Origin of the sequence: Paenibacillus sp. Soil766, assembly GCF_001428105.1 — a bacterium.
In the GTDB taxonomy this organism is placed as follows: Bacteria; Bacillota; Bacilli; order Paenibacillales; family NBRC-103111; genus Paenibacillus_E.
On the sequence record NZ_LMSJ01000006.1, the window covers coordinates 1 to 115343 of the forward strand.

Annotated in this window: 93 protein-coding genes and 1 pseudogene; 29 read left to right on the forward strand and 65 right to left on the reverse strand. The window is 45.5% G+C overall.

Going from position 1 to position 115343, the window contains the following annotated elements; genetic code table 11:
• Window positions 1–556: 556 nt before the first annotated feature.
• From ASG89_RS05540 to ASG89_RS05555, 4 genes are all read right to left on the reverse strand, one after another.
• The gene (locus tag ASG89_RS05540) at window positions 557–1984 is read right to left on the reverse strand and encodes a HEAT repeat domain-containing protein (RefSeq protein ID WP_057309506.1); all 1428 of its coding nucleotides are present in this window, start codon (window positions 1982–1984) and stop codon (window positions 557–559) included.
• A 389-nt stretch (window positions 1985–2373) separates the two neighbouring features.
• Window positions 2374–3018 (reverse strand): PAQR family membrane homeostasis protein TrhA, encoded by a 645-nt coding sequence (gene trhA / locus ASG89_RS05545; protein ID WP_057309508.1) that lies wholly within the window; start codon window positions 3016–3018, stop codon window positions 2374–2376.
• A gap of 580 nt (window positions 3019–3598) precedes the next feature.
• On the reverse strand, window positions 3599–4225 hold the full coding sequence (locus ASG89_RS05550; RefSeq protein ID WP_057309509.1) for a glycerol-3-phosphate acyltransferase: 627 nt from the start codon (window positions 4223–4225) through the stop codon (window positions 3599–3601).
• Window positions 4222–5316, reverse strand: coding sequence for a glycosyltransferase family 2 protein (locus tag ASG89_RS05555; RefSeq protein ID WP_057309511.1), 1095 nt, complete (start codon window positions 5314–5316; stop codon window positions 4222–4224). Before ASG89_RS05555 ends, ASG89_RS05550 begins: the two co-directional genes overlap by 4 nt.
• A gap of 167 nt (window positions 5317–5483) precedes the next feature.
• Here ASG89_RS05555 and ASG89_RS05560 point away from each other — a divergent pair, with 167 nt between their 5' ends.
• From ASG89_RS05560 to ASG89_RS05570, 3 genes are all read left to right on the forward strand, one after another.
• Window positions 5484–5726: a hypothetical protein gene (locus ASG89_RS05560; protein WP_235549629.1), complete on the forward strand. Its 243-nt coding sequence runs from the start codon at window positions 5484–5486 to the stop codon at window positions 5724–5726.
• A 37-nt stretch (window positions 5727–5763) separates the two neighbouring features.
• On the forward strand, window positions 5764–6528 hold the full coding sequence (locus ASG89_RS05565; protein ID WP_057309513.1) for a hypothetical protein: 765 nt from the start codon (window positions 5764–5766) through the stop codon (window positions 6526–6528).
• 1016 nt (window positions 6529–7544) lie between these two features.
• Complete coding sequence (locus ASG89_RS05570) at window positions 7545–8399, forward strand: helix-turn-helix domain-containing protein (protein WP_235549630.1); 855 nt, start codon at window positions 7545–7547, stop codon at window positions 8397–8399.
• Window positions 8400–8731: 332 nt separating this feature from the next.
• Here ASG89_RS05570 and ASG89_RS05575 read toward each other — a convergent pair whose 3' ends face one another.
• From ASG89_RS05575 to ASG89_RS05615, 10 genes are all read right to left on the reverse strand, one after another.
• A complete protein-coding gene (locus tag ASG89_RS05575) occupies window positions 8732–9640 on the reverse strand; it encodes a phytanoyl-CoA dioxygenase family protein (RefSeq protein ID WP_057309515.1) in 909 nt (302 codons plus the stop codon).
• A gap of 62 nt (window positions 9641–9702) precedes the next feature.
• The gene (locus tag ASG89_RS05580) at window positions 9703–10500 is read right to left on the reverse strand and encodes a response regulator (RefSeq protein ID WP_057309517.1); all 798 of its coding nucleotides are present in this window, start codon (window positions 10498–10500) and stop codon (window positions 9703–9705) included.
• A complete protein-coding gene (locus ASG89_RS05585; RefSeq protein WP_057309519.1) occupies window positions 10501–12282 on the reverse strand; it encodes a sensor histidine kinase in 1782 nt (593 codons plus the stop codon).
• Window positions 12283–12413: 131 nt separating this feature from the next.
• Window positions 12414–13241, reverse strand: a complete 828-nt coding sequence (locus ASG89_RS05590) for a carbohydrate ABC transporter permease (protein ID WP_057309521.1) — start codon at window positions 13239–13241, stop codon at window positions 12414–12416.
• Between the two features lie 4 nt (window positions 13242–13245).
• Window positions 13246–14115, reverse strand: coding sequence for a carbohydrate ABC transporter permease (locus tag ASG89_RS05595; protein WP_235549631.1), 870 nt, complete (start codon window positions 14113–14115; stop codon window positions 13246–13248).
• Window positions 14116–14196: 81 nt separating this feature from the next.
• Window positions 14197–15525 carry an ABC transporter substrate-binding protein gene (locus tag ASG89_RS05600; RefSeq protein WP_057309523.1) on the reverse strand — a complete coding sequence of 443 codons (1329 nt, stop codon included), beginning with the start codon at window positions 15523–15525 and terminating at the stop codon, window positions 14197–14199.
• A 323-nt stretch (window positions 15526–15848) separates the two neighbouring features.
• Window positions 15849–16019, reverse strand: a complete 171-nt coding sequence (locus ASG89_RS36155) for a hypothetical protein (RefSeq protein WP_157276535.1) — start codon at window positions 16017–16019, stop codon at window positions 15849–15851.
• 73 nt (window positions 16020–16092) lie between these two features.
• Window positions 16093–16929: a helix-turn-helix domain-containing protein gene (locus ASG89_RS05605; RefSeq protein WP_057309524.1), complete on the reverse strand. Its 837-nt coding sequence runs from the start codon at window positions 16927–16929 to the stop codon at window positions 16093–16095.
• Between the two features lie 65 nt (window positions 16930–16994).
• Entirely contained in the window at window positions 16995–17729 is a 735-nt protein-coding gene (locus ASG89_RS05610) for a phytanoyl-CoA dioxygenase family protein (RefSeq protein ID WP_057309526.1), read from the reverse strand.
• A 108-nt stretch (window positions 17730–17837) separates the two neighbouring features.
• Window positions 17838–18284 carry a DUF1761 domain-containing protein gene (locus ASG89_RS05615; protein WP_057309528.1) on the reverse strand — a complete coding sequence of 149 codons (447 nt, stop codon included), beginning with the start codon at window positions 18282–18284 and terminating at the stop codon, window positions 17838–17840.
• A gap of 340 nt (window positions 18285–18624) precedes the next feature.
• Here ASG89_RS05615 and ASG89_RS35420 point away from each other — a divergent pair, with 340 nt between their 5' ends.
• Together ASG89_RS35420 and ASG89_RS05625 are read left to right on the forward strand one after the other, a co-directional pair.
• The gene (locus ASG89_RS35420) at window positions 18625–20772 is read left to right on the forward strand and encodes a CotS family spore coat protein (protein WP_082592766.1); all 2148 of its coding nucleotides are present in this window, start codon (window positions 18625–18627) and stop codon (window positions 20770–20772) included.
• A gap of 19 nt (window positions 20773–20791) precedes the next feature.
• Window positions 20792–21934, forward strand: coding sequence for a glycosyltransferase family 4 protein (locus ASG89_RS05625; protein WP_057309530.1), 1143 nt, complete (start codon window positions 20792–20794; stop codon window positions 21932–21934).
• 278 nt (window positions 21935–22212) lie between these two features.
• Here the strand turns inward: ASG89_RS05625 and ASG89_RS36160 are convergent, their stop codons facing one another.
• On the reverse strand, window positions 22213–22623 hold the full coding sequence (locus ASG89_RS36160) for a hypothetical protein (protein ID WP_162259676.1): 411 nt from the start codon (window positions 22621–22623) through the stop codon (window positions 22213–22215).
• Window positions 22624–22860: 237 nt separating this feature from the next.
• Here ASG89_RS36160 and ASG89_RS05635 point away from each other — a divergent pair, with 237 nt between their 5' ends.
• The 4 genes from ASG89_RS05635 (at window position 22861) to ASG89_RS05650 (ending at window position 26887) form a co-directional block, all read left to right on the forward strand.
• Window positions 22861–23844, forward strand: coding sequence for a sugar phosphate nucleotidyltransferase (locus ASG89_RS05635; protein WP_057309534.1), 984 nt, complete (start codon window positions 22861–22863; stop codon window positions 23842–23844).
• The gene (locus tag ASG89_RS05640) at window positions 23841–25133 is read left to right on the forward strand and encodes a UDP-glucose dehydrogenase family protein (RefSeq protein ID WP_057309536.1); all 1293 of its coding nucleotides are present in this window, start codon (window positions 23841–23843) and stop codon (window positions 25131–25133) included. The genes ASG89_RS05635 and ASG89_RS05640 overlap by 4 nt, the downstream gene beginning before the upstream one ends.
• Window positions 25134–25160: 27 nt before the next feature.
• Window positions 25161–26114 carry an NAD-dependent epimerase/dehydratase family protein gene (locus ASG89_RS05645; protein ID WP_057309538.1) on the forward strand — a complete coding sequence of 318 codons (954 nt, stop codon included), beginning with the start codon at window positions 25161–25163 and terminating at the stop codon, window positions 26112–26114.
• Window positions 26115–26344: 230 nt separating this feature from the next.
• Complete coding sequence (locus tag ASG89_RS05650) at window positions 26345–26887, forward strand: hypothetical protein (protein ID WP_057309540.1); 543 nt, start codon at window positions 26345–26347, stop codon at window positions 26885–26887.
• A 71-nt stretch (window positions 26888–26958) separates the two neighbouring features.
• Here ASG89_RS05650 and ASG89_RS05655 read toward each other — a convergent pair whose 3' ends face one another.
• The 3 genes from ASG89_RS05655 to ASG89_RS05665 all read right to left on the reverse strand — a co-directional run bounded on the left by ASG89_RS05655 (window position 26959) and on the right by ASG89_RS05665 (window position 33529).
• Entirely contained in the window at window positions 26959–28833 is a 1875-nt protein-coding gene (locus tag ASG89_RS05655; RefSeq protein ID WP_057309542.1) for an LTA synthase family protein, read from the reverse strand.
• 196 nt (window positions 28834–29029) lie between these two features.
• Window positions 29030–30070 (reverse strand): S-layer homology domain-containing protein, encoded by a 1041-nt coding sequence (locus ASG89_RS05660; RefSeq protein WP_057309543.1) that lies wholly within the window; start codon window positions 30068–30070, stop codon window positions 29030–29032.
• Window positions 30071–30211: 141 nt separating this feature from the next.
• The gene (locus ASG89_RS05665) at window positions 30212–33529 is read right to left on the reverse strand and encodes a discoidin domain-containing protein (protein ID WP_063867715.1); all 3318 of its coding nucleotides are present in this window, start codon (window positions 33527–33529) and stop codon (window positions 30212–30214) included.
• Window positions 33530–33899: 370 nt separating this feature from the next.
• On the opposite strand from ASG89_RS05665, the gene ASG89_RS05670 reads away from it, so the two are divergent.
• From ASG89_RS05670 to ASG89_RS05695, 6 genes are all read left to right on the forward strand, one after another.
• Window positions 33900–35219, forward strand: coding sequence for an extracellular solute-binding protein (locus ASG89_RS05670; protein WP_057309545.1), 1320 nt, complete (start codon window positions 33900–33902; stop codon window positions 35217–35219).
• A 74-nt stretch (window positions 35220–35293) separates the two neighbouring features.
• Window positions 35294–36169 (forward strand): carbohydrate ABC transporter permease, encoded by an 876-nt coding sequence (locus ASG89_RS05675; RefSeq protein WP_057309547.1) that lies wholly within the window; start codon window positions 35294–35296, stop codon window positions 36167–36169.
• Between the two features lie 19 nt (window positions 36170–36188).
• Complete coding sequence (locus ASG89_RS05680; protein ID WP_057309549.1) at window positions 36189–37064, forward strand: carbohydrate ABC transporter permease; 876 nt, start codon at window positions 36189–36191, stop codon at window positions 37062–37064.
• 40 nt (window positions 37065–37104) lie between these two features.
• On the forward strand, window positions 37105–38877 hold the full coding sequence (locus ASG89_RS05685; protein ID WP_321166474.1) for a sensor histidine kinase: 1773 nt from the start codon (window positions 37105–37107) through the stop codon (window positions 38875–38877).
• The gene (locus ASG89_RS05690) at window positions 38858–40441 is read left to right on the forward strand and encodes a response regulator (RefSeq protein ID WP_057309551.1); all 1584 of its coding nucleotides are present in this window, start codon (window positions 38858–38860) and stop codon (window positions 40439–40441) included. The genes ASG89_RS05685 and ASG89_RS05690 overlap by 20 nt, the downstream gene beginning before the upstream one ends.
• Window positions 40442–40472: 31 nt before the next feature.
• Entirely contained in the window at window positions 40473–42983 is a 2511-nt protein-coding gene (locus tag ASG89_RS05695) for a beta-mannosidase (protein WP_057309553.1), read from the forward strand.
• Between the two features lie 100 nt (window positions 42984–43083).
• Here the strand turns inward: ASG89_RS05695 and ASG89_RS05700 are convergent, their stop codons facing one another.
• The 8 genes and pseudogenes from ASG89_RS05700 to ASG89_RS05735 all read right to left on the reverse strand — a co-directional run bounded on the left by ASG89_RS05700 (window position 43084) and on the right by ASG89_RS05735 (window position 50539).
• Window positions 43084–43317: a hypothetical protein gene (locus ASG89_RS05700; RefSeq protein WP_057309555.1), complete on the reverse strand. Its 234-nt coding sequence runs from the start codon at window positions 43315–43317 to the stop codon at window positions 43084–43086.
• A gap of 90 nt (window positions 43318–43407) precedes the next feature.
• Window positions 43408–44106 carry a DUF1361 domain-containing protein gene (locus ASG89_RS05705; RefSeq protein ID WP_057309557.1) on the reverse strand — a complete coding sequence of 233 codons (699 nt, stop codon included), beginning with the start codon at window positions 44104–44106 and terminating at the stop codon, window positions 43408–43410.
• Window positions 44107–44305: 199 nt separating this feature from the next.
• Entirely contained in the window at window positions 44306–44782 is a 477-nt protein-coding gene (locus tag ASG89_RS05710; RefSeq protein WP_057309559.1) for a hypothetical protein, read from the reverse strand.
• Window positions 44783–44854: 72 nt separating this feature from the next.
• Window positions 44855–45733 (reverse strand): DUF4846 domain-containing protein, encoded by an 879-nt coding sequence (locus tag ASG89_RS05715; RefSeq protein WP_235549632.1) that lies wholly within the window; start codon window positions 45731–45733, stop codon window positions 44855–44857.
• Window positions 45734–46080: 347 nt separating this feature from the next.
• Window positions 46081–46773: a diphthine--ammonia ligase gene (locus ASG89_RS05720; RefSeq protein ID WP_057309563.1), complete on the reverse strand. Its 693-nt coding sequence runs from the start codon at window positions 46771–46773 to the stop codon at window positions 46081–46083.
• A gap of 40 nt (window positions 46774–46813) precedes the next feature.
• A pseudogene (locus ASG89_RS05725) lies at window positions 46814–48348 on the reverse strand (FAD-binding dehydrogenase); the annotation flags it as partial.
• Window positions 48349–48430: 82 nt separating this feature from the next.
• Complete coding sequence (locus ASG89_RS05730) at window positions 48431–50158, reverse strand: AAA family ATPase (RefSeq protein ID WP_082592767.1); 1728 nt, start codon at window positions 50156–50158, stop codon at window positions 48431–48433.
• 90 nt (window positions 50159–50248) lie between these two features.
• The gene (locus ASG89_RS05735; protein WP_057309565.1) at window positions 50249–50539 is read right to left on the reverse strand and encodes a hypothetical protein; all 291 of its coding nucleotides are present in this window, start codon (window positions 50537–50539) and stop codon (window positions 50249–50251) included.
• Between the two features lie 500 nt (window positions 50540–51039).
• On the opposite strand from ASG89_RS05735, the gene ASG89_RS05740 reads away from it, so the two are divergent.
• Complete coding sequence (locus tag ASG89_RS05740) at window positions 51040–53202, forward strand: S-layer homology domain-containing protein (RefSeq protein ID WP_057309567.1); 2163 nt, start codon at window positions 51040–51042, stop codon at window positions 53200–53202.
• A 358-nt stretch (window positions 53203–53560) separates the two neighbouring features.
• Here the strand turns inward: ASG89_RS05740 and ASG89_RS05745 are convergent, their stop codons facing one another.
• The 9 genes from ASG89_RS05745 to ASG89_RS05785 all read right to left on the reverse strand — a co-directional run bounded on the left by ASG89_RS05745 (window position 53561) and on the right by ASG89_RS05785 (window position 66354).
• Window positions 53561–54667 (reverse strand): rhamnogalacturonan acetylesterase, encoded by a 1107-nt coding sequence (locus tag ASG89_RS05745; RefSeq protein WP_057309569.1) that lies wholly within the window; start codon window positions 54665–54667, stop codon window positions 53561–53563.
• Window positions 54668–54685: 18 nt separating this feature from the next.
• Complete coding sequence (locus ASG89_RS05750; RefSeq protein ID WP_157276544.1) at window positions 54686–55882, reverse strand: FG-GAP-like repeat-containing protein; 1197 nt, start codon at window positions 55880–55882, stop codon at window positions 54686–54688.
• A gap of 95 nt (window positions 55883–55977) precedes the next feature.
• Entirely contained in the window at window positions 55978–58545 is a 2568-nt protein-coding gene (locus tag ASG89_RS05755; protein ID WP_057309571.1) for a hypothetical protein, read from the reverse strand.
• 123 nt (window positions 58546–58668) lie between these two features.
• Entirely contained in the window at window positions 58669–61014 is a 2346-nt protein-coding gene (locus tag ASG89_RS05760) for a helix-turn-helix domain-containing protein (protein WP_235549633.1), read from the reverse strand.
• 136 nt (window positions 61015–61150) lie between these two features.
• Window positions 61151–61918, reverse strand: a complete 768-nt coding sequence (locus ASG89_RS05765) for a hypothetical protein (protein WP_057309573.1) — start codon at window positions 61916–61918, stop codon at window positions 61151–61153.
• A 37-nt stretch (window positions 61919–61955) separates the two neighbouring features.
• Window positions 61956–62624, reverse strand: a complete 669-nt coding sequence (lepB, locus tag ASG89_RS05770; RefSeq protein ID WP_057309575.1) for a signal peptidase I — start codon at window positions 62622–62624, stop codon at window positions 61956–61958.
• Window positions 62625–62833: 209 nt separating this feature from the next.
• Window positions 62834–64417 carry an extracellular solute-binding protein gene (locus ASG89_RS05775; RefSeq protein WP_057309577.1) on the reverse strand — a complete coding sequence of 528 codons (1584 nt, stop codon included), beginning with the start codon at window positions 64415–64417 and terminating at the stop codon, window positions 62834–62836.
• A 47-nt stretch (window positions 64418–64464) separates the two neighbouring features.
• Complete coding sequence (locus ASG89_RS05780) at window positions 64465–65349, reverse strand: carbohydrate ABC transporter permease (protein WP_057309579.1); 885 nt, start codon at window positions 65347–65349, stop codon at window positions 64465–64467.
• Window positions 65350–65382: 33 nt separating this feature from the next.
• Window positions 65383–66354 (reverse strand): ABC transporter permease, encoded by a 972-nt coding sequence (locus ASG89_RS05785; RefSeq protein WP_057309580.1) that lies wholly within the window; start codon window positions 66352–66354, stop codon window positions 65383–65385.
• A gap of 253 nt (window positions 66355–66607) precedes the next feature.
• Between ASG89_RS05785 and ASG89_RS05790 the strand changes: the two genes are divergently transcribed.
• Together ASG89_RS05790 and ASG89_RS05795 are read left to right on the forward strand one after the other, a co-directional pair.
• Complete coding sequence (locus ASG89_RS05790) at window positions 66608–68599, forward strand: beta-galactosidase (protein WP_057309722.1); 1992 nt, start codon at window positions 66608–66610, stop codon at window positions 68597–68599.
• Between the two features lie 114 nt (window positions 68600–68713).
• A complete protein-coding gene (locus tag ASG89_RS05795) occupies window positions 68714–69472 on the forward strand; it encodes a YheC/YheD family protein (protein WP_057309581.1) in 759 nt (252 codons plus the stop codon).
• Between the two features lie 258 nt (window positions 69473–69730).
• On the opposite strand, the gene ASG89_RS05800 is transcribed toward ASG89_RS05795, so the two are convergent.
• The 12 genes from ASG89_RS05800 to ASG89_RS05850 all read right to left on the reverse strand — a co-directional run bounded on the left by ASG89_RS05800 (window position 69731) and on the right by ASG89_RS05850 (window position 83646).
• On the reverse strand, window positions 69731–70774 hold the full coding sequence (locus tag ASG89_RS05800; protein WP_057309582.1) for a glycoside hydrolase family 88 protein: 1044 nt from the start codon (window positions 70772–70774) through the stop codon (window positions 69731–69733).
• 24 nt (window positions 70775–70798) lie between these two features.
• Window positions 70799–71575, reverse strand: a complete 777-nt coding sequence (locus ASG89_RS05805; protein ID WP_414813245.1) for a carbohydrate ABC transporter permease — start codon at window positions 71573–71575, stop codon at window positions 70799–70801.
• Between the two features lie 67 nt (window positions 71576–71642).
• Window positions 71643–72545, reverse strand: coding sequence for a carbohydrate ABC transporter permease (locus ASG89_RS05810; protein WP_057309586.1), 903 nt, complete (start codon window positions 72543–72545; stop codon window positions 71643–71645).
• Between the two features lie 219 nt (window positions 72546–72764).
• Window positions 72765–74099, reverse strand: a complete 1335-nt coding sequence (locus ASG89_RS05815; RefSeq protein WP_057309588.1) for an ABC transporter substrate-binding protein — start codon at window positions 74097–74099, stop codon at window positions 72765–72767.
• 96 nt (window positions 74100–74195) lie between these two features.
• On the reverse strand, window positions 74196–75758 hold the full coding sequence (locus ASG89_RS05820; RefSeq protein ID WP_057309590.1) for a response regulator transcription factor: 1563 nt from the start codon (window positions 75756–75758) through the stop codon (window positions 74196–74198).
• A gap of 3 nt (window positions 75759–75761) precedes the next feature.
• Window positions 75762–77513 (reverse strand): sensor histidine kinase, encoded by a 1752-nt coding sequence (locus tag ASG89_RS05825; RefSeq protein ID WP_063867717.1) that lies wholly within the window; start codon window positions 77511–77513, stop codon window positions 75762–75764.
• Between the two features lie 513 nt (window positions 77514–78026).
• Window positions 78027–78179 (reverse strand): hypothetical protein, encoded by a 153-nt coding sequence (locus ASG89_RS36165; protein ID WP_157276537.1) that lies wholly within the window; start codon window positions 78177–78179, stop codon window positions 78027–78029.
• A 481-nt stretch (window positions 78180–78660) separates the two neighbouring features.
• Complete coding sequence (locus ASG89_RS05830; RefSeq protein WP_057309592.1) at window positions 78661–79455, reverse strand: helix-turn-helix transcriptional regulator; 795 nt, start codon at window positions 79453–79455, stop codon at window positions 78661–78663.
• 90 nt (window positions 79456–79545) lie between these two features.
• The gene (locus tag ASG89_RS05835; protein ID WP_057309594.1) at window positions 79546–80367 is read right to left on the reverse strand and encodes a sugar phosphate isomerase/epimerase family protein; all 822 of its coding nucleotides are present in this window, start codon (window positions 80365–80367) and stop codon (window positions 79546–79548) included.
• A gap of 5 nt (window positions 80368–80372) precedes the next feature.
• Window positions 80373–81542, reverse strand: a complete 1170-nt coding sequence (locus tag ASG89_RS05840) for a dihydrodipicolinate synthase family protein (protein ID WP_057309595.1) — start codon at window positions 81540–81542, stop codon at window positions 80373–80375.
• 13 nt (window positions 81543–81555) lie between these two features.
• On the reverse strand, window positions 81556–82707 hold the full coding sequence (locus ASG89_RS05845; RefSeq protein WP_057309597.1) for a Gfo/Idh/MocA family protein: 1152 nt from the start codon (window positions 82705–82707) through the stop codon (window positions 81556–81558).
• A 576-nt stretch (window positions 82708–83283) separates the two neighbouring features.
• Window positions 83284–83646: a hypothetical protein gene (locus tag ASG89_RS05850; RefSeq protein WP_057309599.1), complete on the reverse strand. Its 363-nt coding sequence runs from the start codon at window positions 83644–83646 to the stop codon at window positions 83284–83286.
• 14 nt (window positions 83647–83660) lie between these two features.
• Between ASG89_RS05850 and ASG89_RS38570 the strand changes: the two genes are divergently transcribed.
• Entirely contained in the window at window positions 83661–83741 is an 81-nt protein-coding gene (locus tag ASG89_RS38570) for an AraC family transcriptional regulator (RefSeq protein ID WP_414813246.1), read from the forward strand.
• Window positions 83742–83752: 11 nt separating this feature from the next.
• Here ASG89_RS38570 and ASG89_RS05855 read toward each other — a convergent pair whose 3' ends face one another.
• Window positions 83753–84595: an AraC family transcriptional regulator gene (locus ASG89_RS05855; RefSeq protein ID WP_057309600.1), complete on the reverse strand. Its 843-nt coding sequence runs from the start codon at window positions 84593–84595 to the stop codon at window positions 83753–83755.
• Between the two features lie 147 nt (window positions 84596–84742).
• On the opposite strand from ASG89_RS05855, the gene ASG89_RS05860 reads away from it, so the two are divergent.
• Window positions 84743–86254 (forward strand): sulfatase, encoded by a 1512-nt coding sequence (locus ASG89_RS05860; RefSeq protein ID WP_082592768.1) that lies wholly within the window; start codon window positions 84743–84745, stop codon window positions 86252–86254.
• 244 nt (window positions 86255–86498) lie between these two features.
• Here ASG89_RS05860 and ASG89_RS05865 read toward each other — a convergent pair whose 3' ends face one another.
• Both ASG89_RS05865 and ASG89_RS05870 read right to left on the reverse strand, forming a co-directional pair.
• Window positions 86499–87173, reverse strand: coding sequence for a hypothetical protein (locus tag ASG89_RS05865; RefSeq protein WP_057309604.1), 675 nt, complete (start codon window positions 87171–87173; stop codon window positions 86499–86501).
• A gap of 124 nt (window positions 87174–87297) precedes the next feature.
• A complete protein-coding gene (locus ASG89_RS05870; RefSeq protein WP_057309605.1) occupies window positions 87298–88026 on the reverse strand; it encodes a hypothetical protein in 729 nt (242 codons plus the stop codon).
• 225 nt (window positions 88027–88251) lie between these two features.
• On the opposite strand from ASG89_RS05870, the gene ASG89_RS35430 reads away from it, so the two are divergent.
• Window positions 88252–88518, forward strand: a complete 267-nt coding sequence (locus ASG89_RS35430) for a hypothetical protein (RefSeq protein WP_082592769.1) — start codon at window positions 88252–88254, stop codon at window positions 88516–88518.
• On the opposite strand, the gene ASG89_RS05875 is transcribed toward ASG89_RS35430, so the two are convergent.
• From ASG89_RS05875 to ASG89_RS05885, 3 genes are read right to left on the reverse strand one after another with little or no spacing between them, the layout of a single operon-like run.
• Window positions 88472–89293 carry an ABC transporter permease gene (locus ASG89_RS05875; RefSeq protein WP_057309606.1) on the reverse strand — a complete coding sequence of 274 codons (822 nt, stop codon included), beginning with the start codon at window positions 89291–89293 and terminating at the stop codon, window positions 88472–88474. The two genes, ASG89_RS35430 and ASG89_RS05875, sit on opposite strands and share 47 nt — an antisense overlap.
• A 4-nt stretch (window positions 89294–89297) precedes the next feature.
• On the reverse strand, window positions 89298–90107 hold the full coding sequence (locus tag ASG89_RS05880) for an ABC transporter permease (protein ID WP_057309607.1): 810 nt from the start codon (window positions 90105–90107) through the stop codon (window positions 89298–89300).
• A complete protein-coding gene (locus tag ASG89_RS05885; protein ID WP_057309609.1) occupies window positions 90104–91153 on the reverse strand; it encodes an ATP-binding cassette domain-containing protein in 1050 nt (349 codons plus the stop codon). Before ASG89_RS05885 ends, ASG89_RS05880 begins: the two co-directional genes overlap by 4 nt.
• A gap of 393 nt (window positions 91154–91546) precedes the next feature.
• Between ASG89_RS05885 and ASG89_RS05890 the strand changes: the two genes are divergently transcribed.
• Entirely contained in the window at window positions 91547–92344 is a 798-nt protein-coding gene (locus ASG89_RS05890; protein ID WP_235549634.1) for a helix-turn-helix transcriptional regulator, read from the forward strand.
• A gap of 735 nt (window positions 92345–93079) precedes the next feature.
• On the opposite strand, the gene ASG89_RS05895 is transcribed toward ASG89_RS05890, so the two are convergent.
• The 6 genes from ASG89_RS05895 to ASG89_RS05920 form a co-directional block, all read right to left on the reverse strand.
• The gene (locus ASG89_RS05895; RefSeq protein ID WP_057309612.1) at window positions 93080–94036 is read right to left on the reverse strand and encodes an ROK family protein; all 957 of its coding nucleotides are present in this window, start codon (window positions 94034–94036) and stop codon (window positions 93080–93082) included.
• Between the two features lie 10 nt (window positions 94037–94046).
• Window positions 94047–94727 (reverse strand): N-acetylmannosamine-6-phosphate 2-epimerase, encoded by a 681-nt coding sequence (locus tag ASG89_RS05900; protein ID WP_057309613.1) that lies wholly within the window; start codon window positions 94725–94727, stop codon window positions 94047–94049.
• Window positions 94728–94743: 16 nt separating this feature from the next.
• Window positions 94744–95661 (reverse strand): dihydrodipicolinate synthase family protein, encoded by a 918-nt coding sequence (locus tag ASG89_RS05905; protein ID WP_057309614.1) that lies wholly within the window; start codon window positions 95659–95661, stop codon window positions 94744–94746.
• Between the two features lie 81 nt (window positions 95662–95742).
• On the reverse strand, window positions 95743–96573 hold the full coding sequence (locus ASG89_RS05910; protein ID WP_057309615.1) for a carbohydrate ABC transporter permease: 831 nt from the start codon (window positions 96571–96573) through the stop codon (window positions 95743–95745).
• 11 nt (window positions 96574–96584) lie between these two features.
• The gene (locus tag ASG89_RS05915; RefSeq protein ID WP_057309617.1) at window positions 96585–97481 is read right to left on the reverse strand and encodes a carbohydrate ABC transporter permease; all 897 of its coding nucleotides are present in this window, start codon (window positions 97479–97481) and stop codon (window positions 96585–96587) included.
• Window positions 97482–97678: 197 nt separating this feature from the next.
• The gene (locus ASG89_RS05920) at window positions 97679–99079 is read right to left on the reverse strand and encodes an ABC transporter substrate-binding protein (RefSeq protein WP_057309619.1); all 1401 of its coding nucleotides are present in this window, start codon (window positions 99077–99079) and stop codon (window positions 97679–97681) included.
• Window positions 99080–99303: 224 nt separating this feature from the next.
• Between ASG89_RS05920 and ASG89_RS05925 the strand changes: the two genes are divergently transcribed.
• The 4 genes from ASG89_RS05925 (at window position 99304) to ASG89_RS05940 (ending at window position 103916) form a co-directional block, all read left to right on the forward strand.
• Window positions 99304–100923 carry a response regulator gene (locus ASG89_RS05925; protein WP_057309621.1) on the forward strand — a complete coding sequence of 540 codons (1620 nt, stop codon included), beginning with the start codon at window positions 99304–99306 and terminating at the stop codon, window positions 100921–100923.
• A 4-nt stretch (window positions 100924–100927) separates the two neighbouring features.
• Window positions 100928–102736, forward strand: a complete 1809-nt coding sequence (locus tag ASG89_RS05930; protein WP_057309623.1) for a sensor histidine kinase — start codon at window positions 100928–100930, stop codon at window positions 102734–102736.
• A 92-nt stretch (window positions 102737–102828) separates the two neighbouring features.
• Entirely contained in the window at window positions 102829–103227 is a 399-nt protein-coding gene (locus ASG89_RS05935; RefSeq protein WP_057309624.1) for a CidA/LrgA family protein, read from the forward strand.
• Entirely contained in the window at window positions 103224–103916 is a 693-nt protein-coding gene (locus tag ASG89_RS05940; protein WP_057309626.1) for an LrgB family protein, read from the forward strand. Before ASG89_RS05935 ends, ASG89_RS05940 begins: the two co-directional genes overlap by 4 nt.
• Window positions 103917–104409: 493 nt before the next feature.
• On the opposite strand, the gene ASG89_RS05945 is transcribed toward ASG89_RS05940, so the two are convergent.
• The 3 genes from ASG89_RS05945 to ASG89_RS05955 all read right to left on the reverse strand — a co-directional run bounded on the left by ASG89_RS05945 (window position 104410) and on the right by ASG89_RS05955 (window position 108076).
• Window positions 104410–105120 carry a YebC/PmpR family DNA-binding transcriptional regulator gene (locus tag ASG89_RS05945; RefSeq protein ID WP_057309628.1) on the reverse strand — a complete coding sequence of 237 codons (711 nt, stop codon included), beginning with the start codon at window positions 105118–105120 and terminating at the stop codon, window positions 104410–104412.
• A 79-nt stretch (window positions 105121–105199) separates the two neighbouring features.
• Entirely contained in the window at window positions 105200–107107 is a 1908-nt protein-coding gene (locus tag ASG89_RS05950; protein WP_057309630.1) for a hypothetical protein, read from the reverse strand.
• 114 nt (window positions 107108–107221) lie between these two features.
• The gene (locus ASG89_RS05955) at window positions 107222–108076 is read right to left on the reverse strand and encodes an AraC family transcriptional regulator (protein ID WP_057309631.1); all 855 of its coding nucleotides are present in this window, start codon (window positions 108074–108076) and stop codon (window positions 107222–107224) included.
• A gap of 140 nt (window positions 108077–108216) precedes the next feature.
• On the opposite strand from ASG89_RS05955, the gene ASG89_RS05960 reads away from it, so the two are divergent.
• Complete coding sequence (locus ASG89_RS05960; protein WP_057309632.1) at window positions 108217–109083, forward strand: phytanoyl-CoA dioxygenase family protein; 867 nt, start codon at window positions 108217–108219, stop codon at window positions 109081–109083.
• 556 nt (window positions 109084–109639) lie between these two features.
• Here the strand turns inward: ASG89_RS05960 and ASG89_RS36175 are convergent.
• Both ASG89_RS36175 and ASG89_RS05965 read right to left on the reverse strand, forming a co-directional pair.
• Window positions 109640–110014 carry a glycosyl hydrolase-related protein gene (locus ASG89_RS36175; protein WP_162259677.1) on the reverse strand — a complete coding sequence of 125 codons (375 nt, stop codon included), beginning with the start codon at window positions 110012–110014 and terminating at the stop codon, window positions 109640–109642.
• Complete coding sequence (locus ASG89_RS05965) at window positions 109990–111975, reverse strand: glycoside hydrolase family 127 protein (RefSeq protein WP_057309634.1); 1986 nt, start codon at window positions 111973–111975, stop codon at window positions 109990–109992. The genes ASG89_RS36175 and ASG89_RS05965 overlap by 25 nt, the downstream gene beginning before the upstream one ends.
• Before the next feature lie 144 nt (window positions 111976–112119).
• Here ASG89_RS05965 and ASG89_RS05970 point away from each other — a divergent pair, with 144 nt between their 5' ends.
• Window positions 112120–112989, forward strand: a complete 870-nt coding sequence (locus tag ASG89_RS05970) for a helix-turn-helix transcriptional regulator (RefSeq protein WP_057309636.1) — start codon at window positions 112120–112122, stop codon at window positions 112987–112989.
• A 74-nt stretch (window positions 112990–113063) separates the two neighbouring features.
• Here the strand turns inward: ASG89_RS05970 and ASG89_RS05975 are convergent, their stop codons facing one another.
• Window positions 113064–113954, reverse strand: a complete 891-nt coding sequence (locus tag ASG89_RS05975) for an SMP-30/gluconolactonase/LRE family protein (RefSeq protein ID WP_057309638.1) — start codon at window positions 113952–113954, stop codon at window positions 113064–113066.
• 165 nt (window positions 113955–114119) lie between these two features.
• Between ASG89_RS05975 and ASG89_RS05980 the strand changes: the two genes are divergently transcribed.
• Window positions 114120–115196, forward strand: coding sequence for a YncE family protein (locus tag ASG89_RS05980; protein WP_162259678.1), 1077 nt, complete (start codon window positions 114120–114122; stop codon window positions 115194–115196).
• The last annotated feature ends 147 nt before the right edge of the window (window positions 115197–115343 follow it).

The window sequence follows — 115343 nt, forward strand, 5'->3', positions numbered from 1 at the left end:
ATCATATAGGATATTGCTTTTCATACATCTCATTCCCCCTCATCAATATTGTACTTCATGCATATTGAAGACTCCAATCCAATTAGGGGGCTTAAGAGTTTCGGCTGAAACTGTCAAGAATAGCTGTACTTTTTCCATTTATTTCATTTCAACTCCTGTTTTGGAGTAAATTAACTGTACTTTTTCCATCTATTGGTTACATGAGGAGGTTGGTTCCTTGTGTGAGCAGGTTCCTTCGAAGTATTAGTTATTCTGGTGCGCTATTCACTTTGGATTATTAGTCACTTGGGTGAGCTAGTTACTTCAGAGTATTAGTCACTTTGGCGCGCTAGTTACTTCAGAGTATTGTTTGTTTGGGTGTGCTAGTTACTTCAGAGTATTGTTTGTTTGGGTGTGCTAGTTACTTCGGTAGATAAATGGTTGGCGTGTAACATTCTTTCATAGAGGGAGCTGTTAACTCCCATCACTACCCAGCCAGCGGCGAGGCGAGATACCACCCACCAGACGAAAGAAGCAGCCCCCATCACATGTATGGGAGCTGCTTCCGGTTAATACCTTAAGGATAAAACGCATTCTTCGCAGTCGTCGTTGGGCACCAACGCGCGTTAAGCAGGAACTTAATGAGTGTGTCTTTCGCACGCTCTGTGCCAACATAGCGCAAGGATTCCGCCGCATGCGCACGTACGTAACGGTTCTCATCATCGAGAGCGATTTCCAGTTGTGGAATCGCTGCTTCTGCACTTGCCCCTAAACGGGACAGCGCCAAGCTGGACATGAACCGCACCTGTGCGCTTTCATCCCGCAACGCATCCCCCAAACATGCCACAACTTGATCGTGGCCAGATTCTATAAGACCTAGAGCATCAACGACAGCGCAGCGGATCGTCTCCGAAGGATGCCCCATCAAGTTAATAAGTGCTGGTACTGCATCACTTGCGAGCCCTCTCAATTCACCAAGCGCGAACACGGCATGTGCGATGATTTCCTCTGAATTCCCAGCTTCATTATTCTCCGTCGCCAATGCAGCAATCAATCCACTTTCCGCATCATTCCCCGCTACAGATAGGCCATAAGCAGCAAGTCGCGACACATTTGTTTTCTCGCTATGAAGGGCTTGAAGCAAAGCTTCCACACCACTTGGACCACTTGCTGCGAGCTCATAAGCCGCATTAATCGCATCAGGTTCCAAACTGCTTAATCCCGTTGTCAACTCAGCGATCCGTTGCGGATCAGAAGAAATCGTGTTAGCGATACTGCCAACTTGTCCCGACAACCAATTCCACGTCTCTTCCCACATCAGATCATGCTCACCCATTGGCAGTTGTAACCCCTCCGGTTTGCGCCATCCGCTCTCTTGATTGTTCCAGCTCGGAGATTGCGGCAGCTCAGTCCGCATAAATTCAAACTTCAACATATAACGAGGCTGGCCCAACACATTCGGAGTGGAGCGATGCCAAATATCATAATGAATTAACGCAAACGTACCCGCTTCCCCACTCGCCAGAACCTCACCTTCAGGTTCATTCCCTTCAAAAGTACGAGATTCATAGTTTTGCGTACCTGGAAGTACGCCAGTCGGTCCTAATTCAACAGGAGTATCCTGTGGGAAATACATAATCATTGCCCATTGCGGGTGATGATTGCGCATCCTTTTGTAACCCCAATAGCTATCTTTATGCCAACCGCCAGCTACACTCGAAGCATTGAAATGCCCATGGCGATGCGCATGCATCATGTAATTAGGTCCTAGTACACTGGTCAATGCACCAGTCACAACCGGATGGTCAAAAACTCTGCGCAGCTCACGAATTCGAGGTAAAAGATTATTGCCTGGATTGCCTTCTTCGGTATACACCGTATTCAATTGCTCTACTAAACTTTCATGGAATTCACGTGGGAAATCTGTTTTGAGTATTAGGCAACCATTCGTAATAAACGTTCTCATTTGCTCATCAGTCAATAATAAAGGTGTATGGCTTTGCATTGTCTCTGCCTCCTTGGCATGTAAGGAATGTGTGACTCATGCTTTTATTATATGAATGATGATTCGAACATTAAATAAACAATCTTAATTCGTACTAGCACAAAATTAAGGTGTTATTATCCACCTGCTATTTAAATGTAGCACTTGGATTCTTAGTCTATCAGAACGGCTCCGATTCGCTTGTAAAATAACAGCGAGCAAACAGGCAGCCACTCAAATGGCCAATAATATGGATGTGGTTGAGAGCTCAATGATGGAGGGAACTCTTCTTTTGTAGCAAGCAGGTGAGCTCATTTGGCAGGAGATTTGTGAAGTAGCCAAAGACGAGCTGACGAAGGCTGAAATACTGGGCCCATCAGGAGTTCGGCCTTCATCGCATCGAACTTAGCTTATAGAATCGCGGGCATCACGTAGCTATAGACGGCAATAAAGTGGCAAGTACTTCCCGCCAGAACAAACAGGTGCCAGATTGTGTGATGATAGCGTAATTGGTGCCAGAGGAAAAAAGGTACACCGCCAAGGTAGCTCATCAAACCAAGCCCTAACCAGATAAATGCCATATGCGGCAGTCGCACATAAAGTGGCATAATGAAGAGCATCATGAAGGCTCCCATGCCTAAATACATTAGCAGCCCCCAAGGCATAAACCGCCCAATGATCACATGCACATACCTTATACCGCAGAAGGCTAGCGCCCAAATGACGATGAGCAGCTCAATCGCAATGCGGGTATGCCAGGTAATAAGCAGGAAAGGCGTATAGGAACCCGCCATGGCGATGAATATTGCCGAATGATCCAGCATCTCGAAGCGCTTCCCCCACTTAGGTGAGCGTACAGCATGCAGCAGTGTAGAGGACACATAGAGTAGGCAAAAGGAAACTCCGAACACCGCGTTACTCGCCGTGTACAACCAATCCTCAAAAAGCACAGACCGCTGCAATAGCAAAATCAGCCCATAAACGCTTAAACACACGCCAATTCCATGGCTAACCGTGTTTAAGCGTTCTTCTTTGCGTACAAGTTGATCCTCCATGGGCAAAGACACTCCTTTCGCGTGTTAGTTCTAGTTTTTCCCATGGAGGTGGCGCGTATGTATGGGATGTCTTGCGCGATGTCGGCAGTAAATTGCCACTGGCGGCATATAAATAGTCGATTTTTCGACTATCTATATGCCTTTTGCCTCTCTCGGGCCTGAGATAGTCGATAATTCCGACGATCTCCTCGCTTCTTGCCTCTTTCGGGCTTTAGATCGTCGATTATTTCGACTATCACCATGCCTTTTGCCTCTCTCGGGCCTGAGATAGTCGATTATTTCGACTATCTCCTCGAATTTTGCCCCTCTCGGGCCTGAGATAGTCGATAATTCCGACGATCTCCATGCCTCAATTGGCTTTTTCAGTAATCATGACTTGATAACTCCTCGTCAGACTTCCACCACACGGGCTTAATTTAGCTAGTAAAAAAATTAAACGCCGCCAACTCCAACAAACAGGAGCTAGCGGCATGTGCTTCACGCATTATATGATTGCTTCTTCTCCAAACCAAACTCTGGAGCACTTCTCAAAACAAATTTGATTCTCTCCCTCAAGTAGCTCCGTGTTGTGTCCTTCTTTTCAAAGTGGAGTTCCTTCTTTTTCCCTCTTCTTTTTACGCAGCAATGCAGCCAACTCTCTATGATGCTTGAACATGATGAGCAGCGTATTCCCCACCCAGATCCACAACAGCATTGCCGCCGCGTCCCTCACATACAGATAAACGCCAAGCAGCAGCATCCCGATCACAACATGCTGTCCATCCGTCTCTGACGATAGGGGCCTCCATCTGTTTATGACTTTCATCGCTCCTAGCATGATTGCCAAAATTACCGCCAACGCAAGTGACACTTCAAACAGTGTCAAGCCGCTCCAAACGCCGAACGTAACAGCGATCGCCTTGCCCCCTTTTCCCCGCAAAAATGGCGAAAACGCATGCCCAAATATCGGCGCTAACGCAATTGGGATTAGTCCATACCCAGACATTCCGCCAACTTCCACTGCCAATACAATGACGAGATACCCTTTGACAAAATCGAGCAATACCCCAGCAATACCCAACCGAAACCCAGCAGCTTTCCACAAATTAAGGGCGCCTGGATTGCCGTCACCGACGGTTTTTAAATTTTTTCGAGCTAACCGACCCAACCAATAACTAAACATGAGCGCGCCCGATACAAAAGCACAAATCGTCCAAATGATGATCATTGCTCTCGCCTGCTTCCTACCTTGACGTGCCGCCCTTTCCAGGCCACATGCCCTAGAAATACGACCTGATACATCGAGTACAGCATGACCATAATGAAAAATAACGTCGACACAATGTGTATCACGGGCGTAACAATGCCGAAAATACCAACGTATTTTACAAAATAAAAGAGCTGTGCCATGTACAAGAGGTACCCGATTAGAAGCGGAATGCCCCATGATGTCGATAGGAAAAATGGGAAAGTTGCTGAGAGCACCAACCCAATGGCCCAAATCGCGGTTAGTGTAAGTGTGCCTGCTTTGAGTTTAGACGTGCCTAGAACAGCCCCTTTGCCGAAGCCTTGGATCTGACTTTTCAGCCCCTGAGGATACATTCGGAACGAAACCAGCCCATAGCCGATAAAATTGTTCACCGGAATGCCTGCTCTTGCATATGTAGCACCGAGATTAAGGTCGTCCAGCATTTCAGATTTGATGCCTTCGTGGCCTTTGATTGATTCGTAATCTTCCCTAGTTGTCAAAATACAAGACCCATAGAGGCCTTTCTGATTATTATTTTTTTCAAAAGGGGACGTAAACGCAAATACACCGAGCACATTGAAGATGAGCGCTAGTCTCTCTCTTAGATTCTCCGTGTAATGGTAGGGCACGATCGACAATACGCCACCTAATTTATTCCGTGCTTTTACCAAACATTCTAATGCTCTCGGTGCAAATCGAATATCTGCATCCAGGAAGGCAATGAGATCACCGTTGGCGTGGGAATAGCCGTTCCAAACAGCCCAATTCTTGCCCGTCCACCCGTCAGGCAGCTTAGGATTAGAAATAACGGTAACACCATAATGTTCAGCGAATTCTTTCGTGTTATCTTCTGAAAAATCATCCACCACGATGATCTCATAGGGTTCCAAAGTTTGTATTTTCAGGGCATGCAGAAGGTGAGGAAGATTGTCCGCTTCATTCCTAGCTGGAATAATAATAGACAACTTTACTTCATTCAGCGCTTGATCGGTGCTGCGAGGTATCACTTGTCTTCTGAAGATTAAGAAACCCGACAGACACCCTAGGAAACAAATGACTAGTAACGCCATGTTTGGAACTCCTCCTTCACATCCCACTGTTAACGGGTCCGGTGCGAGACATTTTAACGATCCGTGAATACAGGTATATAGATGTATATGAAAGATCAATCGCTTCTCATGCGAACAATTCACTCCGTATGTTATAATAATGCTTATCACTTAATAGGAGGCATACCATGCCTATGAAAATTTATGTCATCCTCTCTTTTGATGGGGAAACACTTGAGAATGTTTATGTCGGTCCCGACGAGGAAAAAGCGCTTGCGTTTAGACCAGCTGATTTTGAAAATTGCGATGCACTCTTTGTGGAAATTTGGGAAGACGGGGAAAAGACCGATGATTTCCGATTAGAAGAAGATGAGGATTTGGAAGACGAAGAACTATATAACGCTGAAGACAATGAGGAAGAAGCGAAATAAGTTTTCCCTCTATATAGAATAGAAAGGTTGATTACATATGGATTATGCGTTCGCTATTCAACCAGCTGAGTTTACTCGTTTTGACGAAGAGTCCGAGCTGATCGAGCAATGTAAAGAATGGGGTTTAGTTTCTGAAAAAGCGGTAAAAGCCAAAGCCTTTTTCTATAAAGGAAATAGCCTTAATGTGGCTTGCAACATCGTCGGTCTCGTGGATCCTATGACGGCTGTCATTGAATTGGATACGAAGCAGCTACACTGCATTCATCCCTCCTATTTGAAGGAAATGCAAGCAGCGAACTATAGCCAACGTGGTGCGGCACTGGCTGAAGATGCCGCTGTTGCGGACGAGTTGGAGACTGCCGAGCCGGAAGAAAAGCCAGCCAAAGCAGCAAAAGCCGCGAAAGCTGAAGTTACAGCTGAAGATAATGCTAAAGATGGACAAGCTACTCCTGCTGAGAAAGCTCCTGCTAAGGAAAAAACGAAAAAAGAGAAAGCTCCTAAACTGGATCTTCCTGAAGAAAAAGTGAAAATGAAGGCAACCGTTACCGAGTTTACAACCGTGCCGAATAATTTCTCGGATACGGATGATGAAGTCATCATCTATGAAGCTGTGTCCATCCTCGAGCCCGCTTTGGACATCGGCACTGCTTGGTCGAGCCACAGCGCAACGCTCAAAAAGCTTGAGCTCGCCGTAGGCGACACGGTCACTTTCGAGTGCAAAATCGTTGCAAAAAAGCTGAGCAAGCATCCGGTGCCGTATAAAATCAACAATCCGGGTAAAATGCAAAAGGTCACGGAATAAGAATTAGTGGAGCTTCAGCCCTTTTAGGGGCTGAAGCTTTTTTGTTGGCTGGGCGGCTTGCGCGGCTGGCATTATGGTGTCGCGGCCGCGTCGGCCAATAGTGAGACGCCTGGTGAAGTAAGTGGAATAAGGCCCCAGATGGGCCTTATTCCACACCGCGCGAGGGTGCGCCTGAACTTTAGCGCCCTAAATGGGCGCTATCACCTCCGCTGCGCTCGCCTTCCTTGCGCTCTGGACGGGATATGGCCCAAAATGGGCCTTATTCCACACCGCGCGAGGTTGCGCCTGAACTTTAGCGCCCTAAATGGGCGCTATCGCCTCCGCTGCGCTCACTTTCCTGGAGNGGCCCAAAATGGGCCTTATTCCACACCGCGCGAGGTTGCGCCTGAACTTTAGCGCCCTAAATGGGCGCTATCGCCTCCGCTGCGCTCACTTTCCTGGAGCTCTGGACGGAATAAGGCCCAAAATGGGCCTTATTTCCTCGCGTACCGCCTCGCGAACTAACTTTAGCGCCCTAAATGGGCGCAATCACCTCCGCTGCGCTCGCCTTCCTTGCGCTCTGGACGGGATAAGGCCCAAAATGGGCCTTATTCCACACCGCGCGAGGTTGCGCCTGAACTTTAGCGCCCTAAATGGGCGCTATCGCCTCCGCTGCGCTCACTTTCCTGGANAGGCCCAAAATGGGCCTTATTCCACACCGCGCGAGGTTGCGCCTGAACTTTAGCGCCCTAAATGGGCGCTATCGCCTCCGCTGCGCTCACTTTCCTGGCGCTCTGGACGGAATAAGGCCCAAAATGGGCCTTATTTCCTCGCGTACCGCCACACCTCATCCGCACCAATATACGCTCTACATACTAACCCTATGTGCATGAGCTACATGGACACAAACCACACACCAACAAGTAGCTAGATTTGTTCTTCATCCCCTCTCACTTTCTACCACAACCTGTTGCCAAAGGCACTCTGCAAAACCAACCCTTCATGCTATAATTAGCACTAAGAAAGGTGCTGATCAGATGGCTCCAAACCTGACAACCATGCAGCCGGCAGAAACGATCGGTATGCTTACGGATTACCACTTTCCGCCTTATATTACATTGGCTCATATGTTCCATGCCCCTCAGGAATGGGCGATACACAATCGAGAGATGACGCAGTATATTCTGCAATATGTCGTCGATGGTTTTGCACACTATCCTGTTGGCGATAATCCCTACGAGACACGCCGCGGTGATCTCTTATTTCATCGTCCGAATGAACGACACTCGATTATCAAAGAAGATCACAGTCCTTATGTATGTATTTCACTTGTCTTTCATTTTGGTACGTCAGCGTTCCCCTACGAGGACCTCTTCAAACATAAGCATCTGCTCGGTAATTTCGCGGATCACCCGGTAGAAACGATGCTTTCCCAGCTTGTTTCGCATTATCGCCAACCAGGTCTTATACATCAAATGCACTGCCAAAGCCTACTCATGCGTATTCTTGCCGAAGCCGCGCAAGCTTTCGAAACGGGTTTAACCCGCACCAAAACCGACGCACTCACGATGCCCAAACTCGTCTTAATCAAAAACTATCTCACCGAGCACTACGACCGCGAAATACAAATTAGAGAACTGGAAACCGTTTCTGGTCTCAGCAAAAACTACATTTTGACCTTATTCCGCCAACATGTCGGCATGTCTCCTATGCAGTATTTAACATGGATCCGCATCAACAAGGCGAAAGAGTTAGCCATACACAGCAACCTTTCCTTCAGTGAAATCGCAGATCGCGTCGGGTATTCGGATGTCCACACTTTCGGGCGCATGTTCAAGAAAAAAACGGGGCAAAGTTTAACCCAGTTTTGTTCGAATTTGATCTATTCATAGCTCATTAGGATGTTAGTTGGGATTGCGGCTGGTCGGTGATGAGTTGATTGAGTGACTAGTTGAGTTTGAGGTTGAACTTTGATGAGATGACTGGTCGGCTGGGAGTGATGAGACGAGGTCACTGAACGAGCCAACTGGATTTTATGTATCTATTTCTGCCTCTTCTGCCCATTCCGGCTAAACTTGCACTAATTAGCTGTAGATTTTCCATCAATTCGGCAAAAACAAGAATTCCCCGATGATTTAACCACATAAAATCCATCTATTTCATCTTCGTACGTGAGAATCGACAACAGAAAGGCCGTCCCCAGGAGGAACAGCCTCATTCTTACTTAAGCACGCCAATATTCCGTATGCGTATACCGGTACGTCTTCGGCACCTGCTTCGTACCTATCGCGAATGCGCCTTTAGGCTGATAATCATACGGTGTTTCTCCTGATGTATAAGCCGCTTCTTTGCGCTTCTCGATACAATCGACGAGCATATGCTGCTTCAATGATAGATACTCTAGCGTGTGAGGACCAAACTCCGCTTCGATCTCACCCGGGCGGAACTCGTAATAAACGGTACGGCGAAGGGCATTGCCATCTCCCTCAGGTGAGCCATGCAGCAGCTGAATATTGTGGAAAATGACATCACCAGGGTTCATTGGCACGGGAACAGCATCGCTGACATCGAAGCCTGGGCGTGCGCAGCGTTCCTCGGCAACCTCAGCTTCCCAGTTGTTCGAGCCAGGAATTACCCACAGGCATGATTTCAGATCTGCTTCATCCAAATAGAAATCAACATTGAAGATTGGACGCGGATCTGTGCAACCTACGGGCACTAACGCGTCGCGGTGCCATGGCACGCTGGCCGCTTGATTCGGGATTTTCACAACTAAGGAATCCCACGTTGGAATGAAGTTAACTCCTTGAATCTTCGCTACCGATCTTAAAATAAACGGATGCGCAAGCAACGCCTTATTCGCCTCTTGCTTGTCGATAATAAACTCCGTCCGCCAATATTTGCGTTCACCATTTTTCCTCACACGGTACATATAATCCTCGTCATCGCTTCCAGCCATCCCAATATCTACGGCCTTCATCGTTTGCTCCTGCAGGAGTCTAAGCTCCTCTCCAACTACCACATTTCGAATAACAAGGAAACCATTTTCTAAGAAAAACTGCGCTTGCTCACTCGTAATTTCATCTTGCAGTAATGCATCGGCTTCAGGAATCTGAATCTTTTGTTGGCTCATGCGAACAACCTCCTCAAATATCTTTCATACCTTTACTTTACTGCATCGGTTAGCGAAAATCTTTAGTCTAAACAGGCATTATGGTTGCCAAAAGCACAATGTCCACTTTGATATTCCTTTGGCGTCATGCCGACAGACTTTTTAAATAACTTCGTGAAATACACCGGATCTGAGTAACCCACAAGCGAGCCTACTTCGTACATTTTCACATCTGGATAATCCTCCAAGATATGCTTCGCTTTTATAATTCGCAGATCAGTCACGTAATCGGTGATCGTCTTCTTCGTTTCCCTTTTGAACAACTTGCACAAATAACTAGGATTCAAACCTACTTTAGCGGAGAGCTCATTCAACTCAAATGCTTGATTCAGATCTGACTCCAGCATACGAATGACATCCGCAATGATTTGCTTCTTGTGAACCTTAGGCTCCACAGATAAGTGATCATTCATTTCCTTTTCAGATGAATCCAGCACCGCAAAACGCTCCCCAACTCGCTTCAAAACTTGAAATAAATCCTTCTTGTTCACCGGCTTCGATAAATATTCTTCCACACCGAATCGAATTGCTTGACGGGCATACTCGAATTCATTAAATCCACTTAAGAGAATAATATGTGCATCCGGATAATCCGACCTTGTTCGTTCGATCAGCTTCATCCCGTCCATCATAGGCATTTTGATATCGGTCAGAAGTATTTTGCAATCCGCAGCTTCCCAGCCACTCATTTTATCTAATGCTTGAATTCCATGCGCACACAGCCCTATTATTTCAATAGGCAAATCCATAGCCTCAACCATGGCTTGAAGTCCTAACCGAATCCGCTGTTCATCATCGACTATCAACATTTTCATCGTCATTTATGCGCTCTCCTTCCATGCTTCCAGAACCGGTAGGACAATCGATACAGTCGTGCCGCCCCCGATTTCACTGTTCACTTGCAAACCGAATGGGACACCATACTGCAAAATAATACGCTCATTCACGTTGGCGATACCGATGTTAGAACGATTTTCTTGCTGCAAACCTAGCATCGCATTCCGAATAATTTTCAGCTGCGATTCTTCCATGCCGCACCCGTTATCCCTAACGGTAAAATAGATCGCTTGCTTATCCGTGTAAGAACTAATCGTGATCCGACAATCCTCTTCCTTCATTTCAAACCCATGCAGAATGGCATTTTCCACGATAGGTTGAAATAAAAGTTTAATCACAGGGTAGCTCAGATGCCCTTCGCTGATGTTCAACTCCAGCTGAATATCTTTGGAGAAACGAAAGTTTTGCAACGCCACATATTTCTCCAAATGATCCAATTCCTTATGAATCGTCACTTGATCCGTTCCCCGCAAAATGCCGTACCGCAGCAGCTCCCCCAAATTGTAAGTCATTTCCGAAATCTCATAATCTCGTTTTACTTCAGCCGTCATACGGATCACTTCCAGCGTGTTATAAATGAAATGGGGATTAATTTGATGCTGAAGCGACCTTAGTTCAGCTTCGCGTTTGCGATTTTGCGTCTGATAGACTTCTTCCACCAGCTCATTGATTCTTCTAATCATATTATTAAAATGCTTCGCCAGTATGCCAAACTCGTCCGAGTATTTCACTGGGATTTGGACATCCAAATTCTCCTTATTGACCTGCTTCATCGTCCTCATCAGCGTCCTTAATGGCCGCGTCAAAGCAATTGCAATAATGGCGGAAGTCACTAATGCTACGGTAATGGAAAATAGGACGAGAATCATCGTGAAATCCCGTGTTACCCGCGTCTCCTCTGTCAGATGATCCACAGGAATGAAAACAATTTGCTTCCACCCCGTTACTTCCGACGTTGTATAAGAGGTTAAATATGACTTCCCTTCGATCGTCACTTTGAAGCTGCCCTGCGCCCCAACTGCTTTCTGCACGAGTTCATTGCTAGCCACATTCGTAGAAATCCATTTCTGCTCGCTATCATAGATCACCGTATTCTGATCATCAAGTACCATGGTCCTGCCTTTGGTGACTTCATCCAACTCACGGACGGCATCCGCAATTACTTGGATTCTCGAGTCAAAAATGATCATTCCAATACCTTCTAAGGAGTTCGTATTCTTCAATTCTCGGGCAATCGAGAAATAATATTTATCGGTATGACCAACGGTTAGTTTCTGTGTAGAGATCACGATCGAAGAGCCTTGAGCATTCCGTACCTGTTGTCGTAAATCCACAGCCTGCTGCCGAATGTTGGCCCGGATCGTATCATTTTTGGTGCTATCGTACATGTTGCCATAATTATCAAAAATATACACAGACTCCGTATCATTCTTCAAGCTGTTCAAGCCTTTCACAAAATTCTGGAGGCGGTTATTTTCTTCCACCGTTTTGTTGGGATTGGCGAGGGACTCCTGAATATCCTGCATATAAATTTGACTGCCCGTTACGCGCTTAATATCGGATACATACTGATCCACGCGCTCTAGTATTTTCTGCGAAATCTGATTAACATAGAGGGCTGTATTTTTTTCGATCGATTTGGAATAACTTGCATACGAGATCATCGAGATCGTAACAATCGGCACTGTGATCCCAATGACAAACACTGTAATCAGCTTCTGAGTGAGTGACAGCCTCACAATCCAATGCCATATTTCGCTTAGCACAACAAGTTCCCCCTAGCTCTTCCTCATGAATGTAAGCCCTTTCTTTATAAAATTCAAGAAAACCCATGGCACTTAAATAAGGGCCTTGGGTTACTATTTCGACTCGTCAGATGCGGTGTCCTGCAAGCTTTTTATTTCACAGATCCATTCGTAATCCCGGAGAAAATGTACCGTTGCAGGAACAAATATAACAATACCGTCGGAAGCAGGATGATTAGAATGGCTGCACAGATCAATTGCCACTCAGCACTATTCGTCCCGGTAAATTTCATCAAGGTGGTCGAAACCACACCTAGCTTCTGCGAAGGCATATACAAATATGGCGTGTACATATCGTTATAAATGGAGATGGTTTTCAAAATAATAACCGTTGAAATGGCTGGTGTTAACAGCGGGATGATAATGCGGTAGAAGATGCCGTAGAGGGATAAACCTTCGATCATCGCATTCTCATCGAGCTCATAAGGGATATTGCGAATAAACTGCAGTAAGATGTAGATTTGGACAACGTCCGCACCAATGTACAAGAGAACTGGAGCGAAGTGCGTGTTAAACAAACCCAACCATTTGATAATAGAGAAAATCGCCACCTGAGTCGTAATCGCCGGAATAATCGCTGCTCCAGTATAAAGCCCCAGAATGAGAAAACGACCAGGGAATTTGAAGCGCCCGAGCACATACGCCACCATCGTTCCCATGACAATATTGCCAATCAAGGATAAGCCGATCACAATTGTCGTATTCAGAAACGCCTGCCCGAGATTGCCTCGTTCAAATACAATCTGGAAATTCTCAAAATTCAGAAAGGAGTTTGGCAGAGAAAACGCACTGGACATGCCATATTCCTTGCTCCCCTTAAACGCATTTACACACAAAATGTACAACGGGAAAAAGATAATCAGACTTGCCATAGATAATAGTGCGTATTTCACTGTCGATGTGATTGGTCTTGCTTTCATGGTGTCACTCCTCCTTTCCTCCAACAATTCTCCGTTGTGCGGATACTACGACAATGACGACGATCATCAATAACACACTCATCGCAGAAGCGAGTCCAAAGTTATTATATTGAAACGCGGTCTCCACTGTTTGCTGAACATACGTTTTACTTGCTGCCAAAGGGCCACCTTTGGTTAGGACGAAGGGCAGGTCGAATACCTCCAAAGCCCCAATCACAGTCAGAAACAGATTAAGCTCGATGATTTTCCTCATACCAGGTATTGTAATGTAGCGAAGCACTTGCAATCTTCGTGCACCATCTATTCTTGCTGCTTCATAGAGATCTTCGGGGAGCGATTGCAGGGCCCCTAAGTACACAACCATATTGAAACCCATGAATTTCCATACACCAATCGAAGCCAGAGAGATGTTGACAAGACCTGGTTTTCCTAACCAAGAAATAGGATCCATACCTATCAAACTTAAGAAATAATTCAATGAACCCGTATTCGTATCGAAAACATAGCCGAACATGAACGCTACAGCGACCCCATTCATAATGTAGGGCAGGAATAAGACCGTCCGAAACATATTACGTCCTTTGAGCTTACTGTTTAACAGGACTGCGAAGAAAAAGGCTGCAACATTTTGCAGGATGCCACCTACGAAGTAAGCAACATTATGGAGGAAAATATAGAAGACTTCCCTATTCCCCATAATCTCTTGGTAATTTGAAAATCCAACCCATGTCTTAACCGGTGTTAATCCATCCCATGATGTAAAACTTAAGTAAATAAGTCTCAAAGCTGGATAGTAGGTAAATGTCAACAGCAGCACGAGTGGCACGATTAGGAAGGATACGATTAAGGTGATTTTTTGTTGTTGGTAGCTCATCTCCATACCTCATTGCTCTTTAATTTGAAAAAGAAGACTGAATGCTTGCGAACGATCACTCAGCCCTCACACGCTTAACGCTTACTTACCGAGCGCTTTCTTCGCATCTACCCATTTTTTGTTGTATTTATCAAATACTTTGGCCACATCCGTTACCGCCACTTCTTGTGCGATATCGTTTAGATCGATTTGTGCTTTGTTTTGGATCGCCATAGCGTCACTGTTATCCGCTGCGATTTCAACGAAGTTCAAGTCTTTCGTAGCCAGGAAGTCAGATAATTGCGTGACGGAAGACTTTTTATCCTTTAATGATGGAATGAAGCCTGCGAAATCATCATAACCGGAATCTTCAATTAACCATTTCACGAAAGCTTTAGCTGTTTTGAGGTTTTTACTATTTTTGCTAACGGCATAGAAATAGTCAGGTGTCATCAACGTAGTCAGCTTACCTGAGTTATCGAAAGGCATCGGGAAGAAGCCGACGTTAGCACTTTGCGTACCATTTTCGATCACTTGCGGGATCACCCAGTTCGGCAAGAGGTACATCGCCATTTTGCCAGAGGCTACATCTTTCTTGGACTGCTCCCAGTTGGAGGAGTTAATGTCCTTTTCCACGTATCCCTTGCTGATCATCGTTTTGAGGATGCCTAAGGACTTGGCGAAAGCTCCGTTCGGGTCAAAAGCGTTCTCCTGCTTAATGCGATCATTCCAGAAGTTCGGATTGCCGGACATCGCTACCGCTACGTGCTGCCATGTGTAAAGCGGCCATTTGTCTTTGTAGTTGGTTGCTAGAGGTACAATTCCCTTCGCTTTTAGCTTCTCAGATGCCGCATAAAACTCATCGAGCGTCTTCGGAAGCGCTGTGATACCGGCATCTGCGAAGGCTTTCTTGTTGTATACGATGCCTGTTGTAGAGCCGCCAGTTACGAGGCCATAAGTGCCGCCGTTCGCCGTTTTGTAGTCTTTAAAGCGGATTTTATCATTCAGACCAAGATCATCCAGCGGGGCAAAATAATCAGGAAGCTGTGTATTCGGAATATTCGGAATCAGAACAACGTCCGGCACTTCCGCAGTCGCCAAGCGTAATTTAATAGCGGCTTCATAATCCTTCAGTGCTTCGAATTCCACATCTGCATTCGGGAACTTCTTCTTGAAGGCTTCCTTATATTCTTTCAGCTTCGTATCAATTAAATCTGTGCGGTTCGTTGCGAACACGATCTTCCCTTTAATATCATCATTCGGATTCGCTGCTTTGGGAGCTTCCGTCGCTGGAGCTGGCGTAGCCGCTGCAGTCGTAGCTTTGGCTGCAGGTGATGGGCTAGCTGTCGTTGTTGTTGATTCGGTTCCGCATGCTGCGAGTAAAATGGCAAATAAACAAATCGATGTTGTGGCTACTAATGTCTTCTTCATCCTATTTCCCCCAATGAACTAGTTTGTGTAGCGCTTACATTTTTATTATAAAACGACCATGCCTCGAGTAAAATGGCGCTCATTTGTTTTTCCTTGTACTGTATTTCCACTTTTCAGTGAAAACCGGGGTGGAATTCGGGGGCAGAAGCCCCCTTCGCTGTTACATACACTTGATTCGCTAACTCTGACAATTCAATCTCACGATTATAGGTTTGCTCGATGATCTTTTGAGAAGTTCAATCGCTTCAACACAAAAAAACACCAGACTATGTCGGGTGTCTCACGCTGAGGAATCCAGCTGTCTTCTATGCCAAACTACTCGCCTAATGCTTCAATCGTCTTCTTGCTTCGAGCTCCTGTTTCAGTGCTTGTTCCACCAATTCGGCCATCATATCGAATTTCTCAGCAACCGTGTAGGTTAACATGGCCCCACAGTGTGTGCAACGCTGCTTCTGGAGTTCAGTTAGTTTGGAACACGATTTGCAAGTAATCATGAGAAGTTGTCCCCTTTGTGTACATAAGATACATCTATTATACACTTCTGGCGAGTATCACACACCTACACCTTTAGGTAGAACGAAAGGTTCGTGGTGAACTTCCATATTTCTGCTTAAAGGCTCTTTCGAAATGCGTTAACGTATTGAATCCTGATGCGAAGCAAATTTCTGTAATCGGAATATCTGAGGCTTGCAAGAGTGATTTGGCAAATTGTAACCGTAACCCTTGCAAGTAGATTTGGAACGAAATACCTGTCATTTTATGAAAAACGAGACTAAAATAATTCGGTGCCAAGCCAGCTTGCTTAGCAGCATCTTCTAAACGAAGTTCTTCCCGAAAATGATGATGCATATATACAAGCGCTCGCTGTAGCGTCGAGGACTGTGATGGCGTGACCTGCAACTCTGACAGACCTTTATGTTCATGATAAGTTCGGAATAGATACAAGAGGATTCGCTCGAATGCCCCTTTGATCACAATAGAATGTCCAGGTTTCTTCGTTTGAACCTCGTCACGTATTAATCTGAACTCTGAATCAATGACATCATGATGAGTCTCGTTCAGGTCAACCATATATTCGGCAACTTGCCCAAACATGAACTCTCGCAGTTCTTGATCCAATAATTCCTCATCAAACACTAGATTATATAGCTCCATGGGTTCATTCTGATACGAATAAATTTCATGGAAATCTGCGGGAGTTAAGAGAAACAAGCTGCCTTTTCGCAATTCATGCTCAGTTCCATTCACAATGTTCATGCCTCTACCTCGAAGCACAAAACAAAGTTCATAGAATTCATGCCAATGCAGGGCATGATGCTCATTGATATGTTGAAAGAAAATTTGAAAGGAGGAAGAAGGATGAATAAATTGTTCGTTCGTTAATCTCACCGGTTGTTTCTTCATCCGCTTCCCCCTCTTTGCCTATTTTGTATATCATAAGATTTCTCTGATGACAGTAACAATTCCTTCTACTCTACATTTGCATATTTATTTCCAGCTAGATCTTTACCACGAGCTAACCATACTTTGAAGTTCGGGTTTTTATCCTCAAAAACCTTCGTATCTGTGGAGAAATAACGCATGGTGTAGCCGCAGCGGCGAAATTCACTCTTGTTGGGATCAGCGCCGTGAATAATACGTGAATCATGCAGGGAACATTGACCTCTTTGCAACTCAAAATGAACAGCTGTGGATGTATCCATATTTTTGATTTGCGTACTGAAAAGATTTTTCTTGCCGTCTACCTTCTCGTACTCTGAAAATCCATTCGCGTGCGTACCTGGAATGACTTGCATACAGCCATTTTCCTTCGTGCTGTTATCGATCGCCAACCATACGGTAATGATGTTATCGAAGCTACTGACACGACCTTTCCAATAAGCAGAATCCTCATGCCATGGCGTTGCTCGCCCTACAAACGGATCCTTGCAAATAAAATGAGAGGACCAAAGCCCGATGTTAGGACCGATAATTGGCTCAACCAGATCCAACACTTCATCGGATAATAGAAAGTTCAACAAGCGATCTTCCCGGAAATGCGGTGTATCTAACTCATCAGACAACTTGCTGCCTTTCTGCTTCAGTTGATCCTCGAATAACTCCGTTAATTCTGCAAGTTTCTCAGCGGAGAATAACTGCTTATCATACAGAAAATATCCATTCTTCTTATAAAATGCTACTTCTTCTTGCGTTAATTTACTCATCTTGATCCCTCCTGAATGTGTGTTCTTATCTACACACTTACTATACCTCGTAGGAGGATTTGAAGGCTTATCATAAGCTTAGAAGAAGTTAGCATATCTTCAGATCCTTTACGTCCAGAACCAGAACACAAGCAGCAGCATCGTGAAGCGAACAATCTCATAGGAGGTATCAACAGCCACCACAAGCCAGCTTTTGAATTGCCACACCTTTTTGCCAACTGTGAACGGAAGTGTATAGCCCGCCGCTAGCAGCATTGTAAACCAGAAGGCATTGGATAACCGTTCTCCATCATAGCCAAATGCCTGTCCACCAGCCTGCCATAGCTCTAAACATATCGCGAATGCAATAGAAGTTACAAACGATACAACAATATAAATCACAAATGATTGAATCTTATCCGCTTTACTTACGTTAAGCTGCTCTTGGCCATTCTTGCCGTACATGTGCTTTTGATAAGGTTTTGCCCATATTACGGCCATCCAAAGAAAGCCTAACACTAATGATAATATCCCTGTAACGAATACAGCCCAATAATTAATTACATCGAAAAGCATATCGAATCCCCTCTTCATACCTATGTAGTTTTACGAAACCATTTGGTTTCGCTTTACATTATAGACAACCTTTTGGTTTCATGTCAATTCCTATTTTGTGTAAAAAGGTATGCTGAAGTCTAGCCGTTTTTCATGAAGTTCCACTCTTGTACATATCAACCATTCACCTAATGACATATGCATAGAATTAGATAAACCTAAACTGGTTTATGTGAGGTGACCTTTTGTAATTGCAGCAGTACCAAGTTGTATAGAAATGAAGTACAAATTGCAATTTCGCAGCATCTGTAAGTGCTTAGAACGTACAATTCACTTTAAAATACGTGATGGAGTGATGGTGGTGGAAACTTATCAAATCGTTCCCTGGATTAATGACGTCTTGGATCCAGGAATCGTAGCTAACATGTATGTTCCTCCTGGATTAGAAATGCTGGCACGAGAAGTATTGGGACATTATGACTTTCAGGTCAATGATATGCTCTTAATTACTTCCAAACCAGATAAGGGCGGAGCAATTTGGAAAATCGGCACAAGTAAGGGCAATCTCAGTATTAAATGTCTGCACAGACGGCCAAGAAGAAGTCTATTCAGTGTTGGTGCTCAAGCGTATATGTCCGGTTTAGGTCACCGAGTTCCGTCTTTCATTCCTACGAAGGAAGGCCATTTCTACGTTGAAGCAGGTGGTAAGCTCTGGATCGTTACCGACTGGATCGAACCACTGGTGCCCGTTTCTAAAGTTGACCTAGATGGAGCCTCTCAGCTGTGTTTTGGCTTAGGGGAATTTCACAAAAACTCTAAAGGCTATGTCCCTCCTAGCGGTTCGGAGAAATCCTCGCGCATCTACGGCTGGGGCAAATATTACGAAAAAATAATTGCCAAAATCGGATGGTTTCAGGATATCGCTCTCGCCTACTCTGATACCGCAGCAAGTGCCAATTTACTTGCCGTCATTGAGGAATTCAAGCGGCAAGCTAACGACATGTATACTCGCTTCCAAAATTCCCCATACAACGCAATGTTAGCCAAAGGTGAACCCCACTGGGGACTTGCCCATCAAGACTTCGGATGGTCGAACGGCCAAATGGGGCCAGGCGGCATCTGGGTTATTGATTTAGACGGCGTTTCCTACGATTTGCCTATACGTGACTTACGTAAATTGATCACAAGTACCATGGATGATATGGGTGTGTGGGACTTGACTTGGATTCGCGGCATGATTGACGCTTATCATCGTGCAAATCCTCTTGATCAAGAAACCTTCGAAATCTTGTGGATCGATATGGCGTTTCCAAATGAATTCTATAAGCATGTCAAAGAAATTGTATTTAATCCTCAACTGTTTCTTGACACTGAGCTTACTTCAATTCTTCAAAGGGTCATGACGACTGAATCAAGTAAATGGCAGGCATTAACGGAACTTGAAAAAGATAAGGCCAACTACGCTGTTGGAGACTACTCGGCGGATTACGTCAAACCGAACATCGAACGTCCAGCCGTAGTCCTTCCTGGAGATTTGTTGACTCCAATTTATTCCGATATGCCAGTTACTCCTCTTACTCCAGTTACGCCAGTTACTCCAGTTGAGCCAGTCGTACCTGCTGCACCAGTTGAGCCAGTCGTACCTGCTGTACCAGTTGAGCCAGTCGTACCTGCTACGCCAATTGAGCCAGTCGTACCTGCTATGCCAGTGGAGCCAGTCGTACCTGCTACTCCAGAGGAGCCAGTCGTACCTGCTATGCCAGTGGAGCCAGTCGTACCTGCTACACCGGTTATGCCAGTCGTGCCTGCTACGCCAGTCACACCTTTTATGCCTGCTGTTGAAGAGATCATACCAATTCCACTTGCGCCAAAACCAATATATGCTGAGCTGCCTGCAGTAGAGGAACCTGTTTATGCGAAGAAACCAGTCAATGAGAAAGTCACCCCTGCACCTTATACACCAGCGCCTGTTATGGTCACCATTCCTTCTACACGCAAACCAAAAAGTGACTACGCCAAAGCTCCGGCTTTATCAGAGCCTGTGTTGGTTCCAATTCCACCAGAGACTGTATCTGCAGGAGACCCTGCTGCTGATGCTGTTGATGCTGTTGTCGCCGTGCCTCCATTGCCAGTATTCATTCAAATCCCTGCTCGCGGACAAAAGCGGTTTAAACTTCGCGTTCCTAGGAAACGGCGCGTATTGAAAAAAACCAGAATCATCAAGAAAACCCGGTCTCTGAAACGAAGAAAACTAAAAAGACTCACGAAATGGAAGCGTATCTCAGGTATAAAGATTATCTGGGGCTTCAAAACATGGCGTGCTAAAAAACAATTGAAGACTATACGCCGGCCTATTAAGAAACAAATGAAACGTAAACTGGGACTCAAGAAGCCTGTTAAACGTGTAACGAAGCCAACGATGAATAAAATACGACAACCCCAAACGAATAAGAATGTACCCCCGCCGTGGAAAAAAAGGCAGATTCAATCCAGAAAAAGGACTGCCTGAGAAAGGAAGCTGTTAACTTGTGAACATTCTGATGATTTGTACGGAAAAGCTGCCTGTCCCTAACATTCGAGGGGGAGCTATTCAGACCTATATTGACGGTGTGGCTTCGCTACTAAGTAAACATCACAGAATTACCATTTTGGGTAGAACGGACCCTGCTTTACCAAACGATGAAGACAGGAATGGTATTCGCTACGTTCGTGTGGAGTCACATGGTCTGCTTGAACCATACGCTGCAGGGGTTATCCAATTTTTACAAAATACGGCGGAACATTATGATATTATACAAATATTCAACCGCCCTTTACTAGTCCTTCCTATTAGGAGCGTTTCGCCTTCAGCACGGATTATTCTAAGTATGCATAACGATATGTTCAATCCCTTTAAGATCGAACTTAATGAGGGAAATAAAGTTATCGAACAAACTGAGCGTATTATCACCATTAGTCAATATATCGGAACGGCTATCTGTGATTACTATCCCCATGCAGCAGACAAAATAAAATCGATCTATTCCGGCGTTGACTTGAATCGATTTGCTCCTTGGCTAGAGTCTGAACAGGCAAAGAGCGCTCGAGAGAGCATAAGGACTGAATACAATCTTTCCAACAAGAAAGTTATTCTATTCGTCGGGAGGCTCACCCGTAATAAAGGGCCCCATGTCTTAGTGCGCGCGATGTCTCAAATCAACCATCCTGATGCCGTACTCGTTGTCGTCGGCGGTGCCTGGTTCAGCGATAACTCGGTCAGTGACTATGTCGCTTACGTCAGAGCGCTTGCTGTGCGCTCACCTCTGCCCGTCATAACAACCGGGTATGTTCAAGCGCAAGATGTTCACCGCTGGTTCTGCGCAGGAGATGTCTTTGTTTGTACATCTATTTGGCAGGAGCCGTTAGCACGTGTGCATTATGAAGCGATGGCAGCTGGATTACCCTTCCTTACAACAGCTAGAGGTGGCAATCCAGAGATTGTTAAGAATAATAACGGAATACTCATTAATAACCCTGAAGACCCGAGCGAATATGCCCAAAAACTAAATTCGTTGTTATCGGATATGAACCATGCACGACATATGGGCCTTAACGGGCGAAGATTGGCAGAACAAAATTTCCCATGGGAACGCGTTGCTCAGGAAATTCTTGCCGTCTGGGAACAAAGATAAGTATAAGCGTGGATATTTCTAGTTAACCTACTGGTTGTCCCAAAAGTAGTTACTACTACTTAGGGACAGCCCATTTTTTTGCCATAAATCTCAGAGCAATCCTAGTTAGCTCCGTACCCTGATTGGCAGAAAAACCTCTTCTACGAGCATGGATCCGCTGCAAAACTAGCAGAAGCCATAACAAGAGTAAGAGGTTTTTCATGCATGGAGTGTCAAGCTAATAGTATGCAGTCTACTTACTTGACCAACTCTCTTTGATATCAGTTAAATGATTCCATTTATGCTTCTTCGTCTTCGTCTTCATCTTCATCATCGTCATCGTCATCGTCATCGTCATCGTCATCATCGTCGTCGTCGTCTTCGTCTTCTTCATCTTCTTCGCTTACAGCTGACACTGATACTTCTTCGTCTTCTTCGTCTTCTTCATCTTCTTCATCTTCGTCGTCTGATTCCTCTGATTCTTCGTCCTCTTCGTCCTCTTCGTCATCTTCTGCACCAAACGCTAATTTAGTACCGTCAGCTAATTCTACCTCAACTTCATCAACTTCCGCCCAAGCGATGTCTTTCTCTACATCATTGATTTCAGTTAAATCAACCTTGTCTTTGTCACCATTCTCAAACTCCAATGAGATCTCTGTCACTTCAGGATGCGCTTTTAAATAACTGAGTAATTGTTCTAAACTTTCCAAAAAAATCATTCCTCTCGCCATAAATTAGAAACTTTAATGTCTCCATGTATACTATGATTTTTCCTTCTTCATGCTTAGGCTCTTAATAGAGTAAATTGGCGGATTATGTTGTCCCGCTAGATGATTTTCCATAAACGTATACATATCAGCTTATTTTCCCTGTGAAAAGCCCTTACACATCATAATTCTTCATCATAAATTAATAATGTCTTCATATAGACAAGGAGGTAAAAGCTTATGAAAGGATTAATTCTCTGTGCAGGCAATGGTACTAGACTCCAACCTTTTACCAATTTAAAACCTAAAGGTCTGCTTCCAGTGGCGAATAAACCCTTAATTCATTATGGTATTGAAAAGCTAGTGGAATTAGGCATCAATGAGATCGGAATTGTAATTCGGACCAATCTTCATGCCATGTTTATGGAAGAAGTAGGTGCTGGTGAAAGGTGGAATGTACACATCACATATATTTATCAAATTAATCCTTTGGGTATCTCAGACGCTGTAAAACACGCCGAATCTTTCATAGACAACGAACCCTTCGTTCTGCTCCTTGGGGATAATTTGATTACCCAAGATCTTCATGGTTTATGTCACGCAATTACACATGAGAACCATGATGCAGCCATCCTCCTAAGAAAAGTGACGAATCCCAAGCAATTTGGAATTGCTGAAGTGAATGAAGATCGCATTATTGGTCTGGAAGAAAAGCCTTCAGAACCCAAGTCAGATCTTGCGGTTCTGGGGAGTTATGCGTTTAAACCAAGTATATTTAAAGCTGTGCATGCGATCAGTCCCTCTGCCAGAGGCGAGTACGAAATTACGGATGCCATTCAGTGGTTGATTCATCAACAATATTCGGTAGCCTATCAAATAACAGATAAGAATTTCTCCGATGTTGGAACTATGGAAGGCTGGCTGGAAGCGAATAGATGGATGCTGAGGCTTTTAGAGGAGGAAGGTTTGTTAACGACTCGAACGGATTACCCAGGAACTACTATAATCCCGCCTGTATGTATCGATCCAAGTGCTGAATTAATTAACTGCGTGATTGGACCTTACGTGACGATTGGCCCCAATGTCAGACTCGAAAGTTGTATGTTAGAGAACAGTATTTTACTTGAGTACGCCCTCCTTAATCCTAACCACAATCCAATGACAAACTCGATTATTAGTCCACAATCGATGTTTGTGCAAAAAGATGGAGGGTCAGGAAAATGAACATTCTAATCATGGGTATGGGGTATGTTGGCGTTACGACTGGATTGGTATTTGCAGAACTCGGCTGGCAAGTTACGGGGTTAGATACGGATACAATGAAAATCCAGGCATTATCTGAGGGTAAATTGTCCTTCTATGAACCAGGACTGGACCTGTTAATTAAAAAACATATTGCATCAGGTAAAATCAATTTTATTTCCTCTCCAGAAAAGGGGATTCGTGAGAATAACATCATTTTCATATGTGTTGGTACCCCCTCTGATAAAGATGGAAGCGCTGATCTTCAGGCTGTCCGTGGGGCAGCTCAAAGTATTGGCACATACATGGATGACTATAAAATTATTACTGTGAAAAGCACAGTTCCTATAGATACAAACCGCAAACTAGTCAAGTGGGTCAAAGAAACTCAAATCCATCCTCACCCCTTCGATGTTGTATCTAACCCCGAGTTCCTTCGGGAAGGCAGTGCCTTGTTTGATTCACTGAATCCGGATCGCATTATTATTGGAAGCGATAATGAGCAAGCCGCAAATGTCATTCAATCCTTATATGGCAGCATACATGCTCCTATCTTTGTCACCAGCCCCCGAACAGCCGAACTGATTAAATACGCATCGAATGCCTTCTTGGCAACTAAAATTTCCTATGTTAATGAATTGGCAAGACTTTGCGAGTCGCTGGAGGTCAATGTCACCGATGTCACCAAAGGAATGGGTTTGGACCAACGGATTGGCCCCCATTTTCTAAAAGCTGGAATCGGTTATGGTGGATCTTGCTTCCCAAAAGACAGCATGGCTCTCTTATACTCGGCGAAAGAGCAACAAGTTGAAATGAGCATTCTTGAACGAGTTGTTGCCGTTAACAACTCACAGTCTTCACACTTTTTGAACATATGGGAGCAGAAAATAGGTGGATTCAGCGGTAAAACCATTGCGATTCTCGGCATTTCATTTAAACCTAATACAGATGATTTACGGGAAGCACCTGCGCTCTCCATCATTCAACAATTACAGCAAAAACAAGCGAATCTTCGGGTTCATGATCCCGTCGCCAAACTTCCTGTAACCTTACAATCTGATAAAGTTCAACAATTCGAAGCGCTTGAGACCACATTGCAGCATTGCGACGCAGTCATCTTATGTTCGGAGTGGAAAGTCTATCGAGAGGCAGATTGGCAGCAACTAAAGGTTCTTATGAATGATTATTATATTTTTGATGGCAGAAATGCGCTGATCGGCAAAGAAATGACCAAGCTAGGCTATGATTACTATGGCATTGGAAATAGATAATCGCTCTAAGATGGGAGGTTACATGGAATGAAAATACTCGTCACAGGCGCAGCGGGCTTTATCGGATCTCATCTTTGTGAAAAACTTCTCCAAGATCCACGAAACGAAGTCATAGGATTAGATGCTTTGGTTCAGAAATCACCAACTCCTGTTCCAGTTAGAACATATAATCTTCGTTTTTTACATCCTCATGTTCGATTCACCTTCATAAACCAGGATCTATTGCATGTCCCCTGGGCGGAGCTTCTTCCTGGTGTGGACGTTGTCTATCACTTGGCAGGCATGCCTGGTGTGCGATCAAGCTGGGGAGAAGATTTTAAAACCTACGTCACGAATAACATCGAAGCCACACAACGTCTACTTGAAGGTTGTCGGATATATCCCGTCAGCAAAATCGTGTATGCATCGACATCCTCCGTATATGGCGAAAAAACGAATCAAGTGAATGAATCTGCTACGACAGTGCCACTCTCACCTTACGGGATCACCAAACTGACTGGAGAGCAGCTCTGTAAGGTTTATGCAACGAAGGACGCGTTACCAATCGTTGTATTACGATTCTTCACTGTGTACGGTCCTAGACAGCGTCCTGACATGGCTTTTCATCGGTTTATCCAGCATATTCGGCACAATAAGCCAATTCCTATCAACGGCGATGGCCTTCAAACTCGCGATTTTACTTTTGTTGGCGACTGTGTGGAAGCCATTGCAGCAACGGCCTATGCGACGAATATCATTGGCGAAACCATCAATATCGGAGGCAAAGAACGCGCCTCTGTCCTTGATTGCATCGCCATTCTTGAGGATCTATTTGAACGCAAAATAGACAGGCAATTTCTTGGCACAGCCTCTGGAGAGCCTCGTCATACTTGGGCTGATATCAGTAAAGCACAATTACTGCTAGGCTACCAACCGAAAACGGATTTACGCACGGGATTACAAGCAGAAATCATAGATTTATCCCAAACTCCTTATTTATAAGGGGTTTTTCTATTGGGATAAACTTCAATTCTAACCACCATCGAATTAAATTCGTAATTTGGACAAATAATCGACCTATTTACCGCTCTCTTGCACAATAGCTCTCTCTCACGGTTGCAATTCCCACTCTTATCGTTTATATTTTTATCTTGCTGGCTATCCTATTAGCATAGAATTCGGATTAATTAACAATATAAGCCAGTACATAATTATAGACGAGGTGTACACCAATGACATTGAATAAAACAGCTGCAGGGCTTCTTATACTAACTATGGCCGTTACAGGCGCTGCATGTACGTCCAAAGACTCCACAACTTCTCCGACACCTGCTGCGACAGCAACAGTAGCTCCACAAGCAACCGCAGCTGTAACCCAAGATACAATTAACATGAAAGGCTATATCGCTGCAAGAATTGCACGTGAAAAAGTAGATTACTTATTTGCTGAAGCCAAATCAGCAGATGGCGCTTTCGTGGTAAATCCGATTGCTGCAACAGATAAAGAAACAGCTAAGAAATTTCTTGCTAACTATGTCGATGCCGCGATGCTTGATACACTAGTAAATCATTATGTAACTGATACGAAGGCTGGTGCGACATCCCTTACCAACACGAAGTCGTACTTCACATCCAATATCTTAACAACAAAAAAAGAAGAAATCACATTCGATAAAGCCAACACACCTGAACTCGTTAAATTCACGACGAAAGATGGCGTTACGTATACAACGAAAAAAGTGAACGATAAATTTCTTCTTTCCGAAGTAAAATAATACTTTCGCAAATAAAAAGTGGCTGTCTACAAGTCGTTTCGTGCCTTGTATACAGCCACTTTTTTATTCTGTCATTCCGCAAAATAATTACTCTCATGCAACCAGTCCGCGATTTGGAACGAGCGAAGGATATGATTTTTCTCGGCATCGCCCGGCTCACCAACCAGCGTACCGTTGTTAAGCATGGTGAAATTCCGATTCGTATTCACGAGAATTTTGCCCATCGCGGTTGACTCGAATTTCGCTTTATCTACGCCCATCAGATAAGCAAGTGTAGGTAAGGTATCGATCTGCCCCCCTATGGTGGAAATCTTCTCAGCTTGCATGCCTTTACTGTAAATAATGAACGGGAGCTGCAGCGAATGCGTTCTCCAGGCTTCATTTTCTAAGGATGGAATCGCATCAACTTGTTCTTGATAGTACTTGTGCACACCTGTATGATCGCCATAAATCGCAACTACGGATTGATCTAGCACTCCTAATTGATCAAGCTTGTCCAGGAATGCGCCAATCTGCTTATCTGTGTAGTTAATCGCTTGGAAGTAGGCCCCCATGATCGTCTTATCCAAATTGGGATCAAGACGGAGCTGCCTTGTTTTCTCCGGTAAATCGAAAGGTCCATGGCTAGACAATGTAATGACATGCAGCATGAAGGGGGATTGTACATTCGCCATTTTGTCCCCAAGCTGTCGGAGATAAGACTCGTCAGACAAACCTAGACCGACGGTATCGTCTTCCTTGTACTGCCGCAAATCCCAACTCGTTTGGTACCCGATATTGTGATGAGCCTCCACCCAGTTCCAGCTTCCCGCTGGTTCCGAATGCGTGGAAATGGTATGGTAGCCCATCCCTTCCATCAGCTTAGGCAACGAATGATACGTGTTGGTTGGGTACCGGAAGAAATTCGCGCCAGATCGAATGGGGAACACGGATGTCGTCGTCAGCAAATCACTATCTGAACTCGTCCCATTGTTAACCTGCTCATAAAATTGGTTGAAATATAAACTATTTCCAAGTAAACGGTTTAGGTTCGGCGTAATTTCGTGTCCATTCACCTTTTCACCAATAACAAAGTTTTCAAGTGATTCTACCTGAATAACAATTAGATTCTTCCCTTGAAACATCCCTTTGTAGCTATTATCTGGCAGGCCTTCTGCGTTGCCTCTAAGCCACTCCTGCACTTCTGTGCGCTCTTGATCGGCAAGCTTGATGTGGTTCGCTGCACCGAACAGCCGTATCCCATCGTAAAGATGATAACCAATGGGTGACATATCTGACATCGATTGAAAAGGAGCCCAGCTAAGATTAAAAAACATCATCTCGCCTTTCGTCGTTTTCTTAACATCAATACGATAATGTTCGTAGGAAACAATGCCCACAGCAAGGATGATCAGTATTGTCGCCAGAATGGGCTGCCTTTGGTTTTCACGTCGGCGTGATTGGATTGGTGTGTTTCTATAGCGGAATAGCGCAACTGCAGCAATCACCACGAGATCCACAAACAACCATAAATCAAACGGTCGTATAAATGTCCACAGATTATAATCGAGTGGATTAAATCCATTGGGATGAGCAAGGAAGCGAATGGATAGAAACGCTGCATAGGCTCTGTAATACACTAAATCGCAAAACAATAATAAACTGAACAGCACCTGAATCCCAATCAAATAGATGCGACGGCCTCGCTTTTTGAAGAACAGTCCAAAGGCGACGACAAATACGATGAACATAAGATGCGACATGACGGGTGGAATGGTGAAATACATTTTGCCAATATTAATCCCCGCCGTATCTGGTGCATGAAGAGCTGCCAGCAAGAGCTGGGACTTCCATAGAATTGCAAAGAACGTATACAAGGTCAGCTTCTCGCAGCTCAAGACTAATCGAAGAACATGCCCAATCGTGTTGCGGAAGGTCTTTCTTTTATAGGATGATAATTGCAGCAAAAACGGTTCACCTCATACCTCTTGATTTCAAGCCGATTTTCCCATTTTAACACAAGTTACTACTGTATGTAGCTTACAAATATTGCAATCTAACGACAAGCAAGGCGCAATACGGCGCTATCCATAAACAAAAAGAACCAGAGACGAGTGCCCCAAGGTTCTTTCCAATCGTACATTTTCCCACCAAATCAAGTCGTTACTTGATATATGTCAACAGATTATAGATCAAAACTGCTGCCTGTGCACGATTCGTTGACTCCTGTGGAAACACTTGATTCGCGTAGCCATGAATCACCTCTATGTTAACCAGGGTAGCAACACTTGCCAGCGCATAATCAGAAATCAGCGAAACGTCCTCGAAGTTAGATAGATCCGATTGATCACCTACACGGGTCAGATGATTGGATACTCGCAATGCGCGATCCGTAAGCACCATCATATCCTCTCTCGTGATCGAAGCTTTAGGATGAAACTGATTCGCTTCATCTCCTTGCACAATTCCCAAATTTCTTGCAATTAATACTGGCTGCGCATAATAAGAATCAGGTTCAATATCATGAAATGGTTGGCCATAAGCCCCCTTCAAGCGAAGCGCTCTCATCAAAAGCACAAGGAAATCCGCACGTGTCACCGCTGAATCAGGACTGAACAGTCTCTCACCTGTGCCATTCACGATCCCTCTGGAAGCCAAATCTTCAATCGCCTCCACGGCCCAATCAAAGGCATCAAGATCATCGAAAGCATATGGATTGTGTATCGTAAGTGTTGATCTCACATTAGTTTGCTTGGTAGAGCTTACAAGCTTGGAATCTACAACTTTCACACTGCTTAGTGTGAGTACATTGCTCCCATTCTGGATCGCTCGAAAATACAACTTGAATAAGGATTGCGCACCTTCTAATCCTTTCCCCTTTCCAACCTTTGTATGCGCTATCTGAATATGTGTGCCCTTCACAATCGGTGGAACAGAGAAACCAGGTGCGTCGGATTTGGCATCTATGAATGTTAACCTTGTAGGATCATACTCTAAATTAATTTCATAAGCATAGACGTCAATCAATTGATGTCCCTCAATGACCACTTCAATGGTGTCACCATGATTCGGCGATTGTGTAGAAACTTTCATCGTAAATGTGCCTGACTGATCGGCCTCAGAGGCCCAAATGGATGTAGGTAGCATCCAACTTAGTAAGAATACGATTAGTAAGCTTATTGTCATCCATTTTCGCAAAACCATGTTCAATGTCCTCCCTCAGCACTCTGCACGATTCATCCCTGTAAAATGAAGATCGCCCGCCATGAAACTATACGAAATGTATCATAACGGGCGATGTTTATCCTGCTTAACCGAGCTTACACCTTATTGAAAGATCAAATCTTACTGTTGCAGAATGCGTTGTGCCACAGCAGCCAAATCAAACAGATCCACTTTACCGTCTTTATTGAAGTCTGCTTTCTTGAACTGTGCCCAGTCTGTATCTGCGGATGTTTTGCCGTAAGCTGCAGCTACATTAGCCAAATCTACAACAGATAAGACGCCATCGTTATTCAGATCGCCTGGATCGCCGACGTATTTCAGCGAGTCAAAGACATCTAAGGCTTGTTGCAGATTCGCTATCGCTTGTGTCACTTGCGGTTTCGTAACTGTTGGACTCGCAGCAACATTACTTGCAGCGTCGATCGCAGCCTGTAGAGCAGCTTTCGCTCCTGGCGCGTATTGACCACTGCTGTAACCTTCTGTTGCGGAATCATGCACGGTTTGCGCTGCCCCAATCTTACCGTTTAGGATCGACAGATCAATAACGGCTCTCACTAGAATCACTTCGGAAGCTGAGCCAAGGTTCGTAGCCGTCTGTAAATCCGCTAAGGCAAGACTGTCTAGCAGGATCGTTGTAGACACATCATCACTTGGTGCTAAAGCTTTCCAATGTAGTAGCATCAGAGGTCCGTTGACATCACCACCAACCAAATTCGCTGTTAGAATGCGTATGTGCCCTGCTCCAACCTTTTGACCAATGACCGAAATGGCAGGATTTAAAGATTCCACCGACTCAAATTCAAGCAATCCCGCGTCATAAGACAGTTGAATATCTTGTGCATATACGCTGGAAACGACATCAGACAAACTTATCGTAGTTTCAAAAGATTGCCCGCTTGTGACTGCCGTAGGTCCTTCAATGGAAGCCGATGCAGGAACAGAACCGTACACTCTCACCTCATGAACAGACCACCAGCTGGAATTCGTTCCCGTTTGAACGATTTTGAAGAATCTCGTCACCTGTGGAGCAAAATCTATGGAGATTAGCTTGTTGCTCCCCACTCCCGTGGCGATTGGACTGCCCCATGTTACGCCATCATTGGATACGTATAGAGCATATCCGCGTGCATAGTCATTATTGCTGCCTGTGGAATCCATCTCTATGTTATTGATACTCGTAGGAACCTTCATATCAATGGTGAACGATTGCTCTGGCGATGGCGCCATCGGCATGCCCGCACTCCAGCGTGTGCCCAAATCGCCATCAATGAGATGCGCTACAGGATCTGCTGAGGTTGAGGTTGCTGTCCAAGCTGAGCGATCCAAGGCTCTCTTTGACGTTGTAACACTTAAAGCCGAACTTAATGCGGAAACGTTATTTCCGCCATCTTTGGCTTTCACTGCGTAACTGTAGGTCGTCAGCGGTTTGACCGTCGTATCAAGGAATTCCGCTGTTGATGTATGGCCAATGAGCACCCCATCCCGATAAACATCGTAACCTGTAACATTGAGGTTATCTGTGGAAGCGGTCCACCCAATTTTGACACGATCATGTGCCGCAGTTTCCTTGAGCACCACATTCGTAGGCACACTTGGTGCTTCCGAATCCCCAGCATCTGTTCCGTAGAAGTTAATCGTCTGTCTTTGCGCACTGCCTGAAGTCCCATACACACGCCCGCCGACACCATTAATAATGTGTGTGATTTCACTGCCCGCCGTACCATTTAACCAAATGGTTGTCGCATGATGGATTTTGACACCAGCTGTATCCGGCACTTCGATGGCATTTTCCAGCTTCACAGCTGCATCTCGGAAATAAGCGTACACACCAAGTCCCCAAGCTTCGTGAGTCGTGACGGTATCAGCTACTTTATAGGAAGCATAACCATTCTTGCTTCCGTCCATCCATACCGCTTGATTAGGAACATCATATGGAATTTCTGACTGATAGAAGTAAACGCGACCGCCGTTCCCATTCCATAAGGTTTGATACTCATTGTGATGCTCATTAAATAAGCCATATAAGGTAACATCATCACCATTTACGATAAGTCCATTGGTCGAAACATTCTCTGTCCAACCCGCACCTGCACCGTGATCTGCCCGCCACATCCAGAAATGATCACCAATAATGTCATCGCTATTGATGGTCATTTGCGCTTTATTCTCACCAACAACGGCACCTCCCGTACGGAAGAATAAGTCATGTAACGATGTCGGGTTAGCTGCGTGATCCAATGAACTGCCTGTTGGACCAACTTCCAATAGGGATGAGGTTGCATTAGGCCCCGCCTCATATAGCAATCCTGCCAGTTTTACGCCATCCACATCAGCAATCGTCATCGCTGGTTTATCTGTCGTTGGAATAAGCGTTGGCATCCCGATGCCGAGTACAACTGTATTGGCATCGTTGATACGAATCGTATCATTAATGTGATAAATTCCCGGCGTAAATAGCAAATTCTTGCCATCCGCCAATGCAGCATTGATATTCGTGGCACTTGTTGTTGCCGGTACATCCGCCCGTACAATATAGAACTGATCGATTCCTATGGATTCTCCTGGCGTTGAGCCATTCGCCCAGCTTGCCCCCTGCGTATTTTGAGAAAGAGAAGGGACGAATACTTGATATTCATTGGCATTGTTGATATAGAGATACGGCTTCTCTCTGATGACAGGTGTGTTCTCGACTACGGTATAAGGCGGATCCGGAAAATTCCCTGTTGGCGTATTCTTGTCACCGACGAACACCATGTTCCAAACCCCATTGGACCAACTCGACCATTGACTGTTTCGCGAGAACCATTGTTGCTGTGAAGCAGGTGTTACTTGACCATCTACGATCGAATCCGCAAGGAAGCCTCCGCTTGCCCAGCCTGCGCCCCACCCAGAATCAAAGTCGAACAAATTCAATTTCCCTTTGATATGTAAACGCCTTAGCGGTGCCGCTTGAGACACGGCGATTTGCGTGGTACCTGCTGAGAAATGAGCTGGTGCAGGCGGTGTATAATTGAAAGTAGGATTAATGCTCAAATTCTCAATACCCCGCCAAAAATTACGTGTCGCATTCCCATTATCCCAATCCGCATTCACATTCAGTCCGCCATTGATCAACACATCATCTGGATTGAGCCCCAACCCTGAAGCTTGTGTATTAAATCCAATAAAGTAATTACCATTATACGTTCCCGGTTTAAAAAGAAAGGCATCTCGTTCCGTACCAAATTCATTGGACTCCTGTCTTGTGAATACCGCATTCACAGCACTCTGAATGTCAGCTGCGGGCATATCAGGATCAAATACATACACATTCGGACCAAAGATCGACGAATTGGCTTCACCGATAGCTATTTCTGCACTCGAAACGCCAGGACTCCACAAACTGAGAACGATTGCCATCATCGATACAGATGAAACCATTTTTTTCAAACTACGCATTGTATACCTCCCTTAGATTAGAAACGATCTATCCTGCTCCAGATTCTATTGGTAAGCGATTACATAATTGCTCCGATCACCCTCTCATCTTGCAAAGTAGGATGCTGACTCGTAGTTGGTATCTCCATCATAGAAAAATACGGCTTTTAATGAAAGCGGTAAACTTAAGGAGATTAGGAGAGTTACTTAAGGTTTTGGGATATTTTAACGATAACGGCGACCTTGCCTTGTTCTACCTAACTTATGGATATGCTGAAGAATAGCAGGTCGATATCCGATCATTTTCTACCCTGGTCCTTATCCTGTTCACCTTACGAAACATGTGAAAATCCTTAAAATGAAGTAGAGTCAATCAATCAGGAGGTCGAACATGAAAAAATTAACACTTATCTCTACAGCTTTACTTGCAACAACCGTCCTTGTATCAGCATGTGGAAACGGCGAGGAAGCTGCTCCGGCAGATAAAGGCACTTCCGGTGAGAAAGTAAAGCTTACCATTTGGCACAACTGGTCTGGTCAAGATGCGAAAGCTGTTGCTATGCGTAAAATTCTTGATGATTTCCAAGCTCAAAATAAAGATATCCAATTGGAGATTGAAGGTCTTCCAACCGACGGCTTGAAAACACGCCTAAAAACAGTTGCTGCAGCCAATGAAATGCCTGACTTATTCGTTATGTGGCCGGATGCAATGACGAAGGAATTCGTTAGCGGTAACTTGCTTCAACCGATCAATGAGTTCTTAGATAGCAAACCAGAATGGAAAAACAATTTCATTCCAGGCGCTTTTGACGGCTATACGGTAGATAACAACATCTACTCTGTACCTATGAACCTATCGCCAACTTCCTTTATTTACTACAATAAAGCGCTTCTTGATCAATATAAAGTTGCTGTTCCTAAAACATGGGATGAGCTTATGGCAGCTGTCAAAACGTTCAACGACAACAAAATCATTCCAATCGCGCTTGGGAACAAAGCGAATTGGGCTGCTCAATCCACCATTTTCAGCGGACTTGCTGATCGTATGACGGGTTCTGACTGGTTCCTTAAAGCTGCTAAACAAGATGGCGTGAAGTTTACGGATCCGGAATTTGTTCAAGCCTTGAAAAAGCTTCAAGAGCTAAGCAATGCCAAAGCTTTCCAAGATGGCTTCAACAGTATTGATCAAAACCAAATGAGACAATTGTTCTATCAAGGTAAAGCTGCGATGTTCATCGATGGTGGTTGGGCAATGGCTGATGTCGTTCAAAATGCACCGAAAGAATTACTTGCAAACACGCATATCGCTTTAATGCCATCCATCGCAGGTGGAAAAGGTGATCCTCAATCCACTTCTGGTGTTGTTGGTACTGGACTTGGCGTTAGTAAGAAAATTACGGGCGCTAAAAAAGAAGCCGCTCAAAAATTATTCTACGCACTAGCTGGTCCTGAAGGGCAGCAAGCTACGTTGAACAGCTCCACATTAGTTAGCTACAAAATCGAGCTTGATCCATCAAAAGCAAACCCACTATTCGTTGAGCTTAACGATCTTATGAAAACAACGAAAATCACGCCAGTTTACGATGCTAAACTAAACTCAGCTGCGGTTGAAGTTATTAACAACGGTCTACAAGAGCTTCTAATGGGTGGTAGCGCCGAAGCGATTGCTAAGAAAATTCAAGACTCACAAGCTGCTTCACTAGGTAAATAATACGTTATCGTACAACCAGCCCTCCACATCTGTGGCAGGGCTGGCTAATTTCATACATGAAGGAAGTGAGATTGATGAATGCTGCTTACGTCCGCAGGTTTGTTTTTATGAGCCTTGCTCCTGCGATTATTGTTTACGCCTTATTTGTGTTTGTCCCTGTTCTCTGGTCAGGCTATTATAGCTTCTTCGACTGGAAAGGAATTGGTACGGCGAAATTTATCGGTTTGAAAAACTACGTAGAAATTATTCATGATCCTATTTTTTGGACATCCTTAAAGAATAACCTTATCTTTCTTGTTGTTGCTGTGCTCGGCCAGCTGCCGGTTGCTCTCATCCTTGCCATTCTTTTGCATAAAAGCAATACGCTGCAACGATTCATCCGTTCCGCCGTCTTCGTTCCGATGGTCATGTCTTCGGTTGTTATCGGAATGATCTGGCAATATATTTATCATCCGCAAATCGGTATTCTGAACCTTCTTCTAGAGAAGCTAGGGTTAGAATCCTGGAAGCTGCAATGGTTATCGGATCCTAAGATTGCCATCTTCGCCTTAGCTCCTCCTCTAATTTGGAGTTTTGTCGGTTTATATCTCATTATTTTCATCTCTGCTTTTCAGAATATTCCTGGTGAAATTCACGATGCCACGCAAATCGATGGCGCTGAAGGTGCACGCAAATTATTCTCCGTTACCCTGCCAATGATGTGGAGTACTGTACAAATTGCCATTATCCTCTGTATTTCTGGAAGCTTGAAATCTTTCGATCTTGTATATGTAATGACCAAGGGCGGACCTGCTCACGCGACTGAGCTGCTCGCTACGTATATGTATAATTCGACCTTTTCCTCCTACCGATATGGTTTTGGTAGTGCCATTTCGACAACAATTGTCTTAATCAGCCTTATTTTCATTGGGATTAGCCAATGGGCAACAAGTCGTAAATCCAAAGTATAACGAAAGGAGGAAGCTGACTATGTCTTCTATTCCAATTCAAGTAAAATCAACTGCGACAACTCGCAAGTTCTCGCTTAACACATGGAAGCAGGGTGCACTCTGGACGTTCTTAACCCTGTATGCGATTCTCACGCTTTATCCGTTGTTTTGGCTCGTTATTTCCTCTTTTAAAACGAATAGCGAATTCTTTAACCATCCGTTCGGATTGCCCCAAGTTTGGAAGTTTTCGAATTACGTAACTGCATGGCAAGCGTCCAAAATGGGTACGGCTTTTCTCAACTCGGTCATCGTTTCTCTTGTTTCACTGGCGCTGACGCTATTTCTAAGTTCCTTAGCAGCTTATGTCCTAGCAAGAATCAAATTCCGTTTCAAAGGCATCATTCTTGCCTTTTTCGTCATTGGGATGCTGATCCCTATTCATAGTACGTTGGTACCTTTGTTTATTCTTATGAAACAAATCGGACTATTGAATACGTACTGGGCACTCATCTTGCCTTACACAGCCTTCGCATTACCGACTGCCATCTTCGTTCTTACAGCTTATTTATCTTCCGTACCCAAAGAAATCGAAGAAGCTGCCTATATTGACGGAACTAGGCTTTGGGGTGTATTCTGGCGTATTATGCTGCCAATTTCATTGCCAGCTCTATCAACCGTCGTCATTCTGAGCTTCCTGCATTTCTGGAATGACTTCTCGTTCGCACTTGTTTTTATTAGCAAAAGTAGTTTAAAAACATTACCGTTAAGCATCGCTAATTTCGCCGATGGCTATCAAACGGATTACGGTTTAACCCTAGCCGCTATGACGATCGCTGTTATTCCGACAATCGCCGTATACTTGGCCTTCCAAGAGCAAGTTATGAAAGGCATGACCGCGGGGGCTGTAAAAGGCTAATTGACTTCTATGATCCAGACAACCAGTTAGGAGATGACATGTGTTGCGCGAGTGGTTCAGCTATTCTTTACAGCGTAAGCTATCCTTCATTATGCTTGTCACAACATTAATCCCCCTCTTGTTTCTGGGTACCTTCGCCTTTACAACATCATCGGATATCACACAGGAGAAAGCGCAGCAAGCAGGCTTGGATTCGCTTGCGCAAATGGATGCCAAATTTCAGTTCATCCTGAAAGATGTTGAGAATATATCCATTTTCCTCATCGGACAAAGGGATATTCAATCGTACTTAAAGCGCGCCGATGAGAACTTGGATGCACGAGATCAAGTACTTGGGTTAATGACAAATCTGGTATATACCAAGGATTACATTTCAGATATCACGATTTATCCCAGCAATAACACGCCACCTCTTTCTACCTCTACGATCTACAACTCAAATCTGGATCAAGAGATTGCCATTAAACAAGTTACAGACAAGCTGTGGACGGGCTTATATCACATAGAGAATTATTTGGGAAAACGAGAAGTCTTCTCTTTCATACGACCCGTACGCGCTTTGAATACCTATCAAACACTTGGTTGGCTATCTATCAGTGTGGATGAACAATTGCTCTCCCGTATTTGGTCTGTTCCACAGTTAGCCGATGGCTATGGGCAAGTTGCTTTATTGAATGATCATAATAAAATTATATCTTCTACTTCCAAGAGTTGGCTGTCACATGAGGCCGATAACTTGTTCCCTGGCATAGCGGATCGCGTTCGTGGCCATTCTTCCGGTGTATGGACCTCTGGCTCCGGGAAAACACAACAGAGCATTCTATTTTATCGAGAGCCGTTGATCAACTGGACGATTGTTGGCATTATTCCTACGAAGCTATACAGTGCCCAGAATCGATACATTTTGCAATTAACAGCTGTTGCTGTGATACTTTCCGTCCTTACTAATGTGTTTCTAACTATATTCGTTATTCGCAAGGTCACTACCCCTCTCGGATCGTTAACCCGCTTGTTAACCAAAATCAATCCTGATGAACCTTTACCCCTCTATCCGGTGTACACATCAGATGAAATTGGGCGACTAGCTGGCAGCTACAATTTATTAAGCACACATATCGAAGCGTTGAAAAAACAGCTCATACTCAATGAAACGCGCAAAAAAGAAGCTGATATGCGCGCATTGCAAGCCCAAATCAATCCGCATTTCCTATATAACACCCTGTCTTCGATTCATTGGATCGCTCTGCTCAAAGAAGAAAATCGCATTGCAGAGATGGTCGGCGCCTTAAGTGACTTCTTGCGTTTCAGCTTGAATAAGGGCAAAGAATATTGCAAGGTCTCACAAGAGCTAGCTCATATTCGCAATTATGTGCAGGTTCAATCCATCCGTTTCCCGGATGAATTCACCGTGGACTACGTAGTTGACGCTCGACTAAACGATACTTTCATGCTGAAATTGCTGCTTCAACCATTGGTTGAAAATGCGATGATTCATGGTATTCAAATGAAAGAGGAACCAGGCGTCATTTCTATTTATGTCGAGCTAAAAGGCAATTCGATGTATGTCAAGGTGATGGATGATGGCCTAGGAATGACCGAAGAACGGTTGCGAGAGGTCACTGAAAGTTTGTACCCTGCTGAGGGCACGGAAGCAAACGATGCCAGTTATGGGCTGCGCAATGTGCATGAGCGTTTGCAATTACATTACGGGCTTGATTCGGGAATCAAGATCGAGAGCCGACTGAATGAAGGCACCTGTGTCTCGTTTGCAATCCCAGTTTTGGAGGATAACCATGAAAATCTTGATCGTTGATGACGAGGTCATCATCCGAACAGGCTTGGCCAAAGTCATTAATTGGAAAGAGATCGGACTAGAGCTTCTTAAACCAGCTGTTTCAGGTGAAGAGGCGCTGCGCCGCATGCCGGAAGAACGTCCGAATATTTTATTAACGGATATCCGAATGAAACACATGACTGGTTTGGAACTCGCCCAAAAAGCGAAAGAAATCATACCCGATATCGAGACGATTATCTTATCTGGATACGATGATTTCATGTATACACAGCAAGCGATTCGACAAGGTGTCAGCGACTATCTCTTGAAATCAAGTCGACCAGAAGAGATTATGAAAACCGTCCTCCAAGTCAAACAGCGCATTGAGGATAAATGGAAGCATCTCAATCAGGATCAATATAAGAACAAAGAAGTTCGCAATCGTTTATTTGAACGCTGGATCATTGAGGGCGAAACAGCAGAAGTCGATGCAGACATGCTGCTGGACTACCTTCCTCTCTTATTCCACACACAGGAGCATGAACAACCCAAATTTCAAACTTACGTTGTTACCGCGGAAGGATGGGGAGATACCGCATCGGAAATTTCCCTGCTGCTATTCGCTGTAGACAACATGCTGCACGAAATACTGCAATGTGAAACATTGATTTACAGGCAGCGGATTGTCGTGGCACTTCCCAAAACAAGTGCATCTGACTTCTTCGATCATCCTGATTCTGCGAAGCAAAAGATCGAGCGGCTGCTCAAATGCAAAGTCAGCATATCCATCGGCGAGGTCGTAGGGCAACAGTCCGATTTATATAAATCGTATGTCACTGCGGACTATGCTTATAGCTACAAACATCATCTCGATGAATCTATTCTGAATTATTCGGACATTGTTAAGCGGAAAGGCGGCAAAACCCTCTGTACCCATGAGGAGGAGCTAGAGCTCTCTTCGATCTTGTTGGATGACGACTCCGTGGCATTGAAGAATTGGGTTCAACGCTATTTGCAATCGGAGCTGAGCGACCCTCACATGACGATCGAATCCCTTGAATCGTTAGTCCGCTCAGCTGCCCTGTCCGCTCATCGTTGGTTGGAACGTGTATTGACCGCAACGGGGCGTCAAGGAGCACTTGATGATCAGAATATCGCTTTCGTCGTCAAACGGGATATCGTGCTGAAGGACGCCTTATTTCAATATTTATTGACCCTTATGGAGCTCTATCATCACCGATTAGGTGACGGACAAGCCACACATACACAGAAAGCAATGGCCTACATCCATGAGAATTTGGGGAGGGATGTTGGCCTGCAGCAGGTTGCTAAATATGTACATCTGCATCCGAATCATTTGAGCGAAGTGTTTAAAAAGGAAGCCGGCATTACGTTTGGTGACTATGTGACACGTCAAAAGATTAATCGTGCCATGGAAATCCTAACCGTATCCCCTGCCAAAATAGCCGATGTCGCAAGCTCTGTCGGATTTGAAGATATTAAATATTTCAGCCAAGTGTTTAAGAAATTCACTGGCAAGACGCCGAGTGAGTTCCGGGAGGAAGCAGTCCTTCATCCTGCTGCTCCACCTCCAAAATTTTAACAAAATCATGGTGTAAGAGGAGAATTCACAGATGGAATTATCAGGATTATGGCGATTGCAGCAGTTCGAAGTAGGGCAAGTTCGACCACTTGAAGTCGCGGCAGCATGGTTAGACGATCGTTTCTGGATTACAGCAAAGGTTCCTGGGGATGTCCACTCGGCCCTCATCGAACGGGAATTGATTGAGAATCCTTATTTCGGTCATAATGACGCGAAAAGCCGCTGGATCGAGCAGAAAGAATGGTGGTACCGCCACTCTTTCAATTATTCGTTAGGGCATGGAAACGACGAGAAAGAGAAGCATGAGCTAACCTTCGAAGGTCTTGATACGTTTGCTACGATCTATGTGAATGGGAAAGAAATCGGAACAACGAGCAACATGTTGATGGCCCATACCTTCGATGTTACACGCGTTATTCAAGATGGAAAAAATTCTATCGCAGTTAAATTTGATCCTTTGCATTTACATAATAAGGATAAAGAATTATTCCAATGGTCCTCGTATACGAAAGAGCGCCCTTGGCTCCGCAAAGCGGCGATGAACTTCGGCTGGGACTGGGGTCCACGCATGGTCACGGTCGGTATTTGGGGTAAAGTGTTCATCGAGCGTTACCGCCGCGCGAAGCTAGACAGCGTATTTGCCAGAACTCGCACGATCAGTGATGCGCAAGCTGAAGTCCAAGTTGATGTCGACGTAACAACTCTTCGCAAAGGAGTACAGAAGTCGTGTGACATTCGTTTAATGGATGAGGCTGGTCAAGTGGTTGCTTCTGCAAGCGGGAATGTTAGCACGTCGGAATCGTTCGTATTACAAGTCGCTGATCCACAGCTATGGTGGACTCACGACCTCGGCAAGCCTTACTTGTACGAGCTTGAAGTTGTCCTATATGCAGACGGAGAGCAAGTAGATACGTATCGCAAGCCGTTTGGTATCCGTACGATTGAGCTGCAAGTGAAGGATACGGAAGGTCAGAATGCCTTTGCTTTCGTGCTTAATGGTGTCAAACTATTCGCCAAAGGTACAAACTGGATCCCAGCGGATCACTTCATCGGAAGCATTCCAGATCAACGCTATCGAGATTTAATTGATCTTTCGGTTACCTCGAATCAGAACATGCTGCGCGTATGGGCAGGCGGTATCTATGAGAAGGATGTTTTCTATGAGGAGTGCGACAAGCGAGGCGTACTGGTTTGGCAGGATTTTGCCTTCGCAAATGCGTTGTTCCCTGATTTCAACCGTGATTTCATGGATAATGTTCGCAGCGAGGTTATCTATAACATCAAGCGCTTGCGTAATTATACATCCCTTGCCCTGTGGTGCGGAAATAATGAAATTGACTGGCTCTATGATATGAAATCCGCTGGCGGCGACATTAATTGTCCGTTCTATGGGGAAATCATTTACCACGAGCTGATTCCTGATGCACTAGAGCTGCTTGATGACAGTCGTGCTTACTGGCCGTCTTCCCCATTTGGCGGCAATGATGCCAACGATCCTGATGTCGGTGACCGCCATAACTGGCAGGTGTGGCATGGTTCCGTTTACCCGCGTCAATTCGGTGATGTACCATTGCTTGATTACAGTATTCAAGGCGTCACGTTCAAAAATTACAAAAAAGACTTCACTCTTTTCAGCAGTGAATTCGGTATGCATGCGTCAGCTAATCGCTATACGTTAGAGAAAAATATTCCAAATGGCCAATTCTACTGGAACAGTGTGGAAATGGCTTATCGCAACAAAGATACCAATCACCAAAAGGGAATTCTTCTGATGGAAGGATATACCGGTATTCCGACTAACATTGAGGAATATATGAACTTCTCCATGCTCACACAAGCCGAAGGCTTGAAGTACGGCATTGAGCATTATCGTCGGAACAAGCACCGCACAAGTGGTTCCCTTATCTGGCAATTGAACGATAGCTGGCCAGGCACAAGCTGGTCGCTGATTGATTATGAATTGTTACCGAAGGCATCCTTCTATTATGCGACAAAGTTCTATCACCCGCTTCTGCTCTCCATTGATCATGAGCCTGGGCAAGACTTGAATGTGTGGGCTGTCAACGATACGTTGTCATCCTTAAAAGGGCAGGTTCACGTAACTGTCTATAACTTCTCTGGTGAGCCATTGTTCACGCATGCGTTCGAAGCCAATGTAGCGGCGAACACAGCGATCCAACTGGGTAGTCTGCCAGAAGCAACTGTATTAAATGGGGCATCTGCGGAGCAGGTTGTTGTCCGCGTTCACACGACAGATTGGGCCGCACCAGATAACCTTCATTATCTGCGCGACCAGAAGGATCTACAGTTCCCAACGACTTCACTCAGTGTGAAAGTCGATGCAGATGCGCAAGCCGTGCACATTACGGCCAACGGCGCACATGCACGCATGGTGAAGCTGGATCTGCCACAAGGTAACGTTCGCTTCAGCGATAACTTCTTTGATCTGCGTGCTGGTGAGCAAGTGACTGTGTACATTAGTGATCCAACGGGGGAGAAAGTTGATTTGCCCCGATTGCACGTGAGTGCAATGAATAGTTAGATATGTAGTAACAAAGAAAAAACTGCAGAATCGAATCTGCAGTTTTTTCTTTGTGTATGTTCGAAGCTCTCTATCCTATCTACCTTTGAGTGAGTTCTCCTCAACTCAAACTCTTCATGCCACGCAGCCACTCATAAAAACCATCATCGAAAAAGAGATCAGGGATGTACGTCTGCGTATAATTGCAATTAGGGCAAAGAAGAACCAACCCTTGCTCAAGAACTTTAGGGTATAATTTCTCGTGCTTATTGTTGTTTCCGCAAATAAGAGGACGAACTCCATCAGCCTGTTGGTAATCCTTAATACGTTGCTTGATAATATCCTCTTCGTTCATTTTTATCCCCTTTATCTATTGAACTCAGCATTCTTCCAAGATATTATACACGATCTACGCATTCGCAACACCTAAATAATCTAAGTACCGCTATCGCACTTTTTTTAGGTCTTTCTTTCCCTCTTTTGATGCACTCATACAATTAATTAATACATAAATCGTTACATACACCGTTCCAATAAATAAGCCAAATAATAAGCAGAAGAAAACCGAACTACTTGTTAAACTTCCTTCTATGATTCCAGTTACTTTACTCCAATCCGTTATTGCTTCCCAGCTATTTAATCGATATTCTCTTCCCAACAAAATTCCGTACCCGCCTGCAATGGAAGTGATCATAACAAAACACCAAGATATTGTCTTATTAAATAAGCTCATTAATACGTATTGAATTTGATAGGTTGAGAATGCCCCAAGTAACAAGCTAGTCCAAGTGAATAAATGTATCACTACAAAATCAATCCAGTAAGCAAAACCAATAATTCCATTAGTTGCATACAAATCCTTCTTGACAGTTAAATGAATGAGATCAGTTATAACGTACGGGGAATTCGGGAAGAAAAGTAACCATAACATCCCAAGTAAAACAAGAAAAATAGACTTCACCTTACTTCGCTTGTAAATAAGATACACCAAACTAGACAGAACAAGAGGAATCCAAGCCAAAAATAAATTCCAGTTCAAGAAATCAAAATAGGTTTTATTTCTACAAATTATATAAACAACAACGTTTATCAAAGACAGAGTGACTAGAAAAATAAATAGATTTTTATGGTTAAGATTCTTCATTGAAGACCTCCTTCAACAATTCAGGATGCGCTCTACTAATCGTTAACTTCCAAGTTCCACTTGGACGGATTTATACTATATGTATTTCACTTTCATCTATGCTTTCTGAATTTGTATACTTCTATTATCAATTCTATTGAACAAAAAGCTACCGTTAAAATACCAATAAACGATAACATGTAGATCATATAAAAAGAAACTATTGGACTTGGTTAGCCAATTTTATTAGCTCAGATACATCTATTTTAAGATCACCTAACTGGTTTTTGTTCCCATTGATATAGTAAACAAACCGCGCCAAAAACCCATTTTCGCTTTCCCACCAAATGGATTGACTGCTTTCGCCAACTTCGTAGAATGCTTGTTTTCCGTTTTCCAGATGTACTGTTTGCTTGTTTACTTCTGATACTTTCTCTGGCTGGTCAATAACTTTACTCAAAATGTATTTTAATTCTTGAGTGGTTTGAATGTTTTTATAATGAAAAATAAACTGTTGTAGGACATCTGGATTATCAATAGCAATCTCAGTATGAATTGCATTAACTTCAAATGGAAATGTAACTGGCTCTTTAAAATCGTAATTCATCTGTTTGCTTTTTTCTCTTGAATCATTATTACCACTACACCCACATATCAAAAAAAGTAAGATTAATACAGCAAAAGAAATTTTCTTCAATATTTCACCTCTTATTCGTAAACATCTATCCAAAAAACAAGAGAAGATCCTCTTGGGGCCTTCTCCCTGGCACTAATCTGTGAACCTGTATAGTTGCTCCTTCGTAAATGTCCATTCCGGGGAATTCAACTTCCCCTCAAACGCAGTGGAATACCAAGGATTGCCCTCCCTGTTATCTTGATTCTTCAGAACATGTATGTCTTGCGCAGGCGTGTAGCCCTGAGCTAATAAGAAGAGCTTTTCTCCTGTCTTGGGGTTCTGAGCCATATCCAATACAATGATGGCATGTCCCGGCGTGCCCCCTTCCAGAAACACATCACCAGCTTGCATCTCTGATAGCGGCACCTGCCTCATTTCTTTCGACAGGGACAACGTTCCCGCGTACGCAAATACCATGTTCAGATAACTTCGAAACACTTCATAGCTGTCAGATGCCGCACCACGTTTGGACCATGAGACCTTGTTGCCAGACACTTCAATTCGATTCCCTTTCCTCCAGGTTGCATAGTCAGCTTTAAAGCCATTGGTAAAGTTGAAGTGAATCTTATCCAACTTGCCACTGCCATACAGGTATTCCGCCCGCAGCCTCATTACTGCATCGGCACATTGCTGCAGATCCCGCTCCCCTACATCCACATTGAGCACAGCTTCGTATACTTCTTTGGCCTTAAGCTCCCCATTAAACAAATGTACCTTGGAGCCATGTGGCTTTAAAGGCAGATTCCGCAAATAATCCCCGTAGGAACCCTCCTCTACAGGAACCCTTTCATAACCTTTAGGAACAGCTATCCGATCCATCACATTCGTTCCTTCTGCATGAATCAATTGTTGTTTAAGGGATTTGGTTCCAGTCTTCGCATCCGCGGCTTTCGACCCTTCCTCCCCTGCGGCGGAACAGGAACTAAGTAACAGCACAGAAAGAGCAGTAACCGTTATCCATGTTTTCGTCAACAGCAGCAGCTCCATTCCTGAATCTTAGTCTAAACACCCCATCCTTGGAAAATAAAGGTATCTTTAAATAGACGCTTCATTGTGGTGAAAAGTTGCTATCTACAGCATGATTGAACAGAATGTGAGGATTCCCCGATTTGCAATTAATGTTCTATCCACGTTGCTCCGCCATCCTTGGTATACCTTATCATCTGCAAATTGCGCCTGGTACAAGGTAATCGCGGTGTGAACGCCCCTAGCCCTAACCTCATCTCAATAACTATAGGAAGTTTACATACGATTTAAATCACAAAAACCTACATTACCACTTTCGTGGCGGTATAGGTTTTTCGCATTATTACATCGTGTTATGTACCCTGTAGCTCAAGTGGCATAAAGGCATAATCTCCGTTCCTAAGAATGCTGCCTTTTCTAACAGGTATAGCATGGCTGAAGATCGGACCATCAATGACAGTTGTATGGAACTCGCCGCCTTCTCCGCATGGGTCAATTCCACGAGCTTGCAATTCCTTAACGTAAGCATGGGTTAGTGTTCGTCCCAGATCCTCTTCCTTCATTCCTAACGATATATTTACTGTGACCAGGATGGATACAAACCCTAGATCGATAAACTCTTTGACAGCTTCAGCATGATCCATTCTCCATAGCGGCATTCCAAGCTTTAAACCAGCATTCTGAGTAACTTTGTCATGCCAGCAGCCCTCGACAGGCATATCCAAGTCTCCTGTGACTAACACTTCTGCGCCTTGTCCTTTGGCTTGTTCCAATAGGCGCATAAACACACCTTCATAATCATCCCAACTTGCAGGAGCCGTATAGACGGGTAAGCCGATGGACTCCGCTTGGGCGCGAATAAGCTCTGGAGGCATTCCATGGGATCTAGAACGCTTCCCTTCTTCCTCCAACATGACGATGAGTCCGACCGGTTCTCCTACCTTCATTGATTTATACAGCGCCAGAACGCTATCCTTTCCCCCGCTAAAAGAAGCTATAAATTTATGCCCGTGGGCATTATTTGTCCAATTCACACTATCATTCATTTCCTATCGTTCTCCCTTGTTGTGTGCTCTGCTCATTATATCACGAGTTGCTATGGCAGTTATGTAGCTCATTTGCTACAGCTCGTCCCGCTACTCGGCCGGTAAATAAGCAGCCTCCGAGAAATGTTCCTTCCAACGCACGATACCCGTGAAGACCGCCTCCTCCGAAACCGCTTGCCTCTCCAGCAGCATATAACCCTGGAATCGCTTCTCCCGCCTGGTTCAGTACACGACCGGATAAGTCCGTTTGTAAGCCTCCCAATGTTTTACGACTTACGATATTCAATCGCACCGCAATGAGTGGACCATTCTCAGGATCAAGCATACGATGCGGCTTGGCAACACGAATTAATTTATCCCCAATATAATTACGAGCGCCTTGAATAGCAGTTATTTGCAGATCTTTGGTAAAGGGGTGCGCGATCTCCCGATCTCTTGCTTTGATTTGCCGTTCGATATGGTCAACATCAAGCAATTTCTCCTCGGTCAACGCATTCATGCCAGCGACCAGCTCAGCCAATATCGGAGCAACGACGAAATCCTCTCCCTTATCCATAAAAGCTTGTATCGGAGCCATTGCACCTGGCAGTGCTCTAGACAACACTTTACGAATGCTTTTCCCCGTCAAATCGGGGTTCTGTTCAGAGCCTGACAGGGCAAATTCTTTTTCAATAATTTTCTGGGTCAAAATAAACCAGGAATAGTCGTAGCCTGAATTCAGAATTGCTTCTAAGGTTCCTAAAGTATCAAATCCAGGGAAGTTCGGGGCTGGAAAACGCTGACCACACGCGTCGAACCAGAGTGAAGATGGCCCCGGAAGAATACGTATCCCATGATGATGCCACACGGGATTCCAATTCTTATTCCTTCTGTGTAATGCCACATCCGGTCGCGATTCACAATCCGACCTCCGGATTGCTCCGTAATCGCAAGCATGCGGCCATCAACATGTGCGGGCACGCCAGAGAGCATGCGCTTAGGTGCTTCGCCTAGCCGACTCGGCCAATATTGGCGGACTAAGTCGTGATTAGCACCAATTCCGCCACTGCTGACGATGACTGCCTGCGCACGGTATTCGAATTCACCAATCATTTCACGTGAGCTCGTTTCCCCGCGAGCCGCAGTGCTCGGCACAAGCACAGAACCGGAGACGCCAGTAATGGCTCCTCCACTTTGAATAAGCTCGTTCACGCGATGACGTGGTTGGTACACAACAAGACCATTCTGCCTATGTGCCCGAATGCGTTGTTCAAATGGCGCGATGATGCCAGGCCCTGTCCCCCAAACAATATGAAAGCGAGGCACAGAATTGCCATGTCCCTCTGCCAAATAGCCTCCGCGTTCCGCCCACCCGACAACCGGGAAGAAACGGATTCCCATGGCATGCAGCCATTCGCGTTTTTCACCCGAGGCGAACTCGACATAGGCCTCCGCCCACTTGCGGCCCCAGTAATCCTCGTCGTCTTCACGATCAAAGCCTGCTGACCCCTGCCAATCCTGCCAGGCCAGTTCTTGGGAATCTCTAATACCCAGCCTGCGCTGCTCGGGGGAATTCACAAGAAATAAGCCGCCGAATCCTTTTGCCAAATAAAAATGGCCTCCTTCTGACCACTATAGCCAAAAAGGAGGCAATTCACAGGATGGAATGTCCATCCAATTACGATCCCTTGAGATCTTCTTCCATATCGTCAATGACGACAAGTGGCGTCTCAAGACTCAGCTTTTTCAGAGGCTTCACCTCAATCGCCCTAGGACGCGTGTCACCATAAAGCTCAGTAAAAATCTCTTCAATTTCATCTCCTGTCAAATCTTCACGTTTCAACAGCTCTTCCGCAATCTTGTGAACGAATTCCGTATAGTCAATTACGAGCTTCTTGACCTCGAGCATTTGCTCTTTGAGCAGCTCATTAATCTGTGGTCGAAGTGCTTTGAGACCATCCGTGCGAGAACCAACTGCCAAGAAGCTGAACAGTTCCTCGCCCATCCCGAGCATTCCGAGATACGCACCTGCAATTTGGGTTGCATGCTGTAAATCTGACGTTACACCGTTTAATTTCTTGTTCAGGAATTCATCTTCTACCGCACGGGCAGCCAAACAAACTTGAATCTCTGCCAACATCTCAGAGTCACTGCGGTTATATCGCTCATGTGTCTCCTTCGTAGCCGAAAGTCCGAGAGCGCCGCCCCGCCTAACAATCGTTACTTTCCATACACGCTCATGTGGCTTCAACAGGAACTGTGCCACCGCATGACCTGCTTCATGATAAGCGACATTGCGTTTCTCATCATCTCGCATCGAGCGCAGCGGTTGTTTAAGCCCCCACTCATAAGTTTCCATAGCGGCACGGAAGTCTTCGTAGCTCGCCGCTTGTGCACCACGTTGATGGGCGATAACAACAGCTTCGTTAACGATATGTTTAATTTGAGCCGGGCTATAACCAATGGAATCAAGACCTGCTTTTTCTGCGGTTAACGTTTCGTCCAGCTTGACCTTTTTCAAATAGTATTGGAAAATATCAACCCGACCATCATAATCCGGAACATCCACCCAGAGTTGTCGATCGAAACGACCTGGTCGAAGTAAGGCTGAATCAAGCACATCAGGCAGGTTGGTCGCTGCAACCGTTAGCACGGGCGGGCGTTCTGCCTTTTTACGGCGCAGCCCTAGGGAACGCAGCATCTTTACAATTTTAGATGTATCAATATTAGGCGGGTCCATCTGCAGGAGCAGCTCGTTCAGGAGGCCTGAACCGCCGCCCATCCCCATCATCCCCATACCCATACCGCCGCCTCCACCTTGACGACTCATACCAATCGCATCGATCTCGTCAATGAAGATGATACAAGCGCCGTAGACGCGCGCAAGTTTGCGGGCTTTTTTGTAAATCCCCATCACTTTGAGATTTCCCACACCAAAGAACATATTCTGAAAACTTGGTGCAGACGCATAGGCAAACGGAACTTGTGCTTCATTCGCAATAACTTGTGCAAGATACGACTTCCCGGTACCTGGCGGTCCGCAAAGCAGCAATCCACGAATGGCTTCGCCGCCCATTTCCTTGAACTCTTTGACACCTTTGAGCAGGGTGACAATCCGTTTCGCATTTTCTACAATTTCAGGGTTTCCTCGATAATCATCCCATGTGGAACCGGTCTCTCCAGGCAGAATCCAATACGTTCGTCCGCGAGCAAGGAACCAGAACAGCGCAACAAATTGAATGATCATAAAGGCCATTGCGAAAACCAGTTGCATCAGTAACGTCGCAACACTAATCGCTATCCCCCAAGCGGTCGGCCCACCTGCCCATAGCAGCCCGCCAAACAACACGATGGCTGCTAGCCAGAGGATTAACTTTCGCCATCTAATCCATTGATATCTCCTCATGGCTACACTTCCTTCATATGATAAAGTTTGAATATCCCTATGAAAAAAACAACATTCATGGCCCCGCAAGAAGCAGGGCCACAGGAACGATTATTGGAATTTTTTAATGATATCGAGCACGTACTTGGCTATCACAGCGAGGCCGCAAATGAAATAAAAAATCACCACAATCCACCCTGTTGGATCGAAAGAAATCATAGATAATAGTACCGTCAGTGGCAGCACATAGTATAGGACATCTTTCAAATAACCTAACACGAGTGTTGGACCAAAGGAGCCAACCCAGAAGGATTTGAAGAACGCAATAAGAAAATCAATCAACATGAAGCCAAAAATACCCCACAACGTGTAAATTATCCAGCCCTCAATTGTATTTGTCACTTTTCATCACCACCTTCCTACATACTATGCTAGGATTAGTGGCCGGTGAGAAATCAGTGGGCAACAAGCTGCGAGCCTGAAATATTTACCTTCTATTACTTACTTCATTCAGCTTAATTTTCCTTCTCAATTCAGGTTGTTTTAAGAAAAATATATTACTTTTTTTTGGAAATAAGACCGAAGAATATAGCGGAATCTTTGAAAATCCACTAAGAAATAGCTTCTAGCTGGCGAAACCGCAACCAAGCTAATGATATTCAGCGATAGAAACCGCATGAGCTTCTCGATGCGGTTCATTTTGGCGACCGCATTGGAGCGGTGAGGCACTCCTATTTACCCCGCCGGTTATGCGAGCTAAGCACATTTCCCTTTTTTTACAAGTCAACACCCAAAAAAATCCATCTACTCCCGAATACTCTTAGTAAGATTAACCAACTCAGGCACACACCGCATAATCGCAATTTTCTACTCATTTATTTTATTAAGGAGAGAAGAAAAAGATGAAGCATTCGCGTATGAAAAAACTGCTTATACCGACCCTCGCCCTCACACTTGTGATGACTACTGGCACAACGGCCTTCGCTCAGAACGGTCGCGACCACAAGGACGATGATCGCAACAACACACGCCAAATTAATGACAAACGCCAACAAGCTGCTATCAAATTTGACTTCAAAGACATCAAAGGGAAAGAATTCGAATGGGCCTTAAGCTACATTATGAGTCTAGTCTCTAGGCGTATCTTCGATGGGTACCCCGACGGTACCTTTAAACCACAAGAAACGGTCACACGCATCGAGGCCATCACCGCAGCTGTACGGTTAATGGGGCTGCGGGATCAAGCCGAATCCGCTGAAGAAAAAGCGACGAAGCTGAATTTCCATGATGCAGCAAGTGTACCTTCGTGGGCCGTCGGTTATGTAGCTGTAGCATTGGAGAACGATCTTTTCGCCGAATCTGACTCGAACGTCAACCCGAATCAACCAGCTGATCGTCTCTGGGCCACAACCCTCCTTGTAAAAGCTTTAAAACTACAAGACGAAGCTGAAGCGAACATGAACGCAAGGCTCTCTTTTTCCGACTCCTCTAGTGTCCCTGCGGGTTCGGTGGGATATGTAAAGGTCGCCGTCGACAAAGGTCTTGTGAACGGCTTTGAGGACAATACATTCCGTCCTAAACAACTCGTAACGCGTGCACAAATTGCTGCCTTATTAGATCGCGCAGGCAACCAATTACCGAACAGCATTAATGGACTCGTGACGGGAACTGTCGTAGCACCAGTTAGCGGTAGTATCTTAACTGTCCGAACGAACGGACAAAACATTAATTTGACATTAAATCCCGATGTGTTTATTTATCGAAATGGTGCCAAAGTCAGTCCCTCCGCCTTGCAAACTGGAGACGTCCTCAAGATTCGTTCCAACGATGGCAGCATCATTTATATCGAAGTCTCCCAGCCAAATGGAGGCAACCCGACAACGCCTACGCAAGCAGTTGGTGTAAAGACGGGCATGGTAGCTGCAGCGATAAATGGAAATACACTCACCCTTTTAAGTAATGGGCAGACGATTTCTCTTCCTTTGAATAGCAATGTTCTTTATTTCCGTAATGGCTCGCAGACAACGGCAGCAGGCTTGCAAGTAGGTGACATCGTAAGCACTCGCTCTTACAACTATGGCATTAGTTATGTAGAAGTGACACAATCTGTGGGCACAAGCGGGACACCAACGAATTTTGCCTCGACAACAACCGGCACGTTGACTTATCCAATTAGCGATAATACATTACTTCTAACCACATCTACTGGGCTTCAAGGCGTTACACTGAACAGCAATACCATCGTTTACAAAAATGGTGCATTTACAACTCTTTCAGCGCTTCAAGTCGGCGATATCCTGACAGCTTACGCCTACAATCATACGGCAGCAGTCATTGAAGTAACCAAAAGTGTGTCACAAGTGACGACGACAGGTGAGATGACCGGAACCATTTCCGGCCAAATCAACAATAACTTACTCACGCTCACGAGTGGCGGGCAGTCTTACAGTCTGCAGCTTCACGCGAACACTTCCATCTACACGGATGGTGCTCAAACGACAAGCGGCGTATTGCTGCCAGGTCAAGTTATCAAAGTGCATTACTATAACGGCGTTGTGTTACATGCCGAAGTACTTAAGCGTGCAGATGGCACCTCGGTAACACAGCCAACAATTGCACAGCTCACAGGTACGGTCATTTCAGCTACGAATAATCTCATTGTCATTGTAAACGGTAATCAGGCGCAAGCGATTAATTTGAATGATAAGGCTTTCGTCTATCGCAGCGGCACTCAGGTTAGTGGTTCAGCGCTACAGCCTGGTGATATTGTCAAAATCCGTTCCTATAATAATTCAGCCATTTATGCTGAAGTTACACAGCTTACTAGCGGTAATACTCAGAACTTCAATGTGTCTGGCACTTTTAACAGTGTAACCTTTACGAATCAAGGCAAGATCGCCACAATCACCATCAATCAAACAGGTACAAATGGAAGTAACGTGACAACAACTTATAACGTGTCCTCATCGGTAACCATTACTGGCAACATTTCTAATATGGTACAAAATCACGCCATAACACTGCAAGGCACTGGTGCCTTGATTACAAAAATCAACATTCAGTAATCTCAAAGAGGGTCTCCCAAAGCCATGCATATGGCGGGAGGCCTTCTTTTTTTGATAAGCTACTAGAAATTGTTCCCATGTTAACTGAGTTGGAACTGGACTTGGTTCCACCGGAACGATACTCCTCCCACTCTACTTCATGTGAATACAGCGGCTGTGGAATGTCAAAAATGCTAGGGCTCGCGATTCGAGCTAGTTTTGACGCTGTAAGCGTGTATTTCACCGTTACAGAGCGCAGGACAAGCCTCTCTGTCCCATATCGCCCACGACTGTAACCACAACTTCACAATAAAAAGGAGCTAAGCGGATACTACACGCTTAGCTCCTTTTCCAAATCGGGGCAACCGCGCCCCTAGCATCACCGCAAATACAAGCTTAGCGGCTGCAGCTTTAAGTCTTTCAAACCAGCATGAACCAGCTTCGCAACTTCAATCCCGCCTTGCTGTTGGAAATGGGTGTTGTCTTCCACGCCATCTGGGAAATTCATGAATTCACCTGGCGCCAGCCACATGAACAATCTCTTGGTTCCCTCTGGCCCTAACGTTTCAAACAACGTCTTGCTGCTTGCAGCAAGATCGATCAATGGTACCTCTTCTGCCGCAGCCAACTCGCGCATCGCGATCAGGTAATCGCCGTGCGTATCACGCAACGTACCGTCTTCCTCGAAGAACCGCCGTTGCACGGACGTGACCAGAATCGGATATGCACCTCGATCCCGAGCGCCGTCGATATAGATTTTCAGCGTTTCCTTGTAGGTGGAGAATGGCTCCGTATACCGTGCTTCATCCGGTTTCTGGTCATTGTGACCGAATTGAATGAGCAGGTAATCGTGGGGTTTGATGTGACCCCAAATTGTATCCAATACGCCTTCACTAATAAAACTCAAGGAACTCCTGCCCGATAACGCATAATTGGCTACCGCTGCATCTGGTTTGATGAAGAGTGGAAGCATTTGTCCCCAACCTGCGTACGGATACCCATCCGTCGGCTGGTCGGTCACGGTTGAATCGCCGGCTAGAAACAGCGTACAAGCTGTATGCATAGGCTCGATTTCCAACGCATTGATGCGTGGTGCCCTACCTGAGAACGTTAGCTTTAGCTGTGCGTCCACAACCCAAACAGAGAAGCTCGAACGGGCAAAATGTCCCGCAGAAGTACGTTGCTTATGAAGCACAAGCCTTCCTTCACCTGTAGTGATCGTTGTTTCTGTTTCTGCGATCTCATCACCTAGTAAGATCGAGACCCGGTAGGTCCCATCTGGAACATCCACCCGAAACGAAGTGTCTAGCGGAATACAGAAATCTCTACGTAACGCACTGGACTCATCACGATCTTTGGCATGAACGTTCTTTACATTGCTAAATCCATATCCAACTGATTTCTCATACGCATCAGAGGGAGTAATTTTGGTGTAACCTGACTCCGGGTTCCCTACCCCGAAATCGAACTTCAACGCGTGTGTCATCGTAGATTTCCTTTCTCTTCACAACGGAATTTCGCCGCCGGGATATAAGGTAGAACTGGACAGGCGTTTGGGCTGCGGCAGTTGTGTCCCGGATAGTCCTTCGCGCCATGCAAGCGGCCCACTGGCATAAATAGCGGCTGTGTCATCATTATAAATAATAACTTGCTCTGTCCCACTTCCACATACATCGGCATGTACAGCATATCCGTTTAGTGGAAATTCAACAACAACGTTCATTTCACCATCATATAAGGATGGCCACACGCCACCACCTCTGCGGTAGGCAAGGATCAGATCCGCTGAATCAACTGTCCATCCGCGAAGTGGCTCAATAATCGTCAACCAACCATCCGTTTGGCGGTCTTCTTTCCAAAGTTCTTGACCTTCACTATCCAAGAGAAATAAGGCATCCTTTCCTTTCAATCCCTTGCCATCATCCTCGCGCACGAGTCGATCCAACCCTGCGATTTGCAATCCTGGCTTATCACTGCGGAATCGGCCTAGGGCAATATGCTGAGATTCAATCGAGCCTTCATAACGCCATAGCTCATTGCCGAAACGATCATACATCACCGTGACACTTCCGCCGATCACAAGCTCCGGGTGCCCATCGCCATTCACATCCCCAACCCAAATACAGTCAGCGTGATCGTCGAGGTCCTTACAGCTCCATAGCTTCTGACCATCATGGTCCAATAGATCATAACCAGCCATAACCTCGTCTTTCCCGTCTCCATCCAAATCATATACCCATGGGAAATGCCCAGGATTACCAACGTGTGTCCATAGTAGATTAAAGTGACGATCAAGCGCCCACATCGTGTGATAGCGGTCTTTCAGTATAATGTCACTGGCGTAAGACCCACCAGTCAAATTCGCCACGATGATGCAATCATGGGCATGTTCATGCGGCAGCTCATAAGAAGACTTTACCTCGCCATTCGCCCCGTTCAGGATGAGAAACCGCCCATCCATCACGCATAAAACTTCTAGCTGACCATCGCCGTCGATGTCAGCAATCTGTGCAGGATAGTCCGATCCTGCACTTCCTGCACCGGGATCAGGCTCTCCTGTCTGCCACAGCAGATTGCCCTCCAGATCAAATGCCGTCAGGCACTGCACCTGATGCGGGATGTATCGAACATCCTGACGGTTGTCAGGATGAACCAACAACATCTCCATGCGACCGTCACCGTTCAGGTCGCCTAGGAGCATTTTGCATCGTGGGCCTGCTGCACTAATATCTATTTTGCCAATCAAATAAGCTTCGTTGCTTGTAAGTTCCACAGCCCATCACTCCTCAATTCCGTCTATTGGGGTAGCCATTCGGATATTAGCTCAAGCGCGATAATCGTATTCAATGACCATTGTGCGGCCTCATTCGTGTTCATCCAATCAATCTCTTGCAAGGTATCCACGTGCGTAACGATGGACGCTTCCTGCTGAAGATCCACCTTAGCAAACGCGCTTTCGAGCAAAATAGTCCAGCACTTCTCTGCTGTCTCAGCATCCCGCTTATAAAAAGCTCCATACGCAGTGATCGCTGCACTGAGCACAGGATGCTCGAAATGTTTCGTGGATATCTGACCATGTGTCAACTTATCCTTCTGCTCCTGGGTTTGGTTGTAGTAAACGCCGAGCTCCGCCATCATGTCTTCCCATTCAGGATCCTTCAATATGCCAGCAAGCTCGAACCACACCTGCGGTCCTCCCATACAAATGGCCAAATGCCTGCCCCAGTTATCGTCTCCAAGTGGCGAGAGCACACCTGTTTTGGGATCATACCCATAGGTTGGACCCGAGATTAGCCCATAATTGGCGTCCTTAATACAATTGATGCCTACCAAGATTTTATCCCGATAAGATGTATCTTCGTATCGTTCCCAACGTGTCATCCAGTTTGAGCTGAAAGCCGCCCAATCCGGACCCACACGGATATGTGTTGGATGTTCATCCTTCGGAAAATACGCACGCATCGGATCCAAATTCACCGTGGTGAAATCCGAATCTCGCACTTCATCCATGATATCCCCGATCCGCTCATCCGCGGTCAAATAGTAGAAGTATCGATGTAAGCCCGCCATCCCGATACGAGCCTCCTTGCAACCGCAGCCCCAATGGACCACATTATGCCTGGAGCCCAGCCCCGCATATTCACCGAAATGGTACAGGTCCACTTCGCTTGTGTGCCGAGTCATCGCTTCTGCCATCCGGAAGATATCCGCTCGCCCCGTGCGCAGGAACATCACCCATAGCCACATGTTGGGCGCTAGCTCTGTATTTTGCCAAGCACAACCACCTAAATCATAATTCCACACATGCCTAACAGGATCATAACTATGCATATAATCGCCATAATCCCAGAACCCGTACCACTTTCGTTGCTCAACTTCCTCTTGATAAAAAGTAATAATCCCATCCAACCGATTCTCCAGCTGCGCTTTCACTGGATGACTACGGTCTGGCAGGCTCCAGTAACCGAAAGCCCCAGACGTGTGATAATACGAAGGCTCGCAAATGAGTAGCGATGGATTTTGCGATTCTTCCTGCATGTGCTGAAGCATCTCCATATCCGGCGTTTTACCCGTACACCACAGCGTCAATTCACTTGTATTAGCAATGCCATATGGCGTTGCACGAAGCTCTTCCGCTCCTTCATACGAGGATTCCACATGTGTTTCTGTATCATAATGGCGAAGATCCATCGGCGTCCCATCAGGTGACCACAACCAGATCGTAAATCCTGCCTCTGACGCCGCCGTACCGTGTACCTCAAAGCTTGAGGGATGCTTCTCCCAGAAATTTCGCAGCCCAACTGCCAAGCCACCGCCATCACCGCCGACATAGCCCAGACCACCAGCGCGTGCGCCATCTGTCACTTTGACCCAACTGCAGCCGGCTTTCGTCCGTTTCCATATGCGATAATGTTCCGATGAATCTTGAACAAGTTTAAAGCTATCCCATGTTGCCGAATCATCCAACAGCCCTAGGAAATACGCATCCTCAGTGGGGTCAAATGTAGTCGACTCACCTGCCGTTTGTTGTTCAAATAGCGCTCTATATTTTCCTTTTGTTCGTCGGGTATGCAAGGTTTTGGGTGATTCGCTAAAATATCCATGATCACCTGCCAAACGGATATGCCGATTGTATTGGGCCCCTCTCATCGGGACCGCGAATCGAATGCCTAAGCCTTTAATGAAATCCTCATGAGGATTCCCATCATAATGAAACGTATGCACCAGTTTAATCGTTTCCTGCCCTGCATATACATACATACGCAGTGAAAAAGGCAGCCACTCTCTCGTTCCCGTTGTTGAGCGGAGTCTACCATCAAGTTTAACGACTGCACGAATCGGTCCGTCTTGTTCAACAACAGCGCGCAAGACACGGCTTTCGAACGTCTCCTCGCGAGTTATCCGCACACCCGATGCCTCGCTCAGTTCTTCTTTCAAACCGATCAACTCACCACCGCTGCATATCTCATTGCCCTCACGAACGATACTGCGAAGCCACTGTTTCCCTTGCTTGCCTATAGTGCAAATCATGACGCCTGTATCAAGCGAAATGATATCGTCAGTTTCCGTTACGATCATACGGTAATCGGACTCTGGGCCCATGCCTTTTCGAATAGCGAACCCTTCTCCTGATCCCGGAATGACTGCCGCGGCATGCGCGGACCATTTCACACTGCCATCGGGCCAGTAAGCCGTCGGCCAGCTTTGGACGGGGACTACTTCTTGCCCCGAGGCTGTTTCCAAACATAATGACTCGTCGCGCCTAAGCTCGCCTTCGCGCCAAGGGATTCCCCATGTTATGCCTACAGGCTTAGAAGCCTCTTTATTTAACCAACGCAGCTCAATTGCCGAATTCGAAGCCAAACAATCATCTCCTTTTCACATTTAGTCCCATTGTAGAAAGAGGAACTCTTGCGAACAAGCGGACATTATTGCTAAGCTGTGATCGGGCAGTTTGCACTTTATTGGCACACTAATACATTGTTGCTAGGTTGTTCGACTAAGCTCACGATAGCGTGTTGGCGTCATACCTTCCAGCTTTTTGAAAATCCGGTTGAAATACGTATGTTGGTATCCCACCTGGTCGGCGACATCATTGATTCGCATTTCCGAATCTCTAAGCAGCTCTTTCGCTTTGTCCATGCGCAGCTCCGTCAAGTAATCGATAAAATTTTTGCCTGTCACTTGCTTAAAGGATCTGCTAAGGAAGAATGGATTCGTCCCCGTATGCTCCGCACAATTATCAAGCGAAATATCCTGTCTGTAATTATTTTGCAAATAAATCATCGCTTGTTCAATAATGCGTTTCACTTGCGCGTCCGAACGACCTGACATCTCCCTCATGAAGGGACTTAGCACTTTATCCTGAAACCAAGCAAGAATTCTAGTCGACTCTCGAATCTGGGAAAGCTGTTCATATAAATTCGCACCCTTGAAGAGGCGATTCGGATTAATCCCGGATACCATGATGGCGTGCTGAACATTGCCAAGCAAATGCAGCATCCCTTGCTGAACCTCAATTTCTTTGGCACCTTTGCAGGTTAAAACCTCCAGGAAAGACACTAGCAACTCACTAGCTTCGCCTTCTTTTCCTGTCCGTAAGGCTTGAATGAGCTCCCGCTCCTGTGTAAAAGGATATTGCAACTCCATGTCTTCCTCTCCTGCCAAATTGTCATGCTCCATATCGATAATCTGATTCACATTCTCGAAGTAACGGTAGCTGACCGCTTGCTTCGCTCGTTCAAATGCGATCGGTACATCTGAAATTAGCGATACCGGCCGGCTAATCGCCATGGTCATGCGCATTTTCAAAATACGGTTAATCGACTGCTTCAAATCGTCACTAAAAGCTTGTGAGGCTTCCGCATAGGATTTACCCTCAGGCAAGATGAGAAGAATTCCCGCTGTTAAATCGTGAAAGTTAAGGGTATGACTCTGTTCAAAATACTGAGCCGCCAGTTCATCAATCATATTCACGGCCGCAAATGTAACAAGTCCCTCTTCACCAAGCCGGAAGTTCCCCTCCATGCTCGTCATCCCAATTAATTGGACGTAGAGGACAACGAATTGCTTCTGGTTAACATCCCACATAAAGCGCTCCATCCGATGGCGTAGATCGTCCTCTGAATACGCATTCAAATATCCTTGCAGCAGTTGGTGCAGGAAGCTGTCCTTAAGATGAGGTAACTGTTCCGTCAACTTCGTATTCAACTCTAGACTTTCGTTATGCAAATTCACCCACTTCGACTCCAACAATGTGAATTCGTCAGCATGCTCATGGTGAGTTGTACTCCCACCTAACATCGCAACAAGCCTTTTGACCGGTAAATAAATGCGACGTGAAGCTAACCATGCAAGAATAGCCGCAAGCAGCAATACCGCAAGACTTACCGTAATAATCAACTTGGAAATAAAGACTACCGGTGATGTGATACTCGATATCGGCGATGCCGATACATAGGTCCAATCTTCGGAGATTCGTGCCAAACTGCCGTAAGATACCGTGTAAGTAGAGCCTTTCCAATCCATAAAGAAAGAGCCTTTATGTCCTGCTAGTGAGGCAACTTTGTCACGAAGAGCGCTTACAAATGGGGATGACTTTGAATTGCCGTTCGCTGAAACGAACAGTTCACCAGCATTCTGAATCAGAAACGTCTCCCCGCCATCATAAGGCGTCAGCGTATTGAGCATATTGGCTACCTTCTGGCTATCAAAACGAAAAACCAATACACCGAACGGCTTCAAACTTCCGCCGGGAACTTGATGTACGAGCGTTAAATCTTGGTTTTCGGGACGATTTGCATCAAAGGACCATTGCGTCCAGTAGGTCGTATTTTGACCGTGGATGAGTGGATCATATCTGGTAGCTATGGCAGCTGTTCGATCATCGATCTTCATATATTCAGGGTTGAACAGAACTGAGCTTGTTCCGCCCACGTAAAGCTCTGCATGCTTCACCATTGCGTTAGAGCCCTGCATGGCAACCAGCGTTCTAGTAATATCCTGCGTCCGTTCGAAGTTCTTCACAAAATCAAATCCATTTAAACTATAGTCAAATTTATTATCAAACGCCCAATGGGATAGCAACAGCTCAAGATTGCCTAACTGGTCATCGATATTTTGCGACCGTTGTTCAATTTGCCGATAATGAAGTTGAAGAAGCTCACTTTCTACGCGGCCACCCGCCATCCAATACACGAGCACCCCCATCACCAGTCCCGGAATACCCGAAACGATAAAGATCGTGATCAGACTCTTTTTGTAAAAGCGACCTTGTCCACCAATTGTTTTGCTTAAACTTCTTACTAGACCTTCTTTCATTGCTCGGAACATGCTCTCACCAACCGTTCGAAAGTTTAGTTTGGAGCGAAGACTTCAACTTAGAGCGTATACGGATTTGGTGCGGGATGGTAGTCAAATTCCAGTGGAGTTTCATTACTTTTCCGACTTTTATTACTTGTCCTATCTTTCACTCTAGCGCCCACTCCACCTTTATCGCTCCTTGTAGACCGTCTCCTTTCACAACGAACCGGTATTCAGCAGTCTTTTTTATAGTCACACTGTACTTTAGCCTACCGTTATTGTTCTCTCGTCCTCCTAAATTATCACCGTTGTCATCAATAAGCGAATATCCGTAGCCGCCTCCATTTACATTCGTAATCTCCACTGCGTAAGACAATTTCTCACCTTCTCGAACTACCACTGGAATCTCATGTTTTCCATTAAAATAGGTAAAGTTAGCTTCGAAAGATGTACTAGTTGTTTTATCGCTCCATCCATTTTTCACAGTGAAATCGATGTTGAGAACGACGACAAGCAGCAGTGGAAAAGCGATAGAGAATGCGTATTTAACAGGTGATTTCAGTTTCAACCATTGTGTCCCACCATAAAAAACGAGAGCAGACAGCGCCCCGACAATACCTGCTATTATCGTATATGCATTGAATCCATGTACCATAAAAATGGCAAATCCTGCAATGATATAGAGCAGCACTTTTCCTAATTTACCAATCCTTGGAATGAGTCGTGCAAATAGGTCAATCACGAAGGAACTGGCTATTCCATATAGATAGAAAAAGTGTAACAGTTTCAACTGAAAAACATCCTCAACAATCTTATACATATCGAATCCGGTGTTCATGAATAAGAATAGAATGAATAGAAGCGTTGCGATGCCTGCCCCGGATAATTTCGATAAAAGGTAAGATACTACTCGTTGTCCGCGTAGAATGTCCATCTTAATCCCCACTCCTTAACCATCATGTAGAGAGTGCCTACCGCGTTCCGCTGTCCGCATATCCCATTACCATTCCCTTAATAGTAGTGAGAGGCAATGAACCAAAGATTTGACTGTCAATACTTCTCCACCACGTATCACCCATAACAAAGACATGGCCCTCAGGAACATTAACCTTAGCCATATCCATGTTAAAGTATTCTTTCATGGTTTTCTGGCATGATTCATTACATTGAGCGGAACCTGGCTTATTAAGCGTCTCAAAATACTCTTCTTCTTCGAGTCCCCAACTAAGCGCTTTACCATAGAAGGTATCTAGCCTTTTATGGTTAACATAAACTTGACCTTTTTTTATTTCAATTTCCTCGCCTGGAAGAGCTATAACTCTTGCTATATTATATTCGGGCGGATTTAGCCTCGGATATTTGTTCTCATCAATTGCAGGTGTTTGATAGTAAATTACATCGCCGCGATGAATAGCATGTTGATTAAAATAATTCGGGTCAACAGCTATCTTCCCTTTGTCTTTGGAGATGTATTCTAAGTTGCGACGCGCCATTCCATCGTTATCATTTTCAATAGTAATAAGGTTCTGGTTCATTACTATTGTCTTTGGCGAGTCTTGAGTAATTACGTCAGTAATGCTTTGCTCTTCGCAACCTAGAACGAATAAGAAAAAGAAAACAATTAAAAGTGACTTCTTCACAGCAATCCCCCCTTATTTAATAATACGCATTAAAACAGAGAGACCGCCAATTAATTCCAACAATTCCCTGAACTTCCGTAATGATTTACTTTTCGATAATTGATCAAAAGCAGCCCTCTTTTCTAGCATATCGTAAAAAGATAGCATACAACTGTTTTGAGCCCATAAGAAAGAGCACCCTTTCGGGTGCTCCACACTTGACTTATTACTTACTTCTTCGCAGCTGCAAATAAATCGTTCATTTCCTTCACCAAATCATCCCCGCCTGATTTCTTCCAAGTTTCGAAAGCTGCTTTCAGAGCGGCTTCATCACTTTGACCGACGATGAATTTAATACGCGCATCATTGATAATGTTATCCAGTTGTTGGCCTTTTTGCGAGTAAACCGTGGAGATAAAAGGCTCAACTGGGTTTGCCACAATGTTGGCTTCTGCTTCTTTTTGAATCTTCGTCGTTTGCAAACGAAGCGGTGTTTGCTTCACTTTCAAACCGCGATCTTCCGGAATAAATGGCAGCATTTGATTCAAACCTTCTACTTCAGATTCGAGAAGCGCTGTATCCTTGCTCACCACGAGCGCTTCGCCATCTTTCGTATAATGCTTGCCTTCGATACCGTAGCCAGCTAACGTTTGAAGGTCTGGCTCATTCATTTGATCCAAGAATTTCAACACGCGTTTAAGTTCATCCTCTGTTTTCACAGTGGACTTCGAAACCGCTAGAATACCTGCAAAGCCGGAAGTCGGCAATGCTTTCAAGCCATTCTTACCTGTTACGCCAATCATATTATCTACATAGTGAATGTTAGGATTGTCTTTGCCATCTTTAGCAAGCGCAGCATGAATTTTATCATCCATACGTGCGGCATTGTCTGTTACGTCTATGATCACCCCTGCTTGATTGTTGGCAATGGGATCGTTCCACTTCGCGGAATCGAATATAGCAAAATCTTGATTGATTAGCTTCTCATCATATAGTTTTTTCATAAATTTAAGCGCTTCGAGGTATTCCGCGGTTTGATGCTCAGGTACGAGTTTACCGTCTACGATGCCCCATTTGTTCGGTGCTCCGAACCAAAGCTTCATCGTATCAAACCCGCTTGCCCATTGCCCTGTCCATTTGACCAATACCATGCCGTATGTGTCATCTTTGCCGTTTTTGTCAGGATCTTTTTCTTTAAACGCTTTGAGCATATTGTAGAAATCATCGATTGTTTTCGGTTGTTGCATACCTACCGCTTCCAACCAATCTTTGCGATAGTTAATCCCGTTTCGGCCCAATGCGCGTCCACGGTAAATCCCGTAGTTTTTGCCATCAACTGATGAGTTGTTCATAATGACTTGGTTTGCTTTGCTGAGATTCGGATAATCTTTCAAATACTTGCCAATTTCCCAGAACGCACCCGATTTAGCAGCGTTAACGAAGCTAGGGTTCTTCACATCGCCAACATAGATGATATGCGGCAGCTTTCCTGAAGCCAACGTAATATTAAACTTATCCGTATAGGATGCGTTCGGCACCCACTCGAGGTGAATATTCGTATTGGTTTTCTTTTCAATTTCAGTCGTAACAGGACCATCGTCCTTCGGGAAATTCGTTTTAAAGATCGGAAGCATGATGCTCAAATCAAGCGGTGCTAAGTTCTCAGGAGCTTTGGTCGCTGCTGCTTGTGTGGCAGAAGCGGATGCTGCTGGTGTTGCGGTTCCTCCTTTGTCACTACTACAACCAGCGATTGTCGTCATGACTGCTGTTCCTACTGTTGCTACAGTTACCCATTTTTTCGCATTTTTCTTCATCTAAACATGCCTCCTTTAGAATATGGACTTGCTTCTATCTGAATCCGTTACCCCTTGACCGAACCAATCAAGACCCCTTTAGCAAAATGCTTCTGCAGGAACGGATAGACAAACAAAATTGGAATTGTGCCCACGACGATAACGGCCATCTTGATGGATTGCTCGGGTGGTTTGACGAAATTCGGATCCATGGAGTTGAGATCACCTGCTGCAGCCTGAGACAGCAATACAATCTGTCTGAGCATTACTTGCAGCGGCCATTTGGCAGGATCATTAATATACAGTAAAGCAGAGAAGAAGTTGTTCCAATGACCTACCGCGTAAAATAACGTAAAGGTTGCCAAGACTGGCATCGATAAGGGCAGTACGATCCGCCAGAGAAGACCGAGCTCTGTACAGCCATCGATTTTTGCCGCTTCCTCTAGCTCCGGTGGGAGCTCTTGGAAAAAGTTTTTGACAATAATCAAGTTAAATGCACTAATCGCACCTGGAATCATCAATGCCCAATAAGAATCCAGCATATGAAGCTCGCGAATGACGAGATAAGTAGGAATTAATCCTCCGCCAAAAAGCATGGAGAAAATAATCAAATTTAGCACCGTATTCCGTCCCATTAAACTGCGCTTCGATAACGCATAAGCCATCGTCACCGTGAAGAAGAGGTTTACAATAGTACCGACGACCATGATATAGAGCGACACGCCAATACTTTTCACAATCGTATCCGTCGAGAAAATAAACTTATAAGCTGTTAGTGTAAATGTCTCCGGGATGAGGAATACCGCACGCTGCGTCAGCTCGGCATCCGATGCAAATGATCCTGCAATAACGTACAGAAATGGCAGAATGGCAACAATTCCAATGACACCCAGCACGATATAGTTAGTTACATCGAAGATGGTTCCGGAAACGCTCTTATATTGCTTTGCCAAAACCTCTCACCTCCTTTACCTATAGAATTCGTATTAATAAATGCCGGATTGTCCGAATCGTTTCGCTGTCCAGTTCGCGCCAAGTACTAAGATGACGCCAATGACTGCTTTGAACAAACCGACAGCCGTACTATAACTAAACGCGCCTTGTGTGATCCCCATCATATATACATAGGTATCAAATACTTCAGCTACATCCCTGTTCAATGGATTCAGCATCAAGAAAATTTGCTCAAAGCCATTATCCAGAATGTCCCCCATCCGCAGGATGAGCAGAATTACGATGGTACTGCGAATCGATGGCAGCGTAATGTGCCACAGCTGTCTAAAGCGGTTGGCCCCATCCATAATCGCTGCTTCGTATTGCTCAACATCCACACCAGCCAATGCCGCTAAGAAGATGATTGTACCAAAGCCGCATTCCTTCCACATCGTTTGCATAATGATCATCGGACGGAACCATTCCGGCGTAGCCAAGAAGTTGATTTTATAACCGAAATACTTCTGTAAGAGCTCGTTAATGAGTCCGCCTTCCGTCGTTAGAAAGACATAAGTCAAGCTTGCCACAATAACTAAGGATATGAAGTGCGGCACATAGATCAAGGTTTGTATCGTTCTTTTATACAGATTCACCTTGATCTCATTCAGTAAGAGTGCAAGTATAATCGGTGCCGGAAAATAAAACACTAGATTATATAAGGAAAGCAATAACGTGTTGCGGAGAAGCATGAAAAATTCGGGATTTTGGAAAAATACACGGAAATGCTCTAGGCCGACCCATTCGCTTTTCCAAAACCCTAGAAAGGGTTGGTAATTTTTAAAGGCAAGCAGCACGCCCCACATGGGCACATATTTAAAAATAATGAAATACAACAAACCCGGCGTAAGCAATGCGTAGATCCATTTATCCTTACGCAACCTTGCCCACACCTGTGATCTGCGAAGCCCTTTCGCCTCACTCACTTGAGACAGCTCTCTGTTGTTAGGAGCAGTTGCCTGTTTCATCCTTTTCACCTCCATGTCATGATCGCCTTGTGAGCGTTTGTAGCCTTATTATGCATCTCCTGTGATTTACCGCCTATCAGACATTCTTGTAAGCCCTTCCACATGCTGAGATTTTTTCTAAGTCAAGAAAGTGCAAACCGATCAAAACAGTTAAAACTTCTTCCCACGCCCCGCAAGAATGTGTTATTGCCCTTGATCAAATTAGCACTTATAGTAGAAACTAACTTTCTGATGAAGAGGATGGATGATGGAAATGGGTAAAAAGCTATATCATGGCGCGGCCTGGTATCCTGAGCTGTGGGATCAAACGGTCATTGAGCAAGATATTGAACTTATGAAGCAAGCTGGTATGAATGTTATGCGAATTGGTGAATTCGCTTGGTCCAATATGGAGCCTACTGAGGGCAATATCGATCTTAGTTTCTTTGTACAAATGGTGCAGTTGCTCCATGAAAATGGGATAGACACCGTTATGTGTACGCCGACACCTACACCACCGATTTGGTTCACACACGGTCATCCGGAGCGGATGTATGTGAATGAACAGTTGCAAGTGATGGGACATGGGTCGCGTCAGCATGCTTGTACGAATCATCCTTATTTCCGTAAAAAAGCAGCGATGATCACGGAGCATATCGCTCGCGCGATTGGACGACTGCCTGGCCTGATCGGTTGGCAGATTGACAATGAATTCAAAGCGCATGTATCCGAATGTATGTGCGGAACCTGCCTTGTTGGGTGGCATGAATGGCTTGAAGCACGTTACGAAACCGTAGAAAAGTTGAATGAGGCATGGGGCACGCAAATTTGGAGTGAATACTACCATAGCTTCGAGCAAGTGCCGCAGCCTGGTCCTGTGCCATTCTTACATAATTCATCCCTCAGTACGATGTACCAACTATTTTCGATGGAGAAAATCGCCCAGTTCTCAGACGAACAGGCAGCGATAATCCGCCAATTCTCGGATGCACCGATCACGCATAATAGCAGTGTCGCTTTCAGCGTAGATAATGAGCGTTTATTTCGCGATTTGGATTTTGCGTCGTTCGATACGTATGCAACCTATGACCATCCAGCGAACTACTTATTAAATAATGACCTGTGGCGGAACTTTAAGAGCGGCCGAGATTACTGGATCATGGAAACGAGTCCTTCCCATGCTGCCTCACTCGCAAGCTACGCAAAGCCGCATCCAAACGGTTATCTCAAAGTGGAAGCTGTTGCCGCTTATGCGCTGGGAGCAGAAGCCTTCTGTTATTGGCTATGGAGACAGCAACGGGCAGGCTGCGAACAGCCACACGGCTCTGTGCTCAGCACATGGGGCAAGCCTACAATTGGATTCCCGAATGTTCTCGAGGTCGAGCAAGCTCGAAAAGAGATCGAAGCTACGATTCTCTCGACGCGACCTGTGCAAGCTGAGGTAGCGATGACCTATTCGGATCGTTCCAAAGCGTTTCTGAAAACTGAACCGCATCAAAAGTTGAATCACCGCGGACTTGTAACCAGTTTCTATGAGCGGATACTCCATCTAGGGCTTCACCGCGACATTGTGCCGGAAGGCGCAGAGCTAGATGGGTACAAGTTGTTATTTACGCCTTTCCTCCCCTATATCTCGTCGGATCTGATGAAGCGTGCTTCCGCGTTCGTCGCCGAAGGCGGTGTATGGGTGGTTGGTCCTCTCTCCGGCGGTCGTACCGAAGAGCATACGATGCATACGAATGCTGCACTCGGTGAATTGGAGGAACTCGCCGGTGTGGAGACAGTCTACACGTTCCCTATGGACGGCAGCGGGTCGATCGGCAGTGCATGGGGCGTCTCTGCCCCGTTATCGCTTTGGAGCTCCGTCTTCGAGCCAAAAGAGGCTGTTGCCGTCGGAACCGTTGAATCGGGAATGACACCGGGGTTGGCGTTCATTACCGAGCGAGCGTATGGCAAAGGCAAGATCGTTATGCTCGGCTCCATGCCGACCGGTGAGGAAGGCGAGCGCTTGTTGAACAAACTTATCCTGCACTATGCGGATGACGCGGGTGTAACACTTCGTACCGATGTGACAGCAGGTACGATTGTCGCTCCGAGACGCGGCGATGGCCGCGACGTATGGGTCGTTGTTAACATGGACGGTGCTGGCGGCAGCGTGACTCTCCCACGTGAAGGTGTGGATCCGATCACAGGAACCGTCTACCGTGAGGGGCAATTGAATCTTGCCCGTTATGAATATAAAGTAATCCAATTCGCCGCAAGGTAAGTACGCCACTTGAACTTGAATAGTTCGTTTTACAAAATGGATTGAGCTACTGGGTATATGCACTGACAGGCAGCCTGCGCCTCACATACGCTGTCTAAAAGAGGTGTACTCCCTATGCCCACGTATAAAAGCAGTTCAATCAAGAGTAAATGGCGTAAAACAAAATGGCTGCTTCAACAACCGAATTTGCGCCAATATGTCCCTCGAACGGTGCTTTTTACGAAAAATAATTTGCATACGATGCTTGATGATTATAAGACAGTCTTTTTCAAGCCTACAGATGGTTCCGGTGGTTCAAATATTATTCGCATCAAGCGGGAGCCCTCAGGCTACCAAACTCAATTGAACCGCACGAAGAACTTCTATACCGAGCGGAAGAAGCTGCATAGCAAATTGTCCACACACGCGGGCAAGCGATCCTATCTACTCCAGAAAGGAATTAAGCTCGCCAAGACCAAAGGCAGACCTTTCGATATTCGCGTCATGGTGCAAAAAACGAATCAAGGTGAATGGGTCAGCACTGGCCTTTTCGCCAAAATCGGAAGACAAGGAAAAGTAGCAACGAATTATAATCAAGGCGGCACCATTGGCTATTTCAAGCCAACTATGCTGGGAGCAGGCTACTCCACTCCTGACATACAGGAACGGGAAGCACAATTAAAGCAGTTAGGCGTGGCGGTCGGGAATGCTTTTGATAATCATAATCGTGGATTCCGAGAACTGGGTCTCGATGTCGCGATTGATTCCAAAGGAATACCTTGGATTCTTGAAGTGAATACGCGACCTCAGTTTTATCCGCTGAAGAACATGTCTAATCGCAAGCTATATAGTCGCATGGTGGATATCGGGAAACAGTATGGTCGTAAGAAGTAGATCATTGGTTTCTTAATGGATTTGGATTTGAAAAGATAGATGGAAATTTTCCATCTATCTTTTTCATTTTCATGCTGTTATAAGGATAAAGCAGGAAAACCTCCAACTATTTTCTGGCTTTCACTGCGAATACCGCAGGAATGCGAAAATGAACTGGAGGTTTGCCATCTAAACTCAATTTTCAACAGATTTACGTAATAATAGCTATATATGTTCCATCTAATCACTACAATTGGCCGCTCGCGCGTCTGTTACTCCCTAGCAACCATTCCCGAAGCTATCCTTCTTCGAACGAAGCACCTCAGCAAGGAACGTTAAGGTTAACCCTTGTCCCCACCCTTGAATGCGTTTGTCCGGCACGCCTTTGTAGCCTTCTGCATTTTTCATGACCGCTGTTCCCGCGGATACGCCTGTTACTGTGCCTTCCTCGGTAATCCGATCTAAGATACCTTCAATCGACTTCTGTGCATATTTGTTGTACAGTCTGCCTCGTGTAAGTAAAGCAGTAGCAATACCGGCTGATCCGGAAGTCTCGAGGGGAGCTGTCTTATCATTAAGAATGGTGTGCCACAAGCCTGACTCATCCTGCAAACGAACAAGTGCACTTAGTTGATCACGTAAGGAACCATCAATAATCATGAATGAAGGATGCGTCACTTCTACGAGATGGAGTGCACGCGCCATTGTGAGCGCAGCCCAGGAGTTCCCGCGTGCCCAGAACATGGCGGACATATTATTTTGCGCAATATTGTCCCATCCATGATAGTACAAGTTGGTTTTCGCATCTTGCAGGACGTTCTCATGCCCATGATATTGTTTCAAGCCAAGCTCGAAATAGTCATCATTATTCAGCAATTTGCCAACACGAAGCAGGAAGTAACCAGCCATAAACATCGTATCTACCCAAGCTTGTTCTGGGAAATTATATGTTTCGGAATTAACAGTATGTTGGAGAATATCATCCCCGAACCGCTCCGCTTCTGTCGCAAGGAATTCCGCCATTTCCTTCACTGTGTCTAGATATTTCTCTTCTTTCGTCACGTCATATAAGGTAAGAAGGGAGTGTCCAATGGACACCGCGTTGACCGAAAGCTTCGGCAAGCCATCCTCCATATTCTCATCAACCCAAGCCTTCAACCTAGTTAGATACGATTCATTCCCTGTTGCCTCATAGGCTTCACAAACCCCATAAAATGCAACACCACCTGGCCAATCCCAACCGAAGTCCATACGAAACGTGCGATCTACCACACGGTCGATTGCTGATCTGATATCATTTTCTTCAAATACTAATTTGGGCATGTCTATAAGTTCTCCTCTCATTCTCTATCCTTTCAATCCGCTCGTGCTGATCCCATCAACAATATACCGTTGGAAAATGAAGAAGACGACAACAATCGGTACAAGTGATGCGGATGCCATTGCGAACATGCCTCCCCAGTTGTTCACGGACTCTCCATCTAAGAATAGCTTCAATGCCAATGACACAGGGTACATACTCGGCTTATTCAAGTAAAGCAACGGATTAATAAAATCTTCCCAGCGCCAGTAGAAGGAGAAGATCGTTGATGTAATGAGCGCCGGAACGATAAGTGGCACCAAAATCCGGAAAAAGATGCTGTATTTACTGCAGCCGTCCATTTTGGCAGCCTCATCAAGCTCAATGGGAATCGTCCGAATGAACTGCATGATCAGGAAGATAAAGAAAGGGATCGCAAAGAACTGTGGCACAATGATCGGCTTAAAGGATCCAATCCACTCTAACTTCGCAAATAGTACGTATTGCGGAATGATTGTAACGTCATGCGGCAGCATCATCGTTAGCATCATACAGCCGAACCAGAAGTTTCTTCCGAAGAATGGAATACGGCCAAACGCATAAGCAACAAGGGCAGAACTAGCCACCGCACCGATCGTGGATAGGATTACGATATAGAACGAGTTCATGAAGAAGCGGCCGAATGAATTACCTGCGAAGCCTCTCCAACCTGTTTGAAAGTTCTCCCAAGCAATCTTGCTCGGAATCAAGCTGTAAGCGGTTGAAAAAATTTCACTGTTTGGCTTCAGTGAGCTAGCCAGCAACCAAATGATGGGGTACATCATGATAAGCGAGCCTAGAACTAGAAGGAGATGATAGCCAAAGCGTTTGTAGTTATTCGAGTATGCCATGTTATTTCTCTCCTTTGTTTTCGTAGTAAACCCAGTATTTCGAAGTTTGGAAAATAACGAGTGCAATGATACCGACAAGAATTAGCATCACCCACGCCATCGCGGAAGCATAACCCATTTCGTAGAATTGGAATGCTCTGCGATATAAGTACAAAGAATAAAGTAGTGTATTATCCAGTGGTCCACCTTCGCCGCGTGAGATAATATAGGCTGGCGTAAAGGTCATGAAGGCAGAGATGGTTTGCATGATCAGATTGAACAGGATAATCGGGCTAAGCAGTGGAAGCGTAATTTTAAAGAACTGGCGAATTTTATTCGCGCCGTCTACGCTAGCCGCTTCATAATAAGAAGCTGGGATGTTTTTGAGTCCTGCAAGGAAGATGAGCATGGAAGAACCGAACTGCCAGACAGACAAAGCAATCAGCGTCCATAGCGCTGTCGAAGGATTCCCAATCCAAGATGTATCTGTGTGAATTCCGATAGCACCTAATGCGGAGTTAACCAAACCTTTATCTCCGAACACTTGTGTCCACATGATGGATACTGCCACGCTGCCCCCGATCAAGGAAGGCAAGTAAAACGAGGAGCGATAAACACCGATACCAGAGACCGCTTTATTCAGCAGAACCGCCACCATCAAAGCAAATGCGAGTCGTAGCGGCACACTGGCGAACACGTACGTGAAGGTTACACTGACCGATTTCCAATACTTGTCGTCCGCAGTAAACATCTTTTCATAATTGTCAAAGCCGATAAAATTAGGTGCATCAAACAGGTTGTAATCGGTAAATGAATAGAAGAGTGAAGAAAAAATCGGATACAGCGTGAAGATGAGAAACCCCAGAATGAAAGGGGAAGCGAATATGTACCCCACCAGGTTATCGTTATAACGCAGCTTGTTCATTGGTGATCAACCCCTAACGTCGATTTTTGAAGTGGAAGCCTCGCTTCCTCTCTTTTGTATCTTCATTATAAAAGAGTTGATGCGCCGCCAGAAGGCAAAAAACCGTTCTGTTTGTATAAATAACAGAGTGATCATAACGGTTTTTACGTCCTAACAATCCTGCTGTTGACTAATGCAAAAGCCTCCGCATAGTTGCATGCGAAGGCTTTCAGGCGAAGCTTATTTTTTGTTTTTAGCCAAGATTGCATTTGCGTCCTTACGGAATTTCGCAGCGCCTTCTTGAATCGTTATTTTTTTGTACATAATTTGTTCAGCCGTATCTTTAAGTAGTTTCTCTACTTCAACTGAGCCAATTGGGTTTGGCGGATCCATTGGGGAAGCGTTTTTCTCTGCCCAAGCTACGTACTCAAATACTTTCTTTTGTTCAGGCGTCAACAGCGGCATCAAAGCTTCTTTCACTTTGGAGGAAACAGGTACACCACGCTCACCCATGATGATTTTGTTCGCATCGATATCATTGATCAAGAAGTCAACGAATTTAGCTGCTTCTTCTTTGTTTTTGGAGCTTTTAGCAACAGACCAGAACATACTTGGTTTCAAGAATAATGCTTTGTTTTGACTCCAACTTGGCGTTTTCATGACATCCAGCGTTCTTTTCGCTGCTGTATTGAAACCAATGAACTGATTGGACCAACCGAATGTGGCTACCGCATTACCTAGAACCATTTCGTCGTCTTCAGCCGTTCCTTTTTTCTGTGCCAGCTTATCTAGCGGCAGTAAATAACCGGAATCGTACCATTTTTTGTACATCGTGTAGTAGTCAACAAACGCTTTATCATCCGAATAACCTAGGCTAGCGCCATCTGCCGCGTATAGCTTTTGACCCACACTTCTCAGAAAGAACGAGAAGTACACATCATGACGAAGATCACCAGCAAGCAGCTTGCCTTTAGCTTTCAGCGTCGCACCGACTGCATCCAAGTCAGCGAATGTCCAATCATCCTTAAGCGTGATGCCATTATCTTTCAGCATTTGCGTATCCACAGTAGCGCCTAAGGCATTAGAGCCAGCGTTTAACGCAACCAGTTTACCATCAACTTTACCACCGGAAAGATTGTTTTCAGCAATATCTTTCACGTTCAGCACGCCGCTTGTTGTATATGGTGTCAAATCTTCCAATTGACCTCTGCCGCCATATTGTGTCAGGTAGGAAATGTCCATTTGAAATACGTCTGGTAATCCATTCGCCGCAGCTTGTGGTGCAAGCTTCTTCCAGTAATCGTCAAATGCTGCATATTCAGATTCGATTTTCACATTCGGATGTTTCTTTTGATACAATTCAATCACTTTCAACGTATAGTCATGACGTGCTTGTCCACCCCACCAAGCAACGCGCAAAGTAACTGGATCTGTTTTGGTACTTGTCGTTGGAGCTGAACTTGCTGCTGGGCTAGTGCCTGTGCTTGGTGTGCTTGTTGAGCCGCTAGAACCGCTTGTACCGCAACCAGCAAGTAGTAATGCAGCAGAGATAACCGTAAACATGACTTTTTTCATCTGTAATTTCCTCCCCAAAGTTGTAATCGTTTTCTATCTACTCGTATTATGCCGTTGGAAGGAGCAAACGTTAATCCAAAATACAGACCTATTTGTTTAAAATGCAGAGGTGTCTGTCGATTTCATGTATTCCGATGGGGTGGATCCTCGATATTTTTTGAACACTTGACTAAAATATTGTGGATTGTCTCCGAAGCCAAGTCGCTCAGCGAGCTCAAATATTTTAACATCGGCATCCTCAGCGATCATCTCGGTGGCCCGATTAATTCTAGTTTTCATGACATAATTTGAAAATTTCTCACCTGTTTCCTTCTTGAATAGCTTCCCCAAGTAGTCTGCGTTCATATATAGCATTTCATGTGCGACCCAATTCAAGCTAAGTTCCGAGTTCCCTAGCTGCGTATTGATAACATCCATTACTTTTTGAACAATCGCACTATGTTTCACTTTATTCATTCCATAGAATCGTTCCGTCATCGTTATAACAACATTTTCCATAAACGTTTGAATCATTTGCAGCGTGTTCATTTCTACGATCAAGGGAATTTGTGTGAAATAGTGATTCATTTCTTCCGGTGCGCATTGACGAACTAAGGAAACAAATTGCTGAATGACATATGATTTCGTTGCATCAATATCAAGCTGAGCTTCTTTCAATCCCCCGATAAAAGCATGCAGAGCAGCCTCCGCTTCCTCACGGTGTCCGGATTTCACTGACATGTTTAGACGTTCCTCGTCCCAACCCAGCTCTTTCGGCGAAGCCTCCTGCGAGACCTCTGTATCTTTGCGGGTAATGAGACTGCCCTCCCCCAAATAAAAGCGATAATTTAGCAGATTTAGGCATTGTCTATACAGAGTTCTAGCTTGCGTAATGTGGCTTGGTTCACTAAGCGCGATCGTGGCATCCATTTTATAATAACTCTGAAAAGTGTCTCGAATATGGTAAATTCGCTCATGGAGCTGTTCGATTTGATCTGATTCTTCCAGTAATATTAAGACATGATTCCCAATAGTCGTACTGAGGAGCGGACTAACTAGGATTTCCTGTGCAATATTCTTAATAGCAAACAAATGCTCAAACTCAAAGCCTTCTTCCAACTGAAATAAGAGAAGTCGAATTTGATAATCAAAGTCAAGCTTAAATAAACTTCGGAAATAGTCCCAATCCACTTTACCATACGTCTTATTTGTGACAAACTCCTTGAGGAATTGTTCTTTCACATGTGGCATCACTTTCTCAAGCTCATTTTTCATGTTCCGAACGAATGACTCCTTGCTTGTCTCCTGTTCAAGTTCAGCAACGATTTCTTTGAGCGCTTCCCCGATCTTTCCTTCGTTCGTTGGCTTGAGTAAATAATGCTTCACACCATACTGCATCGCTCTGCTCGCATAATCAAATTCACCAAAGCCCGAAAGCAGCACGAAACGAATATGCGGATACGCCTCATGCACACGCGCCACAAGCTCAAGTCCATCCATCCCTGGCATTCGAATATCACTAATGATAATATCAGGCGCCTGCCGCTGTATAATTTCAAAGGCTTCAACACCATTACGCGCAGTCCCCATAAGCTCCGTTTGTAAGGAAGACCACTCCACCATACGTGAGATGCCATCCAGAATAATTCGCTCATCATCAACCAACAATACTTTAAACATACCCTATTCCTCCTGTCCTTTAGGTAAACTTAGAATGATGGAAGCCCCTTGCTCGGCAGACTCATCTACACGAATACCATATGCTTCACCAAAAGCAAGCTTAATGCGATCATCAATATTTAAGAGTCCGATACCTTTCCCCTTCGTCGTTACTTCACCACTACGCAGCCTTTCAATCATGCCCTTCGGGAAACCTGGACCCGTATCATCAACAGCTAGGAAGATTCCCTCCTCGTTACTCCAGCCGCGGATCGAAATTTCACAAGGCTCGATGATTGACTCAAGCGCATAATGAATAGCATTCTCCATCAATGGCTGGAGGGTCAGCTTGGGAATAGCGCGGCTCATTAATTCTTCAGGCACATCTAACTTAAACACCAATCTCTCTTCGAAGCGAATTTTCTGAATCGTCACATAGCTGCGAACGATATCAATTTCCTCTCCAAGTGTAATTATCGGTTCCTTTAAATCAACAGAGTGACGAAGCAAATACGCCAGCGCTTCCACCATCTCGGAAATTTTGTCTTGGCGATTCACTTTGGCCATCCAATTAATCGACTCCAACGTATTGTACAGAAAATGAGGGTTAATTTGCGACTGTAATGCCTTAAATTCTGTTTCTTTAATGAGTAGTCGATTCGCATAATTCTCCTGAATCAACGTATTGATGCGTTCGATCATGAATCGGAAGCTCCGCTGCAAGAGACCTATTTCATCCATAGCCACCTGTCCGCCTGACGGAAACAAATTAGCCTCTTCGAAATTCCCTTTCTCCGCCAACTTCATCCGTACCATGAGTTCGTCGATGGGCCTTGTTAAACTGTACGAGAAACGTATGCCTAACAATATCACGACGATGAAAATAGCAATAAACACGAAAACAACCATTTCCTTAATGAAGATGATGCGATCAAAAATTTGATTAAATGGCGTTACATTTAAGTACGTCCAACCCGTATTCAGGGACTGGATCTGGGCAATGAAATATTCTTCCCCATTCATATTCTGGATTTCGTAGCCTTTACTACCGGCATTCACAGGTTTCATTATTCGATCCAAATCGAAGGAAGGTTCACTTGGAAAGATCACATGCTCATCGGAAACAATCATAACATCACCTTCTTCAGGTGCGATATCGCGGACAAGCTTCTCAATATTGATTCGAATGACAAGCGTCCCCAGATAGTCCAAATCAAAGTTCGTTTTGTGAAAGGAGCGAATTTCCCGCGTTGCAATCAACGCAGAATCCTTGCTGTCCGGGTATATCCAACGATTTTCTCCATTGCCTTGCGCAGCCACATCCAAGATTTGTCTTTTCCGTTCAGCGTCCATCCTTAGAATGTTGCCGCCTTCATGCTCATTACCTTTGGCATCCATAATTTGAATGGAAAATAAATAGGGTTCCTCTCCTGAATAACTGATCAGTCGATCTACTAAGTATTGACTAACGATGAGTCGGTCATAATCGGAGGGATTTTTTTTCAGTGAAGTCAACCAATCTTGAACTTGCTCCTCAGCCAAAATCCGGTAAGAGAGCTGTTGCAAACGCTTAAGCTCTGTTTCGATCGCGGTAGACGATAAATTAAGTACGCGTGAAGATTTATCATAAATTTGCCCGTCGTAGATCGAAAATACATATTGCTGGATCAAAATTGTAAATGCTAAAGAAACCGCGATAATCATCGTTATCAAAATCGACAACTTATTTTTGATCTTCATATGTCGATACATATCAAGGACTGAACGTAATCCCATAGTTGGCCGACTCCCTATTTTGTTTTGTTAGCACATAAGAAAGTATACGTTTAAGGCTTCCGAAAACAGCTTTCTTATTGGTGATAAAACCTACCTCTTGACGCGGTCACTCATCTGTGAATGGCCTCGATTGGGGTTTTCTCATCGATTATGGCATTCAGAAGGACAATGGTCAACGTCAACCGTCAAAAATGAAATAGACCGCTCTTCTTGGATACCAAGAAAACACGGTCTTGTTTTTATTTTATTCTATGCCTAGAACAATGCAATCTCCTTACTAGCTTTCCTTACGGACGTATTCACAATGATAATAATAATGAAATTCAATACAGACTGGTATACGCCAACGGCTGCTGACATCCCAAATTCCTGCATATCAAGGAGGGCACGGAATGCGTAAGTATCAATGATCGAGATTTCATCGTCATTCTTTCAGCGTAGGGTACGACATCACTGACACCTGCAGCTATCGCGAGGCTTCCCTCCACACTTGAAATACTGCCTTTAAATGAATCAATCGCTATAACGATCTTTCTCTCCGTCTCTCTTATGACTTCCAAACCAATTTCTCCAAATAGCTTTCCAGGAATTCACTCGCTCTTCACTGGCAACTTGCTCCTCATCTTCTTGCCAATACAAGAACTGACAAATGAAATCTGAATCCATATCGCCATGGCCTCCTATTAGGGAGAAAGCTGTTCTAAACTCTTCCCCTTGGTTTCGATACCGAATAAACCGAAAATGATTGCCCCCATGAACGACACAATCCCAAAGCCAAGGAATACGTAACTGATTGATGATTCAGCAAGGTTGTAACCGACAAAGGTCGGCGCAATAATAGAGGATAGTCGTAACCAGGAACTAGCAAGATTTGTATATGCCTTGAAATAATTCCTTTATGCTTATTGTTTTTTCTTCCAATTGATGAACATCCTCAATCGTTCTGGCATCGTCCTTGAGAAAATAATCCATCCACTGTTTGCCATAACGAACATGATTTGACTCGTCATAAGCTTACCGTCTAAATAGCTCGACTGATTTGCTAATGTCTATCCCCTTTTGACCACGACGATCTACATAAGCCTGTAAGTTTTCATTCATACGTACACTCTCCTTTTCGACCTCAAATAATGATAGCGATTACATTTCACGGTTCACGCTGATTCATCTGTCGAAATACAGTTGGAGACATCTGAGCCAATTGTTTAAAACTTCTATAAAAAGTCGGTAATGATTCGTAGCCTACCTCAAAGCATAATGAAACGATGTTCATATCCGTCTCCGCGAGTAGCTTCTTAGCCAAGCTATGCCTGATCTCGTTTAAATATTGAATAGGTGTCTGCTTATACCGTTCTTTGAATATCGTATTTGAGTAGCGTGCGCTGACTCCAAACTTTTGTGCCAACTGCTCTGCAGTCAGCGACTCGTAATAGTGCTTTTCTATATAATTGCGAATTTTCTCTGCTCGAAGACTATTCGCATCTTGCATACAGTCTGACTGTTGTACTCTGCACAATCCCAATAGGATTTCGCTCAGGTGCGTTCGCATGGCCCAGTCATGAAACATCCCCTGCTGCCTCTCCTCAAATAAAAGCTTCCTCAGAAGCAATTTCATTTCATTCGCTTGGAGATGAGGCAGTTTACAACAAAACGAACCTGTAAAACCAATATCCTCCTTGTTTAACGGTGTGAACATTCCCTCCAACATTCCTTCATCAAATGACAAAACCAGTAAGGTCATACGTGTAGTGGAGGAAACAGCGTGCTTCGAATAAGGAAATATGACCATCGTCGAATGTTCCGATATATGGTGCGTTTCCCCTTCCAGCAGAATACTGCCTTCCCCATCAATGACGTACAATAACTGATAGTGATGATGAAAATGAACGCGGATATTATAGCCCTCCGTATGCTTACTTTCGTACAAGTGGATACCGTTCACGGCCGCAGCACCTCCATAATCTCATACAGCGAAACAGGACGAGGAGCGATTCGCTCGCTCTTCATCCTTATTATAACGAACACCTCCTATTTATACATGCTCTAAATATCGGTTTTTCATCAGTTCCAGTACCTCGTCCCCTGAACGGTCCCATATCGCTTGATTAAAGATTTCAACTTCAATTGGCCCTGCATATCCTGCTGCTTCTACCGCTTCCCTTATTCTGCGCAGCTCGATGACCCCATCTCCCATCATTCCGCGTCCTAGCAACAAATCTGGTGTGGGGACAATCCAATCTGACACATGAAAACCTAGGATTCGTCCACTTGCCCTTTCCACTTGGGGATACAGATCTGGGTCCCACCAAACGTGGAAAACATCAACTACAACCCCGACTTGTGTGGGAAGGAATTTCTCTGCAAGGGAATTCGCTTGTGCTAATGTCACAACGACCGATCGCTCAGCCGCATACATCGGATGAAGAGGTTCGATTCCTAGTTTAACCCCATGTGATTGTGCAAACGGAACGAGTTGCTCTAGTCCTTCAGCAACCCATTGTCTCGCACTGTCAAGGTCCCGATCCTGCGCTGGTCCACATACGAGTACCAACACATCTGTACCTAACTCGGCGGCTTCTTCCACTGCACGGCGGTTATCGTCAAGCTTAACCTTGCGTTCGGCAGCAGTTGCTGCGGGAAACATACCGCCACGGCATAGACTCGATACTTGTAAACCGGTGTCGCGTATGATGCGTTTACTTTCTGCTAGACCCATCTCTGCAACCTTATGGCGCCAAGGAGCAATCCAAGGAATCCCCGCTCTTGCGCTACCTTCCACAGCTTCTTTCAAACTCCAATTGGACGTAGTGATTTGATTTAAACTGAGTCGTTCCCAATTGCTAAGTAGCTGCATTCACTTCATCCTCCTTGAATTCCTGATAATGCCATAACCAGCTTCATTCGCTGAGTGGCCAAGTCGGGGTCGACCAACAAACCTGCCTGGTCGGCTAGTGTAAATAATTTCGAGAGATGAACGATTGAGCGAGCCCCTTCTGCTCCCCCGATCATTCTGAAATGGGACTGATGCCCATTCAAATACGCCATGAAAACAATGCCTGTCTTATAAGTATAAGTTGGCTTCTGAAAGATGTGGCGTGATAAGGGTACCGTCTTGGCCAGAACGTCGTTATATTTCGCGATATCCCCTTCATCGAGTGCATGCATGGCTGAAGCGGCAGCTGGAGCAATCGCATCAAAGATACCAAGCAAGGCATGGCTAAAGCCTTGCTCGTCCCCTTGGATAAGCGAGGGATAGTTAAAATCGTCCCCCGTGTACATCTTGACGCCAGAGGGAAGACGACGACGCATCGTGATTTCTTGATCCGCATCCAGCAGGGAAATCTTGATACCATCCACCTTCTCAGCGTTAGCATGAATGACACGGAGGCAAACCTCCATGGCCTCATCCACGTTCGCATGCCCCCAATAGCCCTTGAGCGCGGGATCAAACATATCCCCGAGCCAATGCAAGATAACTGGCCTCGACACTTGGCGCAAAATATGGCCATATACGCGCTCATAGTCTTCGGGACTTTTCGCACAACTCGCAAGCGCTCGGCTTGCCATCAGAATAATGGAGCCGCCATGCCCTTCCACAAATTCACATTGTTCTTCGTATGCGGCAATAATGTCCTCAACCGTTACGCTAGCACCTAGAAGCAAATGATCCGTGCCTACCCCACTTGCGACCCGGCCACCAACCGCTTTCGCCTCGGTTATGGAACGGCTTATGAGCTCTTTGGACCGATCCCAGCTCAAGCCCATCCCTCGTTGTGCGGTATCCATCGCTTCTGCTACGGATAATCCCAACGACCATAAGTATCGGCGGTAAGCTAAAGTTGCCTCCCAATCAATTTGAGCGTTGGCGAGAGGATCCGCATCCGCATAGGGATCACAGACGACGTGAACCGCTGAGTAAGCGATACGGCTTTGGAACGATTTCCCGCTCGGCAGTTCAAATGCACCTGCATGACCTGCTTTATATTCATAGACTGATCTGTCTTCTCCTATCAATTTCAAGCTAGACATAGATTCATCCCTCCTACACGTTCAAATCGGGCACATCAACCCAGCGGCGTTCGCTCCATGAGAGCAGTCCCAAATCGGATAATTGCGTCCCTTTCGCCCCCTCCAGCAAATCCCAAGGAAACGGTGTGTCCAGCACAATATGCTTAAGGAATAACTCCCACTGTACTTTAAAACCGTTGTCGAACAATTGATTATCCGGCACTTCCATCCACTGTTCCCGGAAATTGAACGGATTCGGGATATCTGGATTCCAAACGGGTTTGCACGTGTTCACACGATGCTGCGTCTTACAGTCACGTAAACCAGCAACAGCACTTCCCTCTGTCCCATCAACCTGAACCGTTAGCAAATCCTCGCGATTGACACGCACTGCCCAGGAAGAATTGGCTTGTACGATGATACCACCTTCCACCTCAAAGGTCGCATAAGCTGCATCATCAGCTGTACAAGTATACTTGTTACCGTTCTCATCGACGCGATGTGGAATATGCGTGTAGCCTAAACACGATACTGAGCGCACTTTGCCGAACAGATTATCGATAACATAACGCCAATGGGCAAACATGTCGACAATAATTCCGCCACCGTCCTCCTTGCGATAATTCCAAGACGGACGTTGTCCTGGTTGCCAATCCCCTTCAAATACCCAATAGCCAAACTCAATCCGAACCGTCAATATGTCTCCGAAAAATCCGGAATCAACCAGTCGCTTGAGCTTCATCAGGCCTGGGAGAAACAGCTTGTCTTGCACCACGCCGTTCTTCACACCGGCCTCTTTCGCAAGTCGTGCTAGGTCTAGTGACTCCGCAAGACTCGTACCCGTCGGCTTCTCACAGTAGATATGCTTTCCTGCTAGGATAGCCTTACGAATACTTTCAGCGCGGAAACTCGTCATCTGCGAATCAAAATATATGCTATCATGCGGATCTGCAAGACATGCATCTAAATCCGTAGAGAATCGAGTAATTCCATAAGCTTCTGCTAGCGCTTTCAATTTACTCTCTTGGCGGCCTACCAGAATCGGATCTGGCATAATGACATCGCCATTCGGTAATTTTACACCGCCTTGATTTCGTATTGCCACGATTGAACGGATGAGATGTTGGTTCGTTCCCATTCGTCCTGTAACCCCATTCATGATAATACCTAATTGATGAATTGCCATAATTCATTCTCCCCTTTCATCTTCCCGTTTGCCAGTCGTTCCTTCCTACTGCTCATGTTATACCTTCATCATAAGTGCGCTCCCATTTATTGTCATATGACTTTGAGATGTGAATTCTCAATTTCGGAACTATTATTTACTCGAGCTTTCACGCTAATCTGGTTTTACTGTTACTACATGTACACTACCGGCAGGCTTAGCGGGTTGGGGGCTTGGACATGCAGGGTTGGGTTGGGTTTCCAGTCCTCTCCGCTCCGCTCCTTTCCTTTCCTTTCCTTTCCTTTCCTTTCCTTTCCAACTCTCGGTCAGATAGTTTAATGGAAAAAGTACAGTTAATTTCGCGATATTCCCCCTCTAAAATGGAATAACTGGAAAATATGAAGCTAATTTCACATATTCTCTGCGTAACTAGCGAATACTCGAAATATAACTACACTTTTTCCATCTAATCGCAATTTTCACCTGTAAAGCGCGATAATAGCTGTATATTTTCCAGTTAGATGAGGCTTCCGGACTTTTCACTAGGTCCAAAAAAAGACCTGCGCCCAATATCACGCAAATCCATGGTGGTATCAATTACTGTAAATAATCTACAACAAATGTTATTTCAATAATGCCGATTGTACCGTCATTATTGATATCCATTCGTTTAACTTCGTTCCAGTCAGATAGCCCCGCATGTTTACCAAACTCTGGAGCAACCATGCCTAAATCGCCAAGATCATACCCAGGTTTGGTATTAAAATCACCAGTATGACTTGTAATCACCAAGCTCTGGAATATAATAAGTGCACTGTTCAAACTCGTAATAGCAGTTGCAACCTGATCTGCATCGGAAATCTCATCCCGTACAACAATTGATACGGTAATTGCATTCAACAATTGTGCTTTGGTCCCAGCTGGAAGAGATCCAATTACTGAAGCTGTCCGTCCCACCAACCAAAGTATGTAAAATGACGGGATTTGAGGACTACTCTAACTTTTATAAAGCATTCAAAAGGATTACGGGTGTATCACCTGCGGGATATTCGTAGCCTTGTGGACATCATCCCCGATAACTGCGTGGTGAAACCCCCATATAAGTCGTAAATGCCCGTGTGAAGGCATACAACTCGGAATAACCCAACGAATAGGCGATTTCTGTGACCGATAACGACGTAGTTTTGAGTAGTTCGGCCCCTTTTTCCAAACGCTTCTGGGCTAAGTAACGCTGCGGTGAAATGCCATACTTCTTCAGAAAAGCAGCATACACATGAGACCGATGGTAGCCAAAATGGTTGGCAGCATCCTCGACGCGGATATGCTCCGTATAATGCAAATCAAAGAAATCCTTCACCTGTGCGAGCCAGTTTGCTTTCTCTTTGGAGGCAGATCGGTTGGCTTGCAGGTTCATTTTATAAAAAAGGTCACTGAGTGTCCGTTGCTCAAGAAACATATTTTTCTTCGTTCCCGAAATGGCACCTAATACGCTTCGCAGCGCTTCTCCAACTTCATTATTCACCATGCCATGTAACCAATACTTATGTGGTGTTAAACCGAACTCTGCTGTTATTAGCGGCAGTTGATTGCCTTCCATAGCTAACCAGATCATTTTCAACGGCAACCTACTGTCTTCCGTTTGCATCGTTTCGTACACATAAGGACGCCCCGGAAATAAGCAAAATAAATCCCCCTCGCTCAATTCCACAGTATGTTCAAGTGAAGTCACCCTAACCTTGCCTTGTACAATCCAATGAAAGCTAGTCTGCTCAATCACTTTGGGTCCTATATGATACGTGGACTTGGCGATATTCTGCCCTGCGCGTACAATCCAACAGCCGCTTGCTGTTTGGAAGGGGTGGGGAATAGCGAACCAAACATCGGCAAATTCCATCTCATACTCTTGCATCTTAGACTTCCTACCCCCTCATACTCATTATCTAATTTTACGAAAAAGTAGACATAATGACAACTTTCTAACATTCTATCATGGTGTATTTTCCATCGTATTTCTATACTACTTGTAAATAGGAAAATAGAAAGGCGGACTATCCTCTTGAAGAAACCAAATATTCTACTTATCACAAGTGATCAGCAGCATTGGAACACGATTGGCGCTTTCAATCCAGAGCTATCTACGCCTAATTTGGATCGACTCGTGCAAGAAGGAACCACATTTACACGGGCTTACTGCCCCAATCCGACTTGTACGCCGACCAGATCTTCAATAATAACCGGCCAATATCCTAGCCAACATGGTGCATGGACACTCGGCACGAAGCTTTTGGAAGATCGACACACCGTGGGGGAAGATTTCAAAAAAGCAGATTATCGCACAGCGCTGATCGGTAAAGCCCACTTCCAGCCGCTCAAGGGGACAGAGGAGTATCCCTCACTAGAAGCTTATCCCCTTCTGCAGGATTTGGATTACTGGAAAGCGTTCGATCAACCCTTCTATGGCTTTGACCATGTTGAATTAGCGCGGAATCACACGAATGAGGCTCATGTTGGACAACATTATGCGCTATGGATGGAGGAGAAAGGGCTCACGAACTGGCGGGATTATTTCTTAGCTCCGACGGGGACAATGGACCCTAATCAGCTACATCACTGGGCAATTCCGGAAGAGTTTCACTATAATACATGGATTGCCGAAAGAACGAATGCGTTGCTAGAACAGTATAAGGAATCAGATGAAGGATTCTTTCTATGGTCGAGCTTCTTCGATCCGCATCCCGATTATTTAGTCCCATCGCCATGGGACACGATGTATGATCCAGAGAAGTTGACCATCCCAACCGTCACGCCTGGCGAGCACGAGAAGAATCCACCACACTTTCAGCTAGCACAAGAAGCGAATCCAGACTTCTCATATCTGCAAGAAAGCGGCTATGGCATCCATGGATATCATTCCCATTCCCACCTGCCAGAAAGTGAGCGCAAGCAGCTCGTAGCCACCTATTACGGCATGATCAGCTGTATGGATGCGCACATTGGCCGAATCTTGGATCGACTAGACGCACTAGGGCTTGCCGAGAATACGATTGTCGTATTTACTACGGATCATGGTCATTTTTTCGGGCAGCATGGCCTTCAATATAAAGGCGGCTTCCACTATGAAGATTTGATTAAACTCCCCTTCATTGTCCGTTATCCGGGTCAAGTTCCGGCGGGCAGAACGTCGAATGCGATCCAATCTCTCGTCGATCTTGCGCCTACTTTCCTCTCCATGGCTGGCCTTCCGATACCTTGTTTCATGACGGGTGTCGACCAAAGCAGCGTGTGGACAGGTCAGGCAGAACGCGCGCGCGACCATGCGATTTGTGAATTCCGACATGAGAAAACCACTGTTCATCAGAAAACCTATGTGGATGAACGATATAAGCTAACCGTCTACTATAATCACACGTATGGCGAACTCTTTGACCTTCAAGAGGATCCTGGTGAAATTCGTAATTTGTGGGATGACCCCGATTATAAAGATTTGAAAGCTCGCCTGCTGCTCTCCTATATTTGGGCGGAGCTGGGGAAAGAGCCAATAGCCATGCCACGGATTTGGCATGCTTAAGGAGCGTGATTCCCAAGGTCGCTGAGGTCACAAGCGATTCCATATATGGGTCTGCCATACGTTATTTGCTCCACATACATGTTCCATGGAAAAATAGCGTTACGAAATAGCCCTATTCATATGTTTGTTCGGGCATCAGAGTTAATCGACAGTCTCCTTTTCGACGTCTCAGCAAGCGACGCCCCCGCCTGAGATAAGTAACAGAAAAAGCTCCCGCGAATGAATCGCTGGGAGCTTCTATGTATTACAAAACCGTTTGAAATCCTGTCTTATCGGCATGTTTATATTTAATACCTGAATCACGCGTCGATATGACCATCATATCACGCCAAATCAGTAGATCCGTCACCTCGGCTTGCGCATCTAAGGCGTGCAGTATGATGTTGCCTCTGATCTCGCCAAGCTTATACAGCCCCGTATTGGCACACACATAGACTTCACCGCGATGAGTGACTAAACGATTCAAGAACATTCCCTCGAACCGATGCTGATTGAATCCGCCTTTCTTATTACCCACGACGATGCCTCCACGCTCCGTCGTCCCAACCAGCATTGTGTTGAACACAGCTAAACTAGTTACCGCTTGATAAAGCGGCATACTGCACCAATTTCCTGTAAATAAATCATAGAAAGCAACGCCATCCTCATAGCCCAAGAATATAAAATGAGGTGTCACTAGCAAATCATAGGTTTTCTTCCCCCTATAGGCTAGCGGCAGCCATTCATCTTCATTTCCACACAGCAAGCCGTTCTCCGTGAGAACAAATCGATCACCCCAGCTAATCGCAGCATAACAGGGATCGGTGACGCTCGTTTGCTGCCATATCTCATCCTCTAATTGATACAAGCCGTGGCTCGTAGAAGCGAATAATTGCGACTCCACCCAATCTAACCGGTACACATGAACCTGAGCTGGCAAGCCTTCTGACGCGCTTTCCCAGGAACGTAAAGGCGAGAACTAGACTACGCCATGCCCTTCCGTACCCGCATACAACACCCCTTCTCGAGATGCTGTCAACGTAGTAAATTTCAAGGACAGCAAGTCATTGGTGGATTGCCAAGTCGAATTTATTTCCATGAAGTCCATCCTCTCTGCAGCATTTACATCTGTGACTTTCCAAGTACACATCTTTCACAAGTCTGAGATAATCCAACGATTGTTCCAGTGTGAAATGGCTCGTCTCCATCCGATGCTGCTTGCCACTCATCAGATTGACGACTTTCAGCTGTGCACGTTTCTCTCCAAAAGCCTTGTTACAAAAAACAACCGACATATGTGTAAACAGGGCAAGCGTCGCTGCGCTGTCTTCCATGACAAATTTATGAATAACCACGGATTGCTGAGTAGACTCCATCACTTGCACGATCATGGATAATCCAAGATCTAGCTCGTCAATCCATACATCCATGCTTTCAAATAAAAGGAGTGGCCACTCGATCCGACTTTTATTCGTCAGAATATGAAACAACTGATGAATGACACGATGTTTAACCCCGCTATAAAAGCTATCGGTCCCGAATTTTTGTACTTTATTCGTCCACTTTTTCTCAAATTCATTCGTTAACACATGTTGTGTCCGAGCAGCTGGTGGTAAGGAATACCATGTGTTGATCGCGTGATAAGCTGCGAATTGAGTAAGCTGCTGCCAATTCACATCCTGCGTATCTGTCCCACGATCTTCATGAGTAAGGGTATGTAGCCAGCGCTCTAGTTGAAAATCAGCAATAACCTGCAAGGTCCCGACGCCAATACCATTCACGCTATGTTCCATATCGACTAGCCCCCTCATGATGCCGTTCACTCTCGTCACCTATTGATAATCATTTTCATTTAGTCCCTATAACGAATGATAATGGTTCTCACTGGTAATGTCAAGATAAGGGCATACATTTAGGAAGCATTTGTCAATATGTCAGAAAACGACACCGATTTTCGAGCGACATCGCGTCCGAAATACGTTAATCTATGAAAAATGATTCATAGGAGGCGTACTAGGATGCAAAACTTACAAATCTGCGGATTGGGTTTTATCGTGCTATGTATTATGTACTATCTCGTCATTGATGTTTTCGAGAAGAGTAAGCGCCTCAGACAGACGGCATCCAGTTTGCAAGAGCCACTGACGGCAGCGCTGTCTCCTGTTATTATCAAAGCGGTTCCTCCTAGTCAGGAAGCTGTATATCCGATGTATATCGACTGTAGTCGCAGCGAACCATTTATCCCGCAACACTCGAATAACGCCTTAACCCCTGTGACCATATAAAGTAAGCCCCCATGACAACCGTCAACGTTACGGCTGGAACGCCCCAAACGGCCCAGCCGTATTGTTCTGGCCGCAATAGATAAGCCGCTGGATAGAAGCTAGCTAATGAATACGGGATAATGTAAGTTAACAAGCCACGTAGTATTGGATGAAAGATTTGCATAGGATACCTGGTGAAATCATATAGCCAAGTTACTGGATAAATCAGTGATCGTACTTCCTGAAACCAGAACGTTAATACACTGATCGTTAGTAGAATCGAGAATTGAATGAGAGCACTGCATAACAAAGCGATAATGACATACAGCACACTCAAGAACGTCCAACTCATTTCCAAATGGGATGCTGCATAGCCCATAATTGCAAAGCCAGTAATCAACTGGCCGACACCATTCAATTCTTGCGAGTAGCCTATGGCTTGAAAAAGCACACCTACAGGCCGCACCATCATCATATCCATCCGTCCGTTCCGAATATAGCCTGTTAACATGAAAGGCGCGTTGAAGAAAGTTTGATTCAGCGCTCGACCCGTGGCGGCAAGTCCGAACATAAAGACTAACTCGTTGTAGTCCCAGCCTGCCAATATCGGAATTCGTTTGAAAATAACGGTCAAAAAAATCAGCGTACTTCCCTGCGCAATGATCCCCGCAATGACAGCAATAATCGTATCCGCACGATATTCAACCAATGTTTTGACATACACTTTTAGAAAGTGACCATACATCCCAATCAGATAAACAACCTGCCCCATGAAGCTTCTCTTTGGCGCCAACATTCTCTCACCCCCCGTTAATCGCTAGACGTTTCGCCGCTTTCATCCACAACAATCGACTAATAACTATCATAACTAGCGCCCACGCAAGCTGCTCCAATAGGGCATAACCCATATGGATGCCAGTTAGCTTTCCTGTATAAATTGATAAGGGAATATAGGCCATAGCTTGAAAAGGTAAATAGGTTAGAACCGTTTGTAAGCTGCTAGGAAAGAAATCGAATGGGATCAACGTGCCTGCGAAAATATCCATCATCGCTCGCTTCGCCAACTGTACCCCAAACGTATTCGTGGTCATGAACGAAATCATCATAATAATCGAGTTAATGCTGAACGCTACAAAGAAACCGATGATAAGACTTAACACAAAGGCAGCTCCAGCCGCCAAGCTCGGTGGTGATTGAATGCCAAGCCCGAAGATCAGCAGCAGAAGCGCTGGAATATTCACCCACAACATTTCCACGGCAAAAAAGCCTGCGGCTTCTACAAATCGTTGTACTTGGAAGTCCACCGGTCGAATCAGATCGAGTGCAATGTCGCCGGATCGGACACGTAACGCCATGGCATAGGTAGGCGCACGCTCCGCAGGTGACCAGCGAGCAAAGTTAATCGTTTGGCCTACCATGACATAGGTAATTAATTGCTCCCAAGGCAACACCTGTCCACTGCCATACATATAAATGGCTTTCCACAACATGTAATAAAGCACACAGAACATGAGCGTTGACACGAGTGTCATCATAAAATCAAATCGAAACTGCATGCGCTGGCGAACCGCAATTCGGGACATTCCGCCTAGTCGTCGAAGAGTATTCATGTGCTGACAACCACACCTTCCAACTCGCGTTGTGGCGCCTCTGGCGAGCTTGAAAGACCTTCCCGATAAATCCGGGAAATTAAAGCGTCGATGTTCTCGTCTTGCATAGTCAGATCACGCGGCTTTGTTTTCTCTAACAGATACTTAAGTAATATGGACGTGTCGATATGATGCTGGTCATAGGAAATCTTGAGCATCCGCTCTTCAACCCATGTAACCACATCAAAGCCAATGAACAGCGATGCAGCCTCCTCGGCAAGTCTTGTATCCTCGAAGGTAGCTTTGATTTGGCGCTCTGTCGCATAATGATCGCGAATATGCTGCAAGCTGCCATCATAAATGAGGCGCCCTTTATCAATAATCATCGTCCGGTGACATAAACGTTCGATATCATGCATGTCATGTGTTGTTAGCAGCAATGTGACGCCTTTTTCCCGATTGATCTTCTCGATAAAAGCACGAATTCGCTCCTTCGCTACCACATCAAGCCCAATTGTTGGCTCATCCAGAAAGAGAATATCGGGCTCGTGCAGTAAAGAAGCAAGAATTTCACAACGCATCCGCTGACCTAGTGAAAGCGTTCTTACAGGACGATTCAGAAGATGTTCAACTTCCAGAACCTCGGAAAATTCACGTAAATTTCTGTGATATTGCTCCCAAGAAATGCTGTACATGTACCGTAATAAATCATAGGAATCCTTCACAGGTAAATCAAACAGCAGCTGACTCCGTTGTCCGAATACGACACCAATTTGATAGGAGCTCATCTTCCTGCTCTTATGCGGAATCAAGCCCGCCACCTCGATACTTCCGCTACTTGGTTCCAAGATGCCGGTCAGCATTTTGATCGTTGTAGATTTGCCCGCACCGTTCGGTCCTAGGTAGGCAACACTCTCCCCTTTTTCAATAGAAAAAGAAATATCCTCCACTGCGACCATCTCTCGCTTCTCAGGCTTAATCAAGCTCCGAATTGTGGCAAATCGCCCCGTTCGTCTCACATCGGTTTCAAATGTTTTCCGTAAATGCTTAACCTCAATTAACGACAACGCCCTCACCCCTTTGGTTGCATTATACCAAGGATTTCCAAAGGGATGCTATTACTTTTTCGCAGCAAGTTAATATAAAGCAGCCCCTCATCCGAAGATGAAAGGCTACATAGACTGGCTTAGTATAGTGGATATTTGACCCGCAGTTCTTCCAAGAACAAGTTAGTGTGGATATATCTATTAAAGGCATCAACTAGATCTTCACTGCACCTTTTTTCAACAAATAATACCCATTTCCACTTTCAAAATATATGCTCGAGCTATATACTTAACATACAGATGAACGCTCATAGCGAACATGGCAGTATTTGACGACAATATATCTGTAGTTAATATTCAATATATTAGGAAAACTCGAGTTCTGTATTCATTATCCTAAGGAGTCTGATCCTATTGCTAACTCCCGTAATTCCATTACCTAAAGTTCAAAGGGCGATTGGCGGAACTGTTGTGTACCCACCTGGCAGCCGCTTTGGCCCCCGCATTCAAGATGATCTTCAGCTTGTTTTATTGCATAAGGGCTCAATGACTGTGCATATTGATGAGGCTCCACATACGATTCAACCTGGGCAGGTGATACTCCTTAAACCAGGTCACCAAGAACATTTCCTGTTTGCTAAGGAGCAAGAAACCTGGCATCGTTGGATAGCTGTTCATGTTGGAGAGCTATCGGAGCATCAACGCAACCAACTGGAGCAACTGCCACATACACAATCCATAAGTGAAGAGATGAATCGTATAACGGACATTCTGATTTCCTTGAGATTACGCTATGATGCGGCCTCGGAGACCCTTTGCAGCTTGGGACTAGCGGCTATTCAATTATTTGTTGCGGAATCGACTAGCAATCATATGCAGCTTTCGCACCCTTCGATTCTACATGCGAAAAAATATATCGAGCATCATTTCCATGATCATCTCTCGCTGGAAGGCATTGCCGACGAAGTCGGATTGTCCCCCGAGCATCTGGTTCGCTTGTTCCGCAAACACGAGGGAATCACTCCGATCAAATTCGTGTGGAACTACCGCATTCTGCGCGCCAACGAATTACTTATACAAACAGGCTTAGCCATTGGCGAAATCGCCATGCGCTGCGGCTTCAAGAACTCGTTTCATTTTGCTCGTGTGTTCAAAAGCACGACAGGCACCACGCCATCTGACTACCGACACGGGAACTGGCGGGGAAAATGATAGGGTCTGGCCGGGCTGGGACGAGCGGGCAGAGCGAGTTGACCGGTGCAAGAGCGCTCAGGCCGCGCAAGAAAGGGCAGACCGTGCAAGAGCGAGCAAGGCCGTACAGGAGCCGCCCAGGAGTGCGCAGAACGCGCAAGAGCGGTTCGAAACCAATCGGTCCGTCCCCCCCAGTATGTTTAACTGTAAAAACTCCAGTTAATTCTCCCCGTTTTATCGAATCTGATCAACTAGATGGATTTTATACAGTTAATTTGGCCTGATTAAGCTGAAACAGCCGAGTAAAGGGGAATTTAACTGCAGATTTTCCATCTAATCAGCAAATTCAAGCTTTTTGGACGAAAATAAATGGAGGTTTTCCAGTTAAACTTGAGCAGAGCGTCCATCATCGTCGAACTTAGACGAGTGTTGAGCTAAAGAGTAACTAGTGGTGGCGACTGTGTGTTATTGAGCAGCTAGGGTTGGTGAGATTGGTGGGGTTATTGAGTTGCCAGGGTTACTGGAATTGGTGGGTTATTTAGGAGCTAGGGTTGCCGAAATTTTGATGGATGTATTGAGTAACTTTGATAGACAGAATTGGTGGGGTTATTTAGTAGCTAGGATTGACGGAATTGCCCTCCTTCATCTTCTTTGCCCCCGCAAACACCTCATCAAACCGTCATGCGGTGTTGATTTGTCATTCCTAGGTTCCGATCAAAGAAAGAGCCCCGCTTCAGTAGCGAGGCTCTACCACGATCATTCCCACAATTGCAGTGCTGCGCCAATCATACCGCTCCAATTCCCTCGATAAGCTGGCTCAATTCGAACACCTTCCAGCATCGAAGGCATCGTTCTTCGTGCTACTTCTTTCCGAAGCTCCGTAAATAAACGATCACCCGCTTCGGCTACCCCACCGCCAATTACAATTAACGAGGGATTAAACATATGGATGAAAGAGGCTATGGCCGATCCTAGAGCTGACAAGGTTTCCTGCATAAGCTCGTTCGCTACCAGATCTCCCGCGTGCCACCGCTCAAACACTTCACGTGAATTCACCACTTCATCGCCATCTCCCAGCCGCGCAAGCTTCTCGCGCATCCGTCTAGCAATCGAAGTCCCTGACGCATATTGCTCCAAACAGCCAATCCCACCGCAAACGCAAGGGGTACCACCGAAATCAACCGAAATGTGGCCAAGCTCACCGCCACCGCCCCATGCGCCGTGGGCCAGACGGCCATCCACAACGAGCGCTCCGCCAACACCAGTCCCTAACGCAAGGCATAGAAAGTGTTCCACCCCCTGCCCAGCTCCCAAGTGTTTCTCCGTCAGAGCCAGCACATTCACATCATTATCGACGATGACGGGAAGCTGGAAGCGTTCTAGCAAAATATCTTTAAGCCGTGTTCCCGCATATCCGGGAATCAGTTCCGACGCCGAGCGAACCGAGCCGCTCGCCCAATCGATTTGCCCTGCACTGCCGACACCAATGCCCCTAACTTGAAGGCTTGGCTGCATATCCCGGCCTTCCGCGCGCACCTCGCGAATTGCTTGCTCAATGCGATCCACTGTCCTCGCTTCGCCCGCCTTAGTCGCCAAACTGACCATACACAAGACTTCACCTTGTCGATTTATGAGGCCAGCATTGATCTTGGTACCGCCAACATCAACGCCGATCACATATTCAGCTAGGGGGTTATACCTAATCACTTCCATTAGAATCCCCCTATCCGCGTTGATTTAACGCCTTTATATAACGCTCCGTAATAAGCTGCGGCCGTGTTATCGCACTACCAACCACTACATAGGCCGCTCCGAAAGCTATCGCTTTCACTGCCTCCTCCGGCGTCCAGATCCGACCTTCTGCAACAACTGGCACGCTAACTTTAGAACATAACTGTTCTAGCAATTCGAAATCTGGCCCTTCTTGCTGCGTACTGTACGGTGTGTAACCAGCAAGCGTCGTCCCGATGAAATCCACCCCAAGTGCTTCCGCTGCAACGCCTTCTTCCAAGGTTGAAATATCCGCCATTACGGCAGCTCCCATTTCGTGAGCCCATGCGATGAGCGGCTTCACCGCCTCCAATCGTCCTTCACGATCCGTGACATCCAGCGCCACGATATCAGCGCCAGCCATCACGATGGCTTTGACTTCGTCCAAAGTTGGTGTAATAAACACACTGGAGCCTGGAATCTCTCTTTTAATAAGCCCAATGACTGGTACATCTACTTCTTTTTTTATCATCAAAATATCATGAACGCCGTTCGTTCGAATGCCAATGGCACCCGACTGGACAGCTGCTCTCGCCATTTTCGCCATCGCATCCCCGCCATGAAGAGGTTCATGCACTAATGCCTGACAAGAAACGATCAAGCCGCTCACAGGGAATATCGCGCTACCTTCCATCTGAATCGCCCCTCTCTTAGACTTTTGCCAGCTCTACCAACTTCATAATCCGCTTATTCAACTGTTCAATTCTTCCTTGATCCCCGGCCGTACAAGGCAATAATGGCATCCTCGGTGCTCCAATATCGTAACCACGCAGCTTTAGAATCGCTTTGCAAGCCCCATATAAAGAAGGGAATGACAGTAATTGGGCAATGAGCTCATTTACCTTGAACTGCCAGTCCTGTGCTTCTAGCATCTCGCCTGCCACATAGCATTGTTCAATTTTGAGGAATAGCTCCGGCATCACCCCATAAGTCCCTCCAATTCCTCCGTCTGCGCCAATACTGCGTCCAGCTAAATACTGCTCATCAGGTCCGTTAAATACGAGGAAATCGCTGCCTCCTGCCGCTTTGAATTGCTGCAGCTCAAAGGTGCTTTCAGACGAGATTTTCACTCCGATAACCTTGTCCTGTGCAGCCATTTTCATTAACAGACTCTTCGATAAATGAAAGCCCGTCGTTTGCGGGATATGATAAATGATGAATGGCAGCGAAGTACTGTCAATGATCGCCTGCCAGTGCCCCTCCACACTATCAGCTGACAAACGATAATAAATCGCAGGAACCGCTGATACCGCATGCGCCCCAACTTCCGCTGCATGCTTGGCAAGCTCGACACTATCTCGCGTCGCAGCTGCTCCTACATGGGCAATGATCGTCAACTCATTTCCCACTTCTTCCATCACTGCCGCAAGGATCTCTTTGCGTTCTTCAACCGTCTGCAGCATCCCTTCACCCGAACTGCCTCCAACATAAAGACCTTTCACGCCAGTCGAGGCATAATACCTAGCCAATCGACGCACAGCGTCCGTATTCATCTCTCCCTGCTCATCGTAGCTCGCATATAAAGCGATAATAATACCGCGAAATGATTCTAAATCATAGGGTTTCATCAATGTTTTCCTCCGATTGTTAGACTAATTAAAATGAGTTCTTGGTTATTAGCTGTCATGTTCCATCCGATTACTGCGCCCTTATCCCTTGACCGCACCCATCGTAATGCCTTGTGTAAAGGCTTTTTGGAACACCAGAAAGATCGTAATCATAGGAACAGACGCGAGTGCCGCTCCTGCCATCATGATTCCGTAGTTGGTCGTAAATTCGCCTTGCATCGTCGCTACCCCAAGCGGCAGCGTCATCATCGAGGTAGACCTCGTCATAATCAGCTGGCTGAAATAGTCATTCCAAGAGGCAATGAATGTAAAGATCGCTAGCGCTCCTAGCGCTGGTTTAAGTAATGGCAAGATAATCGTGGAGAATAGTCGGATTTCGGAGCAGCCATCGATCTTCGCCGCTTCAATTAACTCTCCAGGTACCGTTTGAGCGAATTGTTTCATCAAGAATACGCCAAATGGCCATCCAATCGCTGGTAAAATAAGTCCATGATACGTATTGACCCACCCAAAGTCGGCCAACATCGTGAAGAGCGGGACAAGAATCACTTGTTTCGGTAAAGCCATCGCAGCGATGAACATCGTAAAAATGATTTTCCGCCCTGGGAACAGCTTCTTCGCCAGGACATAGCCAGCAGAAGCGGAAACCAGACAGACAGCGAACATTTCAACCACAGCAATAATAAAGCTGTTTAATGTCCAACGCCATACCGGATTCTTAAACAAATCCACCCAATTCTGTAAGGTAGGCTTGAGCGGGAACCATTCTGGCGGAATTTGTGTGGCCACCGTTTGGAATTTAAAGGCACCCGTCACAATCCAATAAAACGGAAATATAAAAAATAACGTAGAAAGAATCAATAATAGTGTAGAAAAACCGTTAAATACCCTTTGCCCAGCGTTTACTTTCATGATGTCCCCTCCTAGTACTCAACATCGCTGCCAAAGAATTTAAATTGAATCAACGAGATAACCCCGATAATAATCGCAAGGAATACACCCATAGCCGAGGCGCTGCCGAAATGACCAAGTACGAAGGCTTGCTCGTACACGCCATACATGACGGTCGAGGTACTATAAACTGGCCCGCCAGAAGTAAGCAATTGAATTAAGGCAAAACACTGAAATGTATTGATCGTCGTGATGACGATAATGTAGAGATTGGTCGGCATGAGCATGGGCCATATAATTTTCAAAAAGATTTGCCACGGGGTCGCTCGGTCGATTTCAGCCGCTTCAATATACGAAGTTGGGATGTTGCCTAGTGAGGCGACGTAAAGAATGATCGGCTGACCTACTGACGTTGTGATCAAAACCGCGATAATCGCAAGCAAAGCTGTCCGTTGGTCGCCCAACCACGAAATCGGCTCAAGTCCAATTAATCCCCCTAAATAGTTGAGAATGCCATAATTCGGATGATAGATCCATCCCCATACAACCGTAATACTAACCACAGATGAAACGGCTGGCAGATAAAATACACCTCGAAAGAATGAGCGAGCAAACTCTTTTTTCTTATAAATGGAGATGGCTACGAATAAAGAGAACACAATTACAATTGGAACCGTAATAACGACTAACAACAGTGTATTTCTCATCGATTTCAGGAACGTTTCGTTCTGAATCAAATCGACATAATTATCGAATCCTATAAAGTTAAACGTTCGCAAGGAGTAGTCGAAAAAGCTAATATAGATCCCTTTCACCATGGGATAGGCAACAAAAAGCAGAAAGAATCCGAGTGCAGGCAATAAAAAGACATAGCTCATAAGCCAATCTCGACGTATGTAACCTTTGGTTTTACGAACCGTTACCTCCATGTTTCTTCCCTCCCTTTCTTTTTTGAGATGAGAAAAACTTTTATCGAAGTATTTCTTAGATGAGCGACCGCGTTTTAAAGGTGGTTTTTATCGCCAATAAGAATTTGTTCTTCCGTGTACCGGAAACTTATAAATTCTTATGTGGTAAAAAGAGTAGAGTACAATCGCACTCTACTCCCAGTGGACATTCCTCGTGCTTATTTGGCAGCTGCTTGATCTTTTTTCGCTTTCGCAATGGCTTCGTTCGCTTTGGTCGCAAAGCTATCCAACGCTTCCTTACCTGTTGCTGCGCCCGTTAAGACTCGTTGCAATTCTGGGAACCAGAATGTACGAATTTCCGCGTAACCATCGGCAATTGTCGGGGCATCCGTGATGAATTGACGAGCTGTTTCTGCGTATTTATATTCGGCATCACTATAGAGTCCTGTAATTGACGTACGTGCAGATAATCCGCCTGTTTGAATCAAGTTCTTCTTTGCATATTCAGGATCGTTCGCAATGAAATCGACTAACTTCTTAGCAGCCGTAATCTTGTCCGCATTTCCGTTATTAAACACGGCCATACCGCCCAAATACGGCTCAAGCTTAGGCTTAGATCCATCTAATGTTGGGAATGGCAGCAGAATATCTTCGAATTGCACCTTCTTGAGCGGAACATTCTGCGCTTTAAGAACAGCTGAATAATTAAGTGTAAAGGCTAATTTACCTTGCAAGAATAAATCGTTGACATCAGCTGCTGCCAAAGAGGCAGAACCCGGCACACTGATTTTATCCTTCGTCGCTTTAGCTACCCAATCCAACGCTTTCGCAGCATTGTCCGTATTAATAGCTACTTTGGAGTTATCTTCACTCAAGAATCTTGATACTCCTAGGTTGGCAATATAGGCGCGAGTCCCTTGATCACCTGCTGTACTTTTCGCGAAGAAGCCTGTTGGAATAATCTCAGGTGCTTTCTCTTTCACGGCTTGCAGCGCTTTCTCATATTCAGCTACTGTCCATGTCCGATCAGGGCGACTTAGTGGCAGCAAATCAAGCGCTCCAATTTTCTCAAATACTGTCTTATTGACGGCCATCATGAATGGCGCCGTATTGATCGGATACATATAAATCTGATCGCCAACCATGGATTGCTTCCATAGCGCTGGCGTGATATCTTTCTTCACTTCTTCGGTGACAATATCATTGAGCGGAGCGAGTAACTTCTTCTTCCCCCAGTCAATAATACGCCCCGGAGCATCGTAGATCACATCTGGTGCTGAGTTCGAAGCGATGGCTACGTTCAGTTTTTGCGGACCACCCTCAAAGGTAATCATCTCTAAGTTAACTTTAATTTCTGGGTGCTTCTTGTTAAAAGCTGCAATAATCTGCTTCTCGTATTTCCCAACTTCCCCATCGAGCGGTTGAAAGTTCGGGAAGTTCCACCAAGTAATTTCGACTGGCTTGGCAGCCACTGGACTCGGTGTTACGGTTTTGCTATCAGCAGTACTCGTGGCTGTGTTCGCTGGTGTATTCGTAGATGAATTCGTACATGCAACTAACTGCGACCCGACAAGAGCAACGCCAATCAATGTCATTAGTCCTTTTTTCATAGCCCTCATTTGAGCACCCCCGTTATTGTTTGTGGAATAAACATAGGCTTCGTTTCATTCCGTGCCCTAAGCATACGTGATATTGAAATCGAGGAGAATCCCTGTATCTTTACATTCATAGTCGTATTCTGACTTGTTCGTTTTCCAGCAAATGAGAGCCTCATTTCTAATAATTTTAGTGTTATACTTGAGTTGTCATACAGTTTCAAGTCCTAACAAGCTGGGGGAACTTCATGTATAAACTACTAATTGTCGAGGATGAACCTCTGATCAGAACTGGCTTGCAGCACTATTTTGACTGGACAGAGCTTGGTGTTACAACGATTGTTGAAGCTGCCAATGGCAAAGAAGGCTGGCTCACAGCTCTACATGAGCAACCTGATCTGATCATCACCGATATTCGCATGCCCGAGATGGACGGACTGCAGATGATTGAACACATTCGAGCGACCCTCCCGGATACCCTCTTTATTATATTGACGGGTTTCAATGATTTTGAATATGCCCAAAAGGCGATCCGTCTTGGCGGCGTGCATGCCTTTCTGTTAAAACCGTTGGAATATGAAGAAAGCTTTTCAACCCTTCAAAGCTGTATGAGCACACTTAAACAAAGGCGAAATGAACAGGCACAGCGTACGGCATTGGAACTACAAGCCAGCGAAAACAAAAGCTATACAAGCAACCAGTTAGTCAAATTTTTACTGGAAAATGACCATGCAGCTTGGGAGGAAGGCATACGCCAACAATGCAGCGACTTCGGACATTTGACGATGGGCTGTCAACCTTTTGTCCTAACATGGTTACCTGCGAACCCCTCTCAGACTTATGAACGAAGAGAGTTTTACCAGCATGCTGAACGCATCATTCGGAACTCTTTAGAAACCATATATCGTTCCCGTATTCCCACACAACTATTCTTATATATAGATAAAACCAAATGCTATGCCGTAGCATTATTACATGATCAGGCAGACTCTCACGATGCCGATCACTTCTCGCTTCCAGCTAATGATTCTAGCTTTTTTATGGCCATTGGTAAATGGACGACGGATAGCACGCAATTGACACAATTACTTCGTCAAACGGATCAAGCGCTATATCAACGCTACTATCAGGACAAGCGACAGATCTTCTTTCCGATCGCAGCAAGTGAAGCACCGACTCGTGCCAAAGATTCACGTTTACTTCTTGAAGAAGCTGATAAGAATCGAATCATTGCCGGACTTGAAAGCGGTAATCCTATCGAAATCGAGCAGCTGATGAGCCGACTCGCGTATGAATTGCGCACCCATTTACCCCACACTTCCATGGATCGTGGATTCGCCTTTATGCAAGAAATCATCTCCACCACAGTTCGCTTCGCCCACCGGAATGGCATTCCTGTCGAAGGCGTTTACAGTGAGAAACTGCTAAAGTTAACGTGTGTCGATGATTTCCCGACGCTTGATGCTCTTTTCAGTTGGCTAGCAGCGTGGATGGTGCAAGTCAGCGACGTGTATCGCGATGAGTTCCCTTCAACGAATCATCAGGATGTGCTTATTTTTGAGCATATTGAAGCTTATATTAAAGAGCATATCGACCAAGATATTACGTTACAAATGGTGGCCGATCGTTTCTTCTATAATCCATCGTATTTAAGTCGTATTTTCAAAAAAAAGCTAGATAAGAATTACATGCGGTTTGTGACCGAAATTCGCATCCATTATGCGCAAGAATGTTTGAAGAAACCTGAGTACCTGGTGACAGATGTCTGCACAATGTGCGGGTATAAAAGCTACAAGCATTTCGTCAAAACCTTCCGCAGCATTACGAATATGACGCCAACCGACTATCGGAAGAAATGGGGATGGTAGACCTTTGAACGCATGGCGGCGGCTCTCACAGCATTACCGGATGAAGCATGTTAACCATCAAATATTCGTGCTTATGATTCTGATTATCACTGTTCCCTTATTGATTATATCAGTCATTATCTATTTCTTTTCCATTCAAGCCGTTAAAAATGAGTACCAGAGCTCCTCGAACCTGATTCTCACGAATCTGTCCTTCAATATTGACCAGTATTTGCAAAGTATCGAGAAAGGAACGCTCAACGCTCAAATGGATGGGCAACTGCAGAATGCCTTGGAGCACTGGGTTGCTGATGGTGACGAGAACAGTAATGATCAACGAATTCAATATGGAAACACCATTGAGCACTTTGTCAGTTCGATCGAAATGACGATTAAAAATGTAGACAGTGTGCAAATTTATGCAGGTTCTCGTGTCTTTTACTCGACAAATTTCAATCGCTCGGATTACGATGTGAAGGACTTCACGAAGGAAGACTGGTACCTACAGACACAGCAAAGTAAAGGTGGAATCGTCCTGTTCGGGACGCACCTCCCCTTCCATCGTGTGAATGCCAAGGATCCCGTCATTTCCATCGCGAGGGTCATTAACAAGGTAGGCAGTAAGCAGCCACTCGGGGTTATGCTCATTGATATTCGGTTGGATTCTTTACGAGAAATATTGAAATTGTCGGAAACGAGTAAACGTAACTTCACCATTATAGATAGTCAGGGTGCTAGTATTTATAATTCCGAAAGTACGTCTGCAAGTTCAAATGTACCGATCAACTTAGAGAGTCAGAAACTTCAGACCGTATTGCATGCTGAAAATGGGAGCTTTTATGCGTATTTTGCCGGGGTCAATTCGTTCATTAACTTTGTAACCTCACCCTATTCGGGCTGGAAGGTCATTCAATCCATCGATGAGAAAGAAATGACGAAGCAGGCCGAGATTTTGATCAAAATCATACTAGCACTAGCCTTCTTATCCCTAGGAACTGCGGTCTTATTCATGTTCATTCTATCCGCACGTGTGACGAAGCCTATCATATTACTGAGCCGCAAGGTGAAAATGGTTGGCTTAGGTAATTTCGATGTCGATCTTAGCTCGAATCGGCAGGATGAGTTTGGCGTGCTGTATCAAGGTATCCGCAAAATGCTGGAAGATCTGCAGATTTATGTTGAACGTTCTTCTATGGCCAAAGCTCAGCAAAAGGTCGCACAATACGGCGCTTTGAAAAGTCAAATCAATCCGCATTTTCTCGCCAATGTGCTGGAAACGATTCAAATGAAGGCAATCATCAGCGGACAGCGCGATGTTGCTGAAATGGTCGGCATCTTAGGCCGCCTGTTCCGTATTCACATCCAAACGGGGAAAGAAACGGTTACTCTGCAGGAAGAATTGATCCACATTCGCCTGTATGTGAAAATCCAACAGCTGCGCTTCGGGGATAAAATTCAGTACCGTGAAGAACTCTCGGTGAATAGTGAGGCTTTACAGGTTCTGCATTTTTCGTTACAGCCGCTGATCGAGAATGCCTTCGTGCATGGACTGGAACGGAGCAGTCAAGATGGGCTGTTGGAAGTCTCTTCAGAGATATCGGGGGATGACTTACTGATCCAGATCAAGGATAATGGAGTTGGCATAGATGAAATCAAGCTTGGACAGCTGCGAAATCGACTTGCCCAGCCTTCAGATACACTTGATGAAACACATATTGGTATCAAAAATGTACATGATCGTATCATTTTCTACTTCGGTGATCCGTATGGGATTGAAATAGAAAGTCAACTAGGTGAAGGGACGATCGTGCGGATACGCATTCCAGCGCGGTAGAGCATTCCCTTTCAACAACTAGTTCAGGACGACAGGTAGACAGATAGGTGGAAGATCAAGACGAAAGACCAAGACAAAGACAGGAGGACCTTATGCTAGGACTCGCAATTTTAATTACTTTTAACTTCATTGGCATTTGGCTTCAAACGAGCTTTCACATCCCGCTTCCTGGCAATGTGATTGGACTTATTCTTTTTACCATCGCGCTATTCACCAAGCTCATTAAACTAGAATGGGTGGAAACGACGGCGAATTGGTTCACGGGCCATATGATGCTTTTTTTTCTACCATTTGTCGTCGGAACGATGGCATTCTTCCCTCTAATCGGGCGGAATTGGCTATCTATCGGGGTTGGCGTCATGGGGAGTTCTGTGGCTGTCCTTCTTGTAACTGGATTTATCACATCTAAATTGCAACCTAGTGAGGATAAAGGGCATCGGATGTACACTGGTGTAAATGGGCATAAGACACCCGAAGGTGGGATGAAATGACGACCTCCGCATGGCTTATGAACCCGATGTTTGGCATCGCACTTAGTGTTGTCGCCTATACGGCTGCTCAGTTTATTCATCAGCGGTGGCGTTGGTTGCACCCGCTCTTCGTATGTTCAGGCTTCATCATCTGTATCCTGCTTAGCTTTCACATCCCATATGCCGCCTACAAAGTAGGTGCGGATATGATTACCTTGTTGCTTGGGCCAGCAACTGTAGCTCTCGGCGTACCGTTGTACAAGCATGCGGGACTGATCAAGAAACATCTCACCAGCATCTTACTTGCGGTTACGATCGGATCCATATCCGGCATTGTCACCGCCGCTGCGCTGGTTGGACTGCTCGGCGGCAGCCGCGAGATTCTGCTCAGCATGCTGCCGAAATCCGTTAGCTCGCCGATCGCGCTTGAAATATCGCGCCATCTCGGAGGCTTGCCGGAGCTAACGGCAGTGCTGACGGTGCTCACTGGCCTGTTCGGGAGCATGATCGGCCGGAAGTTGCTGACTTGGCTCGGATGGCGCGATTCGCTATCCATCGGCATCGCAGTCGGCACAGCTGCGCACGGGATCGGCACCGCACGCCTCCTCAAGGATTCGGAGGAGGAAGGCAGTATGAGCGGTTTCGCCATGGGCGCTGCTGGGATTATAACGTCAATTCTGTTTATTCCGGTGTATTGGTGGTTTAGTTAGACGGATGCGTGTGGACGGAAGTGCGTGGAAAGAAGTGTGTAGAAAGAAGCCCCCTCTCGAAGCTATTGCTTCAGGTTGGGGGCTGTATTGGTTCTGGACGTGGTAGGTTGGTTGAGGTGCAGCTGCATACCTGTAAAACTTCTACTTCAACTATTGCATTTCAATTTCAATTTCTGCTTCTACTTCTACTTCTACTTCTACTTCTACTTCTACTTCTACTTCTACTTCTACTTCTACTTCTACTACCTCTCATCTACAGCTAAACCTTTCTCCACTACCAATGCAAACGGAGCGAACACCGTTGTGAATCGTCACCGGAACTTCCGTCGCATTCAAATCATACACTTACGGTGATCTCACCGAGTATGGCGTAAACGGATCCGGGATTCTAAGCATGAGATAGAATGATAGCTCACATTTAACTGAAAATGAGAAAAAGAAGCAGCTTCGATCTCAGATCCAAGCTGCTTCCTCTATGATTCAAACCCTATTTCTATTCCACATTATGATACACTTGTTGAACATCCTCTAAATCTTCCAGTGCATCAATCATTTTATCAAACTGTACTTGTGCGTCATCGGATAATGTTACGTTATTTTGAGCAATCATCGTCAATTCTGCAACTGCGAATTCCGTGATGCCAGCCTTTTTGAGCGCCTCTTGAACAGCGTGGAACTCCTCGGGCTCTGCATACACCATGATCATGTCTTCTTCTTCAAGAAGATCACGAACATTCACGTCCGCTTCCATCAGAATTTCCATGATCTCATCCATGCTTTTATCTTCAATACCGATCGCCGCAGTCGCATCGAACATATAAGCAACTGAACCCGTTACACCCATGTTACCGCCATTTTTACTAAATGCGGCACGAACGCTTGACGCGGTACGGTTCACATTATTCGTCAGCGTGTCCACAATGACCATAGAACCGTTAGGTCCGAAGCCTTCATATCGAAGCTCTTCGTAAATTTCATCAGAGCTGCCTTTGGCTTTATTGATCGCGCGATCGATGATTGCTTTCGGTACATTATACGTTTTGGCGCGTTCAAGAACGACTTTCAACGCACGGTTCGATTCCGGGTCTGGTTCACCTTTACGTGCTGCTACATAAATCTCTAGGCCGAACTTCGCGTACACGCGACTTGTACTTGCATCATTCGAAGCTTTCTTCTCTTTTATGTTATTCCACTTACGTCCCACAATGGATCCCACTTTCTATTATGATTTCATTCCCTATCATAACCTATTTTCATACGAAATTAAAATATTTCCGAATAACTTATCTCAGCTTGATGACAATCGGCTCATCTTGATTCCACAGATAGGTTTCCGTCTTATCCGGTGTTATACAAGTTACCCTAACATCATCGCTACATCGTGTAACGACTACATCGAAGCAAGAATCGAATGCACGGATGGATCGAAGCGCAATCGTCTCCCAAGCTTTAGGCAACTGTGGGCAACATGTAAAAGAGTCAAGACCCGTTGGGACGATGCCAAATAATCCCTCAATAAGGACTCGTGCGTAAAGCGCACTCTCCGCAGAGAGGTGCCGCCCATTGCCTTCGGGAAATGCCTCAACTGCATAGGGAACATGTTCGCCTAGCAATCTGTTCTGCGAATATTCAAGCAGATGTGTAATGCCCAGCTCCGTCTCACCCGCATAGAGTATACCTCGCAGTGCATACAAAGTAGAGCGATCCCAGTAGGTGGTTTCACCTGCCTGGGTGACGAGTCCGCCGTTTACCCACAATCGCGGTGATAATAATGCCGCAATCGTCTCCTCCTTGCGATCCATAATATTCATCGTCAGCGGTACACAAATCCAAGAACGAAGAATGTCGTTGCTTTCATAATAACGATAGGTCTCATATCCCTCAATGATTGAGCCAAAATGAGATTCAATCGCTTGACGCAGCTCAGCCGCCTCTTCCTCTAAGCGTGGAGCAAGATCCGTTATCCCGATTTCTCGCGCTAGGTGTGCGGATGAAAGAAGCGCTCCGTACGCAAGTGACGAAGTGAACAGATTAGCGTCACCACTGGGAAACCGGTTCTCGAGCTCATCTGAGTCCGATGCGATCACGCCAACTTGGGTTCGTTTCCGCCGGCAAAATTCCAAGCACCATTCGATAGCCGGCCACAACTGCTCGGCTATTTGCAAACTGCCGCTCGCCAGTGCAAACCGCGCCGCGCCATATGCGTACATCGCCGCATCCCCACGATCACCGGCTCCCTCCCAAATATCTATGCCCTCTGCGATGATTGAGGAGGGAATGGGCTGGAAGTCAGGACCCATGAATGGCATATAAAGTCGATAGGCATTCAAGGAGGCCTCCATTGCATCTTGTTCACCTAAAAAAGGAAAAAATGGCCCCGCATATTCCGCCTGATCGTTCGTCCAAACCGCCGCGTAGTAGGAACCACCTCCGGGACTGTGAAGCAAACCGCCCATTGTGCGGAAAACACTCTCCGCCGCGCGAATTTTGGCCAACTCGAACATGCGGTTTAGGTCGGGTTCAGGTGATTCCAGTCGTAAAGACGAACTCAGTTCCAACAAAAATGTGCATCTCTTCGCTTCCTCTTCCACGACATCCACCTTTTCTTTGGCCGCGTCGACCGTGGAGGCGCAAATCCACCCTTTATAGGACACAGTTGCTCCTGCTGCCAATATTACACAAGCCGGCCCGTCATGTCCCGCTTCCACGACATAAATGCCCTTCGTACCTCTGCGACACTTGGTATAGGAAATCTGATCGATCTCAAGTCGTATCGCCCCCTCCGTCATGTTCTGAATCTCAACTCGTTCTAAGGCGTAAGGGAAATCTCTCGCCGGAAATACGGTACGTCGTATCAAAACCCCTTGATCAGAAACAGACGCTATTCGAAGAATGCCATCGAACGAAATTCGGAAGCCTTTTTCTTGGACAGGTTGACCCTCTACCCGCATGCGCGGCACTAACTCTTGTCCAAACGTCTCCATTAAACTCGCATGCGTATCATTCGGTATCGTGCGAAAAGCTGGCCATACGACTTTACGTTTTAAAATGATACTTCCTTCCGCGTCTATGCCATAGCTCACGATCAACGATACGGCTTTCCCACTCATTTCAACATGGTCCTGGTGGGCAAGGTCTCCGAGATGAATGTCCCAGACAATTCCTGTTCCTTCGCCTAAGTGCCAACGCATTCTTTCGCCCCCTTCTCTGTTCTATATAACCTTACTTCGATAGGTTTGCTTCTATGACAACTGAGGGATTGGTTGTACGGACAACTAGAGCATCTTACAATTGATATCCATTAACTACCCCTTCCTTCGCCGGAACTCTGTTGGTGAAACACCATGAAATAGGGTGAATTGTTTGGTAAAATGATGGACTGATGAATAGCCAAAATCTTCTGCAATGGCTGTTATAGAACGGTTGCTTTCCCACAAGGCAGCTTCCACTTGCCTCATGTTGGCTTTGGTCCAGTACGCTTTGGGTGAGATTCCTGTTGCTTGCTTGAACAGCTCATGAAATTGGGTTTTGCGCAGCCCACTTTGACTCATCCATTCGGTATAATCTCTACTTATGTTCGCTTCCCTGTCCATTCGCTCAATAATCGGAATAATTCGGTAATCGATGATGTGCGGCGTCGAAGCAATTTGTACAAGTGCTAGAAGGAAGGCTTTGAGGAGATTGCTTACGATTAATTCGGAGTAGTGGTCACTTTCCCTCGACTGGGTGACAGCATGAATGAATAATCGACCAAGTGAAGCATCATGTTGAATCGGCGTCACAACAGATAGCTTATCCAGCTCTTGGCACGGGACAATAGGCGTTAGCAAGTCTCTATTAAAATCAGACTCATCCCAAACGAGATGTTGGCTGCTTCTCAATTGATAATTCCAGAGATCACAATACAAGTTGTAGGTGGCTAACGGATGATCGGGATTAGCGTAAAAGGAGTGACCTACTTCAGGTGGGAAATAAATGAAATCACCTTTCTTCACAGGATATGTTTTCCCCTTGGCGGAAACCGTTCCTTTGCCTCCGGCAACGAAATGAAAGGCATAGCAGTATCCGATTCTGCCCATCTCAGCTTGATTTCGTTCTACTGGAAATTGATAATAATGCCCTACTCTTACATAGGGATTAACAGCAGTTAAGGAAGTCATAGTAACCCTCGCAATCGTTAGTAAATTGACGATAAAAATGACCGGAAGAAATGATCAATTGACGAACATAGAAGCAAATACAACGACCACATGAAGTGTTATATTTTCTATAGTACAACACATATTGGAGGGCGAGTAGGTTGATTAAGCATAATGGAAGCGGAAATTTAACTACCGAACAATCACAGTTTTACGAGGAACAGGGCTATCTCATCATTCCCCAGTTATTGTCTGAAGAAGACTTAGCCTCTGCTCGTGAAGCAATGACTCAGAAGGTGTCGATGATTGCGGACGAACTGTTCGCGGATGGACTGATTACGGATCAGCTGGAAGATAGGCCGTTTCCCAATCGCTTAGCAGAGCTATTTCAGGATCTGTCCGCTGAAAACTTTCTGAAATACGGCCGAAGCTGGCGCGATCGCATCCCTGGCTACTTCACATTGATGAGCAATCCGAAAATTTTGGATGCGGTAGAATCGTTAATTGGCGGAGAGCTATTCGCTAATCCGGTATATAACGTACGACCGAAGGTCCCGAAAGTAGCAGCTGGCGCAGTACCTTGGCATCAAGATAAATCCTATTGGCCGGATGCGAATGCGAATCCTGTTATTACCGTCTGGATCCCGCTTGTCGACGCAAACGAAGTCAATGGTTGCCTCCATATCAAGCCACAGACACATCGCAAACGTGTGCTCAAATGGCATCGTGAAACCTACACAGGAACAGGCTATACCGCGCTCAAAGATAGTCAACTTGGCAAAACAGAAACCGTTGCCTTGCCTGTACCCGCAGGAAGTGCGATTCTGTTCAACGATCGCTGCCTCCATATGTCCACCCCGAATATGTCTGATACGGTTCGGTGGAGTGTTGATTTACGCTATCAGCCTACAGATCAGGACCCCATGGTGAAGCACGGTATTGGCTTTCTAGCCAGAAGCTACAAATACCCATCACGTGTCGCTACCCTGGAAGATTGGCTGGCCGGAAGGCCAGAACACTTGGAATAAGTGAATGCGGAAGAAGTTTGTTGGTGGAGCTTGTAGGTGATGGTGGTTGGGGTTGGTTGGGGTTGGTGGTTGGGGTGGTTGGGGATAGATGGTGGTGGCTAAGGATGGCTGGCGATGGCATTCGAACGACCCGAGCGCTACTCAACTTGTATTAACTGGAAAATGTACAGCTATTTACGCGAAATTTGCTCGAAAACTCGATTTAAATGGAAAACATGTAGCTAATTGTGCCCCTTTTGTCTAGATTGGGAGAAATGATTAAAAATAACTGTAGGTTTTCCATCTACTTTGCATTTACTCGAAAAATCGAAAGATTTTACTGTACAAAATCCATCTATTTTCCGCTGGAGCCGAAAATAAATCGCCCAACTAACATGCTGTTGCCCGTAACCGAAAAAACCTCTAAGAGAATCTTTTATCGAAGTCCTTCGAGGATGAGCGACCACGTTTAGTATTTATCACTAATTCCCAGTAGCGGAAGCTATGTAGTGAGAAGTAGTGAGCAAAGGCAGTCCTAAAAGTAGATGAATCTACTCGGACTGCCTCTTCATAATTCTTACAGTGTTACCTTAAAAGTACAAATTTCAAATGGTTTAATAGACAGCTCGATCGTGTCCCCTTGATTCATTTCTCCGAAAGGTCTCTCCATGAGATTACATTCCTGCCATGTCTTCACGGCATAATCACTTGTGAGGGTAACACGATGACGTGAGCCTGTAAACTCGTGGAGACGGACGATTAGCGCGTCGCTATCTGTAAATATGCTGTTTTTATACCTGACTCGTTGTTGGCTTGGGCTCCCGCATCCCGAAGTGGAATAGCTGAAAGCTCCGCGCAGTCCCCGCGCTAGTGCAGCAAAAAGTCCCTCGGATTCATACCCGAAGGACTCACAAGATTCACAAGGGTTTACATGCTGCCCTTGCGAATCCAAACTGTCATCTCGCCTACCCCTCGATTGCCCCAGAGATAATACGGTACCGCCTTCAGCTTCACTCGTTCTGAAACCTGCTGTTGTTGAGTTAATGGACGGTACGGCGTATCCTCCGACCAAGAAGCGGACTCGTTGGCATAGCCTTCCGCCTCAATCACGACGGCGCCGCCTAACAAGCTTGCCTCATAATTCACCTGCAGCTGCTGCATCACATCTATCGACACCGTAGCCAGAGGTGTGCCATTATCCACTTCTTCCAGACAATACACCAGTGGTCCACGTTCAATCGCAACTTTGCCCGCATTAGCACGGATCTCGGGATGAGCGATAGTCAACTGGGCCTTGACCGCAAGTTCCCACTCCACAATGTCCCCTTGCTGCCATTGCCTCTCAACTGATGCATAGCCATTCACCGTTGCATAAGCTGTCAGCACACCGTTGATTTTCATAACAGCTCCACCATGGCTCCAGGATGGAATACGCAGCGCAAGTGTAAACGTCTCTTGCGGAGCCAATGTTAGCTCTATTCGAACATAACCTTCCCATGGAAGCTTAGACTGCTGGGTAAAGGCAACTTCACCAACGGCAAGCTCAAAGCGAGCCTCGCTGCCGATAAACAGATGTGTGTAGACCGTATTATGCGCTGCGGATGACGTGTAAATATAACTGTTCAATGAACTAAGCAAGCGTGCCACATTCGGAGGGCAGCACGAGCAGCCAAACCACTTCTGCCGTTCTGCTTTGACATGGCGACGACCTGGATTTAATACAGATGCTTTCGGCCATACTTCCAGCGGATTCACATAAAAATAATGCTTGCCGTCCTGAGACATGCTGCCAATGACATTGTTGAACAGCGCACGCTCCATGATGTCTGCATACTCGCTCTTCGCTTCTAGCTGCAGCATACGTTGCGCAAAGAAGATGAGGCCGATTGAGGCACACGTTTCAGCGTAAACTGTATCGTTGGGCATATCATAATCGAACGTAAATGCTTCACCGTGATGTGTTGAGCCTATGCCACCTGTGATGTACATCTGCTTCTTAGTTGTGTTATCCCATAGACGGCGACAGGCAGTGAGCAAATCTTGATCTCCCGTCAGTCTGGCAAGATCAGCCATAGCTGTATACATATAAACAGCACGCACCGAATGTCCGATGGCTACTTCCTGCTCTCGGACCGGCTTATCAGCTTGATTATACGCCATTTGCGCTACACTCGGAATGGGTTGCTTCTTTTGCGTCCAATAGCTATAACCTTCTCTTTGTTTACATTCTTCAACTAGAAAGTTTGGTTCAGCACCCCGCTCATCAATGAAAAACTGAGCCAGCCTCACATAGCGTTCTTCCCCCGTTGCCTGAGCAAGCTTAATGAGTGCAAGCTCGATTTCTTGATGACCGTCATAACCTCGGATTTGACCAGGCTCACGACCGAAAATCGTTTCAATATAGTCAGCGAATTTGCACACGACATCTAACAGTTTTCTTTTTCCCGTCGCATTATAGTAAGCAACAGCCGCCTCCATCATGTGACCAGCACAATATAATTCATGCGCTTCATACAAATTCGTCCATGCCTGACCGGGCTCTTTAATCGTAAAATACGTATTTAAATAACCATTCTCGTGCTGTGCTTTGGCAATCAGTTCAATGACCTCATCGGCCGTTTGTTCCAACTTAGGATCCGGTGTATTCGCCAGAGAATAGCCAACTGCTTCGAGCCACTTGGCAAGGTCGCTATCCTGAAAAATGAACCCGCCAAACTCGCCTTCTTCCAGCCCTGCTGCGATACGGAAATTGCGAATGGCATAGCTAGGTTCTGCATCAGCAATCGCATCATTCAAGGCATCCCATTGATACGGAATAACCGTCCCTCGTACAAGCTCCATAAATGGATCCCAGAATGAATCTTGTATGCGTATCTTAGTCATAGCTTCCTGTGTACGTGATGAATTCACCATATGTAGAATCTCCTCTTGTCGTCTTATTTTATATAACATTTGATTATCAACTACTTACAGTTTATCCTTATAAATAAAGAGAAACTATGAATAATTCCAACTTAGTTTATATAAAATTTAACACTAAACAAGGGAGAAGATACGATGAATGGACTTAGCCATATCTGGATGGAACTACCCCCACTGCCCTATTACCTCATGATTGGCTTGTCAACCTACCGTCCCGGCGAAATGCACCCAAGTCGACGTCATTTAGGCATTTTTGATCTTCTCTGGGTGACCAAAGGGACTTTATATATCGGTGAAGATGATAAAGAGTGGGAGGTTGCGGAGGGTCAAGCCTTATTACTGCTGCCAGATCGCTACCATTATCCCGTCAGAGGCTGTGATACGGAGACCGTGTTCTATTGGATTCATTTTGACTTTCATGGTGTCTGGCAACAAACGCCGGATCAAGACTTAGGGACTGTTTATCCGCAGCAAGTCCGGAAGTCTTGGGAGAATCCGTATCGAATCCGCATCCCGCAATATAGCGCACCGCCCGAGTTCGCGCTTGCAGAGCGACATCTTCGCAAGCTGTTGACCGACTCGGTGCAGCATCGTTCAGAGACCTATTGGAGTGAGCAGCAGCTTTTCATGGAACTGCTTCGCCTCCTTGAGGCTGGACAGTCCCGCAACGATGCATCACCTGCGCTGATACTCGCCGACAAAGTTGAAGCGTATCTGCGCCAACATTATCAGTCCGATGTGACGAATAGCTCACTCGCCGAGGAATTTCATTTTCATCCGAATTATATTGTCAGATGTATGAAAGAAATCTATGACTGCACACCAATGGCCTACTTGCACGACTACCGAATTGAGCAGGCGAAGCTGCTGCTTATTAAAACAGAGTGGTCCATCGCGCGTATAGCTGAGCATATTGGGTTTCTCAACGCGCCCTACTTCTCCAATTGCTTCAAAGCAGCTATAGGCATCTCGCCGCTTCGCTTTCGGAAGCAGTATTCAGCATGATGAGTGTTCAATGGACAAAAAAACAAAGAAGCTAAGCGCATCATGCGACTTAGCTTCTTATAGGTACAACTGCGTTACCCCCCGTAAAAATTTGCCCGAGGGCCCTTCACGTCTAGCTTTATTCGAAACAAACCACCTGCATGAGGTTGATTCACGCTGTCCTCATCGCTAACACCTACACTAGCCGTCGTGATATATAATTCATCCATGTGATCCCCGCCAAATGCACAAGAGCTTGTTCTCTCCACCGGGACAGCAATTGAGCCTATTTTCTCACCCGTCACAGGGTTATAACGCCCTACCTGCCAGCCTCCCCATTGCGCAATCCATAACATGCCATCGTTATCCACAGCCATCCCATCTGGAAAACCTTCACCCTCGGCTATGACAACAACTATGCGCGGATTGGAGATTCGCCCCGATTCGCTATCAAAATCATAGGCTGCCACTTTCTTCGTCGGTGAGTCGATGTAGTACATGGTCGTATTATCGGGACTCCAACCTAACCCATTCGATACCGTAATGCAGCCATCCTCGAGGGTTCGAACGGTACCGTCGACATCCAGACAATAAAGTGAGCCTGTTGTAGCTGACTCATTCTGTGCCATCGTACCTGCCCAGAACCTGCCGGCTCGATCACATTTGCCATCATTAAACCGATTGTTAGGCAAATGACTCTCTGGATCCACAAGGAGTGTTAACGTCTCAGTTGCCAAATCTAGCAGATGAAAGCCTCGCTCCATGGCAAGAACCATGCCACCTTGCTGTCTTGGGACGGCGGCTCCGACCTTTTGATCCAATGCAATTGTTCGGTTGCTTCCATCAACGGGATTATACAGATGAACGGCTTGTCCATTAATATCAACCCAGATTACTTGCCCTGTTGTGTGGTCCCAGACAGGACCTTCGCCAAGATTAGCTTTTATATCCCCGATGCGTTCAATTCCATCATGCTGATGTATCATTTCCATGCCTCCTTAGAGATTCGTTCGTAATCGTTGTCATGCACTTATGACGCTGAAATGCTTCAAAAGTTGTGCCCCTCTACTCGAACTGCTGTCTACAAGTTCCCTACTAACGTGGTCATGAATATGATTGAAGTACCACATGTCTTGGGGAAGGGAGCCTTTATGATAATCCGTAAAGCTGTGCGCGTTTCAAAGCCGACAATTTCATCGACCAATCCACGCTTGATTGCAACTATTCCCGTCAACAGTCCAGCTGTACACTTTGCCATCAATCCCTTAACGAATCGGCTTTATTTTATTCAAGGTGATAACCGCCTTGGTGTTCTGGATACCAAAACCAACAAAGTCATTACCACAATTACGATTGGTCAATTGCCATACTACATCGCTATCAATACGCGAACGAATCGTATATATGTATCCAACTTTTATGATGGTACCGTATCTGTTGTCAATGGTCTTACGAACGGTGTTATTTCTACGATTAAAGTTGGTGAACGCAGCGATCATATCGCGGTTAACATACGTACGAATCTGGTGTATGTTTCAACCATCTCGTTACGTTCGCGAAACGCCAATCTCGTCGTTCTGAGCGGAGCTACGAATAGAGTACACAGCAAAATTTCATTCAGAGGACGCCCTTCGCAAATACTAATCAATGCTATAACGAATCGTATCTACGTAACCAATACCACTACGGATACATTAGCCGTAATCCGAGGAGATACCAACAAGATCATAGCTACACGGAAAGTTGGAAGAAATCCTGTCATCACACCAGTTATTGATCGGAAAACAAATCAACTCTTTGTCGCGAATAACTTAAGTAGATACAGCTCTGTCGTGAACTTGCATACCCTCAATGTCCGAAAGGTTCAGCTTGGAAGACGACAAAGAGAAATTACGCAGAACCCCCTTACGTGTCGAATTTATATTTCAAGTGCGCAAATTTCCGTGAAGGGTCGGATCTTTGTTGTAAGTAGCCGAACGAACAAGGTCATCGGTTCGTTAACCGTGCCTGCATTTACGGATGTGCTAATTAATCCACGAACAAACCACTTATTCGTTTCAGAATCAACAGAATCTGGCGCAGCTCCAATCGTCGTCTATCATGGCAGCAGCCTGAAGCCTCTCAAGAAACTCAAAGTTAGCGCTGGGTCTGGATCTTTGCTGCTTAATCCGCGCACGAATCGCATATATGTTGGCGGAGAAAAGACGATATCTGTCATCCAGGATTAGATATCGAAGCGTCTGTTGGAGCAGACTCTATCTCGCTCCCTCAGGCGGCTCTGTAACTCGATTTTTTCGAGTTACGAGTTCGCGGCATCGCCTTCGCGGCCCTGTAACTCGATTTTTTCGAGTTACGAGTTCGCGGCATCGCCTTCG

Excerpts from the sequence above, each read along its gene's own strand:
- ASG89_RS05845 (WP_057309597.1), bottom strand. The coding sequence starts at position 82,707 with ATGGCAATTCATCAATTAGGTATTATCATGAATGGGGTTACAGGACGA.
- ASG89_RS35430 (WP_082592769.1), top strand. The coding sequence starts at position 88,252 with ATGCAAAACTTACAAATCTGCGGATTGGGTTTTATCGTGCTATGTATT.
- ASG89_RS05750 (WP_157276544.1), bottom strand. The coding sequence starts at position 55,882 with ATGCTCCTAGGCGACCTGAACGGTGACGGTCGCATGGAGATGTTGTTG.
- ASG89_RS05590 (WP_057309521.1), bottom strand. The coding sequence starts at position 13,241 with ATGAAAGCAAGACCAATCACATCGACAGTGAAATACGCACTATTATCT.
- ASG89_RS05700 (WP_057309555.1), bottom strand. The coding sequence starts at position 43,317 with ATGAACGAAGAGGATATTATCAAGCAACGTATTAAGGATTACCAACAG.
- ASG89_RS05680 (WP_057309549.1), top strand. The coding sequence starts at position 36,189 with ATGTCTTCTATTCCAATTCAAGTAAAATCAACTGCGACAACTCGCAAG.
- ASG89_RS05815 (WP_057309588.1), bottom strand. The coding sequence starts at position 74,099 with ATGAAAAAAGTCATGTTTACGGTTATCTCTGCTGCATTACTACTTGCT.
- ASG89_RS05645 (WP_057309538.1), top strand. The coding sequence starts at position 25,161 with ATGAAAATACTCGTCACAGGCGCAGCGGGCTTTATCGGATCTCATCTT.
- ASG89_RS05580 (WP_057309517.1), bottom strand. The coding sequence starts at position 10,500 with ATGACGATGAAAATGTTGATAGTCGATGATGAACAGCGGATTCGGTTA.
- ASG89_RS05690 (WP_057309551.1), top strand. The coding sequence starts at position 38,858 with ATGAAAATCTTGATCGTTGATGACGAGGTCATCATCCGAACAGGCTTG.
- ASG89_RS05790 (WP_057309722.1), top strand. The coding sequence starts at position 66,608 with ATGGGTAAAAAGCTATATCATGGCGCGGCCTGGTATCCTGAGCTGTGG.
- ASG89_RS36165 (WP_157276537.1), bottom strand. The coding sequence starts at position 78,179 with ATGGATTCAGATTTCATTTGTCAGTTCTTGTATTGGCAAGAAGATGAG.
- ASG89_RS05575 (WP_057309515.1), bottom strand. The coding sequence starts at position 9,640 with ATGAGCCAACAAAAGATTCAGATTCCTGAAGCCGATGCATTACTGCAA.
- ASG89_RS05940 (WP_057309626.1), top strand. The coding sequence starts at position 103,224 with ATGACGACCTCCGCATGGCTTATGAACCCGATGTTTGGCATCGCACTT.
- ASG89_RS05555 (WP_057309511.1), bottom strand. The coding sequence starts at position 5,316 with ATGGCGTTACTAGTCATTTGTTTCCTAGGGTGTCTGTCGGGTTTCTTA.
- ASG89_RS05565 (WP_057309513.1), top strand. The coding sequence starts at position 5,764 with ATGGATTATGCGTTCGCTATTCAACCAGCTGAGTTTACTCGTTTTGAC.
- ASG89_RS05745 (WP_057309569.1), bottom strand. The coding sequence starts at position 54,667 with ATGACACACGCGTTGAAGTTCGATTTCGGGGTAGGGAACCCGGAGTCA.
- ASG89_RS05635 (WP_057309534.1), top strand. The coding sequence starts at position 22,861 with ATGAAAGGATTAATTCTCTGTGCAGGCAATGGTACTAGACTCCAACCT.
- ASG89_RS05615 (WP_057309528.1), bottom strand. The coding sequence starts at position 18,284 with ATGCTTTTCGATGTAATTAATTATTGGGCTGTATTCGTTACAGGGATA.
- ASG89_RS05550 (WP_057309509.1), bottom strand. The coding sequence starts at position 4,225 with ATGATCATCATTTGGACGATTTGTGCTTTTGTATCGGGCGCGCTCATG.
- ASG89_RS05855 (WP_057309600.1), bottom strand. The coding sequence starts at position 84,595 with ATGCAAGAGTATGAGATGGAATTTGCCGATGTTTGGTTCGCTATTCCC.
- ASG89_RS05675 (WP_057309547.1), top strand. The coding sequence starts at position 35,294 with ATGAATGCTGCTTACGTCCGCAGGTTTGTTTTTATGAGCCTTGCTCCT.
- ASG89_RS05720 (WP_057309563.1), bottom strand. The coding sequence starts at position 46,773 with ATGAATGATAGTGTGAATTGGACAAATAATGCCCACGGGCATAAATTT.
- ASG89_RS05840 (WP_057309595.1), bottom strand. The coding sequence starts at position 81,542 with ATGTCTAGCTTGAAATTGATAGGAGAAGACAGATCAGTCTATGAATAT.
- ASG89_RS05595 (WP_235549631.1), bottom strand. The coding sequence starts at position 14,115 with ATGAGCTACCAACAACAAAAAATCACCTTAATCGTATCCTTCCTAATC.
- ASG89_RS05785 (WP_057309580.1), bottom strand. The coding sequence starts at position 66,354 with ATGAAACAGGCAACTGCTCCTAACAACAGAGAGCTGTCTCAAGTGAGT.
- ASG89_RS05820 (WP_057309590.1), bottom strand. The coding sequence starts at position 75,758 with ATGTTTAAAGTATTGTTGGTTGATGATGAGCGAATTATTCTGGATGGC.
- ASG89_RS38570 (WP_414813246.1), top strand. The coding sequence starts at position 83,661 with ATGACGGGATTTGAGGACTACTCTAACTTTTATAAAGCATTCAAAAGG.
- ASG89_RS05920 (WP_057309619.1), bottom strand. The coding sequence starts at position 99,079 with ATGAGGGCTATGAAAAAAGGACTAATGACATTGATTGGCGTTGCTCTT.
- ASG89_RS05570 (WP_235549630.1), top strand. The coding sequence starts at position 7,545 with ATGGCTCCAAACCTGACAACCATGCAGCCGGCAGAAACGATCGGTATG.
- ASG89_RS05775 (WP_057309577.1), bottom strand. The coding sequence starts at position 64,417 with ATGAAGAAAAATGCGAAAAAATGGGTAACTGTAGCAACAGTAGGAACA.
- ASG89_RS05905 (WP_057309614.1), bottom strand. The coding sequence starts at position 95,661 with ATGAAACCCTATGATTTAGAATCATTTCGCGGTATTATTATCGCTTTA.
- ASG89_RS05760 (WP_235549633.1), bottom strand. The coding sequence starts at position 61,014 with ATGTTCCGAGCAATGAAAGAAGGTCTAGTAAGAAGTTTAAGCAAAACA.
- ASG89_RS05740 (WP_057309567.1), top strand. The coding sequence starts at position 51,040 with ATGAAGCATTCGCGTATGAAAAAACTGCTTATACCGACCCTCGCCCTC.
- ASG89_RS05805 (WP_414813245.1), bottom strand. The coding sequence starts at position 71,575 with ATGATGTACCCCATCATTTGGTTGCTGGCTAGCTCACTGAAGCCAAAC.
- ASG89_RS05665 (WP_063867715.1), bottom strand. The coding sequence starts at position 33,529 with ATGCGTAGTTTGAAAAAAATGGTTTCATCTGTATCGATGATGGCAATC.
- ASG89_RS05695 (WP_057309553.1), top strand. The coding sequence starts at position 40,473 with ATGGAATTATCAGGATTATGGCGATTGCAGCAGTTCGAAGTAGGGCAA.
- ASG89_RS05915 (WP_057309617.1), bottom strand. The coding sequence starts at position 97,481 with ATGGAGGTAACGGTTCGTAAAACCAAAGGTTACATACGTCGAGATTGG.
- ASG89_RS05875 (WP_057309606.1), bottom strand. The coding sequence starts at position 89,293 with ATGTTGGCGCCAAAGAGAAGCTTCATGGGGCAGGTTGTTTATCTGATT.
- ASG89_RS05910 (WP_057309615.1), bottom strand. The coding sequence starts at position 96,573 with ATGAAAGTAAACGCTGGGCAAAGGGTATTTAACGGTTTTTCTACACTA.
- ASG89_RS05600 (WP_057309523.1), bottom strand. The coding sequence starts at position 15,525 with ATGAAGAAGACATTAGTAGCCACAACATCGATTTGTTTATTTGCCATT.
- ASG89_RS05540 (WP_057309506.1), bottom strand. The coding sequence starts at position 1,984 with ATGCAAAGCCATACACCTTTATTATTGACTGATGAGCAAATGAGAACG.
- ASG89_RS05800 (WP_057309582.1), bottom strand. The coding sequence starts at position 70,774 with ATGCCCAAATTAGTATTTGAAGAAAATGATATCAGATCAGCAATCGAC.
- ASG89_RS05880 (WP_057309607.1), bottom strand. The coding sequence starts at position 90,107 with ATGAATACTCTTCGACGACTAGGCGGAATGTCCCGAATTGCGGTTCGC.
- ASG89_RS05810 (WP_057309586.1), bottom strand. The coding sequence starts at position 72,545 with ATGAACAAGCTGCGTTATAACGATAACCTGGTGGGGTACATATTCGCT.
- ASG89_RS05935 (WP_057309624.1), top strand. The coding sequence starts at position 102,829 with ATGCTAGGACTCGCAATTTTAATTACTTTTAACTTCATTGGCATTTGG.
- ASG89_RS05970 (WP_057309636.1), top strand. The coding sequence starts at position 112,120 with ATGAATGGACTTAGCCATATCTGGATGGAACTACCCCCACTGCCCTAT.
- ASG89_RS05870 (WP_057309605.1), bottom strand. The coding sequence starts at position 88,026 with ATGGAACATAGCGTGAATGGTATTGGCGTCGGGACCTTGCAGGTTATT.
- ASG89_RS36155 (WP_157276535.1), bottom strand. The coding sequence starts at position 16,019 with ATGATTACTTGCAAATCGTGTTCCAAACTAACTGAACTCCAGAAGCAG.
- ASG89_RS05705 (WP_057309557.1), bottom strand. The coding sequence starts at position 44,106 with ATGAAGAATCTTAACCATAAAAATCTATTTATTTTTCTAGTCACTCTG.
- ASG89_RS05955 (WP_057309631.1), bottom strand. The coding sequence starts at position 108,076 with ATGACTTCCTTAACTGCTGTTAATCCCTATGTAAGAGTAGGGCATTAT.
- ASG89_RS05640 (WP_057309536.1), top strand. The coding sequence starts at position 23,841 with ATGAACATTCTAATCATGGGTATGGGGTATGTTGGCGTTACGACTGGA.
- ASG89_RS05825 (WP_063867717.1), bottom strand. The coding sequence starts at position 77,513 with ATGGGATTACGTTCAGTCCTTGATATGTATCGACATATGAAGATCAAA.
- ASG89_RS05650 (WP_057309540.1), top strand. The coding sequence starts at position 26,345 with ATGACATTGAATAAAACAGCTGCAGGGCTTCTTATACTAACTATGGCC.
- ASG89_RS05925 (WP_057309621.1), top strand. The coding sequence starts at position 99,304 with ATGTATAAACTACTAATTGTCGAGGATGAACCTCTGATCAGAACTGGC.
- ASG89_RS05610 (WP_057309526.1), bottom strand. The coding sequence starts at position 17,729 with ATGAGTAAATTAACGCAAGAAGAAGTAGCATTTTATAAGAAGAATGGA.
- ASG89_RS05965 (WP_057309634.1), bottom strand. The coding sequence starts at position 111,975 with ATGGTGAATTCATCACGTACACAGGAAGCTATGACTAAGATACGCATA.
- ASG89_RS05950 (WP_057309630.1), bottom strand. The coding sequence starts at position 107,107 with ATGCGTTGGCACTTAGGCGAAGGAACAGGAATTGTCTGGGACATTCAT.
- ASG89_RS05975 (WP_057309638.1), bottom strand. The coding sequence starts at position 113,954 with ATGATACATCAGCATGATGGAATTGAACGCATCGGGGATATAAAAGCT.
- ASG89_RS05560 (WP_235549629.1), top strand. The coding sequence starts at position 5,484 with ATGCCTATGAAAATTTATGTCATCCTCTCTTTTGATGGGGAAACACTT.
- ASG89_RS05795 (WP_057309581.1), top strand. The coding sequence starts at position 68,714 with ATGCCCACGTATAAAAGCAGTTCAATCAAGAGTAAATGGCGTAAAACA.
- ASG89_RS05730 (WP_082592767.1), bottom strand. The coding sequence starts at position 50,158 with ATGAGGAGATATCAATGGATTAGATGGCGAAAGTTAATCCTCTGGCTA.
- ASG89_RS05670 (WP_057309545.1), top strand. The coding sequence starts at position 33,900 with ATGAAAAAATTAACACTTATCTCTACAGCTTTACTTGCAACAACCGTC.
- ASG89_RS05900 (WP_057309613.1), bottom strand. The coding sequence starts at position 94,727 with ATGGAAGGTAGCGCGATATTCCCTGTGAGCGGCTTGATCGTTTCTTGT.
- ASG89_RS05605 (WP_057309524.1), bottom strand. The coding sequence starts at position 16,929 with ATGAAGAAACAACCGGTGAGATTAACGAACGAACAATTTATTCATCCT.
- ASG89_RS05835 (WP_057309594.1), bottom strand. The coding sequence starts at position 80,367 with ATGCAGCTACTTAGCAATTGGGAACGACTCAGTTTAAATCAAATCACT.
- trhA (WP_057309508.1), bottom strand. The coding sequence starts at position 3,018 with ATGGAGGATCAACTTGTACGCAAAGAAGAACGCTTAAACACGGTTAGC.
- ASG89_RS05765 (WP_057309573.1), bottom strand. The coding sequence starts at position 61,918 with ATGGACATTCTACGCGGACAACGAGTAGTATCTTACCTTTTATCGAAA.
- ASG89_RS05980 (WP_162259678.1), top strand. The coding sequence starts at position 114,120 with ATGATAATCCGTAAAGCTGTGCGCGTTTCAAAGCCGACAATTTCATCG.
- ASG89_RS05895 (WP_057309612.1), bottom strand. The coding sequence starts at position 94,036 with ATGGAAGTGATTAGGTATAACCCCCTAGCTGAATATGTGATCGGCGTT.
- ASG89_RS05660 (WP_057309543.1), bottom strand. The coding sequence starts at position 30,070 with ATGGTTTTGCGAAAATGGATGACAATAAGCTTACTAATCGTATTCTTA.